A 98,256-nucleotide genomic window follows, 5' to 3' on the forward strand; every position below is an offset into this window, starting at 1 on the left:
GATTAATGACATCTAGGGCTTGAGAAACGAGCATAAAAAATCCGATAAACAATGTTTATCGGATTTTTACATACTCAGAAGATCGTTCAATTGATCTGTAAATAAATGCCTAACTGATCGGTATTAGGGCATATGCCCTCTTTTTTTAACTGATTTAGTCACTGTAGACGAAAACTAATTGCACTCATCAACGCTAAGCGCTGGTGGCACTACTGGATCTGTGCCTGATTTTGTCGCCTGAGCATATGAAGCAAAACATTCAGTTGGTGCAACGGTTAATGCATTACCATCAGTATAAGGTGTGACATAAACCACATCACTAATCACACTAATAGTAAATTCACTAGTGGTATCTACTTCCAATAATGCTGCCCATGTATTAGCGCCATCATCATCGGCACTTGCCGAAGATGGATAACCATACACAGTATTAATAGTGCCAACATTAGTCGTCAATGTCGTATCAGCTGTATTTTCACTACCTGCAATCAGTGATTTACTAAACACTAAGCTTGAGGCACTTTGCATAGAACCTTTAACCGCTTGTAAGGTTGAAGTGCGGGCATCGCCTTGTAGGTCTAAAAATTTTGGCGCAGCAGTTACGGCTAGAATACCAAGAATAACAATCACGACTACAAGCTCAATAAGCGTAAAACCAGATTGTTTATTTAATACTTTCATAGGGTTGTCTCTTATTACGGTTACTTTTAATTGTTAACGTAAACAATAACTGAACTATTTGATGGATCATAGGTAAATAAGTTACCAGTAGACTTTTCTGCGCCACCTGCTGGTGCCACAAACTCATCATTAGCATCTTTATTTAATGATTCTTTTAAATAGTATGCACAAACATTATTACCTGCATTACCACCACTGACTAAAGCGGCAAAGTAATTAGCAGAGTTGTTGCTATTTAATGCGGCAATGGTTGACTCAATTACTGGCGGCTGTTGTAAGATATTTTCCCAAATTTCTACACAGTTATTAACATCAAATCCGCCACCTAAACCAGCGCCATCAGTTAAACCAGTAACATAACCTGGGCGAACATTGGTCGCCTCAGTAGTTAAAATTAAAGTGGTGCTATCATAGTCAACTGAATTTAATCCACCAGTATTTTTAGGACGACCTTCCGCTTCCCACTGAGCACGAGCTAACGATACCGCAGTAGCAAAGCCCCCAGCCATGCCTTCAATATTGGCTTGTTTGGCTTGATCAGTTAAATCTAAAAACTTTGGAATTGCAGTCACGGCTAGAAAGCCTAATATAACCACCACAATAACAAGTTCAATTAAGGTAAAACCAGCTTGCTTTTTCATGTGTACACCTTTTACTTGCACGCGTTAACTAATTCTAGCAGTGAATTATCTGATAAGTCACTGACTTTACGGGAAGATTATTTAATTACTTTACCTGATTTCGGGTAGTAATCAAAATACTTCTCACTGCTGATACTAAAACGACAAATCTTACTGTTATCAACGGTATTTCTATTGAGCTCAATAACTGCCACTGGCTGTTTCAAAAGCTCTAATGGCATATCTAATACTTGTTGCCAAATATGCTGACAATTATCACTATCTGGCCAGCCGTATTGATTAACACTAATCATAGCAATCGAGCCTGAACTATCTTTAAGCCTAACCTGAGTTGGCCGCCCATCCATTAACCATTGGCCATGAATCGCCTGAATATGTGCAGCAAAGCGATTGGCTAAACTTTGCACGCCGGCATCAGTAATTCGCGACCCATGTTTAAAATAATAATTAACAAAACCGGCCATCAGTAAGCCCAGCAAAGTCACAATAATTAACAACTCTGCTAGTGAGCGCTCTTTTGTTTCAGCCTCACTTTGCCTAGTCATTATTTACCTTGGAACGCTGATGCCATATCCCACATAGGCGTAAAAATACCTAAAGCCAAAATCAATACCATGATCGCTACGATCACTAATAATATTGGCTCAATACGAGCGGTTAGCGTACTCAAGTCGTAATCGACTTCTCGTTCGTAATAATCACCCACTTCTTCGAGTAATTCATCAACTCGACCAGTTTCCTCACCAACGGCAATCATTTGCAACACTAATGGCGTAAATAGTTCACTGGTTAGTGCAGTACGTAATAAGCTGTCGCCACTTTCTATTCCTTGACGCATTTTCAAGATTTTTTCTTGCATAAACTTGTTATCAACCGCATCTGCCACCAGCGACAAACCGGCCGTCATTGGCACACCAGCTTTTAACACGATGGCAAAACTATGAGTAAAGCGCGATAAAATTGATCGTTCAATAATACTGCCAACAACCGGTAGTTTTAGTTTGCGCTTATCCCAAAAATATCGCCCGTTATCGGTACGCACGTAGTAGCGAACGCCGAAAATCCCCACTAAACTGGCCACCAATAGATACGGCCAATAATCTAAGAAAAACTCTGAACTTGTGATTAAAATTTTTGTAGCCAAGGGAAGGTCAGCCCCAAGGCGAGCAAACATATTTGCGAAAGTAGGGATCACAAAAATATTAAGGATCACTATGGCAATAATAATCGCGATAATGACAAAACTTGGGTAGCGCAAAGCTGACTTTATTCGCTTGCGAGTTTCTTGTTCACGTTCAAAATAGGTTGCAAGTTTGAGAAATGCTTGATCAAGCTGGCCGGTATTTTCCCCAACATGCACAATAGATACAAACAATGATGAAAATACCGACTTATGTTGATTTAATGCCGACGACAGCGCGTTACCGCCTTCCAACTGGCTAGCTACATCGGCTAATACTTGCTTCAATTTTAGTGAAGTAGTGGACTCTGATAAGCCATGTATTGACCGTAGAATTGGCACACCAGAGCGCATCAACGCATGCATTTGACGACATAGTACAATTAAGTCATCCAAAGTCACTTGGTTAAAACCAAGCAATTCGCCGATATTTAAATTAGCACCAGAGCCTTGGCTGATAGCTTTGCCCGCTTCAATAGCGATTGGAATAATATTTTGCCGCGATAATAGTTCAGCAACCGCCGCTGTATTTGACGCTTCGATTGCCCCTTTTACTTGTTCACCTTGAGCATTACGCCCAATGTAGTTAAATATCGCCATTAATTACCCTGTGACATCGACAGTTTCAACCAGCCTGAGCACTTCTTCAACCGTAGTTATTCCTATTTTTGCATAATCAAATGCCGCTTTGGCTAAAGGTTTAAACGACGGACTTGCTTTAGCAAATTGGGTAAACGCTTCGGTGTCTTCTTGCTTTAGCGCGCCGATCATCGCTTCATTCATTTCGAGTAACTCAAATACCCCAATACGACCTTTATAGCCGGTGTATTGACACGTTTGACAGCCCTTCCCTTGCTTAAAGCTCAATTGGCTGATATCTGTACCCGTCAAGTGATTTAGCCAAGTCGTTTCTTGAATGTCTGGGTGATAGTCAGTAGCGCAATTCTCACAAACACGACGCACTAAGCGTTGAGCGATGACGGCTCGCAAAGAGCTACCGACTAAAAACCCTGCTGCCCCCATATCAATTAAACGTAGTGCACTGGTGATAGCATCATTGGTATGTAGCGTTGATAACACTAAATGACCCGTTAACGCGCCACGTAAACCAATTTCAACGGTTTCATGATCTCGCATCTCACCCACCATAATAATGTCGGGATCTTGGCGAAGTGCTGTACGCAGCACACTCGAAAAATTAAGGTTAATTTTACTGTTTACTTGCACTTGGTTAATTCTAGGTAAACGATATTCCACTGGGTCTTCAGCTGTAATAATTTTCTTAGTTGACTGATTAAGCTCACTGAGTGCGCCATATAGCGTTGTGGTTTTACCGCTACCTGTCGGCCCCGTTACTAACACCATACCATGAGGACGGGTAATTTGATGGCGTAATCTTGCGACTAATTCTGGCGGCATGCCGGTTTCATCAAGCGACAACAATCCGGCTGATTGATCAAGCAAACGCATAACCACCGACTCACCATATTGCACTGGCATAGTCGACATCCGCACATCAACACTGTGCCCTTTGACTTGCAGATTAAAACGGCCATCTTGCGGTAAACGCTTTTCAGAAATATCAAGCCCAGCCATTAATTTCAAACGCAGCACTAATGCCGAGGCTATTTTGTTTTCGTTTAAAACATTTTCCTGTAATACACCATCAATGCGCTGACGAATGCGCAATTGTTTTTCATCAGGCTCAATGTGAATATCAGAGGCACGCATTTGTACCGCATCTTCAAACACCGACTGTAATAGCTTGCCTACGGTGGCATCGCCACCATCATCAAAGGTAGCCGATAAATCAAAATCAGATGTTTGTTCGTATTCTTGTTCTAATTGGCTTGCAAATGATTCAATTTCAGCAGTACGGCGATATAAACCATCAAATGCTTCAAATAGTTGTGATTCCATTACCACAGCCAGCTGAATACGTTTAGGTGCTAACATTTGCTCAAGCTGATCGAGTCCGCCCAAGTCTGCAGGATCGCTCATGCCAATAAGTACACTCTCGCCCCTATCTTCAATTACTAATGCTCGCAAGCGCCTGGCATGAACCTCTGGCAATAAGTGGGCAATTTCAGGGGAGATACGAATTTGGCTGATGTCCATAAATGGCACATCAAGTTGTTGCGCAAGAAACGACAACAACTGCTTTTCACCGATATAGCCAAGCTCAATAAGCACATCACCAAGTTTACGACCTGAGGTTTTCTGGCTCGTTAATGCCTGCATTAATTGATCTTCGCCAATGATATGCTCATGAACAAGCAAATCACCTAAGCGCATTTTTAATTTAGGTGCTGGCATTTTATTAGTCTCCTAACGCTGAAATTCGTTGCTCAGCAAATGCCTGACTGGCCGCTGATAACCCACCGATAACAAGCGCTTCCTTATAGCTGGCAATAGCTTCGTTAAAACCGCTATTTTTATCGTGTGATATGGCTAAACCTAAATGCCATTTCGCATTGTTTGGCTGTAACTTGATCAAATGCTGGTAAGCCGATATCGCAAACTTTTGCTGTTCAACCGCGCTAGCACTTTGCGCTAATAACGATTGATACTCAACCTGCGGCGTATTCTTGAGAACGGATAACACCTCAAATGCTGCTTTATTTAATTGTTGTTGCAGCAAAATTTTCGCCGCCATTAACCGAAAGCTAGGCTCTTGAGGCATTAACGTAATACCTTGATTCACTAAATTAAACGCGGCTTGAGTATTTCCCTGTGCAAACCAGATTGCCGTTAACTGCTTTCGTGCCTCAAGATGTTCAGGTTTAAGCAATAGCACATCTTGCATTAATTGCTCAGCGCGGTTGCCTTCCCCTTGCTCTATCGCTTGATATGCTTGCGCCATTTTTTGTTTCGCTAGCTCACTTGGGCTCAGCTGCTTACGCGCAATCGATAACGAAGACTGTGGCTTAGCAGCCTGCACATTAGCGTTACGATTAATAGCTGGATCAACTTGTGCTTCATCTGGTAAAGGCTTAACCGGTGACGGCTTTGGCTCACTTTTGGGCGCAAGGTTAATCGTTGTAATGCTTTGCTCACCATTAGGTTCAACTGCTACCTGCTCGGCATTAATAAGCTCACTTTTTTGCTGCCAGTTATTATCTTTTAATAATTCTGACTTTGGCTCATCAGTTTTATTATTTTTAGTGATAGACGTTTCAATGGCTGGCAAGCTCTGTGCTTGACTATGGTTAACTTGACTATGGTTAACTTGATTCTGATTAGTTTGGCTCTGATTTTGATTTTGTTGAGCCTGATTTTGCTGAACTTGTTTTTCTAATAGCTGTTTTTCTAAAACTTGGTTTTGTAATACCTGATTTTGACTATAAAGCCAAAACACAGCAACCGCTGCCACAGTTACAATAAAGGTTAGCACTATTGGCATCATTGGAGATTTTGGTTTTTGACTCGCCATAAGTGCTGACTGGCTCATGTCTGCTTGAGTTGATGGTTCGCTATTTCGCTTCTCTAAATCTTTTAGCATTTGGTTTATGACACTCATGCTACCAACTCCGGCTTAATAAATGTTAACCAAATTGCCGCTGCCATAAGCATTAAACCAAAGCCCAGCATTATTAATTTATAATGATGCCAATGAAGATTGGCCGTATCTTCAGTATCTTTTACCGCTAGCATTAAATGATGTTTAGTAAGGTGGTATTGACCTTCGCCATAGCCTAACATCAACATTTTATGACAAAGAATATTCACCAACCGCGGAATGCCTTTACTGGCTATTGTCAGCTGTTGGCATACCTTAGGCGAAAATAAATTTGGCCCTTTATAGCCAGCGACCTGCAACCTATGCTGAATATATTGTTCCACTTCTTTTGTTGTCATTGGCCTAAGCGTATAAGAAAAAGTAATCCGTTGCCTAAGCTGCCTAAAATGCTGTTGAGCCAAACGTTGTTCAAGCTCCGGTTGCGCAAACATCACCACTTGCAATAGTTTTCGACTTTCGGTTTCCAAATTGGTAAATAACCTCAACGCTTCTAAACTTTCTTCTGGCAATGCTTGAGCTTCATCAACAATTAACACTACTGAGTGACCTTGGCTATGCAATTCCATTAAGCGCTCTTGAATTCGTTGAGTCAACAATTGCGCCGAAACTCGCTGAGCTTGTTTCACGCCAAGTTCTGTTGCAACTGCTCGGCGTAATTCATCAGGGTTTAAATAAGGATTGGGAATATAGGCGGTAACAAAATGCTCGGGAATTTCATTGAGTAGTTTTCGACACAGTAACGTTTTACCGGTCCCCACTTCACCAATAACTTTAAGAAAACCTTCGCCGGTTTTTAGCGCGGTCATTAATACCGCCAACGCCTCATGATGAGGCGCTAATCCTAAATAAAAACTAGTATTTGGCGTTAAGGTAAACGGCAGTTCTCTAAAGCCAAAGTGGTATAGGTACATGAGCTATTTACTATCAGGAAACCATTGTTTAAGCATATCACGCGCGTCTTTAAGCTGATCTTGCCACGTATCAAAGCCTATCACCACCGGCTTAAGCATGATCACTAATTCTTTCTTTTGCGTTGTTTGCGATTTACTTTTGAATAGCTCGCCCATTAGCGGGATATCGCCTAATAGCGGCGTTTTCGACTCTAAATCTACCTTGCGCGTTTCAATTAAGCCACCAATCACCACGATTTCGCCAGATTTTGCGCGAACAATGGTATCTGATTCTCTTACCGTACTTTGCGCCAACGGTAATATAACGTCTTCTTGGTTAATCGTAACGGTTTTCAACTGTTCTTGGGTTACCGTAACCGAAGGATGAACATGCAATATTACTTCGCCACTTTCATCAATTTGTGGAGTAACATCTAAAGCAATACCTGAGAAAAACGGCGTTAAATCAATTTCTGGTGTTACCGTTGTTGATGTGCCGGTAGTCGTTGTACTAGAAATATCGGTGACGAAATATTCATCTTCACCAACTTTAATTACTGCTTTTTGATTGTTGGTTGCGGTTAAACGCGGGCTTGAAAGTACTTGAACATTGCCTTGGGTTTGTAGCAGCTCAATAACACCGTTAAAGTCGGTATTTTGGATACTTAATGAAGTAGTGCCACCAATGGCTGAGCTAATGGTGTTGCCAATAATATTACCGGCGGTAGAAAAAGTTAGGTCGGTACTGCCAATACTTCCTAAAACATTTTCCCATTTAATACCTTGTTGGTAATCGTCATTAAGCGTTACTTCCATAATCTTCGCTTCAATGATCACTTGGCGACGCAAATGCTTCTGGGTGTCATTAATAAAATTGCGAACCGATTTAATTTCATTAGGGTAAGCGCGAATTGTCACTAACCCTGCCTGTGGTGACACTATTACCGAGCGGCCATTATCACTACCTACCAATGAAACTAACGTTTCTTTAAGCTCTTTCCAAAAGTCAGATTCATTCTCAGTATAAAGATTAATGCCACTCACCGAGTTTTGACCATTTTGATTGCCATAACCACGGTTGTTGTTACTACTACGACTACCGCTATTACGGTTACTGCCATTATTATTGTTATTGCTGTTAGGGTCATTTTCCGCAACCCCACCAGAATTGATGCTAGTGCTTGAAGTGCCATAGCGTTTAACAAACAAATAATTTAATGGGATAGTTTCAGTGCGCATACCCGACGGATAAACCTGTATAACTCGCCCCGCACGCTTAATATCAAAACCATATAAATCTTGAATTACTGCTAGCGCTTCATCAATAGTGACGTCTTTTAGGTTTAGAGTAATACTACCTGCCACATCAGGATGCACAGCAGCACTATATTGTGAGTCTTCGACAATAGCAGCAAAAAATTCTTTGGCATCCACTTGCACAGCCGCAATGTCCAGACGCTTTTCAGCCAGCAATGACTGCTTAGCACTGTCCATGGTGTGCTGAATTAATTCTTGCTGTACCGCAGCCGGTAATTGTTCAACAGGTTTTTTCGACGATTTGGCTGCACTGTCCTCAATACTACTTTCTAAATCATTTACGATAAAAGTGGGTTGTTCTGGCTTTGATGTACAACCAGTAATTGCCACAACCATACTAAGAATAAACAAACTAATTTGAGGCTTTTTCATAAGAATTTCTTTTATTTATAATTTATTAACGGTGCATTAAATAGCGTTAACTTTTTTACATTTTCCGCTGACTGCAAAACCACATGGCGTTGCTCTATTTTAATCACAGTGAAGCCAAGAACTTTGGCGCCCTGTTCTACTAGCCGACCACTGATTATCGCTTTGTATTGTTGTTTATCTGTCGACTTAATGATTGACTGTAATATTAGTTGCTTACCTTGCCCTTTGATCGCTTGTGCGCTTTCTTGACCTGCTATTAATGGACGCGTTGGATCATTTTGACCAAAAGCACTGACGCTAAAAATGGCCAATAGAGCAACACCAATTAATTTAAACACCGATAAACTCCTGCTTTGTACTTAAACTATACATGGTCACCGACAGTTCATTGTTTGGGTATTGAACGACATTAAGTTGAAAGTTTTGCCAGAAAAATTTCCATTTAAGTTGCTCCGCTTGAGCTAAAAATTGCTGTAAAGCCTGATATTTACCGTTTAAGGTTAATTTAATAGCGTGCTTATACAAACCGACAGCTTGTGACTGTGGAAGCTTATTCTTTAATTGAGCATTATTACTTTCGTTGCTGCTTTCCTGCTCGTTAACTTGTCCAGCATTAACAAATAATGCATTGGCTGGCAGCAGTTCAAATGAAGTTAATGAGACCCCAGGAGTGAGCGCCAATAAATCGGTTAGCGCAATTCGCATTTGAATAGGGTTAATCAAATCAGAGGTTAAGGTTAACAGCTGCTGGTCGATACTGGCCAACATTTGCTTTTTCTGTTCAATTTGTTTCACTGTCGCGCGATCAGGATCTTCACTCAGTGCCTCAGCAAATAAGGCATTCGCTTGCACCGTTGTTTGATTTTCGGTGTTTAAGCCTAAGATACGTTGCTGCTGCTGATTTACCGCTTTTAAATTAGGCTCTAGCACTAAACTAAAAATTAAATAAATAATTAAAAACAATCCGCCCCAAAGCACAATATGCTGTTCGCGCTTAGTAAGTGCTAAAAATTTATCAGAATAATTTTGCCACGCAGCCATTATTTTGCCCCCACTTGCTTAGTTGCGGAGGTACCAACAGTAAACTCAATTAAATTATTTGCTTGGGTCGCCATTGAAAACTGATGGAACATGCGACCGCCTAGTACATTTGAACCTTCAAAATTAGATAGCCAGGTAGGCACAGCATTGGCATTACGCGCCATTCCAGATAACGCAATATCGGCATCATCAATAACGATTTGCGTTAAACTGATATCGCTACTATGCAAACGAGAAATTTCCGCCATCGCCTGTGCAAAACCACCAACGTAAGTAAAGTCAGTATTGGTTAAATGCTGATATAAATAGCGTTTATTAGCCAGTAATGCGGTTAATGTTTCTAATTCAGCCGTTAAAGCACTACTTGCTTTATGATTGGTCAATTGTGTTTGTAAGCGCTGGTTTTCCGATTTAAGCTGTTGGTTTAACTCAACTAATTGCTTTGACTGCTTAGCTAACTGAGTTTTTTGTAAATCAGTATAAAGTGTTAATGACACCATGACGACGAGAGCCAGCAGCCAGATAAGCACAACATTGCGCAGCGTCATTAATGGTGACTTTGCCAGCAGCTCAGGCTGTAATAGATTAATATCAGGCTTAAGCATTGACGTTAGCCTCCGCTGTTATCCCTTGAGTTATCCCTTGGCATACGCCAATTGCCGCGGCATACATGGCTTTATCGGTATGCACAGCATCAAATTCAAAACACTTTACCGGCGTATTAGTGTTTTCTGCCAATTTCGAGACAATATAATGTTCGGTTTTCATCGGTAAAATGACTTGAATTTCTCGGATAGGCGCTTGTTTTAATTGGCGTTCAAAATAATCACTAGAGCGCTGAATTTCTAGACTCAAGGCATCAATAACCCCAGTGGATAACTCTTCCATTGATTTGGTACTTAACTGAGCATAGCCTCGTAACCGACGATGGAAATAAATGCGACCATTTTTAACAATTAAAATAATGACTTCTTCATTCGGTTGCTGGCATAACAACATTACCGCTTGTTCAGTAAAAGGAAGCAAGTTAGCAAACGCAAACTCTTCTGTGATGATTGACGTTAATTCAATATTGCTTTGATTTAGCTGTTCTACCAAAACCTTTAGCGTCGATTTACTTGCGCAAACAACATTAATTTTTTCAATGCTTGAAGTTGTAGGTGCACCAGAAAAGTAATCAACAATCATATCCTCAGGAGCAATAGTGACTAAGTCTTTAATTTGCCATTTCAATGCCGAAGGCACTTCGTCGTCGGGAACATTAGGCTTTTCAACTTGAACAATTTGGTATTGATTAGGCGCTAAGCTAATTTGGGCACGCCCAGTAAGTGTGCTTGCTGATAATAGTTTGTTCAATGATGATGTCCAAACACCATCATTGATTGGAAATTGCTGGTAATCGTAATTATTGCCGGTTCTTGACAAACAGTAAGCAATAGCATCTTGTCGAAAAGCGATACCGATACTTTGATTCGATGTTTTCGGGGCAAATAGTTGCTTAATTCTTGTAATAAACGACATTCAACAGTTCTTATTATTGGTAGAATTTGATTTCACTGCATTAGAGCGTGTTGATCTTTAAAGTATAAATTTTGTTCGAATTTAATGGCTTTTAATCTAGGCACATCAAGTGAAGTTTGTTTGCTCCAAATAAATGCGGTGTAACAACGAGTAAAAGCTAGCAAAACGAATCGATAGACAGCGTCAATTGATTGTATTTACTGCGTTCTCGCTTATTTATGTGGAATAACTACACTACATAAGCTCAGCCTTGTATATAAACTCAATTGACTGCTGCAAAATCATACTGCAAAGATCAATACGCTCTGATTTCATTATCCTTGTTTCATTGTTAGGCGCAAGCATTTTAGTAATAAAAACAGCCTTCAACCTCAAATTCCATCCGTATTTACCTGAATATTTACCCGAACGTTTACCCGAAGTAACATAGGTATTTGCTGTTATTTCATTGTTATTATTTCTTTGTTGTTACTTCGCTAGCTGCTCACCTTCTTTTGTCACTAAATCCACCACTTGTTGATTTGGCAAAAACTTTAGCTTCCACCAACGAATTGTTAACGGCACTGAAATGTTCAATAAGAAACAAGTTAGCATCAAGGTATAAAACGCCTCTAACGATAAAATCGGGAATTGTACGTAAGCAATCGTCATCACCACAAAGGCTAACTCCGCACGCCCCAACATACCAAAACCTATCATTAAACTGTCTTGCCAATTAAAGTTACCAGTAAAACGTGCCGCTAGACTTGCCGATGCAATCTGGCCTATAAACAGGGCTACAAATAGCAGCAAAGACTCTGGTAAGACGGAAATAAAAACATCCAGTTCAAAAATAAGTTTAGTGCCGAGGGCAACAAAGAACACAGGACCTATCCAAGTAAAAGCAACGTTATCCACTATTTCTCTTGCCTGTTTATAAAAATCGACTTTCTGCTCTTGATGAAAATCAAAATATTCCTGATGTATTACCAAGCCAGCCATATAGGCACCAATTGCCGGATGAAAGCCAAATTCATGGGCCAATAAGCCAACGGCTACCGCAATCAATAATAAGGATAAAATGGTGTATTCCCCTTGCCCCATCGACAAGATGCCACGTAAGTTTATGTGCCCAATGATGGGTATTTTTTGCATGAAGCCTTGGCTAGTCGGGAACAACCAACGACCAATAACGATGATCACCAAAAAGAACGCAATGGCTTTGCCTAAAGTAAGCGCAATACCTAACACACTTATTGCGGCACTGCCGGTAGCAATAGGTACGATAATCGCCACCAGCGCTAAAGAGCCAATGTCATCAAGTACCGCAGAAGTCATGATGCCTGTTGCCGCAGGTGTATTATTGAGCCCCTCGCTTTTTAACGACACCATTGTCAATGACACCGCAGTAGCTGTCATCGCTAAACCACTTAGTAGCGCAATGTTTTCATCTTGCCAAAAATAAAGCATGGTAAAGTAGGCAACGAAAAATGGCACAACAGCACCAAATAATGCGATCCCCCAACTACGCCGTAAACTACCAACAAAATTCGTAGTTTCTTCTTCAAAGCCAAGCGCGAACATAATAATAATGATGCCAAGTTCGGCAAAATCAGTGATAAACTGAGGCATTTCAGCTGGTAAGCCACCGATATTAACTAATACCATTCCGCAAAATAAATACCACAGTACGGGGGTTAATCGTGTTTTATGGGCAAAAAATGCCGCCACAAAAACGCTCGCCCAAATCACCGCCAAAATTGCTATTTCATTCATCTAGTTACATCACTCACAAAGTCATAATAACCACATTAAATTTATGTGTTTATAGTAATTAATGCCAACTTCACATCAAAATAACCGCTAAAAAGCGTTAATCAATGCTAGCTTTACAGACTAATTCAAGAGAAAATCATCGTTCAAGAAACGATGACTAGCAAAGCTCAGTGTTACCTTCACCGATACAAGCATTAACTCACCCACTCTTTACCAAACACCAACTTCAGGTGTTTATTAAACGTGATGATCTTATTCATCCTATTATTTCTGGCAATAAATGGCGTAAGCTTCAAGGCAATATAGAATATGCTAAAGCCAACGACTACTCGGGAATTTTAAGTTTTGGCGGTGCCTTTTCTAATCATATTCATGCGCTGGCCTATGCCTGTCAGCAGCAACAATTAAAAACGATAGGTATTATTCGAGGAGAGCCTGAGTATCAACACAATTACACGTTAAGCTGGGCCAAGCACTGGCAAATGCAACTTAACTTTGTTGATCGCATCACCTATAAACGTCGATATCAGCAAGATTATCTTGATGAATTAACTAGCCAATATCCTGACTATTTTATTGTACCTGAAGGTGGCACCAATCAACTGGCGTTAACCGGAATGGCTGGTGTTATTGACGAGTTAACGAACCAACTTGAATTTGACAGTTTAATGCTACCAATTGCCAGTGGCGGAACTACGGCTGGCTTAATAGCAGCGGATAATGGAGAACATCAAATCCTAAGCATTGCCGTTCTCAAACAGGCTGAGTATTTACTGCAAGAAATAAAGGCCTTGTTACCTAACGGGGCAACAAGTACAAACTGGCGGTTATTAACCGAATTTCATCGCGGTGGTTATGCAAAATTTTCTGCTGAAGATTGCATTAATTTAGCGGAACTGACGACACATTTTAATGTGCCGTTTGAGCCGATTTACTCGGGTAAAATGCTGCTTGCGCTGCTTGATTTAATCGAGCAAGGGTATTTCCCAGCCGGACATAGAATAGTCTTACTGCATACCGGTGGTATTCAAGGTGTCAGCGGATTGATTAACCAAAATCGAGTGCCAGAGCAATACATCAAGGCAATACAATCGCATTTGCCATCTGTGCCACGGGTTCAGTAAAGAAGTGCCCTTGACCACCTGAAACCCCCAAATGCACTAAGGTTTGCCATTCCTCTTTACTTTCTACACCTAACGCATAAATTTTAACATTATGCTGCTTACATCGCGCTTTTAAAATTTGAATAAACACTTGGTTTTCAATTTTTTGCTGAATTTGATAAACAATACTGCGATGCAACTTTAAAAAGCGAATTGGGCATTCAGCTAAATAATCCGTACTAACAACATATTGCCCGACTTTATCTGCCAAAATTGCCACACCAAGTTCATCAAGCAAGCTAATCACAGGTTTTAGCTTATTAAAATGGCTGACTAGATGGTATTCGCTTATTTCAATAATCAGCCGACAAGCAATGTCTGGCATCTGTGCCAGCTTAGTAAACATCACTTCAATAAACTGTTCATCAAGCAATGTGTCAATTGACAGGTTAAGGCTACAGGCATCGCGCTGGTTACTTTCATATTTAAGTAATCGACATACTTGCTCAAATACCAAAGAATCAACTTTAACACTTAAACCGCATTTTTGTGCCATCGGTAAGAACACCCGCGCGCTAATCAGCTTGCCTTGGCTGTCTCTGACTTTTGATAAAACTTCGTGATGTAATATTTGATCACTTTGGCTGGCAATCACTGGTTGGAAGAAAATAACAAAAGCGTTTTTTTCAATGGCATTGGTTAAAAATGTTCGCCACTTTAACGAGCCTTTTGCTGTTTCCACCGCGACTTCGCCGCGATCATACATAAACCATTGTGATGGTCCTTGCAGCTGGGCATTACGCAATGCCATATCCGCTTCGGCCAATAGTTTGTAGCCCTGACTTTCATCAGAAAAACAAACAATGCCGGCATGAACAAATTCATCTTTATCAATACCTACAGGTAGCGGCAGGGTTTTTAAACTGCTAATTAACTTATCGCCGAGCTTTTGGGCTTCATCGCTATATAAGCCAGGCAATAGCAACGCCAGTTCATCTTGATGTGGCCGAGCAATAAAGAAATGACTAAAGTTTTTTAAACGCTTATTAATCAACTGAATGGCTTGTTCAACAACTTCAATGGCTTGACCATTGCCATACATTGCTTGAACAGTATCTAAGTCTTTTAAGCAAATGAGAAAAATAACGCCGCGCGCATCTTCTTCTTTTAATAACGCCTCTAAACGATTATTAAAAAATTCGCGGTTACCGACACCGGTTTCTGCATCTAGTAATACACGTTCTCGAATACTAAGCTCGGTTTCACCTTGAGTATTTTTTGCTTCATGGAGTTTTTGCATCATTTCAGCAATCGCCTCACTAATTTGTTCTTGCCGAGCTATTGGCTGAAACTTTCCATGTATTCGGGATAATGAAGCCCAATTTTCTAGCGAGCGAATGGGTAAATAAGAATGAGACAATGCTCTGTGCAAACTCAATCTAATATTAAAAACACAAGCAGCAAATAATAAATTAAAGCCCCAGAATAGCCATGATGTGAGAATGACCGAAAGCGGATGAACGAATAGCAAACGATATTCATCACCGTCGATTTTGCGTAAAAGGGTAAAGCGAGCGCTTTTTTCTTGATAGATAATTTGATCAGACTGGTGATCACTAATTTGCACTAAAGCACTAGGATACCATTGACTGTATTTTTGATTAATATCAACTGCCTGCTGATTTTGCTCAGACCAGATACTTGCCACTTGTAAGCCAACACAAAGTATATAAAGTAGCAACGCCCCGATATCAAAGCGTTGAATCACCGCTTTTAAGGTATGGGTTAAAATTTTTGCCACTCCATGCACCTGTTAAACTTTTGTTAACTATCATTTAGTTATAGTAGTGATATCCATTTAATACCACACTAGATTTTACAACTAACAAATTTCAGGCATAAAAAAACACCGGACATCTAAGATGTGCGGTGTTTTTCACATTAAAGTGTTAATTATGCTTCAGCAATAACAACAACTTTAACGTTTACGTCTACATCAGTGTGTAAGTGGATAACGATATCGTATTCACCTGTTTCACGGATTGTACCTAATGGCATACGTACTTGTGCTTTCGATACTTCAACGCCAGCAGCAGTGATTGCATCAGCGATATCTTTAGTACCGATAGAACCGAATAACTTACCTTCGTCACCAGCAGTTGATGCAATAGTAACTTCAGCTAATTCAGTGATCTTAGCAGCGTTTGCTTCAGCTGTTGCTAATGCTTCAGCTAATTGCTTTTCTAACTCTGCACGACGAGCTTCAAAGTGCTCAACGTTAGCTTTAGAAGCGAATACCGCTTTACCTTGTGGTAATAAGTAGTTACGCGCGTAACCAGACTTTACCGTTACCTTGTCACCAAGGCCGCCTAACTTGGCGATTTTATCTAGAAGGATAACTTCCATCGTAATGCCCCTTTAGGTTACTTGTGTAAATCAGTATACGGTAATAATGCTAAGTAACGAGCACGCTTGATCGCACGACCAAGTTGACGTTGATATTTAGCACTTGTACCAGTGATACGGCTAGGAACGATTTTACCACTTTCAGTGATATAGTTTTTTAACGTAGCGATATCTTTGTAATCGATTTCGCTAGCGCCTTCCGCTGAGAAGCGGCAGAACTTACGACGTCTAAAAAAACGTGACATGGGATTTCTCCATATATTTGATGCTACTTTACTTGCTGAACAATTCGCTAGCAAAAGTCGTCATCTAATTAATCATTTCAATCTGCTGGGCATGCAATGCGAGGATAGGGTTACCCGTTCTCGATTCGTGTTGGTTAATAAAACCAGACACTTGAATTTGCATACCTTCAGTTAATTCACTTACTAAGTTTTGCGACCAATCACCTGTTGCCACTACTTGCATTCTAACGAATGCTTGTCGGTTAAACTCATTTTCCAATTGAATTGAACGATGTTCAATCACAAACTGGCAATGATGAATACCCGCTGGGCTTGTTGATAACGTTGGCGCTTTTGCAACAACACCTACCAACACCAAACAATTAGTAGTCACAGATTATTCAGCAGCAGCTTCTTCTGTAGCAGGAGCAGCAGGTGCTTCAGTAACCTCTTTCTTAGCTTCGCGACGGTCATCTTTAGCATTCGCCATTGGTGATGCTTCAGTTACCGCGCCTTTAGTGCGCATGATCATGTTACGTAGAACTACATCGTTATAACGGAAAGAAGTTTCTAATTCATCAATAACTGACTGAGGCGCTTCTACGTTCATTAAAACGTAGTGTGCTTTGTGCAATTTATTGATTGGGTAAGCTAATTGACGACGACCCCAGTCTTCAAGACGGTTGATTGTGCCACTAGCTGCAGTGATCATGTCTGAGTAACGCTGGATCATACCAGGTACTTGTTCACTCTGATCAGGGTGAACCATAAATACGATTTCGTAATGACGCATTACGAGCTCCTTACGGTTGTAGCCTCGTATCTGGCTCAGCCAACACCAGTGTTGAGGCAAGGAACAAAAACTTGCGGCTGATTTAAGGTCGCGTATTGTAGGGAAATTAACCAATAAATACAAGCAAAGATCGGATTATTTCGCGCAATGTTAACGAGTTAGTATATTTTCCAGCTATATTTATTTACTATCTAGCGCTAACATATAGATGTATGGAGATTCATCATTGATTAAATTTCAGATTTCTAAGGGATTTTTAAGTGCATAGTCGAGTGCAGTTGTTGGCGTTCATCTTATTTTCAACCGTTGCTACATACAGTTTTGCGTCAGAGGTTAAAGTGCATGGCCCGCAATCGGCCGAAGATGCAAGCCATCGTTATTACATTTCTTTAATTGAGCTAGCACTAAGCAGAACTCGTGACGAATATCCTTACCAATCTGTTAATATTGTTGATATTGCCGCGTCTACCCACGGCCGCTCCCTTCAATTACTAGAGAAAGACGTCATCAATGTTTTTTGGGCTGGCACCCATAAAGAGCGCGAAGAAAAACTTATTCCAATTCGCATTCCATTATTTAAAGGCTTACTCGGCTATCGCGTATCCATTATTCGCGGTGAAGATCTCGAAATGTTTAGCCAGCTATCAGAACAGGAATTGAAAAACAAAGTTGCTTGTCAAGGCAGCCATTGGCCAGATTCAGATATTTTGGAAAATAACGGCTACCGCGTTATGCGGGTGGCTCGCTTTAACTTAATGTTTACTATGCTTGACCAAAAACGTTGTGATTACTTCCCACGCGCAATATTTGAAGGCTATGCAGAACTTGCCGTTGCCAAAGCCCAGTACCCAGATCTGACCATATTTGATAACACTATTTTGCACTACCCTTTTGCCATCTATTTATTTACTAACAAAGAACACCCAAAACTGGCGGAACAACTTAAGGTAGGTTTAGAACGGGCAATGGCCGATGGTAGTTTAGATGAATTGATGAGAACGGACGCCATGACTAAAGGGCTTTTTCCCCTAAGCCAATGGCACGATAAGCGATTTTTCCATTTAACCAATGATACGTTACCGACAGAAACACCTATCGAAAATAAACAGCTTTGGTTAACGCTATATCCTGACGATAAAGCCAATGACATAGAACTGCCCAATTAGATTGGGCTATTTAGCTAACAACTTTACTAACTAACACCTTAACTTAACTAACACCGTAATTAGCAACAGCGAACCAGCATTGTTTAAGCTAATTCGCTCGTCGCTGCCTAACAATTTCAAATAAGCAAATACCCGTTGCCACAGAAACATTTAAGCTAGAAACGCTGCCCGCCATCGGCAGTTTCACCAACTGATCACAATGCTCACGAGTTAAACGGCGCATGCCTTTGCCTTCTGCACCCATCACTAACGCCATTGGGCCACTTAGTTTAACATCATACAGGCAGGTATCGGTTTCGCCAGCAGTGCCGATAATCCAAACCCCCATTTTCTGCAACTGTTTCATGGTGCGCGCTAAATTAGTGACTTGTACTAATGGTACAGTTTCAGCGGCACCTACCGCCACTTTTCTTACCGTAGCAGTAAGACGCGCGGCATTATCTTTGGGCACAATTATCGCTTGTACACCAGCGGCATCGGCATTACGTAAACAAGCGCCTAAGTTATGAGGGTCGGTAACACCATCAAGAATTAATAAAAATGGCGACTGATTATTTGCATCTGCTTGCGCTAAAATTTCGTCCAAATCATTTTCAGAATAGGTTCTGCCGGGCGTAACACGAGCAATAACCCCTTGGTGCTGCTCACCATCAGATTTATCATCCAGCACTTTACGATGGACAAACTGCACAGGAATTTTGTATTTACGCGCTAAGTTAATAATTGGCAATAAGCGTTCATCATCACGCCCTTTTAACAACCACATTTCAATAAAGCGCTCAGGTGAGCGTTTGATCAAAGCATTGATTGCGTGAATACCTAATACAATTTCATCTTTAGCCATTAGTTATCTCTTTTACTAACTCTTTCTGCGTTTGCGTTCATTTTTGCCCGGACGTGATTTACGTGCTTTACGCTTAGTCACTTTTGATTTTTCTTGTTTGTTTTTCTTACTGCTACTTTTTTTACCGGACGGTTTTTTCGGATCAGCCTTGTTTGGGTCGAATTTAGCACCACCTCTGCCGGCTTTAGCATTTCGTCCTTTAGCTGAGCTTTTAGCTTTATCTTTCGGTTGACCGCGCAGTGGTTTCGCCCGCTTAATCACCGCATCTTCACCAGCAAGTACTAAGTCAATTTTCTTTTCATCAAGGTTAACCGCCGCCACTTGCACTTTCAGCACATCACCAACATGATATTTTGCGCCAGAGTTTTCCCCTGATAAGCACATACGCACATCATCAAAGTGGAAATAGTCACGGCCAAGCGAGGTAATATGCACTAAACCTTCAATATGTAAGTCAGATAAACGTACAAACATACCAAAGTTAGTCACTGTCGATATCACGCCAGTAAACTCATCACCAACGTGATCTTGCATATATTCACATTTAAGCCAGTCAGCAACATCGCGGGTGGCATCGTCAGCACGTCGTTCGGTCATTGAACAATGCTCACCTAGAGCGACAACTTGCTCTTCGTTATAGCTAAAGCAACCAATATTTACTGGGTTATTTTCCTGCGCTTCCAATATCGCTTTAATCACCCGATGAATAACTAAATCAGGGTAACGGCGAATTGGCGAGGTAAAGTGACTATAAGATTGTAACGCTAAACCAAAGTGACCAATGTTTTCACTTTGGTACACCGCTTGGCGCATTGAGCGTAGCAGCATGGTTTGGATCAGCTCTTGATCTGGCCTGTCGGCAACTTTGGCTAAAATATCGCAATAATCTTGAGGCTCAGGTTGCTCCTGAAATGGCATCGCAAGCCCAAGCTCGCTTAAATACGAGACAAAGTTTTTATATTTTTCTTCGCTAGGTTTGTCGTGTACGCGAAATAAGCCAGGCATTTTGTGCTTTTCGATAAATTTTGCTGTCGCGACGTTCGCCAAAATCATGCACTCTTCAATCATCTTGTGAGCATCATTTCGGATCAGCGGTAAAATTGCTTCAATTTTGCGATCAGCGTTAAAAATAAACCGTGATTCTTCGGTTTCAAAAGCGATAGCACCGCGCTGTGTTCTAGCATCGTTTAACGCACTGTATAATCGGTGCAGTTCTTCAAGCTCTGGCACTCGCTCAGCGTATTGCTCGCGTAGCTCTTGGTCACCATCTAATATTGCCGCCACTTTAGTGTAAGTAAAACGAGCATGGGAGCGCATCACTGCTGGATAAAACTTGCTGCCTGAAAGCTTGCCCTGAGCGCTCACCGTCATTTCACAAACCATACACAAGCGATCAACATCAGGGTTTAGCGAACATAAACCATTTGATAACTTTTCCGGCAACATAGGAATAACTTGGCTGGGAAAATAAACAGAATTGCCGCGGGAAAAAGCTTCGTCATCAAGCGCGGAACCTGGTCTTACGTAATAGCTAACATCAGCAATAGCAACCCATAAACGCCAGCCTCCTGATTTTTTAGCCTCACAGAAAACCGCATCGTCAAAGTCTCTGGCATCTTCACCGTCGATAGTAACTAACGGCAAACTTCTTAAATCAACCCGACCTTGCTTAGCCTGTTCATCGACTTCTTCTGATAATAATGCGGTTTCAGATACCACTTCATTAGGCCACTGATGAGGTAAATCGTGCTCGCGCAGCGCAATTTCAATTTCCATACCTGGCGCCATATGATCGCCCAGTACTTCAACCACTTTACCAACCGCATTTGAACGCTTACTTGGGCGCTGGATAATTTCCACCACCACCATTTGACCATGGCGAGCGCCTAATCGGCCATCAGGAGTGATCATAATATCTTGATTGATTTTGGCATCATCCGGCACAACAAAGGCAATATTATTTTCAACAAATAGTCGACCAACCACGCCATTTTTTCTTGGCTCGATAACATCAAGAATTTTTATTTCTTTGCGACCTTGACGATCAGTGCGATCTAATAGAATTGCTTCAACAATATCGCCATGAAATACCCGCTGCATTTCATGAGAAGAAATAAAGTAATCTTTACCACCAGTATCAGGTGCAAAGAAACCATAACCATCACGATGGCCAATCACGCGACCAGTTAACTTAGTGTTTTTATCTGCAATGACATATTGCTTAAATTTATTGAAGGTAATTTGACCCGCATTTTCCATGGCTCTAAGTCGCCGTTTGATACCTACCTTTCTGTCTTCATCATTACCGTAATTAAGTTTTTTAATAATGGCACTGAAGGTTAATGGTACAGCGGAAAGCTTTATTATTTCTAATAAATGCTCTCTGCTAGCAACAGGTTTTTCGTATTTTTCGGCTTCGCGATCTTTGAACGGATCTGATTGGGTCACAAGAATAGCTCTGGATTTTTTTTACATTATAAACCTAAATCAAGCAGGGTTGTGAACGAATTGCAAAGAAAAAATCTTCTAGATTAATATTTTAGTTGTTTAGCTTTAGCAACAATGTGCTCAGGCATTTTTTCAGCTAACAATGCCAACGACGCAGTGATTCGTTGATGAAGCTTTTTATCATCGGTTACTGCATGATGCAATTGCGAATATAACTCGGGAAAATCCAGTGGACTGCCAGCACCACTATTGTATATATCCGCTAAGCGTAATTGTGCTTTTAAATTGTTTGACGCTGCCGCCGCTTTTAAATACATAATGGCTTTATCTAAATCTGGCTGCATAAATTTGCCGATGTGGTAATAACGCCCCATTTGCTCAAGACCTTCAGGCAAGCCTTGATCCGCAGCACTTTGCATATAGTAAAGCCCAAGTTCAACATTTTTCTTGACGCAAACACCGTAGGCCAGCATATCACCCCACAAAAATTGATAAGATGGCAATTCTGCTTTTACTGCGCGTGCTTCAATATCTTGAACCAATTGACATTCATCTAATACCACTTGGCTTAAATGTTTATTTTCTCTAATTAAATCAAGCAACTGGTTATCTGTATATATTTGAACCGCTTGCAAATTTTGGCCAAAGGCCCCGCCACTGGTTAACAACATTATTAAAGAAAAAATAAAAATACGCATTGATAAAAACCGCAAAAGTAAGATGAAAAAATTAGCTTGCAACCACGTTATCGGCTAAGTCAAAAAATTCGTTAACGAGTAAAGCTAACTAATGTGTAAACAATTGTCGATGACATCATTTTGACTACAAGCTGTAAACCTTGCTATTGGTAGTATGATTAGCAAGTTCAGTACCAATTTTAAGCGAGTAGCCATCATAGTTTTTCTTGCCTCCGAATCAAAAATTCATAACAATGAAACCATCCTTGAGTAGTCGTTAAGTGGATATTCATGTCACAACTGGCACAATTAATAGAAAATTCTCGTATCAATGAAGCTATCGCCAATAAGCTCTTTGAAATTGAAACCGCCATTCTTGCCACCAAATCAAGTAAAGAACTATTGCAAACACTGCTAGGCTTAATTAAAGAGAAATTTCACCTACTCAATATTCAATTGTTATTAATAGATCCACCACCGATCAGCTATATGTTGAGCAATGCGGCGCAATCGGAATGGCATAAAGCTCATACCCGAAAAATTGCTGAACAACGTTTAACCTTTTTACATCCACAAGAAAAGCCACTGCTCATCACCGAATTAACCCAATTTGAGTGTATCTTACCTAAATCATTGTTTGAAGGAGCAGGCTCTGCGGCATTTATTCCACTAAAGTTAGAAGGTAAATTATTTGGCAGCCTGCTGATGACTGACGCTAATGCTGAACGATTTGCACCAACATTAGGCACTTTGCATTTAGAGCAGCTCGCAGTAAAAGTTAGCTTGGCACTATCAAATGTATTAATTCGTGAACAGCTTGAATACATGGCCCATTACGACCGATTGACTGGCGTTGCAAATCGCCGACTAATGGAAGTTACCATTACCGAAGAGCTCAGCCGACAAAAACGCTATAACGTGCCGTTTTCACTATTGTTTATCGATTGTAATAAATTTAAACAAATTAATGACACTTATGGTCATGACTGCGGTGATAAAGTCCTTTCCTATGTTGCAAACCAGTTAAAAGAGTTAATCCGCGAAACCGATCGTTGCTTCCGTTATGCAGGCGATGAATTTGTCATTACATTAGCCAGCCAAAGTCAAAATGAAGCATTAATTGCTGCCAAACGTTTAACCCAATTCTTTATCGACAACCCTATGCCTTATCAAGGTACTATGTTGCCGATCACTATCAGTTGTGGGGCTGCCGAAAGTGATGGTAAACAATCAATGGATGAGTTAATTAAACGGGCAGATGAGCAATTATATAAACATAAAAATAAGCAAATTGATTACCAGCATATTTAATTGAATCGAATAACGTATTACTCGAAATTCTTCATTGAAATGCTATAGTAATTAATTCAAGTGGAATTAAAACCATTCATGGAAGTTTGCGGTTATCTAGCACTATGATCATAGAAATATCGTTAAATGATGCTGAATTAGGACACTACGTTGTTGATATTGTACAGCAGGAAGGCACCTACCAACTTAAAGGCCCTGGACACGTAAAAAGTAAAGAGGTCATCGGCCACTTAGCTAGTCACGGCGTTAAATCTGTATTAATCGATACCTCTAAAACATTGGAAGTTACCTTCCATGAAGATCAATCAACTACTTTCGAGCCAGTAAAGCCAGTTTCTGGGCCTAGAGCCCCTGTCGGCTTTGAACTTGCTCAAGCCAAGAAAATCTTTTCAGATTCAAAAAATATTCAAAAACAAGTACTGGAAAATATCATTGCTGACAAGACTATAGATCTTGCACCAGTTAAAGAGATCACAGATCAAGCCGTAGAAGCGGTATTTAATAATCCAGATGCACTTTCCTGCATTCTCAATATTCGAATTAAAGATGAGTACCTACTTGAGCACTCTGTATCCGTATCGGTACTGGTGGCAATTTTCGCCCGCCATTTGGGGCTAGATAAACGTATTGCCAAAGAGATCAGCATTGGCGGTTTTTTACATGATGTTGGCAAAATCAAAATACCTGATGCAATACTTAATAAACCAGCCAAGCTTACCGCTGAAGAATTTGAAATAATGAAAACCCACGTTAATCACTCAATTGAGATTATTAACGCTACTCCCAATATATCCGAGCTAAGTATGGAAGTTGCAGCTTTGCACCATGAAAAGCTTAATGGCCAAGGTTATCCATTCCAATTAAACGCTGATGATATTTCACTTTATGGACGCATGATCACTATCTGCGATATTTTCGATGCACTAACAGCAGATCGAATATACAAAGATGGTTATTGCCACGTTAAAGCGTTTAATATTTTAAGAAAACTTGCCGAGCAAGGTGAACTCGATACACAACTTGTTGATCAATTTATTCGCTGCATGGGGGTTTACCCCGTGGGCTCTTTAGTAGAGTTGAATACTAAAAACATAGCCATTGTTGAAGCGCGAACTGATGACCCGATTCGCCCAAAAGTTCGCTCATTTTATAATATTGATTATCGTCATTACACCATGGCAAAAGATATCGATTTATCTGCCGGCGACGAGCATATAGTCAAAAGTGTTAGAGCCAATGATTTTAATTTAGAGATGAATAAAATTGTCGAATTTTTAATGATGCAAGGTTAACGCTGAAGCTAGCTCTAGCTGGGGTAAAAAAGGAGCCTAATGGCTCCTTTTTAAGTTCTAGATTTTATGACTTTAACTAGTTTTCTTTAGGTAATTACTTTGCCATCAACTTTTTTCGTGTTGCAAAACCAACTAGACCTAATGCCAAAATAGCTAATGTTGAAGGTTCAGGCACTTCTGCTGTCGTCGCTAAGCTAACCGCGTCAACGGCTAAGGAAGCTTCACCTAAATCAATATTGGTAAACCAACCATATCGGTTACCACCAACAGCATCAGGAATTAAATCACTTGCATTAGAACGTGTCTCAGTAAATAAAATATTACCTAACGCATCTTTTAAGTTTAAATCGACAGATAATACGCCACCGACATTTTTAAATAAGTGTTCGAAAATATACCAACCACTCGACGCAACAATATGGTGACTACCACTTTCTAGGTTTTCAACCGGATCGAAATTAGTATTATTGCTACCGCCCACTAATAAGTCGCCGGTTGAGGTATCTTTGGTAACATGAAAAATAAAGTCTCTTTGATGAACGCCATCACTCCCATTTGAAGCTACAGAATAATCAAATCCTGCACCTAAATTCCAATCCATATCTAAGTAAATGGCCGCTTGTGCTGAATATTCTCCAGGGTAAATACTACTATAGCCACCAAAACGCGTAAATGGACCAGCATCTGTTTGAGAAAACAAGCCAAAATAGCTGCCGTCAAATGCAGTTATACCATCAGTACCGGAAATTACGCGTTCAACTCCACCATAGATGTTTACACCATCTCCATTAACGGTATTCCAACCGTTAGTATCGGTTTCAAAACCTTGTGAAAACAACAGTGATGCATTGGCACTTGCAACCATTATGGTCGATAAAAGCAATGAACTGGTTATTTTTATTATCTTAAGCTCCTTCGCTGAGAATATCTAAGTGATTCATTGTTATGATAAATAATACTCATAACAAGTGACTTAAATTCCTAAAGCAAGAAAGTATCCAATATTAATTTTATCCTACTAAACAATTAGTTAACTCAAAAACACACAGAAAACTTATCAAAAAAGCAGTTAAGTCAGCAGAATTGTAAAAATCACATGCAGTTTTTTTCAAAACGATATCAATTAAATTACAACAAAAACACCTAGTTAACATAATATTAACAAGATAAGATATTAAAATCGTTAACACTACTCAATTGACCTCTGAAAGTCGTAAAGTTTGTAAAAGTCCCTGACACAGGTTAACCAGTTTCTTGGCGTTTAACTCAACAAATGCATTACAAGCCTCTTAAAGAACTTTGATAAAAAAAGAGCCGAAAGGCTCTTTTTCTAGAATATTAATAGGTCAAATTAGCCATTCCAAACACTAAGCACTACTGACGAAAATCTGCGTCAGCTTGTGCAGCGAAATACGCAAACATGGTATAGATTGCTGTATTTTGCTTTAAATCATCAGGGTTGATTTTATCTAACGTATCATTTTCGGTGTGATGATAGTCAAAATAACGAGAGCCATCTGGTGCAAAGCTTACGCTTGGCATTCCTTTGTCTGATAATGCGCCCATATCAGATTGTGCTCTCGCATTGTTTTCTGGTGCTAGTGCAACACCTAACGGCGCGATATATTGAGCAAATTCACGCAACGCAGTTAATGACTCAGCACCAACACCCGTTCTCATTTGATAAATGCGACCTAGTCCAAAATCCCACTCAGCACCTAAAACATGGTTTGCCATATCTGCTTGATGTAATTCCACGTATTTTTTCGCACCAAGTAAGCCCACTTCTTCAGCGGCAAATAAAATAACCCGAACAGTGCGCTTTGGTGCTTTAGGTAATTGACCAATATGATGAGCTGCAGCCATCACCATACCAATCCCTAAACCGTCATCTAACGCGCCAGTACCAACATCCCAGCTATCAAGATGCGCACCAATAGCCACGATTTCATTAGGTAATTCACTACCGGTAATTTCACCAATAACATTGGCAGACTTGATCACCACATCTTCATTAACTTCTGAAGTTAATTTCAAATAAAAGCTTACTGGTTTACCGCGTTTAAGCATATTCACTAATAAATCAGCATCCGGGTTTGAAATTGCCGCAGCAGGAATTTTCTTCACACCAGCGGTGTAGCGCATAACGCCAGTATGGGCAGTACGATTATCATCAGTCCCCACCGAACGCATCACTAAAGCAGAGGCACCTTTTTCAGCAGCAATTGATGCACCTTGAACACGTGTGCCAACGGCTTTACCGTAACCGTTACCATCGATATGACGTTCCATTTGGTAAGAAACAAAAGCAATTTTACCGTTTAAGCTATTTGGCTTAGCTGCTTTTAAATCATCTAGGGTTTCAAAGTGAGCTATTTCTGCAGTGATTCCTTCTTCGCCAGTACCAACACTGCCACCTAAGGCTAAGGCCACCATTTTTTGTGGATAAGGAGCAATAATATTCGCTTCTACATCACCGCGTAACCACTGAGTAGAGGTGACTTCTTCGGTCCAAACTTTATCAAAGCCCAATGCTTTCATTTTATCTACAGCCCACGCCACTGATTTAGCATCACCTGGTGTGCCCATTAATCGATTACCAACTTCCGTTGTTAACGATTCAATGATTTGATAAGAGACATCGCTATTTAAACTTTGTTTTTTTAGCTCCATCAATGTCGCTTGTTCTTGTTGATTAATTGCCGCTGCATGCACGCTAGATACCGACAATGCGGTCAGCGTGGCAAATAACATTGAGGCCATTTTATTTTTCATTTTATCTCCTTTAATACCAATTTTATTAAATATTTAACCAGTTCAGAGCTACGTCAGGATCGTGGGAACAAAGCAAATTGATGCCGGTGTAGTCATTCTCCACCAAGGCAATTTGTAAAGTTATCACTTTCATGGGCGAGTTCCCAAAGGGCGAGTTTAAACGGCTTATATGCTGCGTTACTGATTTTGATAAGGGAATAACCATTATTTGCAATCAAAGCCTTGCCTATAAGCCGTTTAATTCTCGCTGAATGATCAAATATTTAATTCAATTGGTAGGGCAAATAACAAACGGCCAAACTCAATGAATTTAGCCGTTGGAACTTATATCTGATTAACCTAGCGTTATTTAATCTTGCTCGCAATCGCTATCAGGCAGCATCACTAATTTTTTCGACAGAATGCTGAGACTTAAGCGTAGCGTTTTGCAACTTTTTCTCTTTCTTTAGATCTCTTAGCGCTAACAAAGTTGGGGTCAAGATTAAGGTTAATACCGTGGCAAACGCTAAACCACCCGCGATTGCGGTCGCTAATTGCGCCCACCATTGGGTGGATGGCGCGCCAAATACAGCAGTGCGTTCAAAAAAGTCTAAATTGACCTGCAATACCATAGGCATCAGCCCTAGTATTGTTGTAATTGTTGTTAGCATGACTGGCCTTAAGCGCTGTGCACCTGTGCGTAGAATTGCATCGGTGATAGGGTAACCTTGTTGCCTTAACACATTGTAAGTATCAATTAACACAATGTTATTGTTTACCACTATCCCCGCCAGCGAAATTACACCAATTCCCCCCATAACAATACCAAACGGCTTTTGCACGATTAGCAGAGCCAAAAATACCCCTATGGTCGAGAAAATTACCGCACTAAGAATGAGAAAGGCTTGATAGAAGCTATTAAATTGGGTCACCAAAATAATCGCCATGACAAAAAGTGCAACACCAAAGGCATTCACTAAAAAGTCTTCGGATTCTTGTTGGTCTTCATTTTGACCTTTGATCGCTATATCAACTAAAGGATCTAAGCCTAATGACGGTAACTGTTCTTTTAGTTTCGGTAGCTCTTTGATTAATTGGGCCCCCGGAATAAGGTTAGCCTGAACCGAAACAACTCGTTTGCCGTCTACCCGTCGAATGGTATCGACTTTTGGCGCAGCCTTGCGTTCAACAAAACTGCCAACAGGCACTAAGCCTTCCGCGGTTTTAACGCGAATAGTATCTAACCGGCCAATGTTACGTTTGTCTTCAGGAAAGCGCACTCGAATATCAAGTTCATCATCAACATCATCTGGCCGATATTCACCCAGCTTTAAACCATTTGTTACCATTTGCACCGTTGAACCAAGTAACGCGGCATCTGCACCATAGGTTGCAGCTAAAGCGCGATCAACTTTGAGTTGCCATTCAATGCCGGGTTTAGAGCCGGTATCTTCGATATTAGTAAATTGGCCATTAGCCACTAACGCATCACGAATAATTTTAACATTTTCGTCTAATTTATTTGGAAAACGCGAGCTAAGCTCAATGACTAAGTCTTTACCACTTTGCGGGCCTGGACTATTTTTTCTTGCTTCAATTTCAACACCAGCTAAATCAGCGGTACGTGCTTCAATATCTTTAATAATGTCATCCGCGGGTTTACGCTCAAGCCAATCTTTAAAGTTAATCCTAAAGGTACCGACAATATCATTTCCGCCGGTGCGCGTATAAAGCGTATCAATACCGTCAATCGGTAGTACACGAGCTTCAATATCACGCATAATTGCATCTTTTTCTTGAATCGATAAATCACCATGAGAGCGCACCAACATAGTGGCACTAGTTGGCTCAACGTCAGGGAAGAAAATGGCGCCAAGCCCAGATTGACCGTAGGCCCACATGACTGCAATTGCTAAAAGTATTGTAGTGGCCAAAACTTTTTTAGGATTATGAATCGCTTTATTTAGCGCTTTAACATAATAGCCCGAAAAGCCATGGAGTTTAGTTAAATCGCCGTCTTCCGCTTCCATCATTTGCGCTTTTTGATCATCAGATAACACTCTAGATTTACCAAATACCGCGCCTAGGGTTGGCACAAAAACTAACGCCATCGCCAGTGAAGCAGTTAACACGGCAATTAAGGTAAACGGCAAGTATTTCATAAACTCGCCCATCATGCCTGGCCAAAACATTAACGGCGCAAATGCGGCGAGTGTTGTCGCGGTTGATGCAATAATTGGCCAAGCCATACGCCGAGCAGCGGCCTGATACGCTTTAACTCGATCAACGCCTTCGCTCATTTCACGATCAGCAAATTCCGTCACAACTATCGCGCCATCGACCAACATACCTACGGCCATAATCAGGCCAAATAGCACCACTATATTCACGGTTAGACCAGCCATGGCAATCACCAAAATGCCAGTTAAAAACGCCCCCGGAATTGCTAGGCCAACTAGCATAGCACTGCGAGTACCCAATGCTGCAATTACCACAATTACCACTAACAACACTGCCGATAACACATTGTTCTGTAGGTCGCTGAGTGTATTTTTTACTTCAACTGACTGATCGCCAACATAGTCAACCATCACTTGATTGGGCCACTTTTGACGGCTTTCTTCGACTAAAGTTTTGACTTTATTGACCGTATCAATAATGTTTTCGCCTGAGCGCTTTTTCACTTCTAACGATATAGAGCGCTCACCATCTAGTCGAGCAAACGAGGTGGCATCTTTGTAGGAGCGACGAACTGTTGAGACATCCTCAAAGGTAATGACTCGGTCGCCATTTACTTTAATTGGTAAGTCCAACAAATCTTGAATACTTTCAAAAACAGATGGGACTTTGACCGCAAAACGCCCTTTACCCGTATCCATGGTTCCGGCAGGTACTAGCCTGTTGTTACGCTCAACAAGGTTATAAATATCACCTTGATCTAAGCCGTAGCTTTCCATCAGCAGTGGGTCGACAATAATCTCGACCATGTCTTCACGATCACCACCAATTTCAACTTCCAGCACTTCCTGTAAGCCTTCAATATCGTCACGCAACTCACGCGCTAAGGTAACCAAACCACGCTCAGTTACTGGCCCAGATAAAATAACCGTTACCGCTGGCTCTTGGTTAGCCATGGTAATTTCATGCACTTCCGGCTCTTCAGTTTCTGACGGTAATTTTGCTTTTGCTAGCGTCACTTTATCACGCACATCTGCAAGTGCTTCTTTGGGATCAAGGCCTGCGACAAATTCCAAGGTAATTGAGGCGTGTCCTTCACTGGCATTTGCCGTCATTTCTTTTACGCCGGCAATTGATTTCAGCTCATTTTCCATTGGCCGCACTAACATGCGCTCAGCATCTTCTGGCGCAATACCATCATGTACCATTGACACATAAATAAATGGAATAGTGACATCTGGATTAGATTCTTTGGCTATATTGGCGTAGGTTATTGCGCCAGAAAGCAGTAACAGCACGAAAATTAACAGTACTGAACGGGTTCTACTTAACGCCGCATCGATAAGAGTAAGCATCTGTTTCTGCCTATTGAGTGTCGGTGTCTGAGTAAACGGCTTGAACTTTATCACCTGCGCGGACAAAACCTTGCCCAAGGGTAATAATATTTGCTTGCTCACCCAAGCCGGTTAGCCAAATACCGTCACTTTCACTTTTGACGATATTAATATCAGTAAATTTGACCTGATCATCTACCACAGTTTTAACACCAACATTGCCCTGCTCATCTAGCGCCAATAACGCAGGAGAAATTTTTATCGCCGGCACTTGGTCTAAAGCAATCAGTACTTCACTACTAATGCCTGCCAATAATTTATGCTCGGCATTTTCAATAGCCACTTCTATTTTAAAGGTATTAGTTGCATCATCGGCAACACTGGCAATATATCGAATGTGACCTTCAAACTGTAGGCCATTTAGCAACTTAACTTCGGCTGCTTGACCTTTTTTAAGTTGAGTAACTTGGTGTTCTGTTGCATGTGCCCTAACCACTAAGGGCGTTAAATCAGCAAGCATGGCCACTTGATCGCCCACTTTAACGTAGTCACCCACTTCGACATAACGAGTATTCATCACACCGTCGAATGCTGCACGAATCACCGTATGATCCAGTGCGACTTCCAAACGTTTAATTTCAGCTTTAACTGCTGCTAAATCAGCTTCTGCTCGCGATAACTGTACACGGCCTTGGTAACCATCTTTATTAAGTTTTAACGCACCTTGGTATTCCATTTCCCGTTGCACTAATAAAGCCTTACTTTTTTCCAGTTGCGCAGGTAAATCATTTTCAGCAATTTTGGCAACCACATCGCCTTTTTTAACAAAGGTTCCCCTTTTCGCCAGCACTTCAGTAATTCGACCTGCAACTTCAGCTTTCAAGGTTGTCGACCGATTAGGCTCTGTACGCCCATACAGATCGACACTGTCATAAACCGCAGTCGCAGTCATAGTTTCTACTTTAACTTTAGGGATAGGTAATTTATGTTGCTGTGCAGTATCAGTTGCTTCTGTTGGCTTGCTTGCCATTAAGCCTGAAGCCATCCACACAACCAAGGCTAAACTAATAGCAGCCGCTAAAATATATGGACGTTCAGCAATCCATTGACGGGTGATCATTTTGTTTTTCATTGATGGATCTTCTATAAAATAGACTCAACAGTCTACCCCAAGCTCTTTGACGATTCAAAAACCTCGGTGTTACTAAATGTTAATATAAGGTTACATGTAAGCAATATTAATACGAATCGATCACAATGTATTGCAAAAAAACAGACATTAAAAAAGCCCGCAAGGGAGTCTTACGAGCTTTCTATTAATAATGTTTAAAATTTAAGCGTGAAGATGATTAAATCGAGAATGACGAGCCACAGCCACAAGTTGTTGTTGCATTGGGGTTAGTTACCACAAATCGACTGCCTTCTAGACCTTCAATATAGTCGACTTCACCACCAACTAAATACTGTAAGCTCATTGGATCAACCACCATAGTCACTCCTTGCTTCTCAATAGTCATATCACCTTCATTTACTTTTTCATCAAAGGTAAAGCCATATTGAAAGCCAGAGCAACCGCCACCCGTTACATAAACACGTAATTTTAACGCTGGATTCTCTTCTTCCGTGACGAGGGCAAGCACTTTCGTTGCAGCTGCATCGGTAAATTGAATCGGTAATTCTGGGTTTGACATCGGTTAATTTTTCTCACAGTAAACGTTAGGGGGTGAATTATCTTAAACCTGAGTAATTTAATCAAGTATTGAGCTTGAATTCGCTTCAGATAAGCCGTTGCTATTCTTGGACAGTAAAGACTTCTGACCAATTAAATATTTGATTTAGCTCATGGTATGTTTGCCATTTTCCTTTTGGCAACACTGCCTTTACTTCAACAGTTTCAGGCACAAACTTTTCAGGTAGCGTTACTTCGCCATCAATCGCCTGAAAAAACTTCAAACTAAATGACAGCTGTTCTTTAGTCAGATCGCTGATTTGATTAAGTGTTACTTGATGAGGCTTACCCGCCAAGCTGCCACGAATCGTTAGGTCAATATAGCCTTGAGCAAAACGTTTCTTTATCGACTGCTGCACTAACACCACACTAAAGCGATAATGTTCAGTACTTTCAGATGATTGAAATGTCACTGAATCAATCACTAAACCATCGGCTTGTTTTTCCGGTGCCATCACTTTCTGATAAAAAGCTAACTCTTTCTTAACGGCAAAATGCTTTTCTTCCATTAAGCGAATCATGTCTTGAGCTTGCTTATTCGCTAAGCGCTCGACTTCTAATTCAACTTCTAAGGTGTGAATACGCTTTAAATGATTATTCTGGGTTTGATACAGGTTATCTAGACGCGTTTTTTGCTGGGCAATCGTTTGTAATTGATTACCATGGTAATAGTTGCCAAGTCGGTAACCAACATAAAGACATAGTGCGATTGTCGAAAATAACAGTAATGCCGATTTAAATACACCAAGGCGCTTAACCACTACCGACAGATTTATTTTTGCTAACCAATTCATTTATAAAGTATTATTGATATTAATAATTACAACAAAAAATCTACTTCTTTGATAAATAAAAACTTTTTAAAAAGTACACTTTCAAACTTTGGCTTAGAAAGCCGGATAAGATTAGCAATGCCAAGTACTTCATGGCAGCTTTGCTTATTGGCAATTCTTGGCGGCCTGATTTCGTCACTGCTTATCGTTTTATTTATCGGCGCTATACACACTGTGCACCAGTTGCTGCTTTCCGATCTCGGGCACTATAGCAGTTTAAATCAATTAAGTCGTTTTCTATTACCAATAATCGGCGTAATTATTATTTTAGTGATCGCTAAAATTACCGGTTATCAATATATTCGAACCGGTATCCCTTTTGTTTTACATCGATTAAAAATTGCTTATGGTGTTATTCCTCTACGCAATACAATAAATCAATTTTTTGGTGGCATTATTACCCTAGCCAGTGGTTTTTCTGTTGGCAAAGAGGGACCTGCAGTGCATCTTGGTGCAGCCTGTAGCGGTTATATTGGCAGTGTTTTAAACCTACCATCGAATGCCATTAGAACGTTATCTGCCTGTGGTGTCGCTGCCGCAATAGCTGCCTGTTTTAATACGCCAATTGCCGCCGTAATTTTTGTAATGGAAGTGATATTACGTGAATACAAAGTTCACATGTTTATTCCAATTATGTTAGCGGCAATTGTCGGCTCTATGGTCACCAGCAGTATCTTTGGTCCAGCTCATCAGTTTGAGTTCTTCAGCACCATTTCAATGGATTACCATCAATACCCTTGGCTCATTATTTTAGGGGCGATGTTGGGGGCTTTAGCATCAATTTTTAATCGCTATATCATTTCTATGATTAAGCACTTTCAGCATATTCATATTGCTAAACGCTTTGCCACTGCCGCACTACTTACCGGCATTGTCGGACTCTGGGTACCACATGCCATGGGGACAGATATCAGTGCAATAAACTTTGTTATGACCAATAATAGCGAATATTCAATGTTAATTGGCTTACTGCTAGCGAAGTGCTTCTTAACCATTATTGCCATTGGTCTTGGCTTACCGGGCGGCATTATTGGCCCGATTATGGGAATTGGCGCCATTGCTGGAGCCGCTACAGCTGGCATGCTTGGCGTCGATGGCACACATTCCCAAATGACTAGTGACTTTGCCTTAATGGGCATGGCAGGCTTTATGGCAGCAACACTCAATGCCCCATTAGCCGCTTTACTTGCTGTGGTCGAATTATCTAATCAATTGGAAATGGTGCTACCGGCAATGTTAATTATTTCGGCGTCATGTTTGTGTTCTGGGCAACTTTTCAAAAACCGTTCAATTTTTATTATGCAATTGAACACACAAAACCTTGCTTACAGAAAACCACCAATTGAGGACGCATTACAGCGAATGGGCGTACTTGGTGTTATGAAACAAAACATTACGCTAGTAACTGGCGATGATAACAACAAACAGCTGTCTGAATTAATCGCTGATGATAACTACCTCATTATGGTTAATAATGATGAGTACTATTGGCACGAAGTAATTACTGACGATCAAGGTACAATTAAATTTAGGCAACATAAGCTAATCGCTATATCGAGCAAAGATACGCTATCAGAGGCTTATTGGGCATTGAAAGAAAAACGTTGTGGCGGAATATATGTTTACGACAAGACACCAAATAATCTGGTGGGTTTTTTATCGTTTGAACAAGTTCGTCGTTATTTATTGGAAGGAAAAATAGATCAATGATCACCATTGTATGGCTAAAAGCATTTCACGTAATTTTTATGGTTGCCTGGTTTGCTGGCATCTTTTATTTACCGCGCTTATTTGTCAATCACGCAGACACTAACAGTAAAGATGTTATTGAACGCTTAAAAGGTATGGAAAGAAGGTTATTGTACTTTGTCACCCCATTTGCTTTTTTAACCGTCGCCTTTGGTATTGCCATTATTTTAAATTATGGAAAAGAATGGTTTGTCGCGTCGAAATGGTTACATTACAAACTCACGTTAGTACTAATCCTTTTGGCTTATCATGGCTATTGTTTTAAGTTGTTAAATGACTTTAAAAATGACAACAATAAACGTTCAAGCAAATTTTACCGAGTCTTTAATGAAGTGCCGGTTTTGCTGCTATTTGCCGTAGTTATATTGGCTTACGTTAAGCCGATGTAATATTTTCAACAATGAATATTGCTGTGAGCCCAAAAGTGCTTGCGTTACCGCGGGTAATTTATCGTAAATTAGCGACTAATTACCCGTTCTTGCTCATTTAACTTACGGTAACGTCCCCGACTAAATACACTGGCATACTCATTCATTTGTTTATCGAACTATGCTATATTCGCGCCGTTATTTTTGGTGACAATCACACACGACAACACAATAACAATGCACTAACTCTGCACACACGTGCAATAAGCTGGGTAAGCACAATGATGAAATTTCAAGGTAGTCACATACTATCTGTGTCGCAGTTTGATCGCGACGCAATCGCCAGAATCCTCGATGTATCAGCGCAAATGGCACCTTATGCCTCAAGACAAAAGCGTTGCCATGTTTTAGACGGCGCAATTTTAAATAATTTATTTTTTGAACCAAGTACACGAACTCGCGTGAGCTTTGGTGCGGCCTTTAACTTACTTGGCGGCTTTGTTCGCGAAACAGTTGGTGAAGAAAACTCGTCATTAAGTAAAGGCGAGTCATTGTACGATACTGCGCAAGTGATCAGTGGCTATTCTGATGTTATCGCCATGCGTCACCCTAAAATGCACTCGGTAGCTGAATTTGCCCAAGGCTCAAGTGTGCCGGTTATCAATGGTGGCGACGGTGCGAATGAACACCCAACACAAGCATTATTAGACCTATTCACCATTCAGTCAGAAATGTCACGCTTTGGCAAAGGTCTAGACAACTTAAATATTGTGTTAATGGGTGATTTAAAACATGGCCGCACCGTGCATTCGTTATCGAAATTATTAAGCTTATATAACAATGTCAAAATAACTATGGTGTCACCACAAGCACTACAAATGCCTGACGGTGTTATTTCTACCCTAGTTGATGCTGGTCACGAAGTGGTGATCACCGACCAAATCGCCGGTAACCTTGCGTGCGATGTTATTTACCAAACGCGTATTCAGCAAGAGCGCTTTGCCAGTAAAGACGAAGCAGACTTATATCGCGGTCACTTTAGTTTAAATCGACAAATTTATCAGCAGTATTGCAAAGAAAATACCGTGATCATGCATCCATTACCACGTGACTCTCGTCCAGAAGCCAACGAGTTAGATACTGACCTAAACGATTTAGCCAATTTAGCCATTTTCCGCCAAGCACAAAATGGTGTGTTAGTACGTATGGCGCTTTTTGCCCTGACATTAGGCGTTGAAAATAAATTAACCGATTATGAAAAACCAGTAACTTGGTTTACCAGTAAATTTTAAGCGAGCCATTATGAATAAATCTGAACAATTATTTGAACAAGCAAAGACCATTATTCCTGGTGGCGTCAACTCTCCCGTTCGTGCTTTTAATGGCGTGGGTGGCACACCATGTTTTATCGAAAAAGCGGAAGGCGCCTATATCTTTGATGCCGATGGTAACAAGTATATTGATTATGTGGGTTCTTGGGGACCAATGATCTTAGGCCACAATCACCCAGCTATCAAAAACGCAGTATTAGCTGCGGTAGAAAATGGTTTAAGCTTTGGTGCGCCAACCGCATTAGAAATTACCATGGCGGAAAAAGTACGTGAATTAGTACCGTCAATGGAAAGTTTGCGTATGGTTAGTTCAGGTACCGAAGCTACCATGAGCGCTATTCGCCTAGCTCGTGGTTATACTGGCCGCGATAAAATTCTAAAGTTTGAAGGCTGTTATCACGGTCACGCTGATTCACTTTTAGTAAAAGCGGGCTCAGGTGCGTTAACGATGGGCGTACCAAATTCACCGGGTATTCCTGAGGATTTTGCTAAACACACGTTAACCGTGAGTTTCAATAAACTTGACGAAGTTAAACAAGTATTTGCTGAATGTGGTGATCAAATTGCCTGTATTATCGTAGAACCAGTTGCTGGTAACATGAACTGTATTCCGCCAGTTCAAGGCTTCTTAGAAGGTCTGCGCGAAGTCTGTGATCAATACGGCAGTGTGCTTATTTTTGATGAAGTAATGACCGGTTTTCGTGTGGCATTAGGTGGCGCGCAAGCTCACTATAACATTACTCCTGACTTAACCACTCTAGGCAAGGTCATTGGTGGTGGTATGCCAGTCGGTGCCTTTGGTGGTAAAAAAGCGATTATGGATTACATCGCCCCAGCAGGCCCTGTTTACCAAGCAGGTACGCTTTCAGGTAACCCAATTGCGATGGCAGCAGGTTTAGCTTCGATAAACGAATTAAGCCAGGGTGAAAAACACCAGCAATTAACTGCCAACACTGAGAAAGTGGCAAAAGGCTTTAAAGCCGCAGCTGATAACCACGGTATTCCATTAGCAATTAATTATGTGGGTGCCATGTTTGGCTTCTTCTTTACTGAACAGTCAGAGGTTACGACTTACGCTCAGGCAACAGCGTGTGACGGTGAGCGCTTTAAAAAGTTCTTCCACTTAATGTTAGATGAAGGTGTTTACTTAGCGCCATCTGCATTTGAAGCAAGCTTCTTATCAACCGCTCACAGTGATGCTGACATTGACGCGACCATTGCCGCCGCAGATCGTTGTTTTGCCAAACTTAAATAACCTCAAGTTAAATAGTTAGCAACAAGCTACGCTCAATAAAAAAGCCGCTACATGCGGCTTTTTTAGTTCTTTTGGTACAGTCACTACAACAGCTACTCTGATAACTTTGATTTAATCAGTAATTGCTGCTCAATCCACTCCTTCCCTGCTTGCCAACCTAGTTCTAAGCCTGAAAATGTTTTTATATTCCAATCATCCATATACCTAACTTTTTCCACACCTTGGGTAGAACGTTTAGCCACGTCATCATAAACAACCACAGCTAAAGCCAAAAGCTTAGGGTGAGAGCCAATAGTTAACTTTGCCTCAAATGAATAATCATAAGGATTAATACGGTTAATAATAAGGCCAAATCCATCATCAAAGTGCTCTGCTAGAAATTGCTCATATTCTTCCACCATCTCCAACGAAATGATTGTGTGGCTGTTGACGATCACTTCGGCAATATCATCGGCAATGATATTAATACGAGCAAAGCTCAATTGGTGTTGTGTTTTTACCGAAGCCATAATCGGTTATTCTTTTCATTTAATAATTATTTATACCGAAAGTTTTACAAGATACAGTGGACGTTCTGATCACCCCCCGAAAAGTTTTTCAAACCATGACCGCTTATCTTCAACTTTTTCCATACAATTAGAGTAGCTCATCTCTGTCGTTATCGCTGGATATTTTACCATTTGCTGACAAGTTTCTTTCACTGGATTGCCAGTAGTGCTTTCAAATGCAACGTCAGCAATGTTACTTGGCATCTCGCGATATAAACTTTGCACGCCTAACTGTTTTATAACATTGGCAAATAATACTAATGCGCCACTACTACCGGTCAATTTTGTTGGCGTATTGTCATCATGGCCGATCCATGTGGTCATTAAATGATGTTGATCATAGCCAACAAACCAACTATCACGTTGGTCATTCGTTGTACCGGTTTTACCTGCAATCACACTATCTTTTAAGCGCCAAGTAAGTGACTTTGCCGTGCCGCGCTCAGCAACTTGCTCTAGGGCATAATTGACCAAATAAGCACTTTGCGATGACAACCGCTGTTCGACCTTAGGTTGGTACTGCCAAAGTGTTTCACCGTTTAAAGCGGCAATATGCCTAATGGCATGAGTTTGCTCGTAATACCCCTGATTTGCGATTGGTAAGTACATTTGATTAATTTCAAATGGCGACATGTTTATCGCACCTAGCAACATTGAAGGTCTTAATGTCACTGGTTGCTGATAACCAAGCATTTGCATAGATTGGTTAATGGTATCAAGCCCCAACATCATTCCTAGATTAACCGTAGGAATATTCAGCGAGTTTACAAGGCCATCAATTAATGGCACCTGATCACGAAACTTTCCGTCATAATTTTGTGGTTGCCATTGCTTACCTTGGCCAGCACCTAAAGTAATAGGCTTGTCTTCAATCACCGTTGCTAAAGAAAATTGATGATACTGCTCTAATGCCGGTAAATAAATCGCGGGTTTAATCAGCGAACCTATCGGTCGTTTGGCATCAAGCGCTCGATTAAAGCCTTTGTTAGTTGGCTCTCTATCCCCCACTAGTGCAATAATTTCACCGGTAATGCGGTCAGTAATTATCGCTGCTGCTTGTAAATTAGTTTGATGGTGCTTAGCTTCAAGCGTTGACAAGGTTTGGCGAGTTACCTGTTCCAGCATCAACTGTGTTTTCATCGAAAAGCCAGTAAACACTTTAATACCAGCACTGCGCTCTTGTCCGGCTAGTAGTTGCGGCAACTCTCGTTTAACCAGTTGAATATAATTATAAAAATACTGTTTTGCTAAACGGCGCTCTGAGCGAATTTCCAAGTCAGCATTGACCGACGATTCAAAGGTTGCACTATTAATTAAATGATTTTCGAACATTAACCTAAGTACCAGATCTCGGCGCTTTTTAGCCCGAGCTGGTTGTCGCCAAGGATCGTAAAAGCTAGGGCCTTTAATTACCCCTACTAATAATGCCATTTGCGCTGGAGTCAGCTGTTTTAACGGCTGACCAAAATAGAATTCCGCGGCTAGGCCAAAGCCATAGACACCATTGGCATAGTGCTGCCCTAAGTAAACTTCGTTGATGTACGCTTCAAGCAACTGGTCTTTGCTGTAACGAAACTCAAGAATTAACGCCATTAGCGCTTCATTTACTTTTCGAGTAATGGTTTTATCTCTGGTTAAAAACATGTTTTTAACCAATTGCTGGGTAAGTGTACTTCCCCCTTGCACCGTGCGGCCAGCAGTTAAGTTGCTATACAGAGCCCGTAAAATGCCCAGTGGTGATATGCCTTTGTGAAAATAAAATTCGCGATCTTCCACCAACAACAAAGTATCAATTAAAGATTCAGGTACTGACACTAAATTAACCAATACGCGGTCTTCTTTAGACTCCGGCACAATTCGGGTGATCAGCTGTGGTTCAATTGCTAGCTGCTTAACTGGCACGTCATCAACATATAGTCGTAACACTTTGCCGGCGTTTACATCTATTGTCAGGGTTTCACTAGGAAGGTCGACGTCAATATTAGCAAAAGCTTGGCGGAAAATAATAATGCGTGATGATGAAAGGGCAAACTGCCCTGGCTTCCAAACTTTTTTTACCTTGTCATAACCTGAACGCTTGAGCATATCAGCTAAACGAGGCAAAAATAGCTTATCACCAATCGCAATATTTTCAGCGCGACTAAATACTTGTACCGGTATTTGCCAACGCTCCCCTTCAAATTTAGCTTTCACTTTGGCATCAAGGTAAATGACGTAGAGTGACAACGCTAAAATAAAGACTAACGATAATTTAAGAGTGGTGTAAAACAGCCAGCGACCAATACCTTTGGATGGTGTTGGCGGCTTTTTATCTGATTTTTTTGGTGTTTTTTTCGCAGACATTACGACGTAGACTTAGCGTCAGTTTTCTCTACTTTTGTTTTTAATCGGCGACGGTACCGAGCTTTTGCTAATTTTTGCATATCTTCAACGGCATCACTTTCATCAACAATTTCTCGCCCGAGAAATGTCTCAATACAGTCTTCTAATGTCACAATTCCAGCCGTTTGACCAAAATGATCTTCAACTAAAAAAATATGTTCATGACGTTTAATAAATACATCAAGTAAATTTAACACCGGAAAGCTTTCTGAAATGCGGTAAATCGGCGACGCAATATCTTTGACTAAGCTATCACCTAAACCTTGGCGTTCGCTTTCATATAAATTAGCTTTTAGTAGCACGCCAGTAATTTGATCAATAGAGTCTTTATAAATTGGAATACGGGTAAATATCGCGGTGTTTTTCGCTGATAATGCCTCAGTAACGGTAATATCTTCTGGTAGCGCATGCACCACACTTCGTGGCGTTAAAATATCTTCAGTTTTAGCATCTTTTAATTGCAGAATATTTTCTACTAGCTGGTTTTCGGTATTTTTAATATCGCCATTTTTGTGACTAAGTGCCGCTAGTGCCATGACCTCTTCGCGACTAATAGCTTCTTCTTTACCTTTACTAAATAACTGAGTCAGTTGGGTAGACAACCAAACTAATGGATACACTAACTTGACTAAAAACGTAATTATATAAGCACATGGCACCGCTAAAGAACGCCAAAACGTTGCCCCTAACGTTTTAGGAATAATTTCTGAAAAATACAAAATCGCCAAGGTTAACAAGAATGCGATTAATGTTTCCTGTTGCTCGCCAAACACGCGGATAGCCTGGGCACCAACGCCAGCAGCGCCCATAGTATGGGCAAACGTATTAAGGATCAGAATGCTAGAAATTGACTGATCTAAGTCATCTTTGACTTTTGCCAGTACCTTGCCGCCTCGCGGCTTTTCACTCTGCACTTTGGCAACGAAGCTCGGAGTCACCGACAAAAGCACCGCTTCTAGAATTGAACAAAGAAAAGAAACACCAATGGCGATAGCCAAATAGATAAAAAGCAGTGTCATTAAACCATAGAATTTAGTTAATCAATTGAACCGACAATATACCCAATTGCTAGAAAATTTGATAGCGCTATTGTTTTTCAGCCGCTTAGTTTTTACTTTCACTAGCCGTTAATAAAGTTAACATCTGCTCTGCTGGCATCGGCTTCGCGAAATAGTAGCCTTGTCCATATAAACAACCTAGGTTATTTAACAATTCCGCTTCTTCCTGACATTCGATGCCTTCACCTACAGCAGCCATTTGCAAGTTAGCGGCTAAATCAACAATGGTTTTAATAATGGCGCGGTTACTGGCTTCTAAATGTGAGTCAGCGATAAATGAACGATCTATTTTAACCACATCCAGTGGTAAGCGATGCAAGTAACTTAAGCTAGAGTAACCCGTACCAAAGTCATCAAGTAACAGCTTGATACCGAGCTGCTTCAATGCCTTCATATTAGCTAATACTACGTCGTTTTCTTCCAGTAGCACCCGCTCAGTCAACTCAATTCGCAAGTACTTAGCAGGTAAGCCTTCTTCAGCCAAAATATTGGTAATTTCGTCTGGCAATGTTGGGCTATAAAAATGGTTACCAAACAAATTACAGCTAATATATTGTTCTTGGCAAATACCTAGGTTTTGCCACTGTACTAATTGGCGACATGATTTACGAAGGATAAGTAAATCAACCTCAACCACCAAACCGGTTTCTTCGGCCATTGGAATAAATTGATCTGGCATGACTAATCCGCGCTCACCATTAAACCAGCGAGCTAAGGCTTCAAAACCAATAATTTCTTCGGAGTTGAGTCGCACTATCGGTTGGAAAAATGGCACAAGCTCTTGATTTTTTAACGCTTGTCTAAGGTTAGATTCTAGAGACAACTCTTCCTGAATTTTTTGATGCATGCTCGCATCAAATTCTTCAAATCGGCCCTTACCACTATCTTTTGCATGATACATGGCAGTATCAGCATCACGCAGCATAGTTTCAGCAGAGTCATAGCGCTTATCACTAAATAACAATCCAATACTGGTGCCAATAAATACTGATTGACCGTTTAAGTCAAATGGCTGAGACAAGGTAAAAGTAATGCGTTGGGCAATTTCGTATACTTTTTTTTTACTGTCTAAGTCTTCGATTAAGATAACAAATTCATCACCACCAAGACGGGCAACAGTATCTTTAGAGCGCACAATTTGCTTGAGCTCTTTCGCCACAACTTTAAGTAACTTATCGCCGGCATGATGACCTAAACTGTCATTCACCACCTTAAATCGGTCAAGATCTAAAAACAGTACGGCAAATTTATAGTGTGGCCGCCTTTTTAAACACTCGATGGCGTGATTGAGTAAATCAAGAAAAACGCGACGGTTTGGCAAGCCGGTTAACGCGTCATGTGAAGCACTATGTTTTAACATTTGCTCAACTTGCTTACGCTGGCGTATTTCATCCTCTAGTGCAACGGTTCGCATTTTAACTTGTTTCTCCAACATCTCATGAGCCCTGCGCTCATAGTCAGCATTTTCACGTCGCTTTATTGCTGTAGTAACGTGATGAGAAACAAAGTTAAGTAATTCGGCATCTTGTTGGTGAAACATCACTCGTTTGTCATAACTTTGTACAACCAACACCCCTATTACTTCGCCTTCAGCAATTAATGGCACACCTAGCCATGAGTAGGTATCACCTTGTGGCTTTTTAGTTTGACCTTGCTTGTATAATTCATACATTTCGTCGTAAGAAAGCAAGCATGTTTCCTTGCGACGAATAACCAAAGCGGTAAATAAGTCAGAAGATTTTTGTGGCATAAAATCTTCGACATTACTTTCTGAATTTTGATCGACATAATAAACAAAATTAATGGTATCGCTTTCTTTATCATATTTAGCAATAAAGAAGTTTTCGGCATTAATTAACTGACCAATAATATTGTGCACTTGGCCATAAAAGTCATCTATCTCTAGACCAACTTTAGTGGTCAGTTCAGAAATACGGTATAACGACTCCTGCAGCAATTCAGCTTTTTCACGTTCACGAATTTGCTCCATCAATTCAGTGGTACGTGACGCCACCGCTTTTTGAAGCTGCTCGTGATCTTGCAAACGAACTAACGCAGACACCACATGCTGAGCGGTATAATCAAGCAGCTCTTTGTCTTGCTCTAGATAACGCGTGGTTTCAGTGTAGCTTTGTACAGCCATTACCCCAATAACATAGCCATCATTGATTAATGGCACACCCAGCCAATCCATCCCTGCTGTACCCACGTAATCTAATTTACCTTCAGCAACTAGCTCATCAATTAACGCCGGTGTCGCTAAGAAGCCTTGCTTGTGATCAATTACATAACTGGTCAATGAGCCTTTTAGCTTCTCGTAAGGAATAAGACCTTGAGGCGTTTCATCTTCTTCATCAACATGATAAACAAACTCTAACGTGTCATGGACTTGATCGTACATCACGATATAAAAATTTTCGGCGGTCATTATCGACTTAATAACCTGATGTACTTGATTAAAAAACGCACTGAGTTCAGCACATTCTTGCGATAACTGATTGAGCTTAAACAGCGCTGTATGGCGCTGCTCGAGATTTTGATAAGCGAGCTTAAGAGAAGCAAAGTCTTCAGTCGAGTCTACTTTATTTTGTTCTTTTTCGAGCGAATCTCTCATTAACCTGCCTAACTACTGCTTTAGGGGATTGATTTTATTTACTTTCCTTTTTAAGCGCTTCTGCCGCTTCCGTCAACTTTTCCTTGTTGCCACAAATTGCAGGTTGTTTATCATCGCGATAATAACGCACGTTGATACAATCATTTTCATAGCGACGCTCAAGCTCAGTACGAATAATAGGGTTATCTTTGGCTTGGGTAATTTGTCGTTGCAGTAATTGGCATTGTTTAATTTGTTCTGACGCTAATGTTACATCTTCGCATGCTTGCTCTTTTGATGCACACCCAGAGATTACCACGGCAAAACTTGCTGCCAAAATAAACATTTTACTCATTGTTTTTATACTACTCTTTAGTCAAATTAACTTTAGTATAACCAGCGAAACCGTCAACGCATAGCACAAATAAAGCTGACCAAATGGTCAATACATGTTAAGCTATACAATATCTGTTTTTGATGAAATATTTTTGCCCGAGTAGGAGCGCACTATGCAAGTACAAGTTGTGGATTATCAATCACCTGACGCACCAAAACAATTTGTAAAAAGCCTGAGAGAAACTGGTTTTGGCGTGCTAATTAACCACCCAATCCAGCAAGAGCTAGTAGAGTCTATCTATAACAATTGGTATCAATTTTTTATGAGTGATGAAAAACTAGCGTTTGCTTATGATCCTAAAACTCAAGACGGTTACTTCGCACCTGAAATTTCAGAAACAGCAAAAGGTCACACCAAAAAAGATATAAAAGAGTATTACCATATCTACCCTTGGGGCAGAGTTCCGGCGTCATTAAAGCAAGAGATCATGAATTACTATGACTTGGCGTCAAAATTAGCAGGAGAGCTTTTAGACTGGGTAGAAAAGCACAGCCCAGCCGAGGTTGCAGCAAAGTATTCTGAGCCACTTTCTAATATGATTGTCGACACACCAAATACCTTACTTAGAGTTTTACATTATCCACCATTAACTGGCGATGAAGAGCCCGGCGCAATTCGCGCAGCAGCGCATGAAGACATCAATTTGCTCACTATTTTACCAGCAGCAAATGAGCCAGGGTTACAGGTAAAACTTAAAGATGGTACTTGGTCTGATGTTCCATGTGACTTCGGTAGCTTAGTGATTAATATTGGTGACATGCTGCAAGAAGCAAGTGCAGGCTATTTTCCATCAACAAGTCATCGAGTGATTAACCCGACGGGTAAAGCCTCAACTAAATCACGTATTTCTTTGCCGTTATTCTTACACCCTCGTGATGAGGTGGTCTTATCTGAGCGTCATACTCAAAAAAGCTACCTGCAAGAACGCTTAAAAGAGTTAGGCGTTATTTAGTTTATTCATTAATTATTTAATAAATAAAACGGGTCATCACTAAAGAAAAAGCCAGCATGTCGCTGGCTTTTTTATCAGTAATTTAACATGAGTGGTAAAAATGAGTTAATTAAGCCTTATTATTTTTCACAGGCTTGCTGTGTGGTTTTCCAAATCACAGGCCCAGTATATTTGCCTAACGACAACTCTTCGCCATTATCATCCACCCAAGAATTGTTGCGGATATAAGCAATATAATAATTGGTATCTGCCTCAATATTTATCCGGTAATCTCTAAATTCTTTTGGCAAGTCGTATTTATTACCGACTTTTAATAAATGCGTTCCAACATCTACCCGCACTCGAGATTTATCTTTGACCCAAGGCATACCATCAACTTCTTTGATCACTGTCGTCGTTTTTAAACCACTGTATTTGGGCGGCGCTATCGATAAGCTATTAACAAGAATAATGCGGCCACATGCATTTTCTTCCTGAGCTGATGTTTTCGATGTTTCTCTCACACTGGTAAAAATTGGCGCATCACTTTCTTCGTGCCAATAAGGCAAGTGACTAGAGTGCAATTGCAAACCATTTTCCAACCATTCGGCACTACTAAGTTGCCATTGTGGAATATAAACTGCTGCAAGTTTAGCCGTTAACTCTTTGACCTCGCCACTGCGCTCAACGGCAACTGTTACCAAAGAATTATTAGGTAAATATTGCAACCCTTTAAATCCTGATTGAGCGCTTTCTTTAAATGAACGGCCATTGATGCTTTTTATAATATCACCACTTTTGATACCTAAACGGCTTGCTTGACTTCTTGGCGTAACGGAAACAACAAAACCTGCTTGATTTGCATCTAAAATGGCACCAAAACGCCCAGTATCAAAACGCTTGTCCTGAGATAATTCGATAGCAATATCTTTAATTGGCACACCTTCTGCCAATTCTAGTGCGGTGATTTCTGCGATTTTTTGATTAATCGTTCTCACTAATTGCTCAGCAATTTGTTGGGATTGCTTAGACTTAAGCTCCTCTGCTCCCAATAAAGTGCTAAAAAAACACATAGTGACAATTAAATACTTCATCGTCTTTCCTTAAATCTCATACAAATCAGTTGGTTTGGTGTAAAACTCCACCATAGTTTTCAACAGTTCAGTGCGCTGTTGCCATAACTCCATGTTATAAAGATTTCCCTTGCCGCGCTCTAAGGTTTGATCAATCACCGACAGTTCATGGTACCAGTTTGCCATAATCGCGCTATGGGTTGCTGATAATTGTACATCAGCAAATTTAGCGAGCTGCTTTTCATATTGGTGACTTTGAATAATATAATCCGGCATTTCAAATGGCGACTGACTCAAATTATAAAACCAAGCCGATAATAGAAAGGCGGTACAAAAAGCAACGACTGCAACAAATATTGATAATTGTTTTATTTGATGTTTTCGCCAAATATCCTCTGCAACCTTCGGCGCTTCAACCACCACCATAACACTTTCAGCATTAGCAATACGCCACTTTAACTCCTGATCAAACGTGCTCATAAGTTTTTTTCCTTGGCCAGTCTGATCCTAAACCTATTAACAGCCTGTCGACAACGATAACCAATGCCCGAATCACTTAGGGTAAGTTTTTTTGCAATGTCACGATGTTTCATATTTTGAACCGTGTGCATATAAACCATAGTTCGCTGCGCTAATGGTAATTGATTAATTAACTCTGTAGTTGCTAGTTCGCTTGGTTGAGACACAGTAACATCTAGATTAGTCGTGTCAGCGTCATCCAGAAATTGCCCATGCTTTTTGGTAAATGCTGGATCGGATTGCACTTGCTTAAAATATTTCTTACACGCATCAATTGTGCAATTTTTTAACCAATGACCTACAACTAAGCCATCAGCTAGCTCTTCTCGATGGGTAATCAAGTGCTCAAAGGTGAGTTGTAATAAATCTCTCGCGATTTCTTCATCACACACTAAATATAACGTCAATGAATAAACATAGTCGGCATAAAGTTGATAAGCAGCAGCAAAACCTTTTTGCTTGCCTTTTTGCAGCAAACTGAAGTCTTGTTGGCTCAATGCTTGATCAAATCCCTGTTTATTCATTGCAAATGCGTTTTCCTAACAAGTAAATGTGTGCTTATTTTGTCACAACCATCTGTCGTAAATATTTGTCGTTACTCGTAGAGTATTTTTACCCTACAACACAAAAAAGGGGAATAAAACTATTCCCCTTTTTTTTATTTCTTCAGCCAATTAGACCGTATTGAATTATTTTGCTTCTACCGCCTCATTATTTAGCGTGGATGTTTGCGGTAAACCAGTTGCCGACTGTGGCTTTTTGCGTTTAACCATATGGCGAACATCTTCAATCACTAAATAAAGTGCAGGGATCATCACCAGTGTAACCACCGTGGCGAACAACACACCAAAGGCTAAAGAAACTGCCATTGGGATCACCATTTTTGCCTGCATACTGGTTTCTAACATGATGGGTACTAAACCAATAAAAGTGGTAGCAGAGGTCAACATAATCGCACGGAAGCGGCGACATCCAGCAAATACGACTGCTTCTTTTAAGGCCATACCTTCTTTACGTGAGTTGTTAACATAATCTACCATCACCAGCGAGTCATTAATGACCACACCCGCTGCGGCGATAATACCGAACATCGACAACACATTTAGATCCATGCCTAAAATCAAATGACCTATCATAGCGCCGACAATACCAAACGGAATCACGGTCATGATCATTAATGGTTGTGAATATGACTTAAGTGGTACCGCCAATAAGGTGAAAATAACTAATAGTGATAACACAAAGTCGCGCAGTTGCTCACTAGCACTTTCCATTTCTTCTTGGATGCGGCCAGAAACTTCACTTTGCACTTGAGGGTATTTGCGTAGTAACTCAGGTATAAAGTTATCACGCACATCTTTAGTCACTTCAAATGGTTCCACTTGCGCGGCATCAACACTTGCCCAGACATTAATAGTACGATTGCCATTTTCACGGCGAATACGAGTAACACCGTCAACTAAGCTAATTTCAGCCAATTCAGATAGCGGCAATTCAGCGCCGTTTGGTGCTTGAATCATCACATCTTGGACATGACCCACCGCACTGCGTTGCTCTAACGGGTAACGCACCATGACTTTTACTTCTTCACTGTCACGTAATATACGTTGAGCTTCAAGACCATAGAAACTATAACCAACCTGTGAAGCAATGTCAGACAAGCTCAAGCCTAAGCTGTAAGCCAACGGTTTAAGGGTAAACTGTACTTCTTTAGCACTGGTTTGGCGGCTGTCATTAACGTCACCAACCCCTTTAATGCTATTAAGTTTGGCTTTTAACTCTTTAGCGGCGGCCAGTAATTGCCCATCATTTTGGCTTTCTAATCTAAAGCTAATATCACCATCTTCTCGGCCACCACCGAATAAGTTATCGTCAATAGTGAATTGCTTAACACCTGGCAATTTAGGAATAGCAGCACGCCATCTATCAGCAAGTTCAAAGGTATTCATCGCACGATCTTCTGGTTCAACTAGTTTCACCATAATACGTGCGCTAGTGCGGCTACGCAGATCAACCTGCATATCTGCAATCATAGGTTTACCAAACTCCGCTTCTATCTCTTTATCCACATCTTTAATAATATTTTCCACGGTCAATATGGTATTCAATGTGGCTTTTTCTGCGGTATCAGTGTTCATTTCAATAGCGATACGCGGAAAATCATGGGGTACTTTCGGTTGACCAATAAAGCGCACAATGCCACCAGCGTATAGACCAGCACTAATTAACAAAATGCTGATAAAGAACATGACTACACCATAGCGATACTTTAAAAAGCTGATTAGCATTGGGCGATAGTGATTATCAATCACATGTTTTAAGCCGCGATCAACGGCCGCACGTAATCGGTGTAACGGGTTTTTAGGATTAGCCGGCTTAACTTTCATGCTAATTAAATGCGCGGGTAAAATCAGCTTTGATTCAACCAATGAGAATAATAAACAGAAGATAACGACGAAACCAATGGACTGACTCCACGCAGAGCCCGGGCCATCACCTAAAATCAATGGGAAGAAAGCAGCAATAGTAGTTAATACACCAAAGGTCGCTGGCATTGCTACACGTTTAACGCCGCGAATAACGCTTTCAGCAGAATGACCTTTTTCTTCAATTTCTGCATGGGCACTTTCCCCCATCACTATCGCGTCATCGACCACAATACCTAAGACTAATATAAAGGCGAATAAACTAGTGATATTAATAGTAACGTTAACAAACTCCATCGGCATAACTAAAAGCGTACCTAAGAAGCACACAGGTAAGCCCATCATTACCCAAAACGCTAAACGGATTCTTAAGAATAACGCCAACATTAAAAATACCAGCACGGCACCGCTTTTCATGTTGTCTAGCATCATGTCTAAGCGACCTTCAAGATAATAGGTTAAATCAACCCAAGTCTCTAAGTTCACACCGGCTGGTAGCTCTTTTTGCTTACGCTCAACGTATTTATGCATGACTTTGGCAACATCAGTAATACTTTGCTCTCCCGCTGCGCCAATAAAGAAAGTCACCGAGTTTTTGCCATTATATTTTGAATATTGCAGACCTTCTTGGAAACCGTCATTAATTGTCGCAATTTCACCTAACAACACTTTAGTACCGTCAGCTAAGGTAACTACTGGAATACGCTCAAACTCATGACCACGATACGCTTGGTTTTCTACACGTAAATTAATATAACCGTTTTCTGCACGAATTTGCCCTGCCGACATATTGCGCGATGAATTACGCACAGCTTGCGCAACATCTTTAAAGCTCAGGCCATATTCACGTAATTTATCTTTGCTAACTTCAATAGAAATTTCATAGCCTAAACCACTGTAAAACTCTGAAATATTGATTAGCGGTTGTTGTTGAATTTCATCATGAATTTTTTTACCAAGTGCTTTTAGCTCTTTGTAACTTAAGTCCCCATAAAGACTGATGTACATTACTTCTTGGCGAAACTTAATACGTTCAACAACAGGACGTTCCATGCCATCAGGGAACGAAGAGATAGAATCAATTTGTGATTTAACCTCTTCTAGTACCACTTGCGGATCATAAGATTCATCAACCCGAAAATAACCGGTCGATTCATTACGATTAGAATAGGTAATAACGCGATCTAAACCTTGAATGGTTTCTAATGCTTCTTCAATTTTTATGGTGATACCTTCCTCAACTTCTTGAGGAGCAGCACCAGGGTATTGGGCGTGAAACTCTAACCAGTTAATTTGAAACTGAGGGAACATTTGCTTACTGATAGTGCCCGCAGTTAACAAGCCACCAATAATAATAAATGCCATTAGCAGGTTCGCAGCCACAGGGTTTCGGGCGAACCAAGCAATTAAGCCTTTATGGGTATCGTCCTTTTGCGCTTGAGTTAATTCAGCCATGACCTTACTCCCCTACACTTGCCACTTGGGTATCAGTATCAGCTTGCTCGACGTTTTCTGAGTCTAATTTTTTACTGCCTTCCAGTGCCAATTTCATACCATTAATCGGGTAATCGAGTGCAGAAACAATCATACGATCACCTTGATGCAAGCCACCAGAGATAATGACATTAGCGCCTTCCTGGCGAATAATATTGACATCAACAAAAAGCAATTTTGACTCGTCATCTAGAATTGCAACACGGTCGTGATCAACTAAATAACGCGGAATACTGGTGGCATTCGCTATCGAAATACCATGGATATCGGCGTTGACATAAGTACCAAAGCGAATAGGCGTATTAGTGTTACCTGAGGTTAATGCATAAGGATCGTCAATTTGCGCTACCAGATAAGTCATGCGGCTTTTGTTATCAACAACCCCTTCACCACGGGCAATATTGGCCTGCCAAAGCATTTCTTGACCGGCAAAAACACCGCGTAATGACACTTTAGCGTCGACACCTTGCTGCTTAAGAAACTGTAATTGGTTATCAGCAACGGGTAAACGCACTTCAGCAATAGCTGTACCTAATAATTTACCAATATTGCTACCAGTAACCACAAACGAACCTAAACCAATACCACGGCTTTCAATCATGGCATCATAGGGGGCACGAATTTCAGTGCGCTCTAAGTTACGTTGCGCGCGTAATACCGCTGCTTGTGCCGCTTTAACCTGCGCTAATTCCTGCGCTAACTGCGGTTTACGTAAACTTAATTCGGTTGGCGAAGTATCAGTAATGCGCTTCCACTCACGCTCTGCCACTTTACCTTGCGCGCGTTCCATTTCAAGCGCAGCTTTCGCCGATGCAAGGCTCGCCTGTGCATCAATAAGTGCAGCTTCGTAGTCATTAGGATCAATTCGCGCTAGCAACTGGCCTTTAGAAACAAAGCCACCACGAACAAAGGTATCAGATAGTTCAACTACCTGACCACTTACCTGTGCAACTAATTCAGTTTCATATTTAGGTTTAACTACGCCATGCGAAGCCACTGTTAACTGCATATCACCAACAGTTACCGGCTCTACTGCTACGATAGGTGTATTATCTACTTCCGGTTTTTCTTCTGGCGGCTTTTTCATACTTGATAACGCCGCAAAAGTTAAAACGCCAGTGAGTAAAATTCCAATAGGTACAATAATTTGTTTTTTCCGTGACACCGCTCTGTCCTCTGTAAAATTCGTAACATTTTGTCGCAATATGTGAATGTTAACGAAATAATGAGTAATCAATGAGATAAAAGTTGTAAATGGGTGTTACAAAATACGCGCCAATCGCTAAAATAAAATAATCTTTCTAGCAAAAAACAAAATTTCACTTATTTTACATAAAGTTAAAAACAAAAAAGGTCTAGAATTTACCAGACCTTTTTATCTAATATTAAATAAGTAATCGTGAAAATTTAGTGAAAAAAGCTAAGTTTTAAACTTTTATAAAAATTTTTCGTTTATATAACCAATTTAAAAATAACCATTGCAATAGTAATGCTCCGCAAATGATGATCAGCGAAGACCAACCTTCTGATAGCCCCGAGGCCACGCCACCAAACAGGCTATGAGCAAAATAGTTCCAACTAAATAAACTGGTACTTAAATAAATCACTATTGAATTGACGCCAATAACTGCAAAAAACTTAGCCCAGCGTTGCCATTGCCAAACATCTATCACTAAATAGAACAACGCCAGTAACAGGGTGCTACAACCTACAGTTACCAGAACAAAGCTACTTGTCCATAAACTCTTATTTACCGGAAACACACAGCCCCACAAACTTCCTAAGGCGATAGATAACAAGCCAATGGCGAAGAAATGTCTCAATATCCGTTGTGGCTGAGCCTGCCACGCTTTCAAATAACGCCCCGCAAACACTCCAGCCAGCGCATTTACAACTGATGGGATATTCGACAGAATTCCTTCTGGGTCCATCGGCGCATTGCGATAGGTAATGCCCGGTAGCAATTGCTGATCAAACCACACATTAAGTGCCAACTCAGGACTATAAATGCCACCACCGTATTCGCCAATATTAACCAATGCCAACAACAGCCAATAACTAATCAAAATTGCTACGGCAATTAACCACTGCATTTTCACTGAGCAATACCAAACAATCATCATCGCGGCAAACCAAGCAATACCAATTCGGCCTAACACGCTGGCAAAACGGATTTCATCGGGACTTGTAGGTATGCCCTGCCCCCAGCCATGGTTGTAAACAATACCCAGTAATAACAACAAGGTTAAACGTTTGTAAGCATGGCGAGTTAGTTGACGTTGCTGGATTAACGGGTAACTCTTAAGCGGCTTAGCGGCAATACCAATACTGACCCCAGAAAGAAAAATAAATAGCGGAAAAATAAGATCATAAGCCGTAAAACCGTGCCAAACGGCATGTTTCATTTGCTGATCAAATACCTGAAAAATAGAAAAGCCAGTAATGAGAAACAAAGCGGAAAATATACCTTCCGCCCCCATAATCCAAAACATATCGAAGCCACGCAGGGCATCTACCGACAATAAGCGCTTTTTTTCCATTGCAGCTTTGTTACTTTCAGCCATAGCTTATTCTAGCCTTTTTTATTGATTTTGACAGCGTTGTCATCATGGTAATTCCAGCTGAATAAAATAGCAAATAGCCGCGAAGCCCAAATACGCAGCTAACAATCTGACACAAATATTTCACCAACATAACTTGCACTTAGTATTTTGCAATTTACTATGAACCAATGAAGAAAGAAGGATTAACGCATGATCAATAAAATCCAACGATTTTTCGAGCAGGTATTTGCTGAGCAATCCCTACCAGAAGAGGCCCTTGACGTCGAAATTGCCTGCGCGGTACTGCTAGTAGAAGTAATGAAAGCCGACGGTTTAATTACCGATGACGAGCTTTCAATTGTTGCAACCACATTAACGCAGTATTTTTCGCTTACACCGATTGAAGTTGATGACATTATTGAGCAAGCAATTGCCCTTAGTGAAAATGCCAATGACTTTTACCAGTTCACTTCTACATTAAATAAGCATTACAACCCAGAGCAAAAAACTAAAATTGTCAGCATATTATGGCAATTGGCCCAAGCTGATGGTGAGGTGGTCGCCATTGAGCAACATGTCATTCGCAAAATTGCCGATTTATTACATTTAAGGCACAGTGAATACACGCAAGCTAAGGCTATGGCTGAGCAAACAACTAGCGCAGATTAATTAAAGCCATAAGCAAACATTCGTTCATAAATATAAGTTCGTAAAACATTGGATTTTGAAACATTGCATCGTCAAATTGCGCTTTGTCAGCTAAAATAGGCTTTTTATCCAGAGTAAACTGCACTTATGGCCGACATCGGTAAATTTAATACGCTAAAAGTAATCGCCCTCACCGCCAATGGCGCCTACTTAGATGGAGCGCAATTGGGTGAAATTCTCTTGCCTAATCGCTATGTTCCAGAAAATTGTCAACTTGACGACGAAGTTAGTGTATTTATCTATACCGACTCTTTAGACCGCTTGGTTGCAACTACTGATAAACCCTATGTAGAAGTAGGTGGTTTTGCCAGCTTAAATGTTAAGCAAGTTAATAAACTCGGGGCGTTCTTAGATTGGGGCTTACCAAAAGATTTATTGGTACCACATAACCTTCAACATAAAAAAATGGAGATGGGTAAACGCTATCTGGTTCATGTGTTTTTAGATCAACGCACTGAACGCTTAGTCGCTTCAAGTAAACTCGATAAATACTTAGATATTTGGCCTGCCGATTACCAAACCGGTGATGCGGTTGATTTAGTCATAGCTGGACGTACCGATTTAGGGTTTAAAGCCATTATTAATAATCGCCACTGGGGATTGATTTTCAGTAGCGATGTTCATCAAAAACTGCATACAGGGCAGCAAATAAAAGGCTATATCAAACAAGTGCGTGATGATGGTCGTATTGATTTAGCACTAACTCGTCAGGGTAAAGGCAAAGTCATTGATTTTAGAGAGACATTGCTCGATCACCTTAGTCAACATCAAGGCTTTTGTAGTATCAACGATAAATCTAGCCCTCAAGAAATTAGCCAGACTTTTGGTGTCAGCAAAAAAGCATTTAAAGCCACGGTCGGGCATTTACTTAAACAGGGAAAAATTACCATTGAGCCAAATGGTATTCGGTTAATAGATTAGAGCTAAAAGATTAACGCGATAAAAAAAGCTGCCTAGGCAGCTTTTTTATGAATGAACACATAAACCATTACTGACCAAGCGATGCCAAAAAGTTTAGGCTTGGGGCAAATAATGCCACGCCGGTTTGCGCTTCAGTAAATTCTAACATATGGTCAAAATTCCCTTCTTCGTCCCCTTGGATCATGCTTTTTAGCATTAACTCAAACGGCTCTGGCGAGTGACAATATGAAACAAAATATAAGCCCTGCACTTTCATATCACCGTACGGCATACTTTGTCTTAAAATTTCTATGCTATTACCATTGGCGTCTTTTAAGCTAGTGCGCTTAGTGTGAGCAGTTAATGGCTTATCTTCGCTAGCATATTCAATATTGTCGACTTTAGTGCGTCCAAAAATATCTTCCTGGGCTTTTTCTGATAAGCGATTCCACAGCTTAATGTTATGACGGTAACGCTGAATATGTAAATAACTGCCACCGGCAAACTCAGGATCTTGCTCGTCACTAACAAGTGCGATTTTTCGACGATGAAGCCCTTGTGGATTTTCGGTACCATCCACAAAACCGGTTAAATCACGGCCGTCTAAGTAACGAAACGCTCTGATTTGCTCAATTAATTCAACACCGCTATCTAACAATTCAATAATTTTTGAGCTAACTATGTGATTAACATCAGCACGATCACTACGAATTTCAATATAAATATCGCCTGAGGTTGCAGGTGCAATGCGATCATCACTTTGCACGGTAGGAAATGGCACCAACTGTTTAGGGCGAGCATCTGGACAAATCTCATCCCAATAATGTGCACCAATAGCAACAACACCATTTAAATTCGCTTCAGAAAAACGTTCTGCGTAATGATCAAGCATTGCCGGAATACGAGACAAAGCTTGACGCAAAAATGCGACCTTGTCGTCTAACGCATTAAATAACAAATAAGTACCGTGTAGGTTGGGTTCGGCACAAATGCCAAATTGTTCTCTTGCCATAATCAACACTCAATTAATAGTTACCGTTATATTCTACACAAAAAAATGCTAAACGAATGAAATTATGTGGTATTTAAAAAAGAAAAGCAGCCCGAGGGCTGCTTCAAAAATTAACCTATTTCGTTTTTATTATTATTGAATTTTCTATTTAGCTTTCAGTAATTAGCCGCGAGTAAATTCAGGGTACGCTTCTAAACCACAATCTGATTTATCAACGCCTTCGTACTCTTCTTCTTCGCTAACACGGATACCCATAGTTGCTTTTAAGGCAAACCAAACAATGAAGCTAGTTACAAACACCCAACCGAAGATAGTAGCAGCACCAATTAACTGACCTGAGAAAGTTGCGCCGGTGTTAGTCACTGGCACTAATAATAGGCCGAATAAACCAACAACACCGTGTACTGAAATAGCACCTACTGGATCATCAATGCGTAACTTATCTAAACCAATGATTGAGAAAACAACGATCACACCGCCAACCATACCGAAGATAGTTGCTTGAAGTGCCGTAGGCGTTGATGGTTCTGCAGTAATAGCGACTAAACCTGCTAATGCGCCATTTAAAGCCATAGTTAAATCAGCTTTCTTAAATAAAACTTTAGCTAGAATTAACGCGGCGATAGCACCACCTGCTGCAGCAGCATTAGTGTTTAAGAACACCATAGCAACTGAGTGCGCATTGCCAATATCACCTAACTTAAGTACTGAACCACCATTGAAGCCGAACCAACCCATCCATAAAATAAAGGTACCTAATGTTGCTAATGGTAAGTTTGCACCAGGGATCGCATTAACTTTACCATCTTTAGTGTATTTACCTTGACGAGCACCAAGTAATAATACACCCGCTAACGCTGCAGCAGCACCGGCCATATGAACAATACCAGAGCCAGCAAAGTCAGAGAAACCTAAGTCACCTAGCGTGTATAAACCAAATACGGCATTACCACCCCAAGTCCAGCCACCTTCCATTGGATAGATAAAGCCAGTTAAAACAACTGTGAAGGCTAAAAATGCCCACAATTTCATGCGCTCAGCAACCGCGCCAGAAACAATTGACATTGCTGTTGCTACGAATACTACTTGGAAGAAGAAATCCGATGCTGCTGAATAAATAGCACCACCAGTAAATCCGTCTTCACGGCCAGCAAAATCTTTTAATACGGCATCAGGATCAACAGATTCGATACCTGATAGCAATACACCACCGCCGTACATAATGTCATAGCCAACAACTAAGTACATAATGCAAGAAATTGAATATAACGCGACGTTTTTGGTTAAAATTTCAGTGGTATTTTTTGAACGAACTAAACCTGCTTCAAGCATAGAGAAGCCAGCAGCCATCCACATAACTAATGCGCCACAGACTAAAAAGTAGAATGTGTCCATTGCATATTGAAGGTGAAAAATATTTTGTTCCATGATTGCCCCCTATAAAGCCGCTGCATCAGATTCGCCAGTACGAATTCGTATGGCTTGTTCTAGGTTGTAAACAAAAATTTTACCGTCACCTATTTTTCCTGTGTAAGCTGCCTTAGTGATAGCTTCAACCAAACGTTCCACCAACTCATCATTGACCGCTATTTCTAGTTTTACTTTTGGTAAGAAATCAACTTGGTATTCTGCGCCGCGATATAGTTCTGTATGACCTTTTTGACGACCGAAACCTTTAACTTCACTTACCGTTAAACCTTCAACTCCGATCTCCGAGATAGCTTCCCGAACATCATCGAGCTTGAAAGGCTTAATGATTGCGTTTACTAACTTCATATGTATTCCCCTATCGTTATTTACCACTGTCTATTACAATCCTTATGCCAAGGATTTTATTTTCATTTAAAACAATAAGTTAAATTATTAAAGACATTTCAACGCCATCAACAAAGCACCATAATGGTGCAGAGAATTTTTCCCCTTGCGTAGATTTAGTGCGCAAATATTCACCAGCACAATATTGTGATTAATACCTTTGTTTTCAGGTAAATATCCGATAAATTGGGGAAGTATTTACATGCTCGATACTTTCCAGAAAGACTGAGGCTCGCAATGAGAAGACATCTGAAAAAAATGACTCATCACGATAATTTTATCTATTTAACCTTTGCCTTAGTGCTTTTGTTGCTAAGTACAGCAATTGCACAACAGTTTTTCGATGCATCGGTGCAACGCTTTGTGCAATCAACTACGGTTTTTACTTTGCTGGTTGCCGTATGGGGTGTAAATAATGAAGATTTTCTATTTTCAAAAGCGCTAATTTTTCCGCTAGCTATAGTTATTTCATCTATCGGCGGCTACTACTTAGATGCATTTGGCTTAGAGTATACGCACTTAGTGCTGATGTTATTTTTCTTTATCGGTACATCTTACCAAACCGCTAAACAAGTGTTATTTGTCGGTAAAGTAGATGGTAACAAAATACTAGGTTGTATCTGCTTGTATATGCTTTTGGGGTTAATTTTTGCGTTGCTGTATACGCTGTTTGAATTGTATTTGGTAGGTGCATTTTCTGGCATTAATGATAGCAATAAATGGTATTTAATTTTTCCCGATTTGGTATATTTCTCTTTTGTCACGTTAACCACTTTAGGCTTTGGCGATATAGCACCGACGTTACCAATAACGCGCTTCCTTGTTTATTTTCAAGCAGTTGTAGGACAGTTCTATCTAGCAATATTAGTGGCAAGCTTAGTAGGCTCTCGAATAAATTTTATCCACGATCACCACAATCACCAATAACTCATTTCACGGTTGGAATTAAATAAGGTTAGTAAATTGGTAGTGGCTATATTGAGAAGATAACCACTGCCTATGTTTGAACTATATTAGATCGCTAATAGCGAATTTAGTATCAACATTCTTTTAGAAGATCATTAACGCACTAGGTTTTAAAATTGATAACACACCTAAGCGTTCCATATTGCAGTAATTAATTGCTGACTTTACCATATCATCAGTAATGCCTAACTGCTCACGCTCTTCTGATGAAATAAACTTCTCTAACGGATCTTTTTGAAAACACGCATTTTTTAACATTACACGTTTAGCGATATACAACATTTGCGCTTCTTTAGCGCATTCAAAAATCACATCACTATCTTGCAATCGCATCGGTTCAATTAAACTGATAGGTAGTCGCCAAAGCTTTAATAACTCGGCAGTACAATCACCATAGGAAAAGCCTAATACTTTACGCTGTTTATCCCAAGGCATTTCATTCGCAGAATTTGATACACATTTGTCGATCATTTCAGGATTAAACTGCTTAATTACCAGTTCACCTAAGTTGTGCAACAAACCTAAAATAAATAAACGTTCAGCATTTGGCACGTTTGCCTGCTCACCGAAATATTTAATCAATAAAGCGCTATCAACACTATTTTCCCAATACTGCTCTAAATAGCTGGCATCAGCATTCAACGACTTAAAGGCTTCAGAAGTAAAATAGGCGATAACTAAATTGTAAACTTCGGTGATCCCCAGCACTAATACCGCTTTAGAAATGGTATCGATTTTACCGGGGTAATTAAAAAACGAACTGTTAGCTAACTTTAAAATGGTAGCAGCCAAAGCAGGGTCAATCAGGATTACTTCGGCAATATTATCGATAGTAGAGGTTTCATCATCAATCAATTCTTTAATACGAAGAAAAGAGTCTGATAAAACAAATATCTCATTTGCCTGCTTTGCGTAATCAACAGCATTCATACAGTGTCATCCCAATCGAACCTATAAATATCGAATCTCAATAAAGAGTAAAAATCCGTTTTAATTCAGCAAACTAAACTAAAGCCTATGCTTGACTTTAGTTATTACCACGTAAAACAAGTATAGTAGCAACTAATATAAAATGAATATTTAGTTAACTTCTACACTAATATGATATGATGTAAATTTTCTAATGTTGATAACACCCGTATCAAAAATTAAATACTGTCCTTTAATACCAAGCAGAGTACCCGAGATGATCGGTTGCTTGTCAAAATTAAACGAACTGATTTTATTTAAATACTGCTGAACCGGATAGGTTAATTTTAACACAGACTCATCGAGAAGCTCAACGCTGTCTTCACCGTATTTTAATTTAACTGTTTCTAATCGTTGCGCTATTTGGGGAATGAGCTCAGCCGCTTTTGCTTTTAAATCGATGGTTTCTGCTTCGCCTTTTAACATAGCTCGCCAGTTGGTTTTATCAGCGATAAATTCCGCAAGCGCTGTTTCAACAAGCCCTGATTGCAAGCGAGTGCTTACTTTAAAAATAGGTAAAGCTTGAGTGGCACCTTGATCAATCCAGCGAGTTGGTATTTGGCTATGGCGGGTGATCCCTACTTTTAAACCTGAAGTATTGGCTAAATATACATAATGAGGGATCATACAATGCTGCTCCCCCCACGCTGGCTCTCGACAAGTACCGTTGTCGTAGTGACAAGTCTCAGGCTTCATAATACACATATCGCATTGCGCCAGCTTCTGCATACAAACGTAGCAAAACCCCTGAGAATAGCTTTTCTTGGTTTTGCGATCACAATGACAACAACGGATTTCTTGGTGAAAAATTAAGGTTATTGATTGGCCGATCAAAGGGTTCAGCTCTACTAACTGGTCACCAACTGGCAGTTGATATTGTATTTCGCCACTTTCCAGTCGCTGCGCTGTCATTTTTCGAAGCGCTCCTGTTTCAGCCACTAACATAATACCTCTTTAAATAATTACTTTTTTTCGTTGCTGTTTTAATTGTTTACGATTGCTTTTACTATCAAGACGTTTCGCAATCGATGATTTAGTCGGCTTAGTTGCTTTTCTCGCTTTCACCACTTTATTTACTGATTTAATAATCGACACTAGTTTCTCGATAGCATCGAGTTTATTTTGCTCCTGACTACGGCTAGATTGTGATTTTATGACAATAATACCGTCTTTGGTTAAGCGTTGATCGTTTATATTCAATAGTTTTTGCTTAACGGTATCAGGTAGATTTGAACGCTCAATATCGAACCTTAAATGAATAGCAGTAGAAACTTTGTTAACATTCTGACCACCAGCACCTTGAGCACGCACTGCGGTAATTTCAATATCACTTACTCTAAGATGACAAAACTGATCAACTTCAATAATATCAATCAAAGTACCTCCTGCTACACAATAGATAGACGGAAAACTTACAATGGCTAAACAATGGTATGTTTACTTTGTTAGGTGTTCTGACAACAGCCTTTATTGTGGTGTAACCACAGATGTAAATCGTCGAATTAACGAGCATAACCACTCTAACCAACTTGGCGCCAAGTATACACGTGTAAGGCGACCAGTTGAACTAGCTTTTCAAGAAGCACAACCGTCGAAACAAGCAGCGTATAAACGTGAATATGCCCTAAAGCAATTAACCAAAAAACAAAAAGAGTATTTAATCGCTAACATTGATAGTTAGGTTGGCATAAATAAGTACAAGTGTTCGCTCAATCTCTTGTTTTTACTGGTCTGATTTGTTCTTGAACTTTAGCTTTATTGCTAAACACTTGGTAGAATGCGCGCCGTTTCAAGTAGTAAGTAGTTAGAAAATGTTCGTAGAAAAGTTTTACAATCAACATGACGATAAAATTTCGTTTAGTCGCCAACAGGCTAGTGACTTTGCTAAACAAGTTGCCGATGACTTTAACCCTTTGCACAATGTAGATGCTAAGCGTTTTTGTGTACCGGGCGATTTACTTTTTGCGGTAACACTTTGCAAAGCCGGTCTGAGCGAAAAAATGGCGTTTAACTTTTCAGGTATGGTAATCGACGGCATTGAGCTAGCTTTCCCAACGAAGTTAGCAGAAGAAAATACTATTTGTGATGACAAAGGCAAGCAGTACTTATCTATTGAAACGAGCGGTGCGATGTCAGCTAACCAAGCACTGGTTACCTCACTTATCAAAGCTTATGTCGGCTTTTCAGGCCATACATTTCCACATTTGCTTTGTGACTTAATGAAAAAAAATGATGTGATGATTAACCCGAGTCGTCCAATGGTGATGTATGAAAGCATGAGCATTGAAATGTTTGACTTATCGGTAAATGAAGTTTCACTGACACTATCGGAATCTACGTTAACTATTGATGGAAAACGAGGCAACGCTTGTTTAGGCTTTGATTTATACCATGGCGAAACATTGGTTGGCCGAGGGAAAAAGCACATGGTACTTAGCGGCCTTCGCCCTTACTGCGCAGAGACTATTAGCCAAATCAGTGAAGAGTACTTGGCATGTAAAGCCAGTTACCATCAAGCAGCATAGTTCTTCCGTTTTACACAATACTATACATATATAGCGTTTTCCGAGGTTGGCGGCTTTCCTAGTGTTGCTGACCTCTCCTTTCTACTTTCGCATTCGATTTATACGAATTTTTCTAATTTTCGCTAAAAGCGCATCAGCTTTAATGGCAGCTTGTTTCATCCAATACTGGCTTTTCTTTAACCATCGTTTAGCCAACGGATATTCTAGGCTCAAAATAGCAAGACCTAACGGTAAGAAGATAAATGCCGGCCCCGGCAATAAAATAAACACCAAACCAATAAGAGCGAGCAAACCACCAAAAATAGTGATGACGAATTTTTTGCAAGATTTAGTCATAACTGATTAAACAATAATTAAAAACCTAAACTAATGCAGATTGCGCGCCAACGTATAACCATCTGTTTTTCAAAGTATTATATAATTCTAAAAAGTTAGCTCGTTGTTAATATCACTAGTTTTTAGTCAATTACTTTAATTTTCCTTGCTTACATCGTCGCCAATCTTTAAAAGCCTTAAGCTCTTTTTTCTTCAAGCTATTACTTTTCTTAACAGTATTCGCTTGGCGTTGTTTACTTTGAATTGTTTCTAATGCTTTTTTATATTTTGCGCATTTCGCAGTTTTAGCAAACGTTAAAGAATGAAATGATAGGCCGAGGGCAAGTGTAATAATCAACAGTTTCATAATGACCATCCTTAGTCACAGTTAATGGATAACAATCCAGTAAAGTATAGTACAACTTGCATAATGCAAGATTTAATCTAGGCTAAACCCAACAAACAGGACGTTTGTTACCAATGCACTTATAAGGATATACATATGAAAGTATTAAATATTTTCTATTTTTATGCACACATTTTAAAAGCTGTTACCAGCCAAAAACCGGCTATCACGCAACACATAATCTTTTTCATACTGTTCTTCTGGTTAATCAACTTATTAACCATCGCCAATAGCAGCGCCCAGCAAATCCGTCCAAAAATTCAATTAGCAACAGCTTATCAAGTCGATATCGCAATTAAAGATTATTGGGTAAGTGAAAAACTCGATGGCGTCAGGGGCTATTGGGATGGGCAACAAATGTTGACGCGACAAGGCAACATTATTCAACTGCCACGATCTTTTACGTTAAATTGGCCAAGACATGCATTAGATGGCGAGTTATGGATTGAACGCCAGCAATTTGAAAAAATCTCAGCCTTAGTGCGACGTCAACAAACCACCGAACAAGAATGGCAAAATGTTAAATTTATGCTGTTTGATTTACCTGAGCACCAAGGCACTTTTTCTGAACGAATAATGGCAATGCAGCAACTAATCAAACACACTGACAACCCGCATTTACAAATGGTAACTCAGCAAAGTATTTCTGATAAAAGCGCTCTACAAGCGCTCTTTAGCCAAGTAATTGCTGAAGGTGGTGAAGGCCTCATGCTGCACAAGAAGAATGCCTATTATCAGCTTGGTCGAAGCCCAAACATTATGAAGTTAAAACCTTTTGATGATGCCGAAGCTGAAGTCATTGGTTATATAGAAGGGAAAGGCAAATACCAGCAAATGTTAGGTTCAATTAAGGTTAAAACCAAGGATGGCATAGTCTTTAAAATTGGCTCCGGCTTTAGCGACAAACAACGAAAAAGCCGACCACCAATAGGCAGTATCATCACCTTTAAATACAGTGGTAAAACGGCCAAAGGTGTGCCAAGATTTGCCAGTTTTCTTCGAATAAGACATTTATCAAAGGTGGAGTAATGGAATTTCATTTATGGCTGTCGCTAACTGCCATTTGCATTATGGGGGCTTTGTCGCCAGGGCCAAGTTTAGCATTAGTAGTTAGAAACACTTTAGCCGGAGGTGCGTCAGCAGGTTACGCCAGTGCAATTAGTCACGGTTTGGGCGTTGCATTATATGCAGCCATTACCTCAACCGGTATTGCAATATTACTCGTGAAATCCCCAGTTGTTTTTTCCATTATTCAATATGCAGGTGCGGCTTTTTTACTGTATTTAGGGATCAATGCACTACGAAGTAAAAAGCAACACCTAACGTTAGATGAGCCAGATGTTAACGCCCAAAGTGGTCAGGTTAACGGTTGGCGAGATGGTTTTTTGATTGCATTTCTCAACCCTAAATTAGCGATATTCTTTTTAGCATTATTCAGCCAGTTTGTTGATGCCGAGGCTTCCAACATGCAAAAGGTCATTATGACGGCAACCGTAGGAACTATTGATGCGCTTTGGTATTGTCTAGTTACTTATGGGCTAACGCGCGGTCCCATTTTAAATAAACTCAAAGCTAATAGTCATATTATTGATAAAGTCACGGGCTGCTTTTTAGTGCTTTTAGCAGCCAGAGTTGTGATTAATTAGCCTGTTTAATTTCGAATGTAAGGGTCGAATTTAAAGACCAGAACTTTCAACCCTTTACCTTGATGAGCTTCTTTAAATACCGTTGGTGGCGTGATTGCCTGTTTAAATTTTAATGCAGGACACGAGCTACTTGCCGTATCCAATAAAAATTGCTCATCAAGATCAGGGCTGTTTAAACACAGCATAACGTCTGCGCCCTCAGTTGCCATGTCAGGAATTCGGCGTAATATTTTGCCGTAATCTTTAACAATATTAACACTGCCCTTTTGGAAAGAAGGCGGATCAATAATGATTAACTGATAAGGTCCAAGCTTTTTCAGCCGACCAAACGACTTAAAAATATCAACGCCTTGGAAAACAACTTTATTGGTATCTTGATTATTTAAACGGTGATTTTCTCGCCCTTTAGCTAACGCTGATTTACTCATATCAACATTGATCACTTGCTTAGCGCCACCCGCAATAGCCGCAACCGAGAAACCACAAGTATATGAGAACAAGTTCAGCACGCGCTTACCCTCAGCATTTGACTGCACCCAGTCTCGACCATTTTTCATATCTAAAAATAAGCCATGATTTTGTGCTTTTCCTAGCTCAATATGGTAGCGAAGACCAGATTCAAGCGCATATGTTGATTGACAATCATCTCCCAAAATACGCTCCACGGGTGCTAATTTTCGCCAGCGATGCTGCACGTGAACACTCTTACACGCAGGTATTAGTTGGCTGAACTGCTGGCCTATAGCTAACAGCCAATCATCACTTTCTTCTTTGTATAGCGTGATTAGCAATATCGGTTCAAACCAGTCTATACAAACGTGTTCAAGTCCCTCAAATGCATGGCCTCGGCCATGAAACAGCCTTTGGCTTTGAGATAAGTCATCAAGGTTAATCTGATCAATTAGGTTCAACATGAGTTACCTGAAGGTTATTGGCAGATACAAAAAAGCCGCATCATACACATGATACGGCTTTGGCACCAGTTGCGATAATTAACTGAAAATATTAAAGCCAAAGAATTTAAGTGCAATAGTATTTAACAATATCCCAAGTAGGATAACTGGAATAAATGTACTTAACGAAAAGTTAATATATTTTTCAGCAATTGAACCGACATACTTTTCATTACCCACAGCCAACTCGTTAGACAAGCTGTGCTTTTTCCAACGGTAACTAACAAATAAACATAGTAGTAAACCGTTTAATGGCAAAATAGTGTCGTAAAACACATCGTACACCACATCGAAAAATGAACGAGAACCACCTGCATAGCTGATAAATTCAGTGAAGAATGAAACCATACCAAAAGATACAGTAGCGAATAGTGTTAAAATGCCCGCGGTCATCATTAAAATAAATAACGCTTTTCTACGGCTATGGCATTTTTCAGTCACCAAATAAGACACTGGCACTTCAATAATAGACACTAATGAAGTGATAGCGGCAAAAAACACTAGCACAAAGAAAAATACGGCAATGCCACTTGCTAGCGTATAGCCCATGGAAGTTTGCAACGCTAAAAATATCTTAGGTAAGAAAGTAAATATAAGTGATACAGAGCTATCAGAAAGCTCTTGCGGGTTAACCTCAGGGTTAAATGAAAACACTGCAGGTAAAATCATTAAACCGGCAATAAATGCTACTGCGGTATCAGTGATTGCAACAAGCTTTGCCGAACCGACAATGTCAGTTTTATTGTCGATATAAGAGCCGTAAGTAATTAATATCCCCATGCCTAATGATAATGAGAAAAAGGCTTGAGAAAGAGCGCTGTTAATCACTGATGGGGTGATTTTATCAATATCAGGAATAACAAAAAATGCCACACCTGACATTGCGTTATCACGTGTTAATACAAAAACTACCATAGCAACAAGCATTACAAATAACGCAGGCATTAATATTTTTGCGGCTTTTTCAATGCCATCTTTTACACCGGCCACCAAAATAAAATTCACAATCGCGGCAACCAAAACCATAGCGCCAAAAATATAAGGGCTATTGATAAACTCACCGAATGCTTGAGGTGTTGCCAAATAATCCAAGCCACCTGTAAGGGTGATAACAATATAGCCAAACAACCAAACCGTAATCACCATATAAAACACAGCAATCATAAACGGAGTTAACACGCCAAGAATACCGGCTAAGCCCCACTTACTATTGGCTCCAGCTAATGTTTTGTATGCGCCTACGGGTTCTTTTTGGGTTTTACGACCAATAGCCATTTCAGCCATCATCACTGGCAAACAAATTAAAAAAACAAAAATGGCATACATAATAAGGAAAGCGCCACCACCATTTTTAGCGGCGTTTACTGGGAAGCCAACTAAATTACCGATACCAACGGCTGAGCCTGCCGCGGCTAAAATAAACCCAAGTCGGGAGCTAAAATGTTCTCTATTCGCGCTCATAAGTTTCCTTCGATGTAATATTATTGTTGTTTAAATCGCCTACTATTTAACGGTGTGTAGCCTAGATAAGCGCTAGTTATAATTTTTTGTGCGCTCGATGCTAGCAAGGATTATCGTAATTGTCTTGCCCTACCTGTTGTAAAAAGCAAGCAAAGTGTATAGATATGTGAGCACCTGACAAAAAGAAAGAAAAAATATTTTTATAAAACATAGCGTTATGATGTATCATTTTAAAACGCCTGTTTAAAAATGAATTTATTATTCAGGCTTTTTAAAGAATTTAGCCCCCATAATTTTTAAAATATTATCTACTTCGTCGTAAGCAAATTCTGCCGCTGATGCCAATTCATCAATGGTTAAATTCAATGACGCACAAATAGACTCATCAACAATATCTTCATAGCTATATAACGCTGGATGGCTGTCAACCAAGGCCAAGCGTGACGCTAAATACATTACCTTCACATCTTTATTAATTTGTATATCATGCGCTTGATTAAAGTACTTAATTGGCATGATCACTTTCTCTGGAATTTGCCAAATTTTTAACAGCTCAGCAGAGACATCGGTATAAGTGAAATTCAACGTATCCTGCTGCAATTGCCAAGGAAGTTGTTGACCATCGTATTGTTCACACTTTTTTGCCAGTTCTGGCGACACTTTGGCCACAATTAATTCGCCAAAATTTTGTAAAAGCCCTGCCACAAAAATACGCTCAATATCGCGAATACCCGCAGTAATCGCCAAGTTTTTTGCCGCTAAGCCACAATATACACTCATACGCCAGTAGCGTTTTAAGTCAATGGTATCATTTGAAAAGTGTTTAAAAGCAGACGCTGCAACATCCACCAACATCATATTGTATATGGCTTGGGTGCCAATAATCGTGATTGCCCGTGAAATCGTACTAATTTCGCCAGGAAAGCTATATATAGCGCTATTGGCAATTTGTAATAATCGCGAGGTCATTGACGGATCAATACTGATAACATTGGCAAAATCTTCAACAGTTGAAGATTCATCTTCTATCAGCGCTTTGACCTTAAAGCACGCATCGGGTAACGCGAATGACCCATTGGCTTGAATTGCATATTCCTTAGCTTGCATCGATATAACTTTCATTTCCTGCACAATAACTACAGCATAAGGGTTTTAACTACGCATGTGTAGCCTTTATCGACATGGCTATGTCAAAAAAGGCAGCCGAAGCTGCCTTTCTTTAACAACATAAACTTACACTTTAAAGAAGCTAACCAAATTAACCCGCAATTAGGATCGGCTATTAAAGCTCAAATTAATTTAACCAAAAAAGCCGTGAGACTATAAAAGTTCACGGCTTTATCGGTTGTAAATTTTCTAGAAATTAACGCTTTGCTTTTTACTTAGCGGTTTTTGACTTAGCTGTTTGGCTTAGCTTTTTTGCCTAGTAGTGGTAAAGCGAAAGTTATTTCCCAACGAAAATAATTACTGGGCGAAAGTATTACCGAAGTAATCACCGTCATTCCATTTAGGACGCTCGGCATTATCCGCAATTTCTAAACCAATCATTAAGTTAACTTCAGCAAATAACGCTGCTGCATCATAACGGATCGGTAAGTCGATTTGATCACTATGATTATGATAATGGGTAGATAAGAAGTCTTTAAATGCCTGCCCACCATCAATTTCTGGATCTTTTGATTTAAAGCCTGTCATTAAAAATACTGACGGAATGCCAGCCTTAACAAAGTTGTAGTGATCACTACGAGTGAATAGCGCTTGTTCTGGCATAGGATCTGGGCTTAACGAAACATCTATTTTTGCCGCTGCAGCTTCAACAATTGGACCTAATGTTGAGTGAGTTGAACCAAAGGCGACAACATCTGCAAACGGGTACAATAATAGTGGCATATCTAAGTTAACATTGGCCACCATCTGCATACCTGGAACGGTTGGATTATTGGCAAAATAGCCTGAGCCTAATAAACCTTTTTCTTCACCAGTTACCACGACAAATAAAATTGAACGTTTTGGCTTGTTTTCCATACCAGAAAGCATGCGCGCCGTTTCTAGTAAAATTGACACGCCTGATGCGTTATCTAATGCACCATTGTTGATTTTATCTTCATCATCGCCATGTTCACTTACGCCAATGTGATCAAGGTGAGCACTAAATACCACATACTCATTTTTCAACACTGGATCGCTGCCTTCAATTGTTGCCACAATATTCGGGCTAGTAATTTCTTCATGACGCGACTGCTTAGCAATGGTTACTGAAGCGGATAGCGGGAAGCCTTTAATCGCTTTATTGTCAGTATCTAGCGCAAACACTTGCTCAAGATTTAGCTCGGCACCATCAAATAATGGCGCAGCCACTTCATGATTTAGATAAGCGCTGCCTTTAAGCTCTGGATGAGCGCCAAATGGCATACCATCTTTATTTAACCAACTAAAGCGTGGGCCATCGGCATATTTAGCCGAAACGGTATATTTACGTACTTTTTCACGTTTTGGCGTGTGTAAAGTGATCATACCTACGGCACCATGCTGCGCCGCATGGCGCGCTTTTACACGAGATGAACCAATATGAGCACCTTCTTCTGATGGTAATTCATCAGGGCGACCGGTTAACATCACAACGATTTTACCTTTAACATCTAGGCCAGCGTAATCGTCAATACCAAACGCTTTGTCCACCACACCGTAGCCAACAAATACCGTATCTGCCGTAACATCAGACTCTGTAGTTAATGACGAGCCAGAAACAATAAATTGATCAGGGTAAGTTAATGCATGCTCACCACTTGCACTATGAATAGTTAGCGATGCGCTGTCATCTTGTAAAAATGCTTTTCTAAACGTTACTTGCTGCTCATAGCCGCCATGTTCGCCCATTGGCGTTAAGCCATATTGCTTAAAATATGAAGTTACATAGTTAGCGGCAACTTGATAACCTTCACTGCCAGTATCACGACCTTTTAAGCTGTCGTCTGCCAAAAACTCTAAATGCGCTTGAATGCGAGTTTGATCGGCGGTTGGCTTAGCTTTCACTTGTTGTTGAGATTCAGTTGCTTGATTGCAACCCGTTAATCCAGCAACCAGCAAAACGCTTGCCGCCGTTAATTGAGTAAATTTTTTAATCATTATTTATACGTACATTGTTTGAAGTTATATATTCGCCGCAGACTATATCAGGCGAATACTTGAGTGTAAAAAAGATAAAAGTAAGCAGTGATGATTTCCGCATCAAATAAACATCCATTGATGTCAAAGTATATAATTAAGTCAAGATTGGAATACCGGGATCGTCTTTAACATGCTCCGTTACCATATAAGTATGGGTATGAGACACAGCTGGTAACTCGATAATGCTTCCTAAGAGTTCACGGTAATGATCCATATCTTTAAAACGAACTTTAATTAAGTAGTCAAACCCGCCAGCTACTAAGTGACACTCTGCCACTTCTTTTATTTTTACCACTTCATCACGGAAATCGTTAAATACATCGGCAGTAGTGCGATCAAGGGTCACTTGAATAAACGCTAACATACCAAAATTAAGTTTACGTGCGTTTAGGTAAGCCCCGTAGCGCTCGATATAACCTTCGCTTTCCAAACGCTTCACCCTGTCAAGACAAGGGCTAGCACTTAAATTTACTTTTTTCGCCAGTTCGACATTGGAGATTCGACCATCGTTCTGTAGAACATCCAAAATAGTAAAATCAATACGATCAAGTGTTCTAGATTTTTGACCAGCCATTACTGCAGTACCTTATACTGTGTAATAAAATTAAGTCCGTAGAATATACTGCAAATTACCAAACAAAACCAACATCTACTGCAACAGTTAAAGTACAATGCCGCGCAATTATGACATTAACTTTGGACATTCAACCATGCTTTTTAACGGTTCATTAATCACTGACTGCCCAATTAGGCAGAAGATCAGAGAGTTTTATCGTATAGATGAAAACATCGCTGTTGATTACATTCTGCCAGCAGCAGAAGTGAATATGAGTGCAAGAAGCCGAGCCTGGGAGCGAGCTCGTAAATTAGTATTACAAATCCGCCAAGACCAAGAAGGTAACGGTGCGATTGATGCGTTATTAAACGAGTACTCGCTATCAAGTGAAGAAGGCGTGGTATTAATGTGTTTAGCCGAAGCACTATTGCGTGTACCGGATAAGAAAACACAAGACGAATTAATTCGCGATAAAATTTCTCAAGGTAAATGGAGCTCGCACTTAGGTAGTAGCGACTCTCTTTTTGTTAACGCATCATCTTGGGGCTTATTAATTACTGGCTCTATGGTGGATTACGCCGACAAACGCAACCAAGATAGTTTCGGTTTATTAAAGCGCACTATTGGTCGCCTTGGTGAGCCAGTTATTCGTAAATCAATGAACTATGCCATGAAAATCATGGGTAAACAGTTTGTTATGGGTGAAACTATCCAAGATGCCACAGAACGTGCTGCCACTAAAGAACAGCATGGCTATGTGTATTCTTACGATATGCTAGGCGAAGGCGCGCGCACCATGAAAGATGCTGAGCGCTACTTAAAGTCGTATCAAGATGCCATTGAAACTATCGGTGAAATTGCGGTTAAATCAGGCAAGAACGATCCAAGAAGAGTGCCTGGTATTTCGGTAAAATTATCAGCCATTCACCCGCGCTACGAGTTTAGCCATAAAGATCGCGTCATGAATGAAATTGTGCCTAAGCTTAAGGCGCTTTGTTTACAGGCGAAAAAATACAATATTGGCTTAACTGTTGATGCAGAAGAGTCAGAACGTTTAGATATTTCATTAGACATTATTGAAGCGGTATTTAGCGATCAAGACTTAGGCGATTGGAACGGTTTTGGTATTGCACTGCAAGCTTACCAAAAGCGCGCAATTTTTGTCGTTGAATGGTTACGCGAACTTACCTTACGTGTGAATCGCAAGATGATGGTACGTTTAGTAAAAGGTGCGTACTGGGATACTGAAATTAAAAATACCCAAAAAGATGGCCTTAAACACTTCCCGGTATTTACTCGTAAATCATCAACTGATGTTTCATACCATGCTTGTGCAAACAAGTTATTAGAATACCGCGATACCATTTATCCGCAGTTTGCTACCCATAACGCCTACACAGCAGCGACAATTGTTGAGTTAGCCGGTAGTGACAAAGAAGGTTTTGAGTTCCAGTGTTTACACGGTATGGGTGATTCGTTATACGATCAAATCGTTTCAGGCGAAAACATTCAATGTCGTATCTATGCACCAGTCGGTCACCATGAAGACTTACTCGCCTATTTAGTTCGTCGTTTATTAGAAAATGGCGCTAACTCTTCATTTGTAAACGCCATTGTTGATGAGTCTCAACCAGTAGAATATTTACTTGAAGACCCAGTTGAAAAAACTCAACGCTTAAAAGATAAATACAACCAGCAAATTGTTAAGCCAATTGCTCTTTATCACGATAAAAATGGCAAAGGTCGAGATAACTCTGCGGGCGTAGATTTAAATGACATTGATGAACTTTCAATGTTAAAAACCTCACTTGATAGCTGGTTTGAAAACAATCTGCTTAATGCAAGCGAGTTACCTAGCGACGTATTAGCGGTGAAAAACCCAGCTAACCACAGTGAAGTTATTGGTTATCACCAGTTACACAGCGACAGCGATATGCTGGCAATGCTTGATACCGCAGAGAAAACCTTTGAATCGTGGTCACAAGTACCAGTAGCTGAACGTGCGGCACTATTATGTCGCGTTGCCGATATTCTTGAGCGCCACATGAATGATCTTATCGCCATGTGTATCAAAGAAGCTGGTAAAGTTACCCAAGACGGTATTGATGAAGTGCGTGAAGCGGTTGATTTCTGCCGCTACTACGCTGATCGCGCCATTGCCCTTGATGAAGATCAACGATTAGAGCCGCGTGGCGTAATTTTATGTATCAGCCCATGGAACTTCCCGTTAGCGATTTTCTTAGGCCAAGTTGCTGCCGCTATTGCTACAGGTAATACCGTACTGGCTAAGCCTGCTGAGCAAACTAGCTTAATTGCTAAATACACCATTGAACTGATGAAGTCTGTTGGTTTACCAGAAGGCGTTGTGCAACTCGTTATCGCCCGCGGTAGTGAAGTAGGTAAAGTGATTGTGCCAGATCCTCGCGTTCAAACCGTGATGTTTACTGGTTCAACCGAAACCGGCACTCGTATTTCACAAACACTAGCCGAACGCGGTGGTGACCAAGTGCCATTGATTGCCGAAACTGGTGGCCAAAACTGTATGATTGTTGACTCAACTGCATTGCCAGAGCAAGTGGTTGATGACGTAATTTCTTCAGGCTTCCAATCAGCTGGTCAACGCTGTTCAGCATTACGTGTTTTATTCTTACAAGAAGACATTGCTGACGGCGTTATTAACATGCTAATTGGCGCATTAGCTGAGCTGCACGTTGGTGACCCATCAATGTTAAGCACAGATATTGGCCCAGTAATTGATCAAAAAGCATTAAATGCGCTAAATGCACATGCCGAATATATGAAGTCGCATGGCAAGCTATTATATCAATGTGAAATTGCTGAAGAAGTTGCAGGCAATGAACATTACTTCTTTGCACCGCGCCTTTATGAAATTGACAACATCAACGTGCTAACCAAAGAAGTATTTGGTCCGTGCGTTCATGTCGTCCGCTTTAAAGGCGAAGATATTGAACAAGTGATTGAGCAAGTGAACAGCACAGGTTTTGGTTTAACTATGGGTATTCATACCCGAATTAACCAACGTGCTTTTGACTTAGCAAAACTGTCTCGTGCCGGTAATGTTTACGTTAACCGTAATATGATTGGTGCGATTGTAGGTGTGCAACCATTTGGTGGTCGTGGCTTGTCTGGTACGGGTCCGAAAGCTGGTGGTCCAAACTATTTAACCCGTTTAGTAAAAGAAAAAGCGACACCGGACGAAGAGCAATTTAATGTGTTACCAGAAGAAGCAGAGGCACTAGAAGGTGATAGCCAAGCTGAAGCTGAAGCTATGGTATTTATGGACCAAGCAAACACTGCGGAAAAAGAGTGGCGCTCAACCGATTTAAATACTCGTATTTCGCACGTTCGCCAGTTACTCGCGAAAATTGCCCATGTTGATATTGTTGACGACTTAGCTGATAACTTAAATATGACGTTAAAAGCGGCGCGTGAGCAATTAATTAGCATTGAAAAGCAATTGAAAAAGCCAACAATCTTACCAGGGCCAACAGGTGAATCAAACGTACTTTACCTTGAAAACCGCGGTAACGTCATTTGTTTCGCTGATAAGAATGTAAGCTTCCACTTCTGGATTTTATCGGTTGTTACGGCGTTAGCAACGGGCAATACGGTTGTATCTGTTGTATCTGACTTGTACTACGATGAAGCTATCGCGATTCGAGATAAATTCATTGCCACCGGCGCTGATGAAAATATCTTCCAAGTAGCTAAATTATGTCACTTATCTGCAATGTTAACCCACCCAGCATTATCAGGTGTGGTAGTTGATAGTTACTGTGCAAGAAAGCACTACATCAGTGAGAAATTAGCAGAGCGTCAAGGGGCGATTTTACCAGTGATCAGCTCTGAATATTTTGACAACTTGATTCAGCGTTTATTAACGGAAAAAACCATAAGTATTGATACCACGGCATCAGGTGGTAACACGTCGTTGATGACCTTAGTGGAAGAAGATGAATAATCGTTGATTATTCATTGTTAAAGGTAAAAGCCAGCGAGTTCGCTGGCTTTTTTGTTTTTTGAAGCTGGAAAGTATAAATCTTAAATTCAAAAATTTCAGCTTTGCTCTCGTCATTCCGCACTTGATGCGGAATCTACTTCGCTTAAATCTAAATAAAAATGAATGGAGATTCCTGCTTACGCAGGAATGACGATAAGAGTAGACAACAGCAATACAGCGAAACTCATCTCTCAATACAAACGAAGCATTACACCTGCTTTGAAAAATGCTGAATTAATCACAAATCATCAGCACTTATTTTCATGGAAGAAAACAAAGTGAAGCAGTACATGGATGCACTGTCTGAACGTGTGCTCGATATGAATTGAGATTAATGAAGAAAATATTTTTCTAGCAGCGCGAGGTGAGTCCAGAGAGGGTAGCGCACAATACCCTCTCCGGGTGCTGTCGCCACCGCGACAAACTAAACAATAATCTTAACTAGTTTCTTTAAAAAGCTAATACCACTTTTACTCCATACTCTGTGCTACTAAGTGAGACCTCTACCTCAAACTTTTCACACAAACGCTTAACCAGCGATAACCCCAGCCCTTGTCCCTTACTTTTAGGACCACGAATGCCAGCATCAAATACCTGATCATTAATCTCAAACCCTGAGCCATTATCCGCAATGATCAACCTGCTGTTTTGATAACTAATTTGCACTTGGCTACCTTGACTATGATACGCAGCATTTTGCAACAAATTCTGGATCACCAACCGTAACTCTTGGCCGCCCATAGCGACATAAACATCATCTGGCACATCAATATTCAGTGTTGTTTGCTGCAATAAGTGATGATTATTGATAACGCAGGTTTCAACTACCGATTTAAGATGGGTTTGTTCGGGCTCGATGCTTTTTTCTCTTGCCAGCGCCAACAATGTTTCTAGCGTCGCTTGCATTTGCTGATCAGCATCAGCAATTCTGGCCACCAATGCCTGTTGTCGACTATCGAGTTCAGTATGGCGCAATAAGCTCAGTGCGCCCTGACTAATCGTCACCGGTGTTCTTAGCTCGTGGGAAATATCGCGGGTAAATTGCTGCTCTCGCTTAACAAAAGCACTAATACGTTTAAGTGCAACTTCCAAGGTTTGAGCAAATTTGCCAATTTCATTTTGCTGAAATTGTTCGGCAAAATTGGTCGGTAACTTTTCGACAGGGCTGCTGTCGACGATATCCATTAACTCATCGAGCGGTTTCATCAACTTTTTAATCAATCGCACTGTCCCGAAAGCCAGCAGTAACGCTACCACTAATCCAATAGCCAATAAAACGAGGGTAAATCCAAAAATCTGGCCTTTTAATTTGCGAACAACTAGATGCTCGCTAACTTCTGCCAATAAAATATTCTGATCACGCACCTGCTCATCTAAAAAGGCAATATGATAATGTTTTCCTGCCTCGCCGCTAAACTCAATGCGTTCTGGTTCTTCCGCCAGTAATTCTTGTACTATTTTAGGTAGAGACTCTCTTGTACGATGAAATGCCACAAAATCAAAATGTGGCTTCGGCTTTTCTCCTTGTGCTAACTGTACGCTAACTTGGTGCTTTTCATTGGCCAAAATTTGGTAGAAAAAGCTGTCTTCAATAATATAGCTAAACAGTAAGGTTATTAGCGAGAATAATAGGCTCAGTAGCACCACTATCGAGACAAAATAACTGATAATTCGACGTCTAAGTTGGTTAGTTTTCATATGATTTGCTTATTCTTCGTTAAAATTCGAGCACCAGTCCAACACTATGAATGGTTTTAATGACGGCACTTGGAAAAGGTTTATCCACCAGCTTTCGCAATTGATAAATATGCGAGCGTAAAGCATCTGAGTCTGTACCTTCTTCGCCCCAAATACGTTGTACTAGTTCACTTTTCGACACTGCTCTTGGGTAACTTTCCATTAAAATTTTTAACAGATTAAACTGTATAGGCGGCAATACCAATAAAGTATCATCTCGGGTGATTTGCTGACTTTGATAACTTAATACTAAGTGTTTATCTCCTTCACCTAAACTCAGCGTTCTTGCCGAATTTTGTGAGGCGAAGCGATTGGTTAATGCGCGGCAACGTGCATATAACTCTTCCAGCGAAAACGGCTTGGTCAAGTAATCATCAGCACCTTGAGCAAAGCCAGCCAGCTTGTCGCTCAATGTATCTCTAGCCGTTAACATGATAATAGGGATATGTCGGTCGGCCTTTGCCCTTAACGTTTGGCAAACCGCTAATCCTTCTATATCGGGTAACATAATATCTAAAATAATGCAGTCAAAATACTGGCTTAATGCTAGTTCACAGCCTTGCTCACCGGTATAGGCAAAGTCCAACATTTCCCCCTGAATCGCAAAGTAATCGGCTATATTTCTGGCTATTGCCAAGTTATCTTCAATAACCAAAACTTTGAGCTGTGAACTTCCTTTCATTAGTACTAACCTTGTAGTTTTTGGTAGTGAGTTTCAGATAACAACTACAGATAACATATATTAGCCACCTGTTATAATCTGATATGTTTCACTGTCGCTAGCGGATCATCATCAGCGGTCACCAGCATTACTCAAATAAAGGCAGGCAATTGATAGCACATTATCAGCTGGTTAATCCAGTATCGCCAAAATTAAGCTAATTTTTCCATCCACTCTATAGCTCGCAACACCAATTTCCTGTTGATAAAACTGCAGCTGCTAACCGAACCCAATCAAGTAAAAATTGCTACCACTTCGATATTTGCTAATACCACTGTTCCTGTTCACATTAACCACTTACTTTTTCTTTTAACGCCAACAGGCCTTCTGCTTGACCATGATGTTTGAGCGCCGTAGCAAGTGTTATTTTGGCTTCATCAGTTTCATTAAGTTTTAACTGAGCCTGCACTAAGGCTTGATAAAGCATGGGGTGGTTAATATCAGCTATTGTCAATTTCATCAATTCAACAGCGATTTTAAGTTGATGTGCCGTTTGTGCATGCTGTGCTTGATAAAGTCCAGAAATGCCCAGCAACATCGGATCATATTGTGATTTTTTTGCTAAATACTCTGCTTTAGCTTGGTCTTTATCTTCAAAAAATTGTTCCACTAATAAAATTGAAGCATCGTCTTTAAAGCGCGGTAGTTCACTGACGTCAAGACCTAACGCTTTAACCATTGCTCTTGCTGTATCAGCTGTTGAAAATGGGTTTTGTCCGGTAATTAATTGACCATCAATTGTTACTTGATTGAGCATTAAACCGTCTTGAACAAATGATGCACCGCGTTCAATTAACTTATCTTCCAATAAGAATGGAAATTGTTTCGTCCATTTTTTACCAAATGCCGCTTCTTCCTCATTGGTAAAACCGTTGATTCGCTTACCTGCAACCAAGTATTGACCATCAGCCAATGTCACATTGACTAACGCTGCTGGGCCATGGCATACCGCTCCAATCACACCATTGTTACTATATATTGAACGAATAACCGTCTGTAGCGGCGCCGAACTATGCAAATCGAACATAGGTCCCTTGCCGCCGACCACAAACAAGCCATCGTAATCATTTGCATTAAGCTCACTCAGTGCAATGGTATGACTAAGCTGTTGCATCGCCGCCGAATCTTCAGTAAACGCTTGGTTATAAGGCTTTTGCTGATCATATTTATCAGCAATCGGCTTACCACCTTTAGGTGATGCCAACGTAACTTTTACCCCATTTTGCTTAAAAACCAAATAAGCCTTACTTAGCTCGTCAAACTCAAACCCTGGCTTTACAAGTTCACCATTTTCGTCCAGTTCACCATAGCTACTCAGTATCATCACCACATGAGGTGCATCAACACTATTAGCCAATGCACTAGCAGCAAATGCATTAAAAGAAATAGCAGCTAATATTACTGTTTGATAAATTTTTAAAGCGTGTTTTTTCATCGTCATGTCCTAACTAATGTAGTTTGTTTCAGACACTTTAAGACGACAAATGTGAATTCGATGTGAAGAAAAATGAAAACAAGAAAAAGGCGCCAATTGGCGCCTTTTTTACAATACAAGTCAGCAATTAAATACGTGCCGCTAACTCCGCCCCTTGACGAATCGCGCGCTTGGCATCTAATTCTGCGGCCACATCAGCGCCACCAATTAAATGCACACTCTGTCCTAAATCTACCAGCGCTTGTTGCAACTCGCGATTTGGCTCTTGACCGGCACAAATAATCACGTTATCCACTTCAATTAATTGCTCTTTGCCACCAGTTTCAATCACTATACCTTGATCATTAATCGCTTTATAAGTCACGCCAGGCATCATATGAACACCTTTTTTCTTTAATGATGCACGATGGATCCAACCCGTAGTTTTGCCAAGGCCAGCCCCGACTTTCGTCGTTTTACGTTGCATTAAGAAAACTTCACGCTCTGCTTTATGAACATCCATTACCGTTAACGCGCCACCTGTTTGATAGTTTTTATCAATGCCCCACTCATGTAGCCACTCATCTAGATTATTCACTAAACCCGCTTTTTCGGTTAAAAACATTGAAACATCAAAGCCAATACCGCCAGCACCAATAACCGCAACCCGTTGACCAACTGGCTCTTTATCACGTAACACTTGTAAATAGCTTTTCACTTTCGGGTTATCCAATCCCGGAATATCTAATTGCCGAGGTTTAATACCCGTTGCTAATACCACTTCGTCAAAGCCTGCTTGTGCCAAACTTTCAGCAGTTTGTCGGCTATTTAAATGCACTTTAACGTTAAATTTCTTTAACTGAACATCAAAATAACGAATGGTTTCATAAAATTCTTCTTTACCCGGCACTTGTTTAGCAAAGTTAAACTGACCGCCAATTTCACTTGCTGAATCAAAAAGCTCAACAATATGACCACGTTCAGAAGCGTATACACTAAACGCTAAACCTGCAGGTCCTGCACCAACTACCGCAATTTTCTTTTGCTGCTTAGTATTGGCAAACGTTAATTCTGTTTCATAGCAAGCGACGGGGTTAACTAAGCAGGAAGCACGCTGCTGCTTAAACACATGATCTAAACACGCCTGATTACAGCCAATACAGGTATTTATTTCTTCTGGCTTACCTTCAGCGGCTTTATTCACAAAGTGCGCATCCGCTAAGAATGGCCGCGCCATTGACACCATGTCTGCCTGACCACTTGCAAGCACTTGCTCTGCCACTTCCGGCGTATTAATGCGGTTTGTCGTAACCAATGGGATCTTAACTTCGCTTTTCATGCGTTCAGTGATCCAAGTAAACGCCGCTCGCGGTACAGAAGTAGCGATGGTTGGTACACGCGCTTCATGCCAACCAATGCCGGTATTGATGATAGTTGCGCCAGCTGCTTCTATCGCTTTCGCCATAGTCACCACTTCGTGCCACTCATTACCGCCTTCAACTAAATCCAACATCGACAGGCGGAAAATAATAATAAAATGCTCGCCGACTTTTTCGCGAGTAGCCCGAACTGTTTCCACTGCTAAGCGCATGCGATTTTCCAAAGAACCGCCCCACTCATCAGTACGGTGGTTAGTGCGCTTACAGCTAAACTGGTTAATTAAGTAACCTTCAGAGCCCATGATTTCGACGCCGTCGTACCCTGCTTTTTGCGCCAATTTCGATGCTTTTGCAAAGTCTTTAATTGTCGCTTTAATTTGGCGAACACTTAGTTCTTTTGGTTTAAATGGGTTAATTGGTGCCTTAATCGCACTTGGGGCAACACTAAACGGATGATAGGCATAACGGCCGGTATGAAGTAGTTGCAAACAAATTTTACCGCCATGTTGATGCACAGCATCGGTTACTTCTCGGTGCTTATTAACATGCCAGAAACGGCTCATCTCACTGCCGAACGGCGCAACACGACCTCGAGTGTTAGGGCTAACACCGCCAGTAACAATCAAACCAACGCCACCTTTCGCTCGCTCGGCATAAAACGCCGCTAACTTTTTAAAGCCACCGTGCTCTTCTTCTAACCCGGTATGCATGGAGCCCATCAGGACACGATTTCTAATAGTAGTAAACCCCAAGTCCAATGGAGCTAACATGTGTGGATATTGTGTTGTCATAATAATTATCGCTGCTTATTGTTTGCTTTAACGTTTGGGTTAACCCATTTTTTCTATAAAATACTGGTGTCTTAATCAAAACACAAGCTAATTTTGACACCTGTCAGATTAGCTAGCACATCTTATGTGATGTGGGAAAAACTTACTTAACGTGAATAAAAAGCTTAGACTAACCTGATGAACAAACACGATATTTTACTTAACGTTATTGCCGAAATTAAAGAAAAGTTAGAGCAGGCACAAGCTGCTGCCACTCAAGCTCATTTAGCGGCAATAGATGATCAATCTGTGGCAGAAACCCAGTACGACACACTGGCTATTGAAGCAGCATATTTAGCCGAAGGTCAAAGCCGACGTATTGAAGAATTCAAACAGCAAATTCATCAATTAACCGCTTTTTCAATTCAGCCGAAGTCGCAAGCAGAACTTGGCGCACTGGTAGCTTTGCAATATGACAATGGTGACAATGACAGTGAAAGAGACAGTAATATTGAGCAGTATTATTTAATTTTACCCTGTGGTGCTGGTATTAAAATTGTCGATAATTACCATGAAGTGTTAATAATCACCCCTGCATCGCCACTTGCTAAAAGCTTACAAGGCAAGTTGGTTGACGATGAATTTTTATTAACCAATTCAACCACTAATATTACCGGCATTATTAGTGCCATTTATTAGGGCTGATTAAGAGTCTATAAGACCGTAATTGCCTGTCATATTTTGTTAATAATTCGAACCTCGCATACTCGCTTTCCTACCCCGATTTACTACACTTAGTACCTATATTGCTTAGCTTGGTAAGCAGTTTAAGGTAATAATGACATGGAACCCGATGTTAGCAGCACTAAACCAAAGTCACTATCTTCTACCTCATGCTACGATTTCGGCGAATGCATGTTCTACGCTGATATAGGCGAACTGCATTCAAAAATTACCGATAAACATATCCACATTGAAAAAAAAGTCAGCGAAGTTTTTCAATGTTTAGCGCGTTCACCTAATGAGGTGGTCACCAGAGACGAAATTTTTGATCAAGTTTGGCCGCATATGACGGTATCTGATGACAGCCTAAATCGCTGTATTTCGGTACTCAGACGAATTTTTCGAGAGTTTGATCATGGCTTAAGTATTACCACACACCCAAAAGTTGGCTTTCACCTTAATGTCGAACACCTAGCGCTAGCACCAATGTCCAATCAAAGTAAAACTAACGGCCAATCAAATGGTATAAATGAAAATCAAGCTTTTGACTCAGAACAAATTCCATACCTTGGCCAAGGTGAAGCAAAGCAGGAATCACTTAAGCCATTTAAACTGCTGATATATAGTATGTGCTGCACTGTTGGGGTGTTCATTTTAGTCAGTTACACCTTATCCAGAACAACTTACAGTGCACAAGATAACAGCGCCTTATTCCGCTTAATTATCATGAACTTTACTTTAGATAAACCATTGACTGGCCAATATAATGGTTTACAGGCCTTGGTGCTTAATAAGTTGAGTAACCACCCGCACCATACAGTAATTGCCAGCGAAGAAATCAATCAATTTCCAAAGCAATCACCACTTAGCTTAAGTGAGCAATTTAATGCGCGCTTTGCGCTAACTGGCAACATTAAGTCGCTTGACAATAGAGATGTGTTTCAATGGCAATTAATTGATGGCAAAACCGGTGATTTAGTCGCCAGTGAAATGCTCAATTTAAAATTGAATAGCTTGGCTGTTAACAGTCAAATAATCACGGCGGATATCACAACTGCGCTGGGAAACCTCTTGTATGCAGATAAGCCCCAACAACACCTAGCCTATATAATTGAAAGTGCTGATTATTTGTTTGATGCCAGCAATAACTGGCAAATGCATCAACCTATTATCACCTTAGTGGCCAAAGCAATTGTTGAAGTCGATGAACACTCTGTTACAGCGCTAAAGTCACTTTCACGCTTTTTAATTAATGCCATGTGGCCGTTAAAATACAAAAGCTTACCTTATACTAATTTAGCCACTCGCATATTAATAAAAGCGCAGCAACTTGCCCCGCAAGATATTGAAATTTATCAGCTATTAATGAAAACGCACTTATTAAGATATCAATGGCAAGATGCGTTGAATGTTGTCAAAGTTGCCCAACAAAAACTCAACTTGCAACCCGAAGCCACCCAAGCGCTCTTTCAGGAATTACAGGTATCAACCTTACTTTTTAGTAAGCAGCTGATTAACTTTTACCAAACGCAAGCAGATGACAATCCGCTTGCTAGCAGTGCTTATCTGCGGCTAACACAGTTGTACCTAATGCGAAACGACCATTTAAATGCTTATCAGGCACAAAATAACATCATGGCGCTTGAAGCTGCCGACCAAATGAATGGTATTGCGCTTGGGCAGCTCAATATTAAGTACGGCAACTTTAGCCGAGGTAACGACTTTATCTGGCTCACTTATCAACACTTAGGCGTGCCAGAGCAATACAAACAAGCAATTCTGTCACTGTACAATGATGTTCCTTTAGCAAAAGCCGAGTTTGACTATTTTATTAAAGAAATAGAATTAGCGGTTAAACAACAGCAAATTCTGCCTATTGCCGCATTATTTTTATATGGTTCATTGGGTATAAACGACAACTTTTTCCCCTTGGCGCAGTCATTACTGCAAAATTATCAGTTTCATTTACTCTCTTTAATTAATACGCAAACCTCTACACTGGTCGCTGACGAGCGCTTTAAGGATTTAGTATCAACAATTAAGCTACCTGGTTACTGGGCACAAAGTCAATCAAGTACAATTTGCCCAATTAACGCCTTAGCCAACTGCTTATGAACAAAAGATAACCCACTGATTCGTAAAGTATATTTTTCATCATATTTTTATCAGCTTTTTATTCGTTAATCATTTGCTTTTAATCAAGCTTTTCTTTTTAGCTTCCACTACCTTTAGCATGTCGCAGCAGTTATTAGTCGATAGGAAGAAATGCAGTACCCAAATCAGACAGATATTCTTGGTAGTGAATAAACAGTGAATGAACTCTGATTTTAATTTTAAGGATGATAAGAGGACACAATGATGAATAAATTAATGAAAGCCCTAATACCAGCAGCAACTTTATTAGTCAGCGGTCAAGTGTTAGCTGAAGGCACTTACTACTTAACGCCTACAGTGGAAAAAGGACTACAAAAAGTATGCAAAACCGCCGCTAAGGATCAGTTGCATCAAATGCATAGCACCATGAAAGAAAATGACTGGAGTTTTAGACTAATGTCATTAAACGTAATGTGTAATGGCCAAGACCTAATTAGCTTTGCTGAAGGTTACGGAGCTGAAAATACCACCGCACGCTTAATTAGAAGTTTAGGTACTATTAGTGTTACAGATATTGCTGCGGTAAATCAGCACAAATACGATGTGACGGTTGATATGAATTAAGTATCACACCAGAGCATACTTATGTTACACACACGTGCAACATGGACTTGAAAAAATTGGCATTAATAAAATTGCCAGCCACCTACTTGAGCAAGGTTAATGACCTTGCTCATTTTGCTTGGTGAAACAAGCTGTTAAGGAACTAAAAATTAGCTAATTAGATACCTGTAGCAAAGATTTAATTTCTGGAATATTAGCCACTTTATCATCAAGCTTTAAATAAGCTACCGCTTCTGAATACACTAAGGTTGCTTCAATCACACCGGGCATATTCACTAATTGCTCGGCAACATCATCTGCCTGCTGCTCTGAACTAAATTTCGCCGCAAAGCTAAAGCTTTTCGATTTTTTCTGTTTCTTCATGCCCGATGCTGCAACCAACCAAATACCCACTAAAGCTGACATCACAATAAATACCACGCTAGCACTAAAGCTTTCAGCTAACCAACCACCAATAGCACCACCAAAAAATGCCCCAAAAAACTGGCTAGAAGAAAATATCCCCATGGCACTACCTTTAACGCCAGCTGGTGCTATTCGCGATAAAATTGATGGCATGGTCGCTTCTAAATAGTTAAATGCCACGAAGAACATCATGATAAGCACCACTAAAACCATCATATGATTAGGCAAGATCGCCATCAATAATAACGTCACCATCAGCAAACTAATTGCCGCCAAGAACATGGCTTTTTCTTGTTGTTTTTTCATGGCATAAATCATAAATGGCACCATTAAAAAGAACGAGCAAAGTAAAGTTGGCAGGTACAGTTGCCAGTGCGCTTCTAACGATAAGCCAGCAGCAACTAATCGTGTTGGTAAGAAAATAAAACAAGCGGTTAATGCCATATGCAAAGTAAACACACCAATATTTAACCGAGCAAGTTGCGGGTGGCGAATTAAGCGCCCTAATTGATCAACCATAGCGACATTATCGCCTTTTGGCGCCTTATTCACCGAATTAGGCACCATAAATTGAATCATGACCATGGCTAATATTGCCAATACACCAGTAAACCAAAATAAACCATGTAAGCCGTACACTTCGCCAACAATTGGCCCCATAACCAACGCCACGGTAAATGACAAACCGATAAACATACCTATGGTGGCCATCACTTTCGGCCGCTGCTCTTCACGGGTTAAATCAGCTGCCAATGCCAAAATAGCACTGGCAATGGCCCCCATTCCTTGTAATGCTCGGCCAATAACTACACCGTAAATTGATTCTGAGGTTGCCGCTACCACACTGCCCAAGGCAAAAATAACCAGACCAGTTAATATCACCGGCTTACGGCCAAATTTATCTGACAATATCCCCATGGGTATCTGCAATAACGCTTGAGTTAAACCATAAGCACCTATGGCTAAACCTAACCAAAGTGGCGAATAGCCCGTTAATGATGGTCCATAAATCGCAAAAACAGGCAAGATCATAAACAAGCCCAGCATGCGCAAACCAAAAACGGTCGCAAGAGAAAACGCCGCTTTCTTTTCTAAGGAATTTAAACCGGAAATACTCATAAATTTTTAAACGAAAAAAGGGGGATATTGGTTTAGTTTGGTCGGCAATTCTAGCACGGTATCTAAGACAACAAAAATAGAACTTTCTGATGAAAAACGAGCTAAGTTTGTGCCATAATGGCCGATTCCATTTTGGGTTCTAACGTTGAAGCGAATCGGCTATGCAAAACATTGAAGTAAGAGGCGCCCGCACTCATAATCTTAAGAATATAAGTCTTGAAATCCCTCGTGATAAATTAATTGTTATCACTGGCTTATCGGGATCAGGTAAATCATCGCTGGCTTTTGATACCCTTTATGCAGAAGGCCAACGTCGTTACGTTGAGTCGTTATCTGCTTATGCGCGCCAATTCCTGTCGTTAATGGAAAAGCCGGATGTTGACCATATTGAAGGTTTATCGCCCGCCATTTCCATTGAACAAAAATCAACGTCCCATAACCCACGTTCAACCGTTGGTACCATCACGGAAATTTACGATTACTTGCGTTTGTTATATGCCCGTGTCGGTGAGCCGCGTTGTCCAGATCATCATCAACCGCTAGCCGCGCAAACCGTTTCACAAATGGTCGACAAAGTATTAGCGCTTGAAGAAGGCACTAAAGTGATGGTGTTGGCACCTGTGCTACAAAACCGTAAAGGTGAACATGTTAAGTTATTAGATAACTTAGCGGCACAAGGCTATATCCGTGCCCGTATTGATGGTGAAGTTTGTGATTTATCCGATCCGCCAACGCTAGAACTTCATAAAAAACATACTATTGAAGTAGTAGTTGACCGTTTAAAAGTGCGTGAAGATATTCAATTGCGCTTATCTGAATCGTTTGAAACCGCGCTTGCCTTAACTGCTGGCACCGCAAAAGTGGCATTTATGGATGAGCCAGATCGTGAGGAGCTTTTATTCTCAGCGAACTTTGCCTGTCCACACTGTGGCTACAGCATGCAGGAATTAGAGCCGCGTTTATTTTCGTTTAATAACCCAGCAGGTGCTTGTCAAACCTGTGATGGTCTAGGTATTCAGCAATTTTTCGATCCAAACCGAGTGATCACCAACCCTGAGTTAAGTTTATCTGGCGGTGCTATTCGTGGTTGGGATAAACGTAATTTTTACTACTTCCAAATGCTACAGGCCTTAGCTGAGCACTTTCAATTCACCGTTGATACGCCATTTGCTGAATTACCCGAAAAAATTCGCAAAATAGTACTTTACGGCAGCGGTAATGAAAGTGTCGAATTTAAGTACATGAATGATCGTGGCGATATTGTTGTGCGCAATCATCCATTCGAAGGCATCTTAAATAATATGCAACGTCGCTATAAAGAAACCGAATCAAACGCGGTGCGCGATGAGCTTTCAAAATATTTAAATAGCCAACATTGTCCTGATTGCAGCGGCTCACGTTTGCGCTTAGAAGCACGGAATGTCTTTATTAATGAAAAACCATTACCAGCCATTTCCGATTTATCAACCGCTGATGCACTGGCGTTTTTCCAAGGCTTAGAGCTAACCGGTCAAAAAGGCCAAATAGCAGAAAAAATCTTAAAAGAAATTAATGATCGTTTAGGCTTTTTAGTGAACGTCGGCTTAAATTACCTAAACTTGTCGCGCAGCGCTGATACGTTATCTGGTGGTGAAGCGCAGCGTATTCGCCTTGCTAGCCAAATTGGTGCGGGTCTAGTTGGTGTAATGTACGTGCTCGATGAACCTTCTATTGGCCTACATCAACGTGATAATGAGCGACTACTAAGTACCCTGACTCACTTACGTGATTTAGGTAATACCGTGATTGTTGTTGAACATGATGAAGATGCTATTCGCGAAGCTGATCATGTAATTGATATTGGCCCTGGCGCAGGTGTTCATGGCGGTGAAATTATTGCTGAAGGTACGATAAAAGATATTATAAAAAGTGAACATTCACTTACTGGCAAGTATTTATCTGGCAGAGAAGTTATCGAAGTACCTAAAAAGCGTACGCCTTACAATAAAGACAGTGTGGTTGAGCTAAAAGGCGCGACGGGCAATAACTTAAAATCAGTTGATTTAACCATTCCTAACGGCTTAATGACCTGTGTTACTGGCGTTTCTGGTTCAGGAAAATCAACGCTCATTAACGATACGCTATACAAATTAGCCCATATTGAGCTTAACGGTGCAACCACTCAAGAACCTTCGCCGTATCAATCAATCACCGGTCTTGAGCAGTTAGACAAAGTCATTGATATTGACCAAAGCCCAATCGGTCGAACGCCACGTTCAAACCCTGCCACCTACACCGGCATATTTACCGCCGTGCGCGATATTTTTGCTGGCACTCAAGAGTCTCGCTCTCGAGGTTATAAACCAGGTCGTTTTAGTTTTAACGTTAAAGGTGGTCGCTGTGAAGCCTGCCAAGGCGACGGTGTCATTAAAGTAGAAATGCATTTCTTACCTGATGTTTACGTGCCTTGTGATGAATGTCATGGCAAACGTTATAACCGTGAAACCTTGGAAGTAAAATACAAAGGCAAAAACATCAATGAAGTGTTGGATATGACCATTGAAGATGCTTTAGAGTTTTTCAACGCCATTCCTGCGGTGAAACGTAAACTTCAAACCTTAATGGATGTCGGCTTAAGTTATATTACGTTAGGACAATCTGCCACAACACTTTCTGGCGGTGAAGCGCAGCGGGTTAAGTTAGCGAAAGAGTTATCGAAGCGCGATACTGGTAAAACGTTATATATTTTGGATGAGCCAACCACAGGTTTACATTTCCACGATATAAAACAGTTACTGCAAGTAATCCATCGTTTGCGTGATCACGGCAATACTATTGTGGTCATTGAACATAACTTAGATGTGATTAAAACTGCCGACTGGATTGTTGACCTTGGCCCAGAAGGTGGCTCAGGTGGTGGTGAAATTCTAGTAACCGGCACGCCTGAACAAGTGGCTGAGCACCCAATATCTCATACCGCACGATTTTTAAAGCCACTGTTAGCTGGCAAATAGCGATTGGGGTTATAACTTTTGCCTTTGTCACTATAGGTATTAACAGAAAAAATGGTATTAACAGAAAAAACGCCGGATATACCGGCGTTTTTTATTTAGTCTTTATTTTAACCTAGTTTGGTCTTAACTTTGGTTGGTTTTAGCTAAGCTGAACTAAGCAACGACGTTAGCAACGACGTTAATTCAGATCGCCATCTTTCCAAAATTTAGTGCCTTTAACTGTCGCTTGTAGTGCCAAGCCAGTTTCGGTAAAGGTATAAACGGTAACATCACCAAAATAAGCTTCGCCTTCAACTGAACCACCTTTTTGCGAGGCTTTAGCAGCAGCATCAGCATTACCACCAAATGTCCAACCGCTTTCAACAAAGTTATTCATTGCATCACGCGTATGGAAAACCATAACAATACGGTAATCTTTTGCGCCAAAACCTAAACCGACACCACCTTCTGCCATATTCATGTAAGTATGTTTGCCTGAAGCCATGTCTTTAACCACACCATAACCAGTGCCCGCAGCAACAAAAAGTAAGTTCACATTGGCATTGCTAAAAACTGCGTAACCTGGCGCGGCATTAATTTGCGCTCGCGTATCAGGCTTTTGTTTAAATAATTGGGTTAATACTTGATCTTTCATCGTAAGAATTGCTTGGCGTTTTTCTGCGGTGCTTCCGTCGCCCATTGAGGCACACCCAGACAACGAGAATACAAGCATCAAACACATAGCTTTAAACAATATCTTCATTTTTAATTCCTTGAATATTAATAAGATCACTTACTTTAGTTTAGGTTAAGCTGAAATAAATTAAAGCATAATCAGTTACTTTATTGCACTAGCCAGCCGTACATTTACTGGATACACTGACTTCAAAAGGAAATTAACACAGAGTCAATATGGCAATAAACCATCAAAATGTAATCATTTACACGCTGGCCTTTTGCAGCGGATTTTCAATCATGGGTGTCGAACTGCTTGGCGGTCGCATTTTAGCGCCCTATTTCGGTAGTAGCGTTCATATTTGGGGCAGCATTATTACTGTATTTATGCTGAGTTTGTCACTTGGCTATTTATATGGCGGTAAATTATCGACCCGCTCAGCTAACCTCACTCGTTACGGCATGATTTTTATTGTCGCCGGATTATTAGTGCTACCAATTGCGCTGTGGGCGAACCCGATAATGGAACAAGTTTTCCTTGCGATTGAAGACAGTCGCTATGGCTCTTTGATTGCATCATGCGCACTGTTTTTATTACCAACCATAGTGCTAGGAATGATTTCTCCGTATTCCGTTCGATTGTTGGTTACGGAAAAAGAGCACAGTGGTCAAGTCGCAGGGGTTTTATACTTTGTTAGTACTTTAGGCTCAGCCTTAGGCACAATTATTACCTCGTTTTATTTAGTGCTGTATTTTGAGGTAAATACTATTATCGTCAGCTTTAGTGGCTTGCTAGTGATACTAGGTATTATTGCGGTATTAGTCGACAAACAAGCGAAAGTTACCAACAATTCGCTACAAGGAGTGATCAATGAAAATTAATATTACTCTGCCCTTAAGCGCATTAGTTTTTTGCTGTTTCGCATCACTACTTTCCACCAGCAGCCTTGCCAGAGTAATACATCAAGAGCGTTCGATGTATCGCAATATTTTAGTGGAAGAAACTGGTAACCTGCGCTGTTTAAAATTTAATGTTAAAAGCAATAAAACCAATCAAAGCTGTTTATTCACCTCTGATCCCGACAGGTTAGTGTTTAATTACACTAAACTGCTGTTTTCCGGCATGATCGTAAACCCGAACCCTAAGCGTATTCTAATCATTGGTTTAGGTGGTGGCACTATGTCAAATACCTTGCACCAGCTGTTGCCTGATGCCGATATCGAAAATATCGAAATTGATCCTGCGGTGATTAAAGTTGCCCGCCAATATTTTAATTTTATCGAAAATGAAAAAGTCACCAGTGACGTGAAAGATGGGCGTATTTACATCAAACGCGCCCAGCTTAAAAAGCAACGTTATGACTGGATTATTCTTGATGCTTTTAACGGTGACTATATTCCTGAGCACTTGATGACTAAGGAATTTTTAGAAGAAACCAAGGACTTACTTACCGATAACGGCGTAGTTACTGCAAACACTTTTTCTACCAGTGAGCTATACGATTATGAATCAGCCACTTATCAGGCAGTATTTAATGAGTTTTACCAAGTAAAAAACCGCAAAAACGAAAATCGCATTATTCTAGCAACGAAAGATAAACGCCCCGATTATCAATCACTAAAAACAAACCTTGCTGACTTGCATGACCGACTTAGCCCATTTGGGGTAAATATATTAAGCATTTATCAAAGCTTTAAAGATCAGCAAGACTGGCCGGCTGATACGCCGATATTGACCGATCAATATTCACCTGCGAACTTGCTAAATCAATAAAATACGCGGCGGCTATTTTTTCAATGATTGCTTCTTCAATGATAGCCGCGTCGTAGAAGGTTTTTTCTGCTGCGGCTTATTATCAATACGCACTTTACCACCAGCCATAGTTTTAACTTGCTCATTTGGCTTGCTTTTTTGACTAGTTACAGTCGCCTGCATTTTGGCTGTTTCACTAGCGGCTACTTGCTCAGCTTTAGCTGACGTTTTTCGAGAACCTTTAACAGCCTGATTTATCTCACTCAGCTCTGCGTCGGTTAAGTCACGCCATTGACCGGGTTTTAACCCCGCTAAGTCAATATTCATTATGCGGGTGCGTTTTAATTTCGTGACTACGTAACCTAAGTACTCACACATGCGACGAATTTGTCGATTTAGCCCTTGAGTTAAAATAATTTTAAAGACAAAACGGCTAACCATTTCCACGCGACACGGATTAGTTATAGTGCCAAGAATTGGTACCCCACGTGACATACGTTCAATAAAGCGCTCGCTAACCGGTTTATCAACGGTGACAATATATTCTTTATCATGGGCGTTTTCAGCCCGCAGAATTTTGTTCACAATATCACCGTCGCTGGTCAGAAAAATTAAGCCCTCAGAAGGTTTGTCTAATCGGCCAATTGGGAAGATGCGCTCTCGGTGCTTAATTGCATCGATAATATTGCCTTTAACGTGGCGTTCGGTAGTACAGGTAATGCCAATAGGTTTGTGGTAAGCGATATAGATACGATCAGATTTATTTTCTGCACTGGCAGCGATATTTTTGCCATCAACGGCAACCACATCACTAGGCATTACTTTCGTGCCTAATTCAGGAATTTTGCCATTTATGGTTACCCGCTGCTTTTCAATTAACTTATCGGCTTCTCTACGCGAACAGTAACCTGATTCGCTGATAAATTTATTGAGTCGTTTACCGCTTTCGCTCACACACTTTCTCTATTTGGTATTTTGGGGCAACTATACCTTAATTCTCAAGAAAACGCTTTTTAACTAATACCAATAGTTAGCGAAATAACGCTAATTTCATTTAACTTTTTTCAGTATTAGCCAGGTGGCGTTTGGTTTTATTCGTTGCCTGCGCGTTGGCTGGATCATCAGGCCAAAAATGTTTCGGGTAGCGCCCTTTCATCTCTTTTTGAACATCTTTATAACTGCCTTGCCAAAAGCCGGCTAAATCCTGCGTTACCTGAATTGGACGACCCGCAGGCGATAACAACTCTAAAGTGATATTAACACCGCATCCCTGATTGGTATCCCCCACTTGTGGGGTCTGAGCTTGACCATACATTTCCTGCATCGGCAGCGCAACCATAGGGTGATGAGTGTCTTGATAGCGAATAATGCACTTTCTGCCGGTTGGCGCGATAAACTGAGCAGGTGCAAGTTGCTTAAGTTGCTGCTGTTGTTCATAGCTAAGCAAAGCTAATAACATTGCTGAATAATCTAATTGCGCCAAAGCCGCTTTTTTCTTAATAGTGCCAACATAAGGTGTGAACCATTGATCTAATTGCGCAATCAACTCATTACTTGTTAGCGCGGGAAAATCAAGCTGGGGTTGATAGTAGGCAAGCCAGTTTATTCTTGCCAATAATTGCTGCGTTGCTTCACCAAAATTCAGCCATTCAATACCATTTTTCGTCACCTGCTGTTGCCACATATTGGCAATTAATGCTTCAGTTAGACCGACGGTATCGGGCTGTTCAGCCAGCACTATGGCACCAAGTAATTGTTGTGTACTACCGACAATGGCATGCTTTTGCTCATCATAAATTAATGATTGCTGCGTTGTCACTTCAACAATTTGCCAATCAACTAGTTGAGACAAAGTAACCGGTGCGGCCAGCGAGATAAGTTGTTTACCTTTAATTAGCACAGTATTAGCTGCCACCAGCAATTCACTGTCGAGTAAGTTATCTTGTGGCGATAACTCAAGCCCTTTACCATTTAGCGCTAAATATGATGTCTGCTGTCCACGCCGTTTAGCAATACGCTCAGGGTAAGCTAACGCAAGCAAAGCACCCGCATCATCTCGATTAATCTTAGCCAGCAATTGACTATGCCATTGATGACCTAATAACTTGGCCAGTTGTTTGGCGCGCAATAAAATTCGCGATGCTTTAGCTTTCACGCGATTAGCAACGCTATTTTGACAAGCTGTAGCAATCAGCATTTCAATACGCACACCAATATCGGCATTATCTTTGGCCATGTCGTTGGTTAAAATATCCCGCTCTTCAATAAGCGCAGAAATCAAGCAGGCTAAGCTAACTAATTCAGGCGTTTGCAGATGTTCAGCCAATTCACCGGCTTTAATCAGCATATGACCAAAACGTGGATGGCATGCCATATTAGCCACTTTCAAACCATGAGCCGTTAATTTGTGCTTTTTATCGACAACATTAAGTTGCTGTAATTCCTGCCATGCCAACTGCTCTTTTAGCGAGTTCGGCAATTCAATCATGGGTAATTGCGCAAGCTCAGTAACGCCCCAGCGCGCCGCTTCAATAATCACAGGCAATAAATCTGTTTGCTCAATATCGCGGGTTGCCTGCTCAGGTCTGCGCTCAAAGTCTTCTTGGCTATAAAGGCGTATGCATTGCCCTGCGTTTAACCGACCAGCGCGTCCTGCCCGCTGAATAGCTGATGCTTTACTGATTGGCTTTTGCACTAATTGATTAGTTAAGGTTTGGCTGTCGTAAACCGCCACTTTTTCCAAACCAGCGTCAATCACTAAACTTATACCTTCAATTGTTAAACTAGTTTCAGCAACATTCGTGGCCAACACTAACTTACGTTGATTAGTCACAGGGTTAATGGCGTTTTGTTGCTTTGCCAATGGCAGTTCACCATATAACGGCGCCAATACCAGATCATCGGGTAATTGATTCGTTGTTTGAGTAGTTAACTGTTGCTCGATAAATTTAATATCGGCAACCCCGGGCAGAAACACTAAGCAAGAGCCTTGATGTGCAATTGCTGACTGACGAATCACGTTAAGGACATGTGTTCGCCACAGCATTTGTCTGGGCACGGGCGCATAACTTAACTCAATTGGAAAGCTGCGCCCCTGACTTTCAATAAAGACCGCATCATCAACACTTGCTTTAATTTCGTCACTGGCCAAGGTTGCCGACATTAACACTAGCGTAAGTTTTTCATTTAAGCCAAGTTGACAATCTCTGGCTAAGGCAAATGCGACATCAGCATGAATCGAACGTTCGTGAAATTCATCAAATAAAATTAAGCTGGCTTGGTTAAGCTCAGGATCGCGCTGAATAATTTGGGTTAATATACCTTCGGTGATCACCTCTAACTTAGTAGAGGTCGACACTTTAGTTTCATTTTTAAGGCGATAACCAACCGTTTCACCGACATTCTCACCTAATTGCTTAGCCAGATAACACGCGATATTTTTTGCCGCCACCCGCCTTGGTTGCAACAAATAAATCTTTTGTGCTGCAAAGTCGGTTTCAAGTAACCATAAAGGTAAAACTGTTGATTTACCGGCACCCGGGGGAGCTGTTAATACCACAGTTTGATGTTGGGTGATTGCTTGTAAAAACGCTTCTTTAATCTCAACAATAGGTAACAAGCACTGTTCCTTTAATCAATCATTGGCAAATTAGAATATGCGCAAGTTTACCTTGCCTGCACCAGCCAATAAAGCTAACTAACGGCTGTTTATCCAATTACTGCTTTTAACGCTTCATCAGCCAGTCAAAAAAATGTAATCAAAGCGTAAAACTCCACCAGTAGCGTAGTGACATTTAGTTCTCACTTAACAACCTTTAACAACAAATAAGAAGCAATAAAATGAAACACGCATTTTTTAAAGCTAGCCTGATTGCTAGCGCATTACTAGCATTAACGGCCTGTGAAGATGGTGATGACGGAAAGACAGGTTCAACCGGCCCACAGGGTGAACAAGGATTACCTGGCAACGACGGTCAAAATGGCCAAGACGGTAAAGATGCTGTCACAAAGCTCACCACAAAATTAATTGCCCGTAGCGTGCTAAATGTTGGCTCACCTGAAGGTGCAGCGGAAATTGTTCAGTACCATAAAGCTAGTGGCATGATTTACGCGATTAATAGCTCAGGTGATACAGCGACCGTTGAAATAATGGATTTAGCAGCGGCCGATCCTGCCGCGTTAATTGCCGATGGTGAAGGCGTGATTAACAACACTAATTTACCAATTGCGATGACGATTGATTTATCTGCTAACACCGCGGGCGACGCTAACAGCATTAGTATTTCCGATGAATTAAACCTGCTAGCAGTAGCGATGGCTGCTGACGAAGTAGGTGAAAATGGCCATATTGCTTTTTATGACATCAGCGGAGCTCAACCGTCATTTATTAAAAACGTTGCAGTGGGTGCTTTACCCGATATGGTGACATTTAGCCCAGATAGCAGCAAAGTAGTAGTGGCTAATGAAGGTGAACCCATTGGTGACTATTCAGTTGATCCAGAAGGCTCTATTGCCATTATCACCATTGAAAACGACATGATCAGCGATAAAGCGGTTATGTTAGATTTCAAAGCCTATAACGGTAAACAAGCTGAGTTAGAAGCACAAGGTATGCGCTTCCCTAACCCTAATGGTCGCGTGATTAATGGCAACATCATCAACACCACAGTTGCCATGGATTTAGAGCCCGAATACGTTGCCATCAGTGATGATTCAGCTACAGCTTTTGTCAGCTTACAAGAAAACAATGGTTTAGCGATTGTTGATTTAACTACCATGACCATTTCAGCAATCAAAGGTTTAGGCTACAAAGACTGGAGCCAATACAAATTAGACGCTTCTGATAAAGACGGCGGCATTAACTTTAGACAATACCACAACCTTTATGGCATGTATCAGCCTGATACTATTGCCACTTACTCATGGAAAGACGCTACATTTGTCGTTACCGCTAACGAAGGTGATGGCCGAGAATATTTCTTTGATGTTGCCGACGAAGCAGCGTGTAATGCCGCAGGTGGCTTAGACTATGATGAAGATGATGGCTGTTTATCATATATCGATGAAATTCGCGCAGAAGATTTAGCCCTTGATGCCATTGCCTTTACTGATGCAAATAATGACGATGACGATATTGGGCGTTTAATTGTTTGGAGTGAAAAAGGCGATAATGACAACGATGGCGACTTTGATCAGCTATACACTTATGGCGCCCGTTCATTTTCAATTTGGGACGCTCAAGGCAATTTAGTGTTTGATTCTGGCGATGATATCGAGCGTATTACCGCGGCCATATATGGCAATGCGTTTAATAATAATGAAGATGAAAATGAAGGTGATACTCGCTCAGATGCCAAAGGCGCAGAGCCAGAAGCCTTAGCAATTGGCGTGGTGGGCGAACGCACTTTAGCCTTTATCGGTCTTGAGCGCATGGGTGGCATTATGATTTATGATGTTACCAACCCATTTAATGTGACTTTTGTCGATTACATTAATAACCGTGGCATAATCGAAGGGGCTGATATTACTGGTGATTTAGCACCGGAAGGTATGAAGTTTGTGCCAGCAACAGCAACTAGCAATGCCATGTTAATTGTCGGTAATGAAATTTCGGGCTCTGTAAGCGTTTGGGAAATTAGTGCTAATTAACCTGAGCTGCGCATAAGAAATTGAACTAAATGCCCTTGCGGTGATCAGATCTTTCGACCAAGAAATATAAGATTACCAAGGACAAGGGCATGAACAACTTAGACGCAATTTACGTAGATGTCG

At 40.6% G+C, this 98,256-nt stretch carries 83 protein-coding genes; 24 read left to right on the forward strand and 59 right to left on the reverse strand.

Annotated elements, in window-relative coordinates; genetic code table 11:
• Positions 1-174 precede the first annotated feature (174 nt).
• From ACOB82_RS13920 to ACOB82_RS13980, 13 genes are all read right to left on the reverse strand, one after another.
• On the reverse strand, positions 175-681 hold the full coding sequence (locus tag ACOB82_RS13920; RefSeq protein ID WP_448213581.1) for a type II secretion system protein: 507 nt from the start codon (positions 679-681) through the stop codon (positions 175-177).
• 26 nt (positions 682-707) lie between these two features.
• Complete coding sequence (locus ACOB82_RS13925; RefSeq protein ID WP_448213582.1) at positions 708-1,322, reverse strand: type II secretion system protein; 615 nt, start codon at positions 1,320-1,322, stop codon at positions 708-710.
• 77 nt (positions 1,323-1,399) lie between these two features.
• The gene (locus tag ACOB82_RS13930; RefSeq protein WP_448213583.1) at positions 1,400-1,867 is read right to left on the reverse strand and encodes a hypothetical protein; all 468 of its coding nucleotides are present in this window, start codon (positions 1,865-1,867) and stop codon (positions 1,400-1,402) included.
• On the reverse strand, positions 1,867-3,102 hold the full coding sequence (locus ACOB82_RS13935; RefSeq protein WP_448213584.1) for a type II secretion system F family protein: 1,236 nt from the start codon (positions 3,100-3,102) through the stop codon (positions 1,867-1,869). Before ACOB82_RS13935 ends, ACOB82_RS13930 begins: the two co-directional genes overlap by 1 nt.
• Positions 3,103-3,105: 3 nt before the next feature.
• The gene (locus tag ACOB82_RS13940) at positions 3,106-4,818 is read right to left on the reverse strand and encodes a GspE/PulE family protein (RefSeq protein WP_448213585.1); all 1,713 of its coding nucleotides are present in this window, start codon (positions 4,816-4,818) and stop codon (positions 3,106-3,108) included.
• A gap of 4 nt (positions 4,819-4,822) precedes the next feature.
• A complete protein-coding gene (locus ACOB82_RS13945) occupies positions 4,823-6,022 on the reverse strand; it encodes a tetratricopeptide repeat protein (protein ID WP_448213586.1) in 1,200 nt (399 codons plus the stop codon).
• Entirely contained in the window at positions 6,019-6,933 is a 915-nt protein-coding gene (locus ACOB82_RS13950; protein ID WP_448213587.1) for an ExeA family protein, read from the reverse strand. Before ACOB82_RS13950 ends, ACOB82_RS13945 begins: the two co-directional genes overlap by 4 nt.
• Positions 6,934-6,936: 3 nt before the next feature.
• On the reverse strand, positions 6,937-8,601 hold the full coding sequence (gene mshL / locus ACOB82_RS13955) for a pilus (MSHA type) biogenesis protein MshL (RefSeq protein ID WP_448213588.1): 1,665 nt from the start codon (positions 8,599-8,601) through the stop codon (positions 6,937-6,939).
• An 11-nt stretch (positions 8,602-8,612) separates the two neighbouring features.
• The gene (locus ACOB82_RS13960) at positions 8,613-8,939 is read right to left on the reverse strand and encodes an agglutinin biogenesis protein MshK (protein WP_448213589.1); all 327 of its coding nucleotides are present in this window, start codon (positions 8,937-8,939) and stop codon (positions 8,613-8,615) included.
• Entirely contained in the window at positions 8,932-9,642 is a 711-nt protein-coding gene (gspM, locus tag ACOB82_RS13965; protein WP_448213590.1) for a type II secretion system protein GspM, read from the reverse strand. The genes ACOB82_RS13960 and gspM overlap by 8 nt, the downstream gene beginning before the upstream one ends.
• Positions 9,642-10,247, reverse strand: a complete 606-nt coding sequence (locus tag ACOB82_RS13970) for a PilN domain-containing protein (protein ID WP_448213591.1) — start codon at positions 10,245-10,247, stop codon at positions 9,642-9,644. The genes gspM and ACOB82_RS13970 overlap by 1 nt, the downstream gene beginning before the upstream one ends.
• Positions 10,240-11,163 carry a hypothetical protein gene (locus ACOB82_RS13975; RefSeq protein ID WP_448213592.1) on the reverse strand — a complete coding sequence of 308 codons (924 nt, stop codon included), beginning with the start codon at positions 11,161-11,163 and terminating at the stop codon, positions 10,240-10,242. The genes ACOB82_RS13970 and ACOB82_RS13975 overlap by 8 nt, the downstream gene beginning before the upstream one ends.
• A gap of 468 nt (positions 11,164-11,631) precedes the next feature.
• Positions 11,632-12,918, reverse strand: coding sequence for a cation:proton antiporter (locus ACOB82_RS13980; RefSeq protein WP_448213593.1), 1,287 nt, complete (start codon positions 12,916-12,918; stop codon positions 11,632-11,634).
• Positions 12,919-13,088: 170 nt separating this feature from the next.
• Between ACOB82_RS13980 and ACOB82_RS13985 the strand changes: the two genes are divergently transcribed.
• Positions 13,089-14,042, forward strand: coding sequence for a 1-aminocyclopropane-1-carboxylate deaminase/D-cysteine desulfhydrase (locus tag ACOB82_RS13985; RefSeq protein ID WP_448213594.1), 954 nt, complete (start codon positions 13,089-13,091; stop codon positions 14,040-14,042).
• Here the strand turns inward: ACOB82_RS13985 and ACOB82_RS13990 are convergent.
• The 5 genes from ACOB82_RS13990 to rpsF all read right to left on the reverse strand — a co-directional run bounded on the left by ACOB82_RS13990 (position 13,996) and on the right by rpsF (position 17,444).
• Positions 13,996-15,822, reverse strand: a complete 1,827-nt coding sequence (locus ACOB82_RS13990; protein ID WP_448213595.1) for an EAL domain-containing protein — start codon at positions 15,820-15,822, stop codon at positions 13,996-13,998. The two genes, ACOB82_RS13985 and ACOB82_RS13990, sit on opposite strands and share 47 nt — an antisense overlap.
• A 152-nt stretch (positions 15,823-15,974) precedes the next feature.
• Positions 15,975-16,427, reverse strand: coding sequence for a 50S ribosomal protein L9 (gene rplI, locus ACOB82_RS13995; protein ID WP_448213596.1), 453 nt, complete (start codon positions 16,425-16,427; stop codon positions 15,975-15,977).
• A 17-nt stretch (positions 16,428-16,444) separates the two neighbouring features.
• Positions 16,445-16,672 (reverse strand): 30S ribosomal protein S18, encoded by a 228-nt coding sequence (gene rpsR / locus ACOB82_RS14000; protein ID WP_074500237.1) that lies wholly within the window; start codon positions 16,670-16,672, stop codon positions 16,445-16,447.
• 64 nt (positions 16,673-16,736) lie between these two features.
• Entirely contained in the window at positions 16,737-17,045 is a 309-nt protein-coding gene (gene priB / locus ACOB82_RS14005; RefSeq protein WP_448213597.1) for a primosomal replication protein N, read from the reverse strand.
• A 3-nt stretch (positions 17,046-17,048) separates the two neighbouring features.
• Complete coding sequence (rpsF, locus tag ACOB82_RS14010) at positions 17,049-17,444, reverse strand: 30S ribosomal protein S6 (protein WP_448213598.1); 396 nt, start codon at positions 17,442-17,444, stop codon at positions 17,049-17,051.
• A gap of 260 nt (positions 17,445-17,704) precedes the next feature.
• On the opposite strand from rpsF, the gene ACOB82_RS14015 reads away from it, so the two are divergent.
• Entirely contained in the window at positions 17,705-18,610 is a 906-nt protein-coding gene (locus ACOB82_RS14015) for a hypothetical protein (RefSeq protein ID WP_448213599.1), read from the forward strand.
• An 88-nt stretch (positions 18,611-18,698) separates the two neighbouring features.
• Here ACOB82_RS14015 and rlmB read toward each other — a convergent pair whose 3' ends face one another.
• The 3 genes from rlmB to ACOB82_RS14030 form a co-directional block, all read right to left on the reverse strand.
• Entirely contained in the window at positions 18,699-19,454 is a 756-nt protein-coding gene (gene rlmB / locus ACOB82_RS14020; protein WP_448213600.1) for a 23S rRNA (guanosine(2251)-2'-O)-methyltransferase RlmB, read from the reverse strand.
• A gap of 15 nt (positions 19,455-19,469) precedes the next feature.
• Positions 19,470-21,902, reverse strand: a complete 2,433-nt coding sequence (rnr, locus tag ACOB82_RS14025) for a ribonuclease R (protein WP_448213601.1) — start codon at positions 21,900-21,902, stop codon at positions 19,470-19,472.
• 83 nt (positions 21,903-21,985) lie between these two features.
• Positions 21,986-22,600 (reverse strand): tetratricopeptide repeat protein, encoded by a 615-nt coding sequence (locus tag ACOB82_RS14030; RefSeq protein WP_448213602.1) that lies wholly within the window; start codon positions 22,598-22,600, stop codon positions 21,986-21,988.
• 270 nt (positions 22,601-22,870) lie between these two features.
• Here ACOB82_RS14030 and ACOB82_RS14035 point away from each other — a divergent pair, with 270 nt between their 5' ends.
• Together ACOB82_RS14035 and ACOB82_RS14040 are read left to right on the forward strand one after the other, a co-directional pair.
• A complete protein-coding gene (locus tag ACOB82_RS14035) occupies positions 22,871-23,890 on the forward strand; it encodes a DUF484 family protein (RefSeq protein WP_448213603.1) in 1,020 nt (339 codons plus the stop codon).
• A gap of 104 nt (positions 23,891-23,994) precedes the next feature.
• On the forward strand, positions 23,995-25,182 hold the full coding sequence (locus ACOB82_RS14040) for an HD-GYP domain-containing protein (protein ID WP_448213604.1): 1,188 nt from the start codon (positions 23,995-23,997) through the stop codon (positions 25,180-25,182).
• A gap of 94 nt (positions 25,183-25,276) precedes the next feature.
• Here the strand turns inward: ACOB82_RS14040 and ACOB82_RS14045 are convergent, their stop codons facing one another.
• The 6 genes from ACOB82_RS14045 to ACOB82_RS14070 all read right to left on the reverse strand — a co-directional run bounded on the left by ACOB82_RS14045 (position 25,277) and on the right by ACOB82_RS14070 (position 33,971).
• Entirely contained in the window at positions 25,277-26,047 is a 771-nt protein-coding gene (locus tag ACOB82_RS14045) for a PEP-CTERM sorting domain-containing protein (RefSeq protein WP_448213605.1), read from the reverse strand.
• A gap of 509 nt (positions 26,048-26,556) precedes the next feature.
• Positions 26,557-27,957: a M20/M25/M40 family metallo-hydrolase gene (locus ACOB82_RS14050; protein ID WP_448213606.1), complete on the reverse strand. Its 1,401-nt coding sequence runs from the start codon at positions 27,955-27,957 to the stop codon at positions 26,557-26,559.
• Positions 27,958-28,328: 371 nt separating this feature from the next.
• Positions 28,329-31,469, reverse strand: a complete 3,141-nt coding sequence (locus tag ACOB82_RS14055; protein WP_448213607.1) for an efflux RND transporter permease subunit — start codon at positions 31,467-31,469, stop codon at positions 28,329-28,331.
• A 10-nt stretch (positions 31,470-31,479) separates the two neighbouring features.
• On the reverse strand, positions 31,480-32,580 hold the full coding sequence (locus ACOB82_RS14060) for an efflux RND transporter periplasmic adaptor subunit (RefSeq protein ID WP_448213608.1): 1,101 nt from the start codon (positions 32,578-32,580) through the stop codon (positions 31,480-31,482).
• A gap of 217 nt (positions 32,581-32,797) precedes the next feature.
• Entirely contained in the window at positions 32,798-33,139 is a 342-nt protein-coding gene (gene erpA, locus ACOB82_RS14065; RefSeq protein WP_448213609.1) for an iron-sulfur cluster insertion protein ErpA, read from the reverse strand.
• 100 nt (positions 33,140-33,239) lie between these two features.
• Complete coding sequence (locus ACOB82_RS14070) at positions 33,240-33,971, reverse strand: DUF6776 family protein (protein WP_448213610.1); 732 nt, start codon at positions 33,969-33,971, stop codon at positions 33,240-33,242.
• A 117-nt stretch (positions 33,972-34,088) separates the two neighbouring features.
• Between ACOB82_RS14070 and ACOB82_RS14075 the strand changes: the two genes are divergently transcribed.
• From ACOB82_RS14075 to hemL, 4 genes are all read left to right on the forward strand, one after another.
• A complete protein-coding gene (locus ACOB82_RS14075) occupies positions 34,089-35,720 on the forward strand; it encodes a chloride channel protein (RefSeq protein WP_448213611.1) in 1,632 nt (543 codons plus the stop codon).
• Positions 35,717-36,148: a protoporphyrinogen oxidase HemJ gene (gene hemJ, locus ACOB82_RS14080; protein ID WP_448213612.1), complete on the forward strand. Its 432-nt coding sequence runs from the start codon at positions 35,717-35,719 to the stop codon at positions 36,146-36,148. Before ACOB82_RS14075 ends, hemJ begins: the two co-directional genes overlap by 4 nt.
• A gap of 260 nt (positions 36,149-36,408) precedes the next feature.
• Complete coding sequence (locus ACOB82_RS14085; protein WP_448213613.1) at positions 36,409-37,419, forward strand: aspartate carbamoyltransferase; 1,011 nt, start codon at positions 36,409-36,411, stop codon at positions 37,417-37,419.
• Between the two features lie 10 nt (positions 37,420-37,429).
• Positions 37,430-38,713, forward strand: coding sequence for a glutamate-1-semialdehyde 2,1-aminomutase (gene hemL, locus ACOB82_RS14090; protein ID WP_448213614.1), 1,284 nt, complete (start codon positions 37,430-37,432; stop codon positions 38,711-38,713).
• A 92-nt stretch (positions 38,714-38,805) separates the two neighbouring features.
• Here the strand turns inward: hemL and ACOB82_RS14095 are convergent, their stop codons facing one another.
• From ACOB82_RS14095 to ACOB82_RS14115, 5 genes are all read right to left on the reverse strand, one after another.
• The gene (locus tag ACOB82_RS14095) at positions 38,806-39,222 is read right to left on the reverse strand and encodes a hypothetical protein (RefSeq protein WP_448213615.1); all 417 of its coding nucleotides are present in this window, start codon (positions 39,220-39,222) and stop codon (positions 38,806-38,808) included.
• A 69-nt stretch (positions 39,223-39,291) separates the two neighbouring features.
• Positions 39,292-41,604, reverse strand: a complete 2,313-nt coding sequence (mrcB, locus tag ACOB82_RS14100) for a penicillin-binding protein 1B (RefSeq protein ID WP_448213616.1) — start codon at positions 41,602-41,604, stop codon at positions 39,292-39,294.
• Complete coding sequence (locus ACOB82_RS14105; RefSeq protein ID WP_448213617.1) at positions 41,604-42,662, reverse strand: CNNM domain-containing protein; 1,059 nt, start codon at positions 42,660-42,662, stop codon at positions 41,604-41,606. Before ACOB82_RS14105 ends, mrcB begins: the two co-directional genes overlap by 1 nt.
• 85 nt (positions 42,663-42,747) lie before the next feature.
• Complete coding sequence (locus ACOB82_RS14110) at positions 42,748-45,315, reverse strand: EAL domain-containing protein (RefSeq protein ID WP_448213618.1); 2,568 nt, start codon at positions 45,313-45,315, stop codon at positions 42,748-42,750.
• 34 nt (positions 45,316-45,349) lie between these two features.
• Positions 45,350-45,649 carry a hypothetical protein gene (locus ACOB82_RS14115; protein ID WP_448213619.1) on the reverse strand — a complete coding sequence of 100 codons (300 nt, stop codon included), beginning with the start codon at positions 45,647-45,649 and terminating at the stop codon, positions 45,350-45,352.
• 154 nt (positions 45,650-45,803) lie between these two features.
• On the opposite strand from ACOB82_RS14115, the gene ACOB82_RS14120 reads away from it, so the two are divergent.
• Positions 45,804-46,643 (forward strand): 2OG-Fe(II) oxygenase family protein, encoded by an 840-nt coding sequence (locus tag ACOB82_RS14120; protein WP_448213620.1) that lies wholly within the window; start codon positions 45,804-45,806, stop codon positions 46,641-46,643.
• Positions 46,644-46,762: 119 nt separating this feature from the next.
• Here ACOB82_RS14120 and ACOB82_RS14125 read toward each other — a convergent pair whose 3' ends face one another.
• From ACOB82_RS14125 to nagX, 6 genes are all read right to left on the reverse strand, one after another.
• A complete protein-coding gene (locus ACOB82_RS14125) occupies positions 46,763-47,716 on the reverse strand; it encodes a PDZ domain-containing protein (RefSeq protein WP_448213621.1) in 954 nt (317 codons plus the stop codon).
• A 9-nt stretch (positions 47,717-47,725) separates the two neighbouring features.
• On the reverse strand, positions 47,726-48,175 hold the full coding sequence (locus ACOB82_RS14130; protein WP_448213622.1) for a hypothetical protein: 450 nt from the start codon (positions 48,173-48,175) through the stop codon (positions 47,726-47,728).
• Positions 48,172-48,738: an RNA polymerase sigma factor gene (locus ACOB82_RS14135; RefSeq protein ID WP_448213623.1), complete on the reverse strand. Its 567-nt coding sequence runs from the start codon at positions 48,736-48,738 to the stop codon at positions 48,172-48,174. Before ACOB82_RS14135 ends, ACOB82_RS14130 begins: the two co-directional genes overlap by 4 nt.
• Before the next feature lie 165 nt (positions 48,739-48,903).
• Complete coding sequence (locus ACOB82_RS14140) at positions 48,904-52,095, reverse strand: efflux RND transporter permease subunit (RefSeq protein WP_448213624.1); 3,192 nt, start codon at positions 52,093-52,095, stop codon at positions 48,904-48,906.
• A 4-nt stretch (positions 52,096-52,099) separates the two neighbouring features.
• A complete protein-coding gene (locus ACOB82_RS14145; protein ID WP_448213625.1) occupies positions 52,100-53,299 on the reverse strand; it encodes an efflux RND transporter periplasmic adaptor subunit in 1,200 nt (399 codons plus the stop codon).
• 262 nt (positions 53,300-53,561) lie between these two features.
• Positions 53,562-54,698: a transmembrane glucosamine N-acetyltransferase NagX gene (gene nagX, locus ACOB82_RS14150; protein ID WP_448213626.1), complete on the reverse strand. Its 1,137-nt coding sequence runs from the start codon at positions 54,696-54,698 to the stop codon at positions 53,562-53,564.
• 189 nt (positions 54,699-54,887) lie between these two features.
• Here nagX and ACOB82_RS14155 point away from each other — a divergent pair, with 189 nt between their 5' ends.
• Together ACOB82_RS14155 and ACOB82_RS14160 are read left to right on the forward strand one after the other, a co-directional pair.
• Complete coding sequence (locus ACOB82_RS14155) at positions 54,888-55,346, forward strand: tellurite resistance TerB family protein (protein ID WP_448213627.1); 459 nt, start codon at positions 54,888-54,890, stop codon at positions 55,344-55,346.
• A 126-nt stretch (positions 55,347-55,472) separates the two neighbouring features.
• On the forward strand, positions 55,473-56,306 hold the full coding sequence (locus ACOB82_RS14160) for a CvfB family protein (protein WP_448213628.1): 834 nt from the start codon (positions 55,473-55,475) through the stop codon (positions 56,304-56,306).
• Positions 56,307-56,373: 67 nt separating this feature from the next.
• Here ACOB82_RS14160 and ACOB82_RS14165 read toward each other — a convergent pair whose 3' ends face one another.
• From ACOB82_RS14165 to glnK, 3 genes are all read right to left on the reverse strand, one after another.
• Positions 56,374-57,297, reverse strand: a complete 924-nt coding sequence (locus ACOB82_RS14165) for a Dyp-type peroxidase (protein WP_448213629.1) — start codon at positions 57,295-57,297, stop codon at positions 56,374-56,376.
• A 162-nt stretch (positions 57,298-57,459) separates the two neighbouring features.
• Entirely contained in the window at positions 57,460-58,725 is a 1,266-nt protein-coding gene (locus tag ACOB82_RS14170; protein WP_448213630.1) for an ammonium transporter, read from the reverse strand.
• A gap of 9 nt (positions 58,726-58,734) precedes the next feature.
• Positions 58,735-59,073, reverse strand: a complete 339-nt coding sequence (gene glnK / locus ACOB82_RS14175) for a P-II family nitrogen regulator (protein ID WP_448213631.1) — start codon at positions 59,071-59,073, stop codon at positions 58,735-58,737.
• 276 nt (positions 59,074-59,349) lie between these two features.
• Here glnK and ACOB82_RS14180 point away from each other — a divergent pair, with 276 nt between their 5' ends.
• Positions 59,350-60,039 carry a potassium channel family protein gene (locus ACOB82_RS14180; RefSeq protein ID WP_448213632.1) on the forward strand — a complete coding sequence of 230 codons (690 nt, stop codon included), beginning with the start codon at positions 59,350-59,352 and terminating at the stop codon, positions 60,037-60,039.
• Positions 60,040-60,162: 123 nt separating this feature from the next.
• On the opposite strand, the gene ACOB82_RS14185 is transcribed toward ACOB82_RS14180, so the two are convergent.
• The 3 genes from ACOB82_RS14185 to arfB all read right to left on the reverse strand — a co-directional run bounded on the left by ACOB82_RS14185 (position 60,163) and on the right by arfB (position 62,415).
• Positions 60,163-61,008 (reverse strand): HDOD domain-containing protein, encoded by an 846-nt coding sequence (locus ACOB82_RS14185; protein WP_448213633.1) that lies wholly within the window; start codon positions 61,006-61,008, stop codon positions 60,163-60,165.
• 150 nt (positions 61,009-61,158) lie between these two features.
• On the reverse strand, positions 61,159-61,992 hold the full coding sequence (locus tag ACOB82_RS14190) for a DUF2797 domain-containing protein (RefSeq protein ID WP_448213634.1): 834 nt from the start codon (positions 61,990-61,992) through the stop codon (positions 61,159-61,161).
• 9 nt (positions 61,993-62,001) lie between these two features.
• Positions 62,002-62,415, reverse strand: a complete 414-nt coding sequence (arfB, locus tag ACOB82_RS14195) for an alternative ribosome rescue aminoacyl-tRNA hydrolase ArfB (RefSeq protein WP_448213660.1) — start codon at positions 62,413-62,415, stop codon at positions 62,002-62,004.
• 49 nt (positions 62,416-62,464) lie between these two features.
• Here arfB and ACOB82_RS14200 point away from each other — a divergent pair, with 49 nt between their 5' ends.
• Both ACOB82_RS14200 and ACOB82_RS14205 read left to right on the forward strand, forming a co-directional pair.
• Positions 62,465-62,728 (forward strand): GIY-YIG nuclease family protein, encoded by a 264-nt coding sequence (locus tag ACOB82_RS14200; protein WP_448213635.1) that lies wholly within the window; start codon positions 62,465-62,467, stop codon positions 62,726-62,728.
• A gap of 130 nt (positions 62,729-62,858) precedes the next feature.
• Positions 62,859-63,572 (forward strand): DUF3581 family protein, encoded by a 714-nt coding sequence (locus ACOB82_RS14205; RefSeq protein WP_448213636.1) that lies wholly within the window; start codon positions 62,859-62,861, stop codon positions 63,570-63,572.
• Between the two features lie 81 nt (positions 63,573-63,653).
• Here ACOB82_RS14205 and ACOB82_RS14210 read toward each other — a convergent pair whose 3' ends face one another.
• Both ACOB82_RS14210 and ACOB82_RS14215 read right to left on the reverse strand, forming a co-directional pair.
• A complete protein-coding gene (locus tag ACOB82_RS14210; protein ID WP_448213637.1) occupies positions 63,654-63,908 on the reverse strand; it encodes a PGPGW domain-containing protein in 255 nt (84 codons plus the stop codon).
• A 130-nt stretch (positions 63,909-64,038) separates the two neighbouring features.
• Positions 64,039-64,254 carry a hypothetical protein gene (locus tag ACOB82_RS14215; RefSeq protein WP_448213638.1) on the reverse strand — a complete coding sequence of 72 codons (216 nt, stop codon included), beginning with the start codon at positions 64,252-64,254 and terminating at the stop codon, positions 64,039-64,041.
• A 135-nt stretch (positions 64,255-64,389) separates the two neighbouring features.
• On the opposite strand from ACOB82_RS14215, the gene ACOB82_RS14220 reads away from it, so the two are divergent.
• The gene (locus ACOB82_RS14220; RefSeq protein WP_448213639.1) at positions 64,390-65,322 is read left to right on the forward strand and encodes a DNA ligase; all 933 of its coding nucleotides are present in this window, start codon (positions 64,390-64,392) and stop codon (positions 65,320-65,322) included.
• The gene (locus ACOB82_RS14225) at positions 65,322-65,939 is read left to right on the forward strand and encodes a LysE family translocator (protein WP_448213640.1); all 618 of its coding nucleotides are present in this window, start codon (positions 65,322-65,324) and stop codon (positions 65,937-65,939) included. Before ACOB82_RS14220 ends, ACOB82_RS14225 begins: the two co-directional genes overlap by 1 nt.
• A gap of 5 nt (positions 65,940-65,944) precedes the next feature.
• Here ACOB82_RS14225 and ACOB82_RS14230 read toward each other — a convergent pair whose 3' ends face one another.
• From ACOB82_RS14230 to ACOB82_RS14250, 5 genes are all read right to left on the reverse strand, one after another.
• The gene (locus tag ACOB82_RS14230; RefSeq protein WP_448213641.1) at positions 65,945-66,853 is read right to left on the reverse strand and encodes a class I SAM-dependent methyltransferase; all 909 of its coding nucleotides are present in this window, start codon (positions 66,851-66,853) and stop codon (positions 65,945-65,947) included.
• Between the two features lie 78 nt (positions 66,854-66,931).
• Positions 66,932-68,353, reverse strand: a complete 1,422-nt coding sequence (locus tag ACOB82_RS14235) for a sodium-dependent transporter (protein WP_448213642.1) — start codon at positions 68,351-68,353, stop codon at positions 66,932-66,934.
• 258 nt (positions 68,354-68,611) lie between these two features.
• The gene (locus ACOB82_RS14240) at positions 68,612-69,475 is read right to left on the reverse strand and encodes an HDOD domain-containing protein (RefSeq protein WP_448213643.1); all 864 of its coding nucleotides are present in this window, start codon (positions 69,473-69,475) and stop codon (positions 68,612-68,614) included.
• Between the two features lie 342 nt (positions 69,476-69,817).
• The gene (locus tag ACOB82_RS14245; protein WP_448213644.1) at positions 69,818-71,479 is read right to left on the reverse strand and encodes a M28 family metallopeptidase; all 1,662 of its coding nucleotides are present in this window, start codon (positions 71,477-71,479) and stop codon (positions 69,818-69,820) included.
• A 136-nt stretch (positions 71,480-71,615) separates the two neighbouring features.
• Complete coding sequence (locus ACOB82_RS14250) at positions 71,616-72,095, reverse strand: winged helix-turn-helix transcriptional regulator (protein ID WP_448213645.1); 480 nt, start codon at positions 72,093-72,095, stop codon at positions 71,616-71,618.
• A gap of 136 nt (positions 72,096-72,231) precedes the next feature.
• On the opposite strand from ACOB82_RS14250, the gene putA reads away from it, so the two are divergent.
• A complete protein-coding gene (gene putA, locus ACOB82_RS14255; RefSeq protein ID WP_448213661.1) occupies positions 72,232-76,059 on the forward strand; it encodes a bifunctional proline dehydrogenase/L-glutamate gamma-semialdehyde dehydrogenase PutA in 3,828 nt (1,275 codons plus the stop codon).
• Between the two features lie 489 nt (positions 76,060-76,548).
• Here the strand turns inward: putA and ACOB82_RS14260 are convergent, their stop codons facing one another.
• The 4 genes from ACOB82_RS14260 to ACOB82_RS14275 form a co-directional block, all read right to left on the reverse strand.
• Positions 76,549-77,796: a sensor histidine kinase gene (locus ACOB82_RS14260; RefSeq protein WP_448213646.1), complete on the reverse strand. Its 1,248-nt coding sequence runs from the start codon at positions 77,794-77,796 to the stop codon at positions 76,549-76,551.
• Between the two features lie 19 nt (positions 77,797-77,815).
• Positions 77,816-78,517 carry a response regulator transcription factor gene (locus ACOB82_RS14265; RefSeq protein WP_448213647.1) on the reverse strand — a complete coding sequence of 234 codons (702 nt, stop codon included), beginning with the start codon at positions 78,515-78,517 and terminating at the stop codon, positions 77,816-77,818.
• A gap of 328 nt (positions 78,518-78,845) precedes the next feature.
• Positions 78,846-79,991, reverse strand: a complete 1,146-nt coding sequence (locus tag ACOB82_RS14270; RefSeq protein ID WP_448213648.1) for a type 1 glutamine amidotransferase domain-containing protein — start codon at positions 79,989-79,991, stop codon at positions 78,846-78,848.
• A 127-nt stretch (positions 79,992-80,118) separates the two neighbouring features.
• Positions 80,119-82,140 carry an oxidoreductase gene (locus ACOB82_RS14275; RefSeq protein WP_448213649.1) on the reverse strand — a complete coding sequence of 674 codons (2,022 nt, stop codon included), beginning with the start codon at positions 82,138-82,140 and terminating at the stop codon, positions 80,119-80,121.
• 177 nt (positions 82,141-82,317) lie between these two features.
• Here ACOB82_RS14275 and ACOB82_RS14280 point away from each other — a divergent pair, with 177 nt between their 5' ends.
• From ACOB82_RS14280 to ACOB82_RS14290, 3 genes are all read left to right on the forward strand, one after another.
• Positions 82,318-82,818 (forward strand): hypothetical protein, encoded by a 501-nt coding sequence (locus tag ACOB82_RS14280; RefSeq protein ID WP_448213650.1) that lies wholly within the window; start codon positions 82,318-82,320, stop codon positions 82,816-82,818.
• Positions 82,819-82,962: 144 nt separating this feature from the next.
• Complete coding sequence (locus ACOB82_RS14285; RefSeq protein WP_448213651.1) at positions 82,963-84,957, forward strand: winged helix-turn-helix domain-containing protein; 1,995 nt, start codon at positions 82,963-82,965, stop codon at positions 84,955-84,957.
• Positions 84,958-85,197: 240 nt separating this feature from the next.
• A complete protein-coding gene (locus ACOB82_RS14290) occupies positions 85,198-85,560 on the forward strand; it encodes a DUF3718 domain-containing protein (RefSeq protein ID WP_448213652.1) in 363 nt (120 codons plus the stop codon).
• A gap of 153 nt (positions 85,561-85,713) precedes the next feature.
• Here ACOB82_RS14290 and ACOB82_RS14295 read toward each other — a convergent pair whose 3' ends face one another.
• Complete coding sequence (locus ACOB82_RS14295; protein WP_448213653.1) at positions 85,714-87,084, reverse strand: MFS transporter; 1,371 nt, start codon at positions 87,082-87,084, stop codon at positions 85,714-85,716.
• Positions 87,085-87,245: 161 nt separating this feature from the next.
• Here ACOB82_RS14295 and uvrA point away from each other — a divergent pair, with 161 nt between their 5' ends.
• Positions 87,246-90,077 (forward strand): excinuclease ABC subunit UvrA, encoded by a 2,832-nt coding sequence (uvrA, locus tag ACOB82_RS14300; RefSeq protein WP_448213654.1) that lies wholly within the window; start codon positions 87,246-87,248, stop codon positions 90,075-90,077.
• A 178-nt stretch (positions 90,078-90,255) separates the two neighbouring features.
• Here uvrA and ACOB82_RS14305 read toward each other — a convergent pair whose 3' ends face one another.
• Positions 90,256-90,819, reverse strand: a complete 564-nt coding sequence (locus tag ACOB82_RS14305) for a lipid-binding SYLF domain-containing protein (protein WP_448213655.1) — start codon at positions 90,817-90,819, stop codon at positions 90,256-90,258.
• Positions 90,820-90,968: 149 nt separating this feature from the next.
• On the opposite strand from ACOB82_RS14305, the gene ACOB82_RS14310 reads away from it, so the two are divergent.
• Positions 90,969-91,613, forward strand: coding sequence for a fused MFS/spermidine synthase (locus tag ACOB82_RS14310; protein ID WP_448213656.1), 645 nt, complete (start codon positions 90,969-90,971; stop codon positions 91,611-91,613).
• Positions 91,603-92,505: a spermidine synthase gene (locus tag ACOB82_RS14315; protein WP_448213657.1), complete on the forward strand. Its 903-nt coding sequence runs from the start codon at positions 91,603-91,605 to the stop codon at positions 92,503-92,505. The genes ACOB82_RS14310 and ACOB82_RS14315 overlap by 11 nt, the downstream gene beginning before the upstream one ends.
• A 12-nt stretch (positions 92,506-92,517) precedes the next feature.
• On the opposite strand, the gene rluF is transcribed toward ACOB82_RS14315, so the two are convergent.
• Both rluF and hrpB read right to left on the reverse strand, forming a co-directional pair.
• Positions 92,518-93,405: a 23S rRNA pseudouridine(2604) synthase RluF gene (gene rluF, locus ACOB82_RS14320; protein WP_448213662.1), complete on the reverse strand. Its 888-nt coding sequence runs from the start codon at positions 93,403-93,405 to the stop codon at positions 92,518-92,520.
• A gap of 133 nt (positions 93,406-93,538) precedes the next feature.
• Positions 93,539-96,103, reverse strand: a complete 2,565-nt coding sequence (hrpB, locus tag ACOB82_RS14325; protein WP_448213658.1) for an ATP-dependent helicase HrpB — start codon at positions 96,101-96,103, stop codon at positions 93,539-93,541.
• Positions 96,104-96,324: 221 nt separating this feature from the next.
• Here hrpB and ACOB82_RS14330 point away from each other — a divergent pair, with 221 nt between their 5' ends.
• Positions 96,325-98,133, forward strand: a complete 1,809-nt coding sequence (locus tag ACOB82_RS14330) for a choice-of-anchor I family protein (protein WP_448213659.1) — start codon at positions 96,325-96,327, stop codon at positions 98,131-98,133.
• The last annotated feature ends 123 nt before the right edge of the window (positions 98,134-98,256 follow it).

The organism is Colwellia sp. MEBiC06753, assembly GCF_053470325.1.

Bases quoted from the DNA above. Each gene is read 5' to 3' on its own strand.
- ACOB82_RS14130 (WP_448213622.1), bottom strand. From the start codon at position 48,175: ATGAGCACGTTTGATCAGGAGTTAAAGTGGCGTATTGCTAATGCTGAA.
- ACOB82_RS14240 (WP_448213643.1), bottom strand. From the start codon at position 69,475: ATGAAAGTTATATCGATGCAAGCTAAGGAATATGCAATTCAAGCCAAT.
- ACOB82_RS14165 (WP_448213629.1), bottom strand. From the start codon at position 57,297: ATGGCAAGAGAACAATTTGGCATTTGTGCCGAACCCAACCTACACGGT.
- ACOB82_RS14180 (WP_448213632.1), top strand. From the start codon at position 59,350: ATGAGAAGACATCTGAAAAAAATGACTCATCACGATAATTTTATCTAT.
- ACOB82_RS14140 (WP_448213624.1), bottom strand. From the start codon at position 52,095: ATGGCTGAATTAACTCAAGCGCAAAAGGACGATACCCATAAAGGCTTA.
- hemL (WP_448213614.1), top strand. From the start codon at position 37,430: ATGAATAAATCTGAACAATTATTTGAACAAGCAAAGACCATTATTCCT.
- ACOB82_RS14220 (WP_448213639.1), top strand. From the start codon at position 64,390: ATGAAAGTATTAAATATTTTCTATTTTTATGCACACATTTTAAAAGCT.
- ACOB82_RS14055 (WP_448213607.1), bottom strand. From the start codon at position 31,469: ATGCTTACTCTTATCGATGCGGCGTTAAGTAGAACCCGTTCAGTACTG.
- ACOB82_RS14280 (WP_448213650.1), top strand. From the start codon at position 82,318: ATGAACAAACACGATATTTTACTTAACGTTATTGCCGAAATTAAAGAA.
- ACOB82_RS13970 (WP_448213591.1), bottom strand. From the start codon at position 10,247: ATGCTTAAGCCTGATATTAATCTATTACAGCCTGAGCTGCTGGCAAAG.
- ACOB82_RS14105 (WP_448213617.1), bottom strand. From the start codon at position 42,662: ATGACACTGCTTTTTATCTATTTGGCTATCGCCATTGGTGTTTCTTTT.
- ACOB82_RS14155 (WP_448213627.1), top strand. From the start codon at position 54,888: ATGATCAATAAAATCCAACGATTTTTCGAGCAGGTATTTGCTGAGCAA.
- ACOB82_RS13930 (WP_448213583.1), bottom strand. From the start codon at position 1,867: ATGACTAGGCAAAGTGAGGCTGAAACAAAAGAGCGCTCACTAGCAGAG.
- ACOB82_RS14310 (WP_448213656.1), top strand. From the start codon at position 90,969: ATGGCAATAAACCATCAAAATGTAATCATTTACACGCTGGCCTTTTGC.
- ACOB82_RS13935 (WP_448213584.1), bottom strand. From the start codon at position 3,102: ATGGCGATATTTAACTACATTGGGCGTAATGCTCAAGGTGAACAAGTA.
- rlmB (WP_448213600.1), bottom strand. From the start codon at position 19,454: ATGGCTAAAGATGAAATTGTATTAGGTATTCACGCAATCAATGCTTTG.
- ACOB82_RS13920 (WP_448213581.1), bottom strand. From the start codon at position 681: ATGAAAGTATTAAATAAACAATCTGGTTTTACGCTTATTGAGCTTGTA.
- ACOB82_RS13945 (WP_448213586.1), bottom strand. From the start codon at position 6,022: ATGAGTGTCATAAACCAAATGCTAAAAGATTTAGAGAAGCGAAATAGC.
- ACOB82_RS14160 (WP_448213628.1), top strand. From the start codon at position 55,473: ATGGCCGACATCGGTAAATTTAATACGCTAAAAGTAATCGCCCTCACC.
- mshL (WP_448213588.1), bottom strand. From the start codon at position 8,601: ATGAAAAAGCCTCAAATTAGTTTGTTTATTCTTAGTATGGTTGTGGCA.
- ACOB82_RS13975 (WP_448213592.1), bottom strand. From the start codon at position 11,163: ATGTCGTTTATTACAAGAATTAAGCAACTATTTGCCCCGAAAACATCG.
- ACOB82_RS14275 (WP_448213649.1), bottom strand. From the start codon at position 82,140: ATGACAACACAATATCCACACATGTTAGCTCCATTGGACTTGGGGTTT.
- ACOB82_RS14135 (WP_448213623.1), bottom strand. From the start codon at position 48,738: ATGAATAAACAGGGATTTGATCAAGCATTGAGCCAACAAGACTTCAGT.
- ACOB82_RS14040 (WP_448213604.1), top strand. From the start codon at position 23,995: ATGATCATAGAAATATCGTTAAATGATGCTGAATTAGGACACTACGTT.
- ACOB82_RS14305 (WP_448213655.1), bottom strand. From the start codon at position 90,819: ATGAAGATATTGTTTAAAGCTATGTGTTTGATGCTTGTATTCTCGTTG.
- hemJ (WP_448213612.1), top strand. From the start codon at position 35,717: ATGATCACCATTGTATGGCTAAAAGCATTTCACGTAATTTTTATGGTT.
- ACOB82_RS14210 (WP_448213637.1), bottom strand. From the start codon at position 63,908: ATGACTAAATCTTGCAAAAAATTCGTCATCACTATTTTTGGTGGTTTG.
- nagX (WP_448213626.1), bottom strand. From the start codon at position 54,698: ATGGCTGAAAGTAACAAAGCTGCAATGGAAAAAAAGCGCTTATTGTCG.
- ACOB82_RS14245 (WP_448213644.1), bottom strand. From the start codon at position 71,479: ATGATTAAAAAATTTACTCAATTAACGGCGGCAAGCGTTTTGCTGGTT.
- ACOB82_RS14235 (WP_448213642.1), bottom strand. From the start codon at position 68,353: ATGAGCGCGAATAGAGAACATTTTAGCTCCCGACTTGGGTTTATTTTA.
- ACOB82_RS14050 (WP_448213606.1), bottom strand. From the start codon at position 27,957: ATGAAAAATAAAATGGCCTCAATGTTATTTGCCACGCTGACCGCATTG.
- ACOB82_RS14035 (WP_448213603.1), top strand. From the start codon at position 22,871: ATGTCACAACTGGCACAATTAATAGAAAATTCTCGTATCAATGAAGCT.
- ACOB82_RS13925 (WP_448213582.1), bottom strand. From the start codon at position 1,322: ATGAAAAAGCAAGCTGGTTTTACCTTAATTGAACTTGTTATTGTGGTG.
- ACOB82_RS14095 (WP_448213615.1), bottom strand. From the start codon at position 39,222: ATGGCTTCGGTAAAAACACAACACCAATTGAGCTTTGCTCGTATTAAT.
- ACOB82_RS14060 (WP_448213608.1), bottom strand. From the start codon at position 32,580: ATGAAAAACAAAATGATCACCCGTCAATGGATTGCTGAACGTCCATAT.
- uvrA (WP_448213654.1), top strand. From the start codon at position 87,246: ATGCAAAACATTGAAGTAAGAGGCGCCCGCACTCATAATCTTAAGAAT.
- ACOB82_RS14190 (WP_448213634.1), bottom strand. From the start codon at position 61,992: ATGTTAGTGGCTGAAACAGGAGCGCTTCGAAAAATGACAGCGCAGCGA.
- ACOB82_RS13950 (WP_448213587.1), bottom strand. From the start codon at position 6,933: ATGTACCTATACCACTTTGGCTTTAGAGAACTGCCGTTTACCTTAACG.
- ACOB82_RS14185 (WP_448213633.1), bottom strand. From the start codon at position 61,008: ATGAATGCTGTTGATTACGCAAAGCAGGCAAATGAGATATTTGTTTTA.
- ACOB82_RS14250 (WP_448213645.1), bottom strand. From the start codon at position 72,095: ATGGCTGGTCAAAAATCTAGAACACTTGATCGTATTGATTTTACTATT.
- ACOB82_RS14030 (WP_448213602.1), bottom strand. From the start codon at position 22,600: ATGCGTATTTTTATTTTTTCTTTAATAATGTTGTTAACCAGTGGCGGG.
- mrcB (WP_448213616.1), bottom strand. From the start codon at position 41,604: ATGTCTGCGAAAAAAACACCAAAAAAATCAGATAAAAAGCCGCCAACA.
- erpA (WP_448213609.1), bottom strand. From the start codon at position 33,139: ATGTCAAACCCAGAATTACCGATTCAATTTACCGATGCAGCTGCAACG.
- ACOB82_RS14045 (WP_448213605.1), bottom strand. From the start codon at position 26,047: ATGGTTGCAAGTGCCAATGCATCACTGTTGTTTTCACAAGGTTTTGAA.
- ACOB82_RS14225 (WP_448213640.1), top strand. From the start codon at position 65,322: ATGGAATTTCATTTATGGCTGTCGCTAACTGCCATTTGCATTATGGGG.
- glnK (WP_448213631.1), bottom strand. From the start codon at position 59,073: ATGAAGTTAGTAAACGCAATCATTAAGCCTTTCAAGCTCGATGATGTT.
- ACOB82_RS14290 (WP_448213652.1), top strand. From the start codon at position 85,198: ATGATGAATAAATTAATGAAAGCCCTAATACCAGCAGCAACTTTATTA.
- rplI (WP_448213596.1), bottom strand. From the start codon at position 16,427: ATGGAAGTTATCCTTCTAGATAAAATCGCCAAGTTAGGCGGCCTTGGT.
- rpsF (WP_448213598.1), bottom strand. From the start codon at position 17,444: ATGCGTCATTACGAAATCGTATTTATGGTTCACCCTGATCAGAGTGAA.
- ACOB82_RS14285 (WP_448213651.1), top strand. From the start codon at position 82,963: ATGGAACCCGATGTTAGCAGCACTAAACCAAAGTCACTATCTTCTACC.
- ACOB82_RS14120 (WP_448213620.1), top strand. From the start codon at position 45,804: ATGCAAGTACAAGTTGTGGATTATCAATCACCTGACGCACCAAAACAA.
- ACOB82_RS14270 (WP_448213648.1), bottom strand. From the start codon at position 79,991: ATGAAAAAACACGCTTTAAAAATTTATCAAACAGTAATATTAGCTGCT.
- ACOB82_RS13980 (WP_448213593.1), bottom strand. From the start codon at position 12,918: ATGAATGAAATAGCAATTTTGGCGGTGATTTGGGCGAGCGTTTTTGTG.
- ACOB82_RS14200 (WP_448213635.1), top strand. From the start codon at position 62,465: ATGGCTAAACAATGGTATGTTTACTTTGTTAGGTGTTCTGACAACAGC.
- ACOB82_RS14125 (WP_448213621.1), bottom strand. From the start codon at position 47,716: ATGAAGTATTTAATTGTCACTATGTGTTTTTTTAGCACTTTATTGGGA.
- ACOB82_RS14230 (WP_448213641.1), bottom strand. From the start codon at position 66,853: ATGTTGAACCTAATTGATCAGATTAACCTTGATGACTTATCTCAAAGC.
- ACOB82_RS14075 (WP_448213611.1), top strand. From the start codon at position 34,089: ATGCCAAGTACTTCATGGCAGCTTTGCTTATTGGCAATTCTTGGCGGC.
- ACOB82_RS14110 (WP_448213618.1), bottom strand. From the start codon at position 45,315: ATGAGAGATTCGCTCGAAAAAGAACAAAATAAAGTAGACTCGACTGAA.
- ACOB82_RS14170 (WP_448213630.1), bottom strand. From the start codon at position 58,725: ATGGAACAAAATATTTTTCACCTTCAATATGCAATGGACACATTCTAC.
- ACOB82_RS14205 (WP_448213636.1), top strand. From the start codon at position 62,859: ATGTTCGTAGAAAAGTTTTACAATCAACATGACGATAAAATTTCGTTT.
- ACOB82_RS13940 (WP_448213585.1), bottom strand. From the start codon at position 4,818: ATGCCAGCACCTAAATTAAAAATGCGCTTAGGTGATTTGCTTGTTCAT.
- gspM (WP_448213590.1), bottom strand. From the start codon at position 9,642: ATGGCTGCGTGGCAAAATTATTCTGATAAATTTTTAGCACTTACTAAG.
- ACOB82_RS14315 (WP_448213657.1), top strand. From the start codon at position 91,603: ATGAAAATTAATATTACTCTGCCCTTAAGCGCATTAGTTTTTTGCTGT.
- ACOB82_RS14070 (WP_448213610.1), bottom strand. From the start codon at position 33,971: ATGAATTGGTTAGCAAAAATAAATCTGTCGGTAGTGGTTAAGCGCCTT.
- ACOB82_RS14330 (WP_448213659.1), top strand. From the start codon at position 96,325: ATGAAACACGCATTTTTTAAAGCTAGCCTGATTGCTAGCGCATTACTA.
- rpsR (WP_074500237.1), bottom strand. From the start codon at position 16,672: ATGTCACGTTTTTTTAGACGTCGTAAGTTCTGCCGCTTCTCAGCGGAA.
- ACOB82_RS14085 (WP_448213613.1), top strand. From the start codon at position 36,409: ATGATGAAATTTCAAGGTAGTCACATACTATCTGTGTCGCAGTTTGAT.
- ACOB82_RS14295 (WP_448213653.1), bottom strand. From the start codon at position 87,084: ATGAGTATTTCCGGTTTAAATTCCTTAGAAAAGAAAGCGGCGTTTTCT.
- ACOB82_RS14260 (WP_448213646.1), bottom strand. From the start codon at position 77,796: ATGAAAACTAACCAACTTAGACGTCGAATTATCAGTTATTTTGTCTCG.
- ACOB82_RS14265 (WP_448213647.1), bottom strand. From the start codon at position 78,517: ATGAAAGGAAGTTCACAGCTCAAAGTTTTGGTTATTGAAGATAACTTG.
- putA (WP_448213661.1), top strand. From the start codon at position 72,232: ATGCTTTTTAACGGTTCATTAATCACTGACTGCCCAATTAGGCAGAAG.
- ACOB82_RS14115 (WP_448213619.1), bottom strand. From the start codon at position 45,649: ATGAGTAAAATGTTTATTTTGGCAGCAAGTTTTGCCGTGGTAATCTCT.
- ACOB82_RS14215 (WP_448213638.1), bottom strand. From the start codon at position 64,254: ATGAAACTGTTGATTATTACACTTGCCCTCGGCCTATCATTTCATTCT.